This window comes from Erwinia sp. L03-1 (assembly GCF_058686115.1).
This window is the reverse complement of the sequence record NZ_CM178762.1, coordinates 3,100,430-3,215,772: the sequence shown is the minus strand read 5'-3', so window position 1 is coordinate 3,215,772 and position 115,343 is coordinate 3,100,430. Positions and strand designations below refer to the sequence as shown.

Sequence of the window (115,343 nt, the reverse complement as noted above, 5' to 3'; positions counted from 1 at the left end):
CTTAGCGAAATATATGCCGCCAGTCGTGGAAATACGCTCACCACCATGATGACCGTACATGTGCCCGCGGACGAAGGTAAGGCACTGAATGTTTTGATCGCTATTCGCAATGGGGAAATTATCGCCCGTTATGACAAGCTGCATCTTTACGATGCCTTCGCGATGCAGGAGTCGCGCAATGTTTCTGCGGGTCTGACCGTGCCCCCGCTGGTGGACGTGGCCGGAATGAAAGTCGGCCTGATGACCTGTTATGACGTGCGTTTTCCCGAGCTGGCCCGCCGCCTGGTGCTCGATGGAGCCGATGTTCTGGTCTTGCCCGCTGCCTGGGTCAAAGGCCCGCTGAAGGAAATGCACTGGGAGGTGCTGGTAACCGCCCGTGCGCTGGAAAATACCTGCTATCTGGTGGCCGTGGGTGAGTGTGGCCCGCGCAATATTGGTAACAGCCTGGTCGTGGATCCGCTTGGCGTGTCGATAGCGAAAGCCGCAGAAGCGCCGGCGCTGGTTTTTGCCGAGCTGGATCCGGCCCGTATCGCCCACGCGCGCAGCGTTTTGCCGGTACTCGAAAATCGTCGTTTTGATCGTCCTGAACTGATCCAACCCTGAGATAAAGGGCGTGGCAGGCTATCCACCATTAAGACACCGGGGAAACGAACAATGAAAAAGATTGCGCTGGCACTGGCTCTGGGCTTATCCGCTAGCCTGGCACAGGCCGCAGAGGCCATTCCTGTACAAAAGGTCGACCAGGCACTGCATGACCGTCTGCCGCCTGATATCCAAAAGGCGGGCAGGATGATTTCGGTGAATAATGGCTCCTTTCCGCCCTATGAAATTGTAGAAGGGCCCTCTTCGATGAGCGGTGCATCAGCCGACCTCACCGGGGCGCTGGCGCAGCTGCTGGGTATCAAAATCGAGCATGCTACCGTCAGCGGGCTGTCGGGCGTGCTCGCCGGCATCAAATCTGGCCGCTATCAGCTGGCGATTGGCCCCATTGGGGATTACCCGGAGCGCCAGCAGAAAAATGATTTCATCGACTTTGTGCAGGAGTTCGTGGTGTTTGCCGTACAGAAGGGCAATCCGTTGCAGATTAACGATCTGGAGAGTACCTGCGGTAAGCGAATTGCGGTGATGGCGGGAGGGTCGGCGGAACAGGTCATTCGCAGGCAGTCTGAGGTCTGTACCGGGGCGGGTAAACCAGCGGTGGTTATCCAGTCATTCGCCGATCAGCCCTCGTCGATTCTGGCGGTGCGCTCTAAGCGTTCGGATGCCTTTTTCTCGTCGCAGGCACCGCTGGTGTGGTTTGTTGACCAGGCGAACGGACAGCTTGAGCTGACCGGCCAGGGCAAGGAAAATGGCTTCGGCGATATTTTCCAGGGCACCGTGGTGCCGAAAGACGCCGCGCTTGGCAAAGTGGTGCTTGCGGGGTATCAGAAGCTTTTTGCTAACGGCACCTATGCCGCCATTATGAAGAAGTGGAAGCTTGAGGGGAACGCGCTAACTGCCCCGGGGATTAACCTGGCGCAAGGAGCAGCAAAATGACCCCAGGCGGCAGCGATCCGCGCGCTGGGGGCAGTGCGAGCGCTGGCGAATGGGCTGACGTGCAGCTGCGCGATGTGGCCTGTGCACGCAGCGCCCCGCGCTACGGACGGCTGGTCAGCTGGGTCCTGGTACTGGCGATCGCCGCTAACGTCCTGTGGCTGGTGGCTACTAACCCCAATTTTGAATGGGGCGTGGTGGGCAAATGGTTTACCGAAGGCTCGGTGCTCAGGGGCTTGCAGGTCACGCTGGGGCTGACGGTCGTCTCCATGATCCTGGGCACCCTGCTGGGGCTGCTGCTGGCGGTGGCGCGGCTGGCGGATAATCGCCTGCTGAGCGGACTGGCCAGATTGTATATCTGGTTTTTTCGCGGGACGCCGCTGCTGGTACAGCTCATTTTCTGGTACAACATGTCGACGCTCTTCCCGACGGTTACCCTGGGTATTCCCTTTGGTGGGCCAGTACTGGCCAGCTGGAATACCAACTATCTGATCACTCCCCTGACGGCGGCTATTGCAGGCCTGGCGCTGAATGAAGCGGCCTATATGGCAGAAATTATTCGCGCAGGTCTGCAATCAGTCGACAGCGGGCAGGTGGAAACCACCCAGGCTTTTGGCATGAGCCGCGCGCGTGCGCTGCGCCGTATCATTATTCCCCAGGCCATGCGGTCAATTATTCCCCCTACCGGCAATCAGCTGATCGGTATGATCAAGGCGACCTCGCTGGTGAGCGTGATTGCGATGGGCGATCTGCTCTATTCCGTTCAGTCGATCTATAACCGCACCTTTGAAGTTATTCCGATGCTGTTGGTGGCCGTTATCTGGTATCTGCTCATCACCTCTGTACTGAACGTCGGACAGTCGGCGATTGAGCGCTACTTCTCACGCAGCGTCCGACGCACGCTGTCGGCAACCCGTCGGCGATTACCCGCAGCGGACAGCAAAGCCACTCCGATGGTTAACCGTCCTTTTATGCATAAGGAGGATCTGTGAACGAGACTCAGCCGCTGGTGCGGGCGCGAAACGTGCAGAAAAGCTATGGCGATAATGAAGTGCTCAAAGGGGTGGATCTGGATGTTATGTCGGGTGAGGTGGTGGTGATCCTCGGGCCGTCCGGCTCGGGAAAATCGACCTTTCTACGCTGCATTAACCACCTTGAAGAGCTAAATGCGGGTTCGATTATGGTGAGCGGTAGCCAGCCCGGCTATACCCTGAAAAAAGGACGGCTACAGCGCCTGCCGCCGCGTAAAATCGCCCGGCAGCGGCAGAAAATTGGCATGGTGTTTCAGCAGTTCAATCTTTACCCGCATATGACCGTTTTGCAAAATATCATCGAGGCACCGATTGGGGTACACAAGGTGCCGCGTGATGAGGCTACGCGCTATGCCAGAGAGCTGCTGGCCACGGTGGGACTGAGTGACAAGGCGGATGCCTGGCCGGGGAATCTCTCCGGCGGTCAGCAGCAGCGCGTTGCTATTGCCAGAGCGCTGGCGATTCGTCCCGAGCTGATGCTTTTCGATGAGCCTACTTCGGCGCTGGATCCTGAGCTGGTGGGCGAAGTGCTGGCAATCATGCGCAATCTGGCTGACCAGGGACTGACAATGATTGTGGTGACGCATGAGATAGGCTTTGCCCGTGAAGCCGCAGATCGGGTGGTATTTATGGATGGCGGGGTAGTAGTTGAGCAGGGGCCGCCAGAAGACGTTTTGGTTAATCCGCGACATCCCCGTTTCCAGACTTTTCTCAGCCGTTTTATCTGATATCATTTAGCGCTCAATCTGTGCAGATATTACTCTGTTACAGATTGCGGTTGTATTGACCGGCGTTCTGCGCGTTAATACACGTTATCGTTATTGGCCGTAACACGGGTCAGATTAGAAAAGAAGGTGTGTATGGAAGGTATCAGTATTGCGAAGCTGCTGATTATCGGTGCTCTGATCGTATTATTGTTCGGAACCAATAAGTTGCGTTCTCTCGGTGGCGATCTGGGGTCGGCGATCAAAGGCTTCAAAAAAGCCATGAGTGACGACGATTCTTCCGCTAAAAAAGCGCCGGTTGCCGAAGAAAAGCCCGCAGAGCAGGTTATTCACAAAGATTAAACGCCGTTGGGTGAATAAAAAAACGGATGACACAGTCATCCGTTTTTTGTTTGTGTTGCATGTATGTAAATAAATATGACAAATGGGCGGGCTGCCGCACGCCCGTCAACTTATTTCACTTCCAGCCCTTTTGCCTGCATATCCGCATGATACGACGAGCGCACAAAGGGACCGCACGCGGCATGGGTAAAGCCCATTTCCATTGCGGCTTCTTTCATTTCATCAAATTCCGCCGGGCTGACGTAGCGCTGAACCGGCAGATGATGGCGGCTGGGCTGGAGATACTGGCCGAGCGTCAACATGGTCACGCCGTGACGTCGCAGGTCGCGCATCACCTCAATAATTTCTGCATTGGTTTCACCCAGCCCGACCATCAGACCTGATTTGGTCGGCAGTTCGGGGTGGGCCTCTTTAAAACGCTCCAGCAGCTTAAGCGACCAGTCGTAGTTTGCACCGGGGCGAACCTGCCGGTAAACGCGCGGCACGTTTTCCAGATTGTGATTAAAGACGTCCGGCGGCGTGGCGTTGAGGATCTCCAGCGCACGATCCATACGGCCCCTGAAATCAGGCACCAGCGTTTCAATTTTGATGGTCGGGTTTTTAGCGCGGATAGCGCTAATGCAGTCGGCAAAGTGCTGAGCGCCGCCGTCGCGCAGATCGTCGCGGTCTACGGAGGTGATGACCACGTAGCGTAACGCCATATCCGCGATGGTCTGTGCCAGCTTTTCCGGCTCATTCATATCAGGGGCAACGGGACGGCCGTGGGCGACATCACAGAAGGGGCAGCGGCGGGTACAGATGGCGCCGAGGATCATAAAGGTGGCGGTGCCGTGGTTAAAGCATTCTGCCAGGTTAGGGCAGGAAGCCTCTTCGCAGACGGAGTGCAGGCCATTTTTCCGCATGGCCGCTTTGATACCCTGGATGCGGCTGGAATCCGCGGGGAGCTTGATCTTCATCCATTCCGGCTTGCGTAAAATTTCCGTGCGCTCGGTGACGACGGTTTTTACCGGGATCAGCGCCATTTTGTCTGCGTCGCGGTATTTTACGCCGCGTTCCATCTGAATGGGTTTACTCATAATCTAGCAGGTTCCAGGTTGGCATGCGCCGGGTGCGCATAACACTTAATGAGTTGTTTAACCATCATCCTTCAGATAATCAGCGGGGCTGTTTCCTGAAGGCCAGGGGTGAGGCTCAACTTTTTTGATAAAAGCGCGAAAATTATATCATCCCGCCCGCCGCTTTTCAGCCAGGTCGCCGCATTAAATGTGACGGAATTGTAAATTAACTCGCGCTTATACGAGCGGCAGACTGTCGCCTTCCAGCCAGATAATCTCGGAGCAGCCCAGCTGCCGGGCGAAGTTTTCAATCAGCAGCGGGCCAACCTCAGCAGGCTGAACGTCCGGCTTAAGCGCGCTAAGCTGCGTCATTTCCAGACCGGCATAGCCGCAGGGATTGATGCGCAGGAAAGGCGAGAGATCCATCGCGACATTTAGCGCCAGACCGTGGAACGAGCAGCCTTTACGGATGCGCAGTCCCAGCGAGCAGATCTTTTTGTCATCCACGTACACGCCCGGTGCATCGGGTCTTGCACAAGCGGAGAGAGAAAAGCAGGCGAGGGTGTCGATAACCGTTTGCTCAATAGCCGTCACCAGCTGTCGCACGCCGATTTTTCTGCGCTTGAGGTTAACCATTACGTACATCACCTGCTGTCCGGGGCCGTGATAGGTTACCTGACCGCCGCGATCGCTCTGAACGACAGGGATATCCCCGGTCATGAGCAGATGTTCCGCCTTACCCGCCTGTCCCTGAGTGAATACCGGCGGATGCTCAACCAGCCAGATTTCATCGGGCGTCGCGTCGTCGCGTCGATCGGTAAAGGTATGCATGGCCTGTGAAACAGGCTCCCAGGGCTGGAAACCCAGCTGGCGAATAAGCAGCGTATCTGGTGACAAAACGAGTGGTCCGTTCAATATTCGGCAGGGGAGTATAGCGTTTGCGGCGGGCAACAACCAGTTACCCACCGCAGTTTGGCGGGATTACAGCACCATGCGAACAATTTCAATCTGGCCCAGTTCGTCATAAAGCGTTTCTACCTGCTCAATGTGGGTCGCATTAATGGTGATAGAGACGGAGTGGTAATTGCCTTTGCTGCTCGGCTTAACGTCCGGGGAGTAGTCGCCTGGCGCATGACGCTGAACCACTTCCACGACCTGATCAACCAGCTCTGGCTGTGCCAGGCCCATAACTTTATAGGTAAAGGGCGTGGGGAATTCGAGCAGTTCTTTAAGATTGGTTTTCATTGGGGGGCTCCGGTAACGCAAAATCAAAGGTTCCCGCCTGAGCGGGAACCTGAACATCCTTCAAATATGGGGGGCTTTCGGGTCGAAATCAAGGGGCAATATGACACTGTATAAGGCAGGCCGGGGTGGCCTGCCCGGAGCGATTAGCCAAACCAGTGATGGAACATTAGCTTAATATAATCGACGATGCGACCCAGGAAGCCACCTTCCGGCATATCATTCAGCACCACCAGGGGATGCTGCTCAACGGTTTTGCCATCCAGCTGGAAGTTGATCGTGCCAACGACCTGGTTTTTGGTCAGCGGGGCATGTAGCTCAGTGTTGCTAAGCGTGTAGCTCGCCTTAAGATCCTTCATGCGTCCGCGTGGGATGGTCAGATAAACGTCTTTTTCCACGCCCAGCTGGACGCGATCGCTGTTACCAAACCACACCGGCTCAGAAGCAAACTCTTTACCTGCCTTCAGCGGCGCGACGGTTTCAAAGAAACGGAAACCCCAGGTCAGCAGCTTTTTACTTTCGGTTTCACGGCCTTTATAGGTGTGACCGCCCATTACTGCAGAGATCAGACGCATCTGGCCTTCGGTAGCGGAAGCAACCAGATTGTAGCCCGCTGCCTCAGTGTGTCCGGTTTTAATCCCATCGACCTGGAGGCTGGTATCCCACAGCAGACCGTTGCGGTTGGTCTGACGAATATTGTTAAAGGTAAACTCTTTCTCTTTATAAACCGCGTATTCATCCGGGACGTCACGGATCAGCGCCTGGCCGATCAGCGCCATGTCGCGAGCCGAGCTGTATTGTCCCTCAGCGTCCAGGCCGTGTACGGTCTGAAAATGGGTATTTTGCAGACCGATGGCTTTAACATAGTTGTTCATCAGGCCAACAAAGGCGTCCTGGCTGCCGGCAACGTAGTCTGCCATGGCCACACAGGCATCGTTACCTGACTGGAGCACAATACCGCGGGTAAGCTGTGAGACAGGTACGCGGTCACCCGGTTTAAGGAACATCAGGGACGACCCTTTAAATACCGGGTTACCGGTTGCCCAGGCATCTTTACCGACGGTAACGATGTCATCCTGATGGATTTTCCCGGCTTTAACTGCCTGACCAATAACATAGCTGGTCATCATTTTTGTCAGGCTGGCTGGATCGCGACGCGCATCGGCATTTTTTTCTGCCAGTACTTTGCCCGAGTTGTAGTCGATAAGCACATAAGCTTCAGCGTCGATATCGGGTACGCCGGGGATCATGGTCTTAATATTTACGTCGTCTGCGTGAGCAAAGGAGGTCAGGCTGAGTGCAATCAGCGAACCCGCCGTCAGGCGCTTAATCAGGTGGTAGGAGGTAAGATTGTTCATATTAAGGACTACAACATCCATGGGCTAAGTTAGAAAAAGTGACTCACTATAGCAAAATCAGTCCTGCCCGGCATCCGTCTTTACCTGCTGACGGCTAACGGATTTAATCGGTCCGCTAGCCGTCATACGCCTGCCAAACAGCTTCAGGTTTCGTTAGTGGGCGACGGTTATAAATGATTGCTGCTGCGCTTCGCTTAACAACCTGCGTTGCAGTTCGCTGGCCTGCTGGCGTGAATTGAAATGCCCCAGCTGAACCCGGTAAACCTTGCCCTGGTTACTGACGGTACCGGGAACGCCGAACTTCCTGCTCAGGGCGTTTTTCAACTGTTGAGCCCGCGCGCTGTCGCTCAGTGCACCGACCTGAACAGCCCAGCTGCCACCGCTTGCAGCGGCGGGTGCAGAAGCGGCGGCGGCTGGTGAAGTGACCGGTGCAGCGGCGGCCTGCGAGGTGACCGGAGAAGGTGCCGTTGAAACTGTGGCGGAGGAGGCGCCGGAGGAAGCGGTCGATCCCGCAACCGCGGCCGCTTCACTGCCTTCCAGTACGCCGTTGCGCAGTGGCTGCGGCGCACCCAGGAAGCCGTTGCTGCGCACCGGCGCACCCAGGTTATCATCACTATTCAGACTGCTGTTATCTACCGGGTGGGATTCAGTCTGCTGTGCGGCGGGCTGCTGATAACCCGACTGCTGGGTATCCTGCTGCTGCGTTGCGGGCTGCTGATAACCCGACTGCTGGGTATCCTGCTGCTGCGTTGCGGTCTGCTGATAACCCGCCTGTTGGGTATCCTGCTGTTGAGTTGCAGACTGCGGTGACGCCGCGCTGGCCGCTGCGCCTGCGCCCATTACCGTCATGCCGCCGGCAATATCCGGACGCGGTGGCAGCGCGTAACTCTGTTTCGCCACGGTGGTCCCGATGGTGCCAGGGCCGGAAAGCGAGCCGTCCGGAGCCACGGCAATGTAGTCCACCTTGACGCGGGTATTGTTGGAAATATTCAGACGATCGCCCGCCGCCTGCGACAGGTCAATAATGCGGCCAGGTATATAGGGACCACGATCGTTAACGCGCACCACAATCATCCGGCCATTCGCCAGGTTAGTGACGCGAACATAGCTGGGGAGCGGCAGAGTAGGGTGGGCGGCGGTCAGGGCGTTAGCATCAAACTCCTCACCCGTTGCGGTACGGTTACCGCTGGCCTCACTGCCATAGGCGCTGGCAAGCCCGGTTTCACTGAAATTCGACGGGTCCTTAATAATGTGCCAGGTTTTTCCGTTGACCGTGTAATCCTGACTGGTTGCAGGATTGATCGGTTCGTAATGCGGATCTGCGCCGCTAATTTCGACTACCGGGCCGTTGTAGGCTGGCGCGTGTTGCTGCACCGGTGCCTGCTGGTCGGTGGTGGTACAGGCTGCCAGCAGAGCCGACGCCAGGCCAATCCAAAGCCAATCCTTACGCATTTTCCAAGCCTCTTTAAACGCTTTTCGACAACAGTTTTCGATGAGTGTGGATTGACATAATAATCCCAAACCCGGCCATCAGGACGATCAGTGCCGAGCCGCCGTAGCTCACCAGCGGAAGCGGAACGCCCACCACCGGCAAAATGCCACTTACCATGCCAATATTAACAAAAACATAGACAAAGAAGATTAGCATCAGTCCGCCCGCCATCACCCGTCCAAAGGTCGTTTGTGCGCGGGCGGCCATCACCAGGCCGCGCATAATCAGCAGCACGTAGAGTACCAGCAATACCAGCACGCCGACTAATCCTAACTCTTCAGCCAGCACGGCAAAAATAAAGTCGGTATGCCGTTCGGGTAGAAACTCCAGCTGCGACTGGGTGCCGTGCAGCCAGCCTTTGCCGCGCAGGCCGCCGGAGCCGATGGCAATCTTGGACTGAATAATATGATAGCCCGCGCCCAGCGGATCGCTTTCCGGATCCAGCAGCATCATTACCCGGTCCCGCTGATAGTCATGCATCAGAAAGAACCACAGGATAGGCACAAAGGCTGCCACTAACAGGAGCGCCACGAGGATCAGCTTCCAGCTCATGCCAGACAGAAACAGGACAAACAGGCCGGAGGCGGCGATCAGAATCGCGGTTCCCAGGTCCGGCTGTGCGGCCACCAGCAGCGTGGGCATAAAGATCAGCACCAGCGCGATGGCGGTGTTTTTAAGCGTGGGGGGGCAAACATCGCGATTAATAAAGCGGGCCACCATCAGCGGCACGGCAATTTTTGCTATCTCCGAGGGTTGGAAACGCACGATCCCCAGGTCAAGCCAGCGCTGGGCACCTTTACTGATATGACCAAAAGCGTCAACGGCAATCAGCAGCACCACGCAGAGAATATAGAGATAGGGTGCCCACCCCTCGTACACCCGGGGCGGGATTTGCGCCATAACCATCATCATGACAAAGCCCATGGCGATTTGGCCAATTTTTCGCTCCATCATGCCGGGATCCTGGCCGCTGGCGCTCCAGATAACCAGAGCGCTGTAAACCAGCAGGGCCGAAATCAGAATAAAGAATGTCGGATCGACGTGTATTCTGGTCCAGAAAGTACGCTTCTGATGACGATCGTTCATGTCACTCACCTTCATAGCCCGACGGGACGGGTGCCGCATCGGGCAGATTGGTATTGTTGTCGCCAAGCATGATGTGGTCCAGAATCTGTCGCATGATGGTACCAACCGCAGGGCCAGCACCGCCGTTTTCCAGAATCATCGTCACCGCCACGCGAGGATTATCATAAGGGGCAAAGGCGGTCATCAGCTTATGATCGCGCAGATGCTCGGCGATCCGGTGCGCATTATAGGTTTCATTCGCCTTCAGGCCATAGACCTGGGCGGTACCTGACTTCGCGGCGATTTTATAAGGCGCATCCTGAAAGCTTTTACGCGCGGTGCCGTTAGGACGGTTAGCCACGCCGTACATCCCGTCTTTCGCAATCTCCCAGTAACCGGAATGAATATCCGCAATGGGAGGCGTCTCGGGCTGACGATAAGGGACTTTGACGTTGTCGACGACGTTCGCCATCATCAGATGAGGCGTTTTTACCACGCCGTCGTTAATCAGCGTCATCATGGCTTTATTCATCTGAACCGGCGTCGCGGTCCAGTAGCCCTGACCAATGCCGACCGGAATGGTATCGCCCTGATACCAGGGTTTTTTAAACCGCTTCATTTTCCATTCGCGGGTAGGCATATTGCCCGGCGTCTCTTCCACCAGGTCAATACCGGTCAGGTGACCGTAGCCAAATTTATTCATCCATTCCGACAGACGATCAATGCCCATATCATAGGCAACCTGATAGAAAAAGGTATCTGCCGATTCCTCGAGAGACTTGGTGACATTCAGACGCCCATGCCCCCAGTGTTTCCAGTCGCGAAAGCGTTTCTCAGAGCCGGGAAGCTGCCACCATCCCGGATCGAACAGGCTGGTATTTCTGTTAATCACCCCGCTGGTCAGTGCGGAAACGGCGATATAGGGTTTTACCGTCGAGGCAGGAGGATAGGCTCCCTGCGTGGTGCGGTTAATCAGTGGACGGTTGGGATCGTTGAGCAGCATGTTGTAATCCTTACTGCTGATGCCATCCACAAACAGATTAGGATCGTAGCTGGGCATGGAGACCAGCGCGAGAATGTCTCCGCTGCGAGGATCGGTGACGACCACCGCCGCGCGACTGCCCGCCAGCAGGGTTTCGATATACTGCTGGAGCTTGAGGTCGATGGTCAGGTAAATGTCCTGTCCCGCCTGCGGTGGCTGCTCATGAAGCTGGCGAATAACCCGGCCGCGGTTGTTAACTTCCACCTCTTCATAACCGGTTTTACCGTGCAGCATCTCTTCGTAAAAGCGCTCAATCCCCAGCTTGCCGATATCGTGGGTGGCCGCATAGTTCGGCCATTTCCCCTCTTTATCCAGCCGGTCAACGTCGCGATCGTTGATTTTGGATACATAGCCCAACACGTGAGTAAGTGCGGAATTATAGGGGTAGTAGCGGCGCTGATAGCCTTTGACTTCCACACCTGGAAAAGCGTACTGATTGACGGCAAACCGGGCAACCTGAACGTCGTTCAGGGCAGTTTTTACCGGAATAGAGGTAAAGCGGCGGGAGCGTTTACGCTCCGCTTGAAAGGCTATCAGATCTTCATCGCTCAGATCGACAATGGGTCGGAGGGCCTGAAGGGTTTTTTCAAGGTCTTCCACCTTTTCCGGCACCAGCTCAATCTGATAAATGGTTCGGTTTAATGCCAGAGGAACGCCGTTGCGATCAAAAATAATCCCGCGGCTGGGGGCGACCGGCACCAGCTTGATGCGGTTATTGTTAGAACGGGTACTGTAGTCACCGTAGCGAATAATTTGCAGGTGATACAGGTTGACCACCAGTACGCCGGAGAGCAGTAAAATGCCTAAAAAAGCGGTCAGCGCCCGGCGGACAAACAGCGTCTGTTCGGCGGTGTAGTCACGAAAAGAGTTGCGTTGTAGTTTCATCCGCTGTTTTAGTGTATCCGGTTGATCCTATCGCCTATTCGCGGTGATAAGGATGATTCGCAGTAATGCTCCATGCACGATACAGGCTCTCAGCCACCAGCACGCGAACCAGCGGATGGGGCAGGGTAAGCGCGGAGAGTGACCAGCTCTGTTCTGCCGCCGCTTTACAGGCGGGAGACAGCCCTTCCGGCCCGCCGATCAACAGGCTGACGTCCCGGCCATCCTGCTTCCAGCGCTCCAGCTGGGTGGCCAGGTGTGGGGTTTCCCACGGCTGACCGGGAATATCCAGCGTAACGATACGATTTCCTTTCCCCATCGCTGCCAGCATCAGCTCACCCTCTTTATCGAGGATGCGCCTGATATCAGCATTTTTGCCGCGCTTGCCTGCCGGAACCTCAACCAGCTCCAGCGGCATATCTTTCGGAAAGCGACGGAGATATTCCATAAATCCGCTTTGCACCCAGTCCGGCATTTTCGTGCCGACGGCGACAAGCTGCAGCTTCACGTCTTAACTCCAGAGCTTTTCAAGTTCGTAGAGGAGGCGGCTCTCTTCCTGCATAACATGTACAATAACGTCACCGAGATCGACCACGACCCAGTCGGCGGTCGCTTTGCCATCGACGCCGAGCGGCTTCAGGCCTGCGGCACGGCTTTCCTGTACCACATGATCGGCAATGGAGGCGACGTGACGCGTTGAGGTGCCGGTGCAGATAATCATGCAGTCGGTGATGCTGGATTTGCCCTGAACGTTAACAGAAACAATATCCTGGCCTTTTAAATCGTCGATCTTATCAATGACGAAGTCTTGGAGTGCTTGACCTTGCAAAAGGTTCCCCCTTGGGTTTTAAGCCTGACAGTGATTTTTTCCGGTGGATCCGGAAAATTTAGCGGCGAAGTATACCATGAGCTTAGGGGTTGCGATATAAACCCGCATCATTGATGAATGCCAGCACGGCGGCGGGAAGAAGCCCGTCGCAGGATTGATTATGATGGCGCCGCTCGCGTATTTCCGTTGCTGAAATTGCCAGCAGCGGGGTGGCGGCCAGATAAATAAGGCCTGCCGGAGATGCATGCAGCTGCCGGGGATCGGTGGTCAGGTGTTTTGAGAGCCACTGTTGCAGCTCAGGCGTTTCCAGCTGGCTATCGTAGCCCGGACGCTTAAGCACCAGCAGATGCGTCAGAGAGAGCAAATCCTGCCAGCGATGCCACTTATGCAGACTCAGCAGTGAATCCTGGCCAATGATAAATGCCAGGGATTGTTGTTCACCGCGCTCCTGGCGCAGCACGGTGAGCGTTTCAAACGTCCAGGAGGGCGTTTCACGCTGCATTTCGCGCAGGTCAACATCAAAAAGCGGATTACCGGCAATCGCCAGCCTGACCATCGCGACCCGCTGGGCCGGTGTAGCTTCAGGCTGAGGGCGGTGCGGCGGTACGTTATTAGGGAGCAGCGTAATTTTACTCAGGCCGGTCAGCGCCGCCAGCGCCTCAACCGGTTTCAAATGGCCGTAATGGATGGGATCGAAGGTCCCGCCAAAAAGAGCATGCAGCCCCGGGTTATCAGACATCGCAAAAATGCTCGGGGAAGGTGCTGCTGCACAGCAGCAGCGACAGCGTTTCCAGATCGGGCCAGATATCCTGACCGTAATCCTGTTTAAGCGTCAGCTCAATACGCGTTAGCAGGCTGAAAGCCTGAGCGAGCTGCCGGGCAGAGAGTCTCTGTAGCGCTTCGCCGTACAGCGCCCGCCGGTTTTGCCAGACGCGATGCTGATCGAATAGCGTACGCAGCGGCGTGCCTGCCATCTGACGCTGCAAATTCAGCAGCATCATCAGCTCCCGCTGGACGGTACGCAGCAGAATAACCGGCTCGCTGTCTTCCGCCTGCATCTGCCTGAGAATGTGCCGGGCGCGCTTGTTCTTGCCCGCCAGTAGCGCATCCACCCAGTGGAAAGGGGTAAAGTGTGCAGAATCATTGACTGCTTCCTCAACCCTGGGCAGCGTTAGCTTGCCGTCCGGCCACAGCAGCGACAGTCGCTCAAGTGCCTGAACCAGCGCCAGCAGATTACCTTCGTAGCAGTAGCAAAGCAGCTGCGTTGCCGCGTCATCCAGCGTTAGCTTAAGACTTTTTGCCCGGGCGGATACCCAGCGGGGGAGCTGCGCCTGCTCTGGGGTCTGGCAGGGCACCACAACGGCATGGGCACTCAGGGCTTTATACCAGGCGCTATTCTCCTGGGCTTTAGTCAGCTTTGTGGCACGCAGGATCAGCAGGATATCGGCATGAAGAAGCGTGGACAGCGTGACCAGCTGCTCGCCGATCGCCGCATTCGGGCCGTTTTCCGGCAGGGTAAGAAGCAGTGTCTGGCGGCTGGCAAACAGACTCAGCGCCTGGCAGGTAGAGAAAATAGTGTCCCATTCGGTATGGGCATCAATGACAACGCTGAAATGTTCGGTGAAATCCTGCTGCTGAGCCGCTGCACGTATGGCGTCCTGAGACTCCTGAAGCAGCAGGGGTTCATTACCGGTAAGGATATAGCAGGCGCGCAGCCCCTCATGGAGCTGCGCGCTGAGCTGTTCAGGATAAATCCTGATCATTTCGCCAGAGAACTGTCAGGCAGGACAGAACGTGGGGACATCTGATCGATCGCGGACGGGGAGGCGTTCAGCGTATCAATCGCGCTGTCGTTTTCCGCCGCATGCACGGTCAACAGCTTACGCACCAGCTGCTGGGCCGCCTGGGTCCGCATTTCGGTGATGATTATGTTCTGCTCTGAGTCTTTTGCCAGGGCCGCCAGCGGGTTATCGAAGAAGGAGCGATAGACCGTTGCGCTGATCGGGTAAATCCCCTTGTTCGGGATCAGCACCTGGGCATTGACCGTCATCATCAGTGAGTACTCGGCGGTTTTACCATCCTGGAAGATCGAGGCGGTATCCCGTCCCTGCGTTTCACCCTGCAGGCGCAGCGACGGAACGTCTTTACGCAGGCCGGGTTTTTCAAGGATGGTTACGTTATTCAGACGGAGCTGTTCGCGCACGGCGCGGGCCAGCGGACCGTAGGGGTCTCCGGTGTCGACGATCATGGTTTTCATCTCCGGTGGGACCGAGGTGGTCCCGCGCAGATGATAGCCGCAGCCCGCGGTGATCAACACCGCCAGGCCAACTAACAATGACATTACTGGATTTCGCACAATTCCTCCTGACATCAACCCACGACCAGGTTAAGCAGCTTGCCCGGTACGTAAATCACTTTACGAATGGAGACGCCATCAAGATATTTGGCGACCAGATGCTCCTGCGCTGCCCGCGCCTGAACCTGTTCCTGTGTGGCATCAGCCGGAACGGTAATTTTGCCACGTACTTTACCATTAACCTGGACGACCACCAGCAGAGAATCTTCGACCATCGCCTCTTCATCCGCCTGCGGCCACGGGGCGTTATCTACCTCGCCAGCACCACCCAGCGCCTGCCACAGCACGAAGCTGGCGTGCGGGGTGAAAGGATAGAGCATGCGCACAACCGCCATCAGCGCTTCCTGCATCAGGGCGCGGTCCTGCTCGCTCTCCTGCGGAGCGCGCAGCAGCTTGTTCATCAGCTCCATCACCGCCGCAATCGCGGTATTGAAGGTCTGACGGCGACCAATATCGTCGGAGACTTTAGCAATGGTCTTATGTAGATCGCGACGCAGCGCTTTCTGCGCATCATTGAGGGTGGCGATATCCAGACTCGCGCATGCGCCTTTTTCCGTATGCTCAAAGACCAGCTTCCACACGCGCTTCATAAAGCGGTTGGCGCCTTCCACGCCGGACTCCTGCCATTCCAGCGTCATGTCGGCCGGAGAAGCAAACATCATAAACAGACGGACGGTATCTGCGCCGTAGCGCTCAACCATCACCTGCGGATCGATACCGTTATTCTTCGACTTGGACATTTTACTCATGCCCGCGTAAGTCAGCTCGCGGCCAGTGCTGTCGGTTGCCTCGGTGATGCGGCCTTTCTCATCGCGCTGGAGGGTGACCTCAACCGGTGAAACCCAGTTGCGTTCACCATTTTCGCCGGTGTAATAGAAGGCATCGGCCAGTACCATACCCTGGCACAGCAGGCGTTTGGCGGGCTCGTCTGACGTGACCAGACCCGCGTCGCGTAGCAGCTTGTGGAAAAAGCGGAAGTAGAGCAGGTGCATAATCGCGTGCTCGATGCCGCCAACGTACTGGTCCACCGGAAGCCAGTAGTTTGCCGCCGCCGGGTCCAGCATGCCTTTATCGTAATCCGGGCAGGTGTAGCGGGCGTAGTACCATGACGACTCCATAAAGGTGTCGAAGGTATCGGTCTCACGCAGCGCGGGCTGACCGTTAACGGTGGTTTTCGCCCACTCCGGGTCGGCTTTAATCGGGCTGGTGATGCCGTCCATCAGGACGTCTTCCGGCAGAATGACCGGCAGCTGATCTTCAGGCGTTGGCATAACGGTGCCGTCTTCCAGCGTCACCATCGGGATTGGCGCACCCCAGTAGCGCTGGCGTGATACACCCCAGTCGCGCAGGCGATAGTTTACCTTGCGCTCGCCAACGCCTTTCGCCACCAGATTGTTGGCAATGGCGTTAAAGCCCTCTTCAGAGGATAACCCATTGAATTCACCAGAATTGAACAGGGTGCCTTTCTCGGTCATGGCCGCAGAACTTACGTCGGGTTCATTGCCGTCGGCGTTCAGGATAACCGGTTTGATCGACAGGGCATATTTGGTAGCAAACTCCCAGTCACGCTGGTCGTGGGCCGGAACGGCCATCACTGCGCCGGTACCGTACTCCATCAGCACGAAGTTTGCCGCCCATACCGGTACTGTTTCACCGGTCAGCGGGTGCTGGGCGTACAGACCGGTCGGCATGCCTTTTTTCTCCATCGTGGCCATTTCAGCCTCGGCAACCTTGGTGTTGCGGCATTCAGCGATGAAGTCTGCCAGGGCAGGGTTAGAGGCAGCCGCCTGGGCCGCCAGCGGGTGACCCGCGGCAACGGCCAGGTAGGTCACACCCATAAAGGTGTCCGGGCGCGTGGTATAAACGCGCAGCGTTTCGCTACTGTTTTCGACCTTAAAAGCGATCTCGACGCCTTCTGAGCGACCAATCCAGTTACGCTGCATGGTTTTGACCTGCTCAGGCCAGCTCTCCAGCGTATCCAGATCGTTCAGCAGCTCATCGGCATAGGCAGTGATTTTCACGAACCACTGCGGGATCTCTTTGCGCTCAACCTTGCTGTCGCAGCGCCAGCAGCAGCCATCAATAACCTGTTCGTTAGCCAGCACGGTCTGGTCGTTCGGACACCAGTTAACCGCCGAGGTTTTTTTATAAACCAGGCCCTTTTCATAGAGTTTGGTAAAGAACCACTGCTCCCAGCGATAGTACTCCGGCTGACAGGTCGCCAGTTCACGATTCCAGTCATAGCCAAAGCCCAGCAGCTTCAGCTGCTTCTTCATATAGTCGATATTTTCGTAGGTCCAGGGGGCGGGAGCCGTCTTGTTTTTGACCGCCGCGCCTTCAGCGGGCAGGCCGAAAGCGTCCCAACCAATAGGCTGTAATACGTTTTTACCCAACATGCGCTGGTAACGCGAGATCACGTCACCGATGGTGTAGTTGCGCACATGGCCCATATGTAGGCGACCAGAAGGATAGGGCAGCATGGAGAGGCAGTAGTACTTCTCTTTACCTGTATCTTCGGTAACGCTGAACGTTTGCTTCTCATCCCAGTGCTGTTGAACATGGGATTCTATCTCTTCCGGGCGGTATTGCTCTTGCATGGCAGCCAGTGGTCCTTTGTAAACTTTATGATTTCGTTTAGATCGGCATAGCATAGCTGATAAGCAACCAGCGCAACAATAGTAACTGGCCGCCCGGGTGGCATTTCTCTGCAAGCTGGAAGACGGCAGGCAAATTTTGCTGTCGGTGGAGGACTTCTACGCGCAATTTCTGGTTTCAGGCTAGACTTTAAAGCGAAACGCTTTGGAACGTTCAGGAGAGAAAATGAACAAGGTTGCTCAGTATTACCATGAACTGGTCGCTTCGCTGACCGAAAGAATTAATCAGGGCGAGCATAATATTGATGCGCTGGTCGAAAGCGGCAGGCAGCGGATGATCAACCGGGGGGAGCTGACTCACGCACAGATTGACGACGTAACCCGGGCAGTTCGCCGCGATTTACAGGAGTTCGCCCGTAGCTATACCGAAAACACGCGCGACAGCAGCGACAGCGTTTTTATGCGGGTAATACGTGAAAGCGTCTGGAAGGAGCTGGCAGACATCACGGATAAAAGCCAGCTCGAGTGGCGCGAGGTCTTTCAGGATCTCAACCATCATGGGGTTTATCAAAGTGGTGAGGTTGTCGGACTGGGAAATCTGGTTTGTGAACAGTGCCACTTTACCCGCGCAATCTATACGCCAGAAGCGCTTACCCGCTGCCCGGAATGCGGCCATGACCGGTTTAATCGCCAACCTTTTGAGCCGTAATTCCTTAAAGGGCGACGCGAGTCGCCTTTTAGGTTTCCACCAGACAGCGAGCTTAGCTTTAGCCAAAGCCACGCAATCTCAGGCTTTAGCCACAGCCATGCAAGCTCAGGCTTTAACCAAAGCCACATTAGTGCAGTATTTTCGCCAGGAAATCTCTGGCGCGATCGGATTGCGGGTTATTGAAGAAATCATCTTTTGGCGAGTCTTCCACGATTTTTCCCTCATCCATAAAGATAACCCGGTTAGCCACCTTACGTGCAAAACCCATTTCGTGCGTGACCACCATCATGGTCATCCCCTCATTAGCCAGCTCCACCATCACGTCCAGCACTTCGTTGATCATCTCGGGGTCCAGCGCCGACGTTGGCTCATCGAATAGCATGGCGATCGGATCCATACAGAGCGCGCGGGCAATGGCTACGCGCTGCTGCTGCCCCCCCGATAGCTGGCCTGGGTGCTTGTTGGCATGAGCTGAAAGGCCAACCCGGGCCAGCAGCTTCAGTCCCTTCTCTCGCGCTTCGTCTTTGTTGCGTTTCAGCACCTTTACCTGCGCAATGGTCAGGTTTTCGACAATCGTCAGATGAGGAAACAGCTCGAAATGCTGGAAGACCATGCCGACATGAGAACGCAGCTGGGCCAGATTGGTACGCTTGTCGTTAACGGCGGTGCCGTTGACTTCAATATTGCCTTTCTGCACCGGCTCCAGCCCGTTGACCGTTTTGATCAGCGTGGACTTACCCGAACCTGACGGGCCGCACACCACCACCACTTCGCCTTTTTTGACTTCGGTAGAGCAGTCGGTCAGCACATGAAAGTGACCGTACCACTTAGAAACGTTTTTCAGGGTAATCATTTAAACTGTCCTTTTTTTCTTTAAGTAGCTGACCAGCAGTGAGGCGCTAAGGCTGATAACGAAATAGACCGCACCGGCAAACAGCACCATTTCAATCTCCGTGCCGTTGTTGATACCGATGGTATCTGCGGTTCTGAAGAAGTCTGCCAGGCTAAGCACGTAGACCAGGGAGGTATCCTGGAACAGCACAATCCCCTGAGTAAGCAGCAGAGGGATCATGGCGCGAAAGGCCTGCGGCAGTATAATTAGTTTCATTGACTGCCACGGCGTCATCCCCAGCGCCAGCGCGGCTTTCCCCTGTCCGCCCGCGATACTGATAATCCCGGCGCGAATAATTTCCGAATAGTAGGCCGCCTCAAACAGCGAGAAGGCCACCATCGCCGAGATCAGACGGATATCGGTCTTTGGCGAGATGCCCAGTACCTGTTGCAGAAAGCTGGGGACTACCAAATAGAACCATAGCAGCACCATAACCAGCGGCACCGAACGGAACAGATTGACATACAGTTTCGCAAACCAGCTGACGGCTTTGATGCTGGACAGACGCATAATCGCCAGCAGCGTCCCCCAGATAATGCCAAAAACAATGGCCGTCACGGTGATTTTCAGCGTGATGACCAGACCTTTCGCCAGATAAGGCAGGTTAGGAACGATGGTGCTCCAGTCAAATTCGTACATTATTTGCCTCCCATGCCGCCGGGGAGCCGCACTTTGCGCTCAACCAGGCTCATCAGCAGCATCACCACCACGTTGATCGCGATATAGGCGACGGTGATAGCGGTAAAAGATTCATAGGCATGTGCGGAGTAATCCAGCAGCTTGCCCGCCTGCGCGGCCATATCGACCAGCCCGATGGTTGAGGCGATAGCGGAGTTCTTGACCAGATTAAGCATTTCTGAGGTCATCGGCGGCACAATAACCCGATAGGCATTAGGCAGCAGAACGTAGCGATAGGTCTGCGGGAGCGTTAGCCCCATCGCCAGCCCGGCATTTTTCTGACCGCTCGGGAGTGACTGGATTGCGGCCCGCACCTGTTCGCAAACGCGGGCGGCGGTAAACAGTCCCAGGCAGATGACCGAGCAGCTAAAAAACTGAATATTGGGATTGAGCTCCGATTTAAACCACATGCCGATACTTTCAGGCAGCAGTTCCGGCACCACCAGATACCAGATGAAGAACTGTACGATCAGCGGAACGTTACGAAACAGCTCGACGTAGCAGGTGCCGAGGGAGGAAAGCAGGCGATTGGGCACGGTTCGCAAAATGCCAAACAGCGAGCCGACCAGGAAAGCAATTATCCATGCACAGATTGAGACGGCAATGGTGACCTGAAAGCCGGACCACAGCCATCCCAGATAGGTGGTATTACCGAATGGGGCCTGTTGCAGAAAAATTCCCCAGTTCCAGTCGATTGACATAAATGGCTCCGTTAAAAAAAGGGTAGCGAGGCTACCCTGAAGATTGATGAGAGGCTCTTTCAGTGCGCCGTGGGGAACGACCACGTTACACTCTTCGCCTGGTACGGCCGTTACGGTCACGACCGGGCAGGCTGTTGTCTGTCCGGGCCTGTTTTCAACAATCAGAGGGCGAAGATGAACGCCCTTATTTTCATTATTAGTTCAGAACTTTGTCGTTTGGCGTTTTGAATGTCGCTTTCATATCATCCGACAGGCTAAAGTTCATATTGAGGTTTTTAGGAGGAATGGGCTGGCTGAACCATTTACCAAACCATTTTTCTGCCTCGCCGGACGTCTGGGCTTTCGCGATGGTGTCATCCATCAGCGTTTTGAAATCGCTATCACCCTTGCGCAGCATGCAGCCATAGGCCTCTTTCGACTGAGGCGTACCCACGATTTCCCAGTTATCCGGTTTTTTCGCCTTGGCTCGCTCACCGGCCAGCAGGGCATCATCCATCATAAAGGCCACCGCACGGCCGCTTTCGAGCGTACGGAAAGAGTCGCCGTGGTCTTTGGCGCTGATGATGCGCATGCCCATTTTTTTGTCATCATTGAGCTTATTCAGCAGAATTTCGGAGGTGGTGCCGGAGGTGACCACCACGGTTTTGCCTTTAAGATCGGGGAAGTCTTTAATCGGGCTGCCTTTTTTCACCAGCAGACGGGTGCCGATAACGAAAATGGTATCGGAGAAAGCGGCCTGCTGTTGGCGTTCTGCGTTGTTGGTGGTTGATCCACACTCAAAATCGTAGGTGCCGTTTTGCAGCAGGGGGATACGGTTTTGTGAGGTGATGGGTAACATTTTCACCTGTAAATCCGGTTTATTCAGTTTGGCTTTGATCGCCGCAACGATGGCGTCCGAGTAGTCCTGTGAATAACCGATAACTTTTTGCTGGTTATCGTAATAAGAGAAAGGAACCGACGATTCGCGGTGGCCGACAACTACCACGCCATTTTTGGCAATTTTGTCCAGGGTGGTGGTTTGAGGTGCATCTGCTGCGTGGGTCATCCCAACTGCAAGGCCAGAAAGTGCAAGGCATAGCCCAAGCTTCCGAAATTTCATCTCCAACTCCTTCATTTAGTGCGCTCAATAAAGCGCGCCGATTATGATGTTATGGTTTTTGACTGCTTGCTGCTTTTCTTTATATCCCAGGGCATAGCCGCACGGTGGACAGCCCTAACATAGCCGAATGTTAACGTAATGAAACAAAAAAGTTTCCTTTTTGCGAACTGTGCCGCACCAAAGAGGGGCATCTTTTTTGCGCTGCGCCGCCGTGGGGCGGGAAATGAACCGTTACAGTGCGGACACTCTGTTTTAAGAGGAATGTTGCAGGCCGGATACAATTTCTGCGTAATATTTTGCAATCATCGTGCCAAAGTGTGTGTGTTGAAACCGTTGTGGACACAGGAGGTTAAGTGGGGCAATTGGGTTGGGGGTTCCAAAAAAAATCAGCGGGGGATGTTGTTCTGTTTTTAGATGGCACGACGTTGGGTGCGATAAGACCGGGAGTGTCGTCTGCGGCTGGTACCTGGTGCTGTAAGGGCTGGGATGTCGCCAATGGGTGGTGCAAAGGCTGGGGTGGTCGCCAACGTGTGGGGCCCGGTGTGACAGAGGCCCTTGTGGTCGCCAGGGGGTAGGGGTGTGGTCGCCAACGGGTGGTGCCCGGTGCCTGGCGGTCCTCACGCCGCGCGTTGCGCGGTGCCTTCGCTCCGCTCGTCGACCTTTCGGACCGGGCATGACGTGACATCCCTGTCCCGACATGCCCTTGTGCCAGCATCCCTGCTGGCCCATCCGGGTCTTCCTCCCTGCGCTCAGCGCTGCGGATTGCCTGTCACCGGGCCCCACCCGCTGGCTCCTTTTGCATTGTGCAGGCTGCGGGGGGTAAATAATCTCTTTAGGCAGGTTTGAAAACTGAAAGAAGTCTGCAAAAAAACAAGAAAACTCCTCTGCTAAAGACTCAGTGCCGTCGCCAGCTGGTCGTATCTGGTATGCGGGAGATCTGGCGAATGTCGCCTGCGTATTGAGCCCATAGCTGTAAGGGCAGGGCCTGGTCGCCTACGGGTGGGGCCCGATGCTGCACAGGCCTGGGGTGTCGCCTACGAGTGGTGCCCGGTGCCAGGCGGTCCTCGCGCCGCGCGTGGCGCGGTGCCTTCGCTCCGCTCGTCGACCTTTCGGACCGGGCATGACGTGACATCCCTGTCCCGACATGCCCTTGTGCCAGCATCCCTGCTGGCCCATCCGGGTCTTCCTTCCTGCGCTCAGCGCTGCGGATTGCCTGTCACCGGGCCCCACCCGTTTGCTTATTGCACTGTGCTGGCTGCGGGTAAGGGCGGTATCGGAGATTCCCGGAAACTCTTCGTCAGATATGAATGCGTACAGGAAATATGCAATGACCAAAATAGTTGGGATATGAAGAAAATCAGAAGACTGAGAGTGCACAGTTTGTTGTGACTGGTTTTTCGTGGTGCAGATAAATGACCTAAATAGCGGCACCAAAAACTAAATCGAAAAGTGAGCCGAATCCTGCGCGAGAGCAAACCTTAACGGGGATAGGCTCGGAAATCTGTGGACAGATAAACGGTTTTACTCAAAGCGGCCCAGAAGCCTGAGAGGTGGATAATCCCTGCGGGTGACGGGCATTCCGCAGCGCTGCGGCGAAGACGGAAGGCCAGGCGAGAGCAGCAGGGATGCTGCACTCAGGGAGCGGCGGGCAGGGATGCCCGCTCGCGACCGTGCCGTCCGGCCCGGAGTCGGAGCCAAAGGCACCAGGCAAAGCCTGTAGCTGCGACGCCCGGCAACCGCAGGGATTATCCACCGACACAGCAAAAATCCCAGCCTGCACAACTCACCGGCAATCGCCGAGATTATCCACCGGCTTCTCAGATATCGCCGCTGTATGAGAGACCCGCACCGCAGCCCCAACAGTCAGTCGAAACCAAAGGGACCAGCAAAGCCTGTAGCTGCGATGGCCAACAAACGCTGGAATTATTAACCGGCCAAACAAATCCCGGCCGGTTAAACCGTTCGACTAATACCGAAATCAGGCGCGATGGCGATTTCTGATACCGAGAACTACGGCGATGAAACCAAACAACAGCGTGATAACCCATACAGATGCGTTACCGAAGCGGGCATAAGGCGTCAGACCCTGAGTGGGTACCACCTGCATCGCCAATACGCGGGCGGTAAACTGTGGGATCATCTCCTCCGCATCGCCATCGGCATTAATCACCGCCGTTACGCCATTATTGGTGTCGCGAAGCAAAGGGCGGCCCAGCTCAAGCGCCCGCATTCTGGCCATCTGGAAATGCTGCCATGGGCCGATTGAGTGGCCAAACCAGGCATCGTTAGAGATGGTCAGCAGGAAATCCGTATCCGGACGGAAATTATCCCGGACCTGCTGCCCCAGCACGATCTCATAACAGATAGCCGCGGTCAGATTCACCCCAGCCACCTTCAGCTGGGGTTGAATATAGTCACCCCGGCTGAAAGAAGACATCGGTAAATCGAAAAAGGGTGCCAGCGGTCGCAGCAAACTCTCCAGCGGGACAAACTCCCCAAAGGGCACCAGATGATTTTTCTGATAGCGGTTCTTACTGCTATAGCTATAGGGCTGCTCACCGCCTAACACGATAATCGAGTTATAGTCATGATAGCGATTATGCTCCAGACGGGAATCAACGATGCCGGTCACCAGGCTACTGCCCTGAGAACGTAACTCCTCATCGACCGACTTCAGGAAAGGCTGCTGATTGCTCTCAAGATCCGGAATGGCCGATTCGGGCCAGATTATCAGCGGTGCTTTGCCCACAAACGGACGGGTGAGCGCAGTATAGGTTTTCAGGGTATTGATCAGCTGGTTAGGATCCCATTTCAGCGACTGAGGAATATTCCCCTGCACCAGCGCGACATTAATGGCGCGCTCTGGCATTGCCTGATACCAGCTAAGCTGACGCAGCGGCCAGGGAAGCAGAAGCAAAGCCAGCGCCACGACGGCGGCTATCCAGTGGCGCTTCACCACGGCGTAAACCGCCAGCCCCGCGACCATCATCAGCACAAAGGTAATGCCTTCAACGCCCAGTAATGGACCCAGTCCTTTGAGCGGACCGTCAATCTGGCTATAGCCGAACTGTAGCCATGGAAAGCCCGTCAGGATCCAGCCACGCAGAAACTCGGTGACCTGCCATAGCGCCGGCGCCGCAATAACCAGGCGAACAAACGTGGTTCGGGGAAACAGGCGGTTAAGCACGGCGGCAAATAGCAGCGTGAACAGCGAAAGCCAGGCGGCCAGCAGGATAACCAGGAAAACGTTGACCGGCCCCGGCATTCCCCCGAAGGTGGCGATACTGACATAGACCCAGTTAATACCACTGCCGAACAGGCCCATCCCCCATACAAAGCCTATCGCCGTGGCCTGACGGACCGATCGATTAAGGGTAAGGGCCAGCAGGCCCACCAGCGACACAATAGCCGCTGGCCAGAAATCATAAGGCGAAAATGAAAGGGTGCCACAGGCACCCGTCAACAGCGCTAAAAGCAGGCGAACCCGCTGGCGCTGATAGAGTGAAGCAATAGCCATTGCGAATTATTCTTCCAAAATCGGTTGCGGCGAATTTTCCGGAATTCTGACGTGAACCTGAATGATACGACGGCTGTCCGCCATGGCGACTTTGAACTGATAGCCGTCAATTTCGATGCTTTCACCGCGCGCAGGCAGGTGACCAAACGCCTGCATCACCAGACCGCCGATGGTATCGACCTCTTCATCGCTGAAGCTGGTGTCGAAAATGTCATTGAAATCTTCAATCGGCGTCAGGGCGCGCAGGGTATAGGTATGGCGACTCAGCTGACGGATATCACGATCTTCTTCATCGTCATATTCATCTTCGATCTCACCCACAATCAGCTCAAGGATGTCCTCGATGGTCACCAGCCCGGAAACGCCGCCAAATTCATCAATGACAATCGCCATATGATAACGCTGTGAGCGGAACTCCTTGAGCATACGGTCAACGCGCTTGCTCTCAGGCACCACCACGGCCGGGCGCAAAACCATCTCCATGCTGAACGGCGCCGATCCGCTGGTCATAAAAGGCAGCAGATCCTTTGCCATCAGGATACCTTCAACGTGATCTTTATCTTCGCTGATGACCGGGAAACGGGAGTGGGCCGACTCTATAATGGTATCCAGACAGGTTTCCAGCGTCTGATTACGCTTCAGAGTGACCATCTGTGAGCGGGGGATCATGATGTCCCGAACGCGCTGCCCGGCAATATCCATCACGCCTTCAAGCATGTCCCGGGTATCGGGATCGATCAGCTCGTTCTGTTCGGAGTCGCGGATAAGCTCTAACAGGTCATCACGGTTTTTAGGCTCACCGTGAAATAGCTGGTTGAGGAGAAGGGTAAAGAATCCCTTTTTACTACTGGGACTGTCATTATTCTGTGAATGGTCATCGCTCATGGCGTTTTTGTTTCTGTCACTCTTGTCGTGAGAAGAAGATATCCCTGCCGCGACAGGCGAGGCAGGGATGGTATCAGGCCAGCTGGCCTGCTTAGGGTAACGCTTTCTCCGAAATGTACGGGTCGTCATAGCCAAGAGCAAGCATTATCTCGGTCTCGATCGACTCCATCTCTTCGGCTTCGTCGTCTTCAATGTGGTCATAACCCAGTAAATGCAGGCTACCGTGAATAACCATGTGCGCCCAGTGGGCCAGCAGCGGTTTTTCCTGCTCAGCCGCTTCCTGCTCCACAACCTGGCGGCAAATGATCAGATCGCCAAGCAGCGGAAGCTCGATACCCGGCGGGGCTTCGAACGGGAAAGAGAGGACGTTAGTCGGCTTATCTTTACTTCTGTAGGTGTGATTCAGCATGCGGCTTTCCGCATCATCAACCACACGAATTGTCACTTCACTCTCTTCCTGGAACTGAGGCAGAACCGCCTCCAGCCAGCCCTGAAAATCAGATTCAGCCGGCAGGCCCTCCACCTTTTCGCAGGCAAGCTGCAAATCAAGAATTACGGTACTCATTTTGGCTCCTGCGCGGCGAGCTGAAGCGCCAGAGCTTCACGCTTGCGCTCTTCGGCCTGTGCGTCACGGCGTTTTTGATCGGCCGCTTCCCAGGCTTCATAAGCGATAACCACGCGGGCAACCACCGGATGGCGTACCACGTCTTCGCTGTGGAAGAAGTTAAAGCTAATGTCGTCCACCTCTGAAAGCACCTCAATGGCGTGGCGCAGGCCGGACTTGAGGTTACGCGGCAGGTCAATCTGCGTCACGTCGCCGGTGATGACCGCTTTAGAGTTAAACCCGATGCGTGTCAGAAACATTTTCATCTGTTCAATGGTGGTGTTCTGGCTTTCATCGAGAATAATAAAGGCGTCGTTGAGCGTACGACCGCGCATATACGCCAGCGGCGCAACTTCAATCACGTTTCGCTCAATCAGCTTTTCCACGCGCTCAAAGCCCAGCATTTCAAACAGCGCGTCATACAGGGGACGCAGGTAGGGGTCTACCTTCTGGCTGAGATCGCCCGGCAGGAAGCCGAGCTTTTCACCGGCCTCGACCGCAGGACGCGTCAGCATGATGCGGCGCACTTCCTGGCGCTCCAGCGCATCAACGGCGGCCGCCACGGCCAGATAGGTTTTACCCGTACCCGCCGGACCGATGCCAAAGGTGATGTCGTGATCGAGCACGTTGGCAACGTACTGCGCCTGGTTGGGCGTACGCGGCTTGATTACGCCGCGTTTGGTCTTAATATTTACCGCCTTGCCAAACTCAGGCACGTGGTCATCAGCCTGCTCCAGCACCCGATTCTCTTTAATCGCCAGATGGATCTGTTCCGGATCGATATCCGGAATATGGCCCCGCACCGGTGCCGTATCCACATACAGATCGCGCAGAATAGTTGCGGCAGCATTGACGCACAGGGCTTTGCCGACCAGCTTGAACGCGTTGTCACGGCGGTTGATTTCAATGCCTAACCGACGCTCAAGCTGCTTGATATTGTCGTCAAACGGGCCACAAAGGCTCAGCAGACGGTGGTTATCAGCGGGATCTAAGGTAATTTCGCGTGTTTCGATATTCAAACTAATCCTTTGGGTCGCTCAGGGCCAGTTGAGGACGGTGTATTATGGCAGCGCCGCACTGTTTAGCGGCAATAGCATAAGAGAATTATTTATGGCTGCACATGAATGTGCAAGCGTATAAAAAGATATTTGGGCGACGGTTCCGGAAACCAAGGGCGCTGCGCGGGAATTCATGCGGCAAACCCGGAGGCCTGCCGCAAAAGGGTAGGATCAGGGCTGGAAGGAGCCTACGCCCAGCTCGTTCTCTTTACGCGTACGCGCAATGACGGAAGCCGGGGATTCAATGCTGCGCAGGTCCATTTGATCTTCCGTCCGCACCACCACGCCGCGCAGGGAGTTGGTATAAACGTCAACAATCTCGACATCGACAAATTTGCCAATCATCGCTGGCGTTCCTTCGAAATTCACCACGCGGTTATTTTCCGTACGGCCGGACATCTCCATCACGTTTTTACGTGAGGTGCCCTCCACCAAAATACGCTGTACGGTGCCCATCATCCGGCGGCTCCATACCATTGCCTGCTGGGTAATACGCTCCTGAAGACGCCACAGGCGCTGCTTTTTCTCCTCTTCCGGTACGTCGTCCGGCAGATCGGCTGCCGGGGTGCCGGGGCGGGCGGAGTAGATAAAGCTAAAGCTCATATCGAAATTCACATCGGCAATCAGCTTCATTGTCTGCTCAAAATCCTGTTCGGTTTCGCCAGGGAAGCCGATAATGAAATCGGAGCTAATCTGAATGGTGGGGCGCGCCGCAATCAGCTTGCGAATAATCGCCTTGTATTCCAGCGCGGTATGAGCACGCTTCATCAGGGTCAGAATACGATCCGCACCGCTCTGCACCGGCAGGTGCAGGAAGCTCACCAGCTCAGGTGTGTCGCGGTAGACATCAATAATGTCGTCGGTGAACTCAATAGGGTGGCTGGTGGTAAAGCGAATGCGGTCGATGCCGTCAATGGCGGCCACCAGACGCAGCAGATCGGCGAAGCTACAGATTTCACCATCAAAGCTCTCACCCCGGTAAGCGTTCACGTTCTGACCGAGCAGGTTAACTTCACGCACGCCCTGGGCAGCAAGCTGGGCTATCTCGAACAGAATATCATCGCAGGGGCGGCTGACTTCTTCACCACGGGTGTAGGGCACCACGCAGAAGGTACAGTATTTGTTGCAGCCTTCCATAATGGAGACGAAAGCCGATGGCCCCTCTGCGCGGGGTTCGGGCAGCCGATCGAATTTTTCGATTTCCGGGAAGCTGATATCCACAACCGGGCTTTTCGAACCGCGTACGGTGTTGATCATCTCCGGCAGACGGTGCAGCGTTTGGGGTCCAAAAACGATATCAACATAGCTGGCGCGTTGACGGATGTGCTCGCCTTCCTGCGAGGCCACGCAGCCGCCGACGCCAATAATCAGGTCAGGGTTGCTCTCCTTCAGCGTTCTCCAACGGCCAAGCTGATGGAACACTTTTTCCTGGGCCTTTTCACGAATCGAGCAGGTGTTAAGCAGCAGAATGTCGGCCTCTTCCGCGACGTCGGTCAGCGTGAAGCCATGCGTGCTGTTTAACAGGTCAGCCATCTTGGATGAGTCATACTCATTCATCTGACAGCCCCAGGTTTTGATATGCAGTTTTTGGGTCATCTGGTTGCCATTTATCATGCAGGAAGGAATGCAGGGCGCGTATTGTAATGCTTTGCTGCGGTGGTGACCAGCATACAGGCTTTTACGTTTACGATTTCAACTGGCCCCGCAAAATCCGATACACTAAGGGTAACAAATTGTCCCTTACAGGTGTAGAGGTAAGGGCACCGTAGTCCACCGGTAAAGGATAAAATAATGACAGGACATACGCGGAACGAGGATATCGTCATTGTTGGCGGCGGGATGGTGGGAGCCGCGCTGGCCAGCGGACTGACGACGCAGGGATTTAAGGTGGTGGTGCTTGAACAGCAGGCACCTGCCCAGTTTGATCCACAGAGCAATCCCGACGTCAGGATTTCTGCCATCAGTGCAGCCTCGGTAGACCTGCTTAAGCAGCTTGAGGTCTGGCCTCGGGTGCAGCAGATGCGCGCCACGCCCTACCGCCGGCTGGAAACCTGGGAGTGGCATACCGCACAGGTGGGATTTGACGCGCAGTCGCTGGGGCTGCCGGAATTAGGTTTTATGGTGGAAAATAGCGTACTGCAAAGCGCGCTCTGGCAGCGGCTCACGCAGCAGGATGTGAGTCTGATTGCGCCTGCCCGCCTTCAGGACCTGCAACCCTGCAACGGCGGCTGGCGTCTGCGCCTAGAAAGCGGCGAGGAGATCACCGCCCGGATGGTGGTGGGTGCCGATGGTGCTAACTCTCAGGTGAGGCAGCTGGCAGGAATGGGCATTCACGGCTGGAATTATGCACAGTCCTGCATGCTTATCAGCGTCCGCTGCGATCGGGATGCCGGTGACTGTACCTGGCAGCAATTCACACCGAATGGCCCGCGCGCATTTTTACCGCTGTCCGACGGGTGGGCTTCGCTGGTGTGGTACGACAGCCCGGCACGTATTCGACAGCTCCAGGCCATGAGCATGCAGCAGCTGGAGCTGGAAATTATCAAACATTTTCCGGCAAGGCTGGGGCACGTTAAGCCGGTTACCGCCGGATCCTTTCCTCTGGTGCGCCGCCACGCGATTCGCTATGTGCTACCCGGACTGGCGCTGGTGGGCGATGCCGCACACACCATCAATCCGCTGGCAGGGCAGGGCGTTAACCTGGGCTATCGCGACGTGGACGCGTTGATTAACACGCTAACGGCTGCGCGTGATAAAGCCGAGGACTGGGCATCGGCGGGCGTACTGCGCCGCTATCAGCGTCAGCGGCAAACCGACAATATGCTTATGCAGAGCGGGATGGATCTCTTTTACTTCGCCTTTAGCAACCAGTCTGCGCCGCTGCGCGTTATGCGTAATCTTGGGCTGATGATGGCCGAGCGCTCGGGCGTATTGAAGCGCCAGGCGTTACGCTACGCGCTAGGCCTTTAAATCGCTCTCCCGCTGAATGGCGGTCTCAAATAGTGCTACCGGTGGCGGCAAAGTAACAGGCAGACCACCGGACGCAGGGATGCGCGAGCCGGGGCTCCATAGAGAGATTCTCACCCTACCCGCGTTGTGCATGGCGCAACCTGGTCAGGCAACAGTATGGTGCAGTGTTCTGCTCAGTTATTGGTATGTTGCGGGTAGTCAGGATAAGACTTGCGCGGTATGGCCGTGAGGGGGAGGCCCTGATAAACAGCAGACGTAAAAAAGCCCGCAAAAGCGGGCTTCTTTACTTAATGGCTGGGGTGCAGGGATTCGAACCCCGGAATGCTGGTATCAGAAACCAGTGCCTTACCGCTTGGCGACACCCCAATTTCTTGGGTGCGATTCGCAATGCAAATCGTCTTTTTTATGGCTGGGGTGCAGGGATTCGAACCCCGGAATGCTGGTATCAGAAACCAGTGCCTTACCGCTTGGCGACACCCCAATAAAATTGGTGGCTACTACGGGAATCGAACCTGTGACCCCAGCATTATGAGTGCTGTGCTCTAACCAGCTGAGCTAAGTAGCCTAATTTTACTGCGTTACTACACTAACATATTTCTTAATGGCTGGGATACCTGGATTCGAACCAGGGAATGCCGGTATCAAAAACCGGTGCCTTACCGCTTGGCGATATCCCAATGTCCGTTTCACTCAGTACAGCGACCATCAAGAAAACTGGCTGGGGTACCTGGATTCGAACCAGGGAATGCCGGTATCAAAAACCGGTGCCTTACCGCTTGGCGATACCCCATCCGTGCAAAACCGCGATGATAATGGTGCGGGAGGCGAGACTTGAACTCGCACACCTTGCGGCGCCAGAACCTAAATCTGGTGCGTCTACCAATTTCGCCACTCCCGCAAAAAGATGGTGGCTACGACGGGAATCGAACCTGTGACCCCAGCATTATGAGTGCTGTGCTCTAACCAGCTGAGCTACGTAGCCATCTTTATTTCGCGCTACCTTCATCGGCGTTGCGGGGCGCATTATGCGGAGTTGACCTGAAAGCGTCAACAAGTTTTTTCCCGTTTTTGCCCTGAAATGCTTCGTTTGTCTGGCTTATAACCAGCCTGATGATTAAATCAACAAATTCTGAAGGTAACGTGCGCAAAACAAACGGTAAGGGGCCGGTAAGGCCTCGTTTTCACAGATAAAGTGTTCGCTTATTTATAGGCTGACTGATGCACGCCCACGGCACGACCGGATGGATCGTCCATGGTTTTGAACGCTTCATCCCACTCAATGGCTTTTGCCGATGAACAGGCGACCGAAGGACCGCCGGGAACGCATTCCGCCGCGCTGGGTAAAGGAAACAGCTCTTCAAAGATTTCACGGTACAGGTAGCCCTCTTTAGAGGTCGGCGTATTGTACGGAAAACGGAAGTGCGCCGTTTGCAGCTGCTGATCGGAGATCTGCTGTGCGGCCACCTCCTTCAGGCTGTCGATCCAGCTATAGCCAACGCCGTCAGAAAACTGTTCTTTTTGGCGCCATGCCACGCTTTCCGGCAGGTAAGAGGAGAAACACTCACGCAGGATGTGTTTTTCCATTTTGCCGTTGGCACCGCACATTTTATCTGCCGGATTGATGCGCATCGCCACGTCGAGGAATTTTTTGTCCAGGAAAGGCACGCGTGCCTCGACGCCCCAGGCTGACATCGCTTTGTTGGCACGGGCGCAGTCAAACATATGCAGGGCCAGCAGTTTGCGCACGTTTTCTTCGTGGAACTCTTTGGCATTCGGTGCCTTATGGAAGTAGAGATAGCCGCCAAATACCTCATCGGCCCCTTCGCCCGACAGCACCATTTTAATGCCCATCGCTTTGATTTTGCGTGACATCAGGTACATTGGCGTTGAGGCGCGAATGGTGGTGACGTCATAGGTTTCGATATGGTAAATCACGTCGCGGATGGCATCCAGACCCTCCTGCACGGTGAAATGAATCTCGTGGTGGACGGTACCAAGATGGTCAGCAACGGTTTTGGCGGCTTTCAGATCGGGTGAGCCTTCCAGACCGACGGCGAAGGAGTGCAGCTGTGGCCACCAGGCCTCGCTCTTATCCTGATCCTCAATGCGCTTCGCGGCATACTTTTTGGTCACGGCAGAAATAATCGAGGAGTCCAGCCCACCCGACAGCAAAACACCATAAGGCACATCAGACATCAGGTGGCTTTTCACCGCTTCTTCCAGCGCCTCTTTCAGCGCTGGTGCATCGGTTTTGTTGTGTTCAACAGCCTCATAGCTGAACCAGTCGCGCTGCCAGTAGCGGCGGATCTCACCGTCGGTGCTGGAGAGGTAGCTGCCCGGCGGGAACTCTTTCATGGTGCGGCAAACCGGCACCAGCGCTTTCATTTCCGAGGCAACAAACAGGTTACCATGCTCATCGTTACCCATATAAAGCGGGATAATACCGATATGATCGCGACCAATCAGCCAGGTGTTTTTAACGCTGTCATACAGAATAAAGGCGAACATGCCCTGCAGCTCGTCAAGGAAGTCGACGCCTTTTTCCTGATAGAGCGCGAGGATCACCTCGCAGTCGGATTCAGTCTGAAACTCGTAGCGGTCGCTCAGTTCGGCCCGCAGTGCCTGGTGGTTATAGATTTCACCGTTCACGGCCAGCACATGCGTATGGGCGGCGTTATACAGAGGCTGTGCGCCGTTGTTTACGTCAACAATTGACAGGCGTTCGTGTGAAAGAATCGCGTGCTCGTTGGCATAAACGCCGGACCAGTCCGGGCCACGGTGACGCATCAGACGTGAAAGCTCCAGAGCTTTCTTACGCAGTTCGGCAGAATCAGTTTTCAGATCCAGCACGCCAAAAATTGAACACATAGCTAACTCCCTCTCGACATCCCTGAACGGTGATGATGGTAATGTGAATCGTCAACGGCGACAGTTTTCGCCCTGTGACTATGAAAATGCGCTATCTGGCCCGGATGATGCAAGCGTTTTAGCCATTCTCTGAAAAATAGTCTGTTGCACTGCGGAGAATATTGATGGATCACCAGTAAACTGCGATTAAAATTGCATAATCGTCAATTTACGGGTGATTGTGTTTAAAAGATGAGCGGGGGCGGGAGGATGAGCCCGAATCAGATAATATCGATATCGGCCACTGACGGATAAATCCAGCTGGGACGGAAAGGCATAGCGTCAACATCGCTCATCGTCGAGACGCCTGACAGCACCAAAATTGTCTCCAGCCCGGCCTGGAAACCGGCCAGGATATCGGTACGCAGATTATCACCGACGATAACCGTCTCTTCCGAATGCGCCTGCATTTTATTGAGCGCGGCGCGAATGATCCATGGGCTTGGCTTGCCGACGTAAAAAGGCTTACGCCCGGAAATGACTTCGATCCCAGCGCAGAGGGCCCCGCAGGCTGGCACAAAACCCCTGGCGTGGGTGTCCGGATTGGTGGCAATAAAGCGGGCGCCGTTAGCAACGAACCAGGCCGCTTTATGCATCATGTCCCAATTGTAAGAGCGGGTCTCTCCGACAATGACAAAATCCGGGTTGATATCGGTGATGGTAAAGCCCGCTTTGTACAGTTCGTGGATCAGCGCGCCTTCGCCGACCACATACGCCTTTTTCCCCTCCTGACGCCGCAGAAAATCAGCCGTCGCCATGGCGGAGGTATAAAAGACGCTGTCCGGCAGATCGATTCCTGCCGAGGCAAAACGGTTGGAGAGGTCAAGCGCGGTCTGCGACGGGTAATTCGTCAGCACCACCAGGGGTAATCCCCTGGCTAAAATGCGTTGCAGAAAATCGTTGGCACCCGGCACCGCCGTATTATCGTGCATTAACACGCCATCAATATCGCAGATGACATTTTTAATCGTACTGCTTTCGCTGTTCATCAGGGTTAAAGCGCTCATCAACCTTCCAGTAAGTGTTGTAATAAGATGCCGTTAAGCATGGCACGTTTCGCCAGAGCGAAAGCGCCGATGCCTGAACGATGGTCCAGTTCGGAACGAACGACCGGCAGATTTTTGCGAAAGGCTTTCAGCACCTGCGTATTAATGCAGCCCTCAATGGCCGGCAATAACAACTTTTCCGCCTCAGTAATCTCACCGGCAATCACCACCTTTTGTGGGTTAAAGAGGTTTATTGCAATGGCAACGGCTTTGCCGAGATAGCGGCCAACGTGTTCAATGACTTCGGTCGCCAGCGCATCTCCACGGTTAGCAGCCTGACAGATCTGGTGAATACCACACTCCTCGCGCAGGACGCTGGCATAGCCCTGGGACAACAGGTGACGTACGCGTTTTTCAATCGCGCTATTCGCCGCAATGGTTTCCAGACAGCCGAAATTGCCGCAGTAGCAGCGCTCCCCCAGCGGATCCACCTGAATATGACCCAGCTCGCCAACGTTGCCATTGCTGCCGAGAAAAATATGGCCATTGGCGATAATCCCGGCCCCGGTACCGCGATGCACGCGCACTAAGATGGAGTCAGCGCAGTCGCGGGAGGCACCAAAGTAGTGCTCGGCCAGGGCCAGACTACGAATATCGTGGCCGACAAAGCTGGTGACGTTAAAACGTGCCTGCAGGTTTGCGACCAGCGGCCAGCAGTTGACGTTGATATGTGGCATATAGCGGATAATCCCGTTAACCGGGTCGACCAGCCCGGGTAAAATAACGGCAATGGCAATCAGCTCACGCAGCTTTCGCTCGTACTGTTCCATAAAGCGGGCGATGGCGTTAAACAGGGCGTGTTCCAGGGTCTCCTGGGTGCGTTCTGGCAGGGCATAATCTTCCTGAGCCAGGGATTTTCCACTGAGGTCGAAAAGGGTGAGTGTGGCATCGCTGCGTCCCAGACGGATGCCGATAGTGTTGAATCCCCGCGTTTCGGTAATGATTGAGATGGCGCGGCGGCCTCCGGTAGAGGCCTGCTGATCCACTTCTTTGATCAGCCCGCGTTCAATAAGCTGACGGGTAATTTTGGTGACGCTGGCGGGAGCAAGCTGACTGTGCTCGGCAATCTGAATACGTGAAATCGGTCCTTGCTGATCGATTAGCCGGTATACGGCTGCGCTATTAAGCTGCTTAACTAAATCAACGTTTCCTATCTGAGCCTGTCCGCCGCTGGTCATTCCGTATCTACTCGCTTAAGACCTCGTCACCGTTAACGATAGTCTGGATTATTTTATAATCACGGGTGAAAACGGTCAGGTTCGCCACTTTTCCGGCTTCAACTGAACCTAACGTGTTCTCAATTCCCATTGCCCGGGCCGGATAAAGCGTTGCCATGCGGAGCGTCTCATCGAGAGAAATACCGACATGTTCGACGCAGTTCGCCACCGCTTCGATCATCGTCAGTGCTGAACCACTCAGCGTGCCCTGTTCGTCAACGCACAGCCCATTCCGATAGTATATTGTTTTTCCTGCGAAAATAAATTGGTCAATATTAGCCCCGGCTGGCGCGGTGGCATCCGTCACCAGTATTAGCCTGTCACCCTTGATACGCTTAGCATTGCGAATATTTGCGTAATGCACGTGCAGGCCGTCTGCGATAATCCCGCTGTAGACCTCCGGTGCGTCAAACAGGGCACCGATCAGGCCCGGCTCGCGTCCGGTGAGGGTAGGCATTGCGTTATAAAGATGGGTGGAGAAACTGATCCCGGCGTTAATGCCAGTACGGGCTTCATGATAGGTGGCATGAGAATGACCGCTGGACACCACAATGCCCGTACTGACCAGCTGACGGATAATCTCGGGTTCCACCTCTTCCGGCGCGAGGGTTATCTTACTGATAACATCGGCATTCTCACACAGGAAATCGACCAGCGCCTGAGAAGGGCGACGGATCAGGGCCGGGTTATGGGTGCCGGGTTTGCGTGGGCTGAGCCACGGGCCTTCCAGATGCAGGCCCAGAGCCTGGTGGGTATTTTGCGCCAGATAAGCCCGCATCACCTCGACGGCACGCTTCATCATGTCGTCAGTACTGGTAATAAGAGTTGGCAGAAAACTGGTACAGCCCGCTTTCTCATTGGTTTTCTGCATGGTGTTCAGGGTGTCGACGCTAAGTGCAGCCATATCATCATTAAACTGCACGCCGCCGCAGCCGTTAAGCTGAAGATCGATAAAGCCGGGAGCAATAATCGCGCCGCCCGTATCGCGCCTTTCAATGTCTGCCGGAAGTTCATCGGCGGCGCAAACGCGTTCAATCAGGCCATTTTTGATGACAACTGCATGATTTTCGAGTATCTCATAGCCGGTAAAAACGCGGCCATTGGTTAAAGCGTACATATTTTCTCCCGGCATATCCGGCTTAATGGCTAACGCTTTGCCGGGCTGGGGGCAGTCACCCAGCCCGGCCGTGTACGCTGTGGTACAGGCGAAAGCCACTTTGCCGCTCTGTGTTGAGCTGATGATTTACAGACTTTTCACGCTTTCCGCTTCCATTTCGCGGAAGTATTTAACGGTTTTGACCTTCAGTTCCATTGTTGCGGGTTCATCACAGACCACGATGGAGCGGGCATGAAGCTGGAGACAGCTGATGGTCCACATGTGGTTGACGTTCCCCTCAACGGCAGCCTGCAGCGCCTGGGCCTTAGCGTGACCGATGACCAGAATCATCACTTCCTCCGCGTCAAGCAGAGTGCCCACGCCGACGGTGAGGGCATATTTAGGCACTTTTTCCACATCCCCGCCGAAGAAGCGCGAGTTAGCCACGCGGGTTTCATGCGTCAGGGTTTTGATACGGGTACGTGAAGCCAGGGAAGAGGCCGGTTCGTTAAAAGCGATATGGCCATCGTTGCCTACGCCGCCCATAAACAGATGGATTTTACCGAGCGCACGGATCTTCTCTTCATACTGACGACACTCCAGGTCAATATCTTCTGCATTACCGTTCAGAAGATTAATGTTTTCCGATGGAATATCAACATGGTCGAAGAAGTTGCGGTACATAAAGCTGTGGTAGCTTTCGGGATGTTCCTTTGGCAGGCCGACATACTCATCCATATTGAAGGTGATCACATGCCTGAAGCTGATCTGGCCCGCTTTATGCATATCAATCAGATGGCGATAGGCTTCAAGCGGCGTACCACCGGTGGGCAGGCCAAGCACAAAAGGGCGGTCTGCCGTCGGGTTAAAGGCATTGATGCGATCGACAATATGGCGTGCGGCCCATTTGCCCACCTGCGTGGGGGTTGCGAGAGGAATCAGTCTCATGTATCACCTCATATAAATATTGAAGGGGGTCAGCGGTGTAAGGCGCATAGCAGTAAGCAAGCGTAACGTGTTCCGGGCATCATCCGCGAGGGATAAATCCGTGCTGATATTTCGGATCATAAAATAAGTGGCTACATATGACCAGACTATTGTGAGCTTATCTGCATTTATGGGTGATAAAAGTCACATTACGGCGCTTTTAATTTGCGAAGCGAATTAATTTTTTCTTACACTCCGTCAGGTGATTTTACTATGATGCAAAATCAAACTGGCCGTTATAAAAACGCAAAACGGTAATCGGTGCCTTAACGGGTCTTTAGGGGGAAGGATGAATATTTTAGGATTTTTTCAAAGGCTGGGGCGATCGTTGCAACTGCCCATCGCGGTGCTGCCTGTTGCGGCCCTTATGCTGCGCTTTGGGCAACCCGATTTACTGAATATGCCGTTTATCGCCCAGGGCGGTGGGGCAATTTTTGACAACCTCGCGCTGATTTTTGCTATCGGCGTCGCATCTACCTGGTCAAAAGACAATGCGGGCCCCGCGGCGCTGGCCGGAGCCGTGGGTTATTTCATTATGACCAAGGCCATGGTGACCATAAATCCGGCCATTAATATGGGCGTACTGGCGGGGATCATTACCGGGCTGGTGGCCGGAATGACCTATAACCGCTGGTCGGATATTAAACTGCCGGAGTTCCTGAGCTTCTTTGGTGGCAAACGCTTTGTGCCAATAGCGACCGGGTTCTTCTGTCTGATTCTGGCGGCGGTATTTGGCTATATCTGGCCGCCCGTTCAGGCCGCCATTCAAAGCGGGGGCGAGTGGATTGTCTCTGAGGGCGCGCTGGGTGCGGGCATATTTGGCTTTGTTAACCGCCTGCTGATCCCAACGGGTCTCCATCAGGTGCTGAATACTATTGCCTGGTTCCAGATTGGTGAGTACACCAATGCGGCGGGCGCGGTTTTCCACGGCGACATCAACCGCTTCTATGCCGGTGACGGCACCGCGGGCATGTTTATGTCAGGCTTCTTCCCCATTATGATGTTTGGTCTTCCCGGTGCCGCGCTGGCAATGTACCTGGCTGCACCTAAGGCTCGCCGTCCCCTCGTTGGAGGGATGCTGCTGTCGGTTGCGGTCACTGCATTCCTTACCGGTGTGACCGAGCCGCTGGAATTCCTGTTTATGTTCCTTGCGCCGCTGCTGTATCTGGTCCACGCCATCCTGACCGGCATCAGCCTGTTTGTTGCCACGGCACTGAACATTCACGCGGGCTTCTCCTTCTCGGCGGGGGCAATTGACTATGTGCTGATGTATAAGCTACCCGCCGCCAGCAACAATGTCTGGATGCTGCTGGTGATGGGGGCAATCGCCTTTATCGTTTACTTCGTGCTCTTCACCGCGATTATCAAAATATTCAATCTGAAAACGCCGGGGCGCGATGACGGCACGGATGATCAGTCTGCCGGAGAGAGTGCTAACAGTAATACCGAAGAAGGGATGGAAACGCTTGCCCGTCAGTACATTGGCGCGGTTGGCGGCAGTGATAACCTCAAAATTATTGATGCCTGTATCACCCGTCTGCGCCTGTCGGTGAACGATTCAGCCATGATCAATGATGCAGCCTGTAAGCGTCTCGGCGCGTCTGGCGTCATCAAGCTGAACAAACAAACGGTTCAGGTGATTGTGGGTGCCAAAGCGGAATCTATCGCAGAAGAGATGAAAAAGGTCATCGCTAAAGCGAGCATTGCCCCCCTTGCTTCCCACGATGTAGCTGAAAAGGCCAGTGCTTCTGCGCCGCCGCAGGCGGTGCCGAACGCGGCGAAAGGTATCGTGGCGACGCTGGTGGCCCCGGTTAGCGGTGAGGTGGTTGCGATTGAACAGGTACCGGATGAAGCCTTCGCCAGCAAAGCGGTCGGAGACGGACTGGCTATCAGACCGACCAGCAGCATCGTGGTTTCACCGGCCGCGGGTACGGTGGTTAAAATCTTTAACACTAACCATGCGTTCTGCCTTGAAACGGAGAAGGGCGTCGAAGTGGTGGTGCATATGGGACTGGACACCGTGGCGCTGGCAGGGAAGGGCTTTACCCGGCTGGTTGAAGAGGGCGCGGTCGTCACTGCCGGGCAGCCGGTGCTGGAGATGGATCTGGCCTGGCTGAATGCCAACGCCCGTTCGATGATTAGCCCGGTTGTGGTGAGTAATATTGACGACTACAGCAGCCTGCAACTGGCGGCGGGTGGAACGGTGATTGCAGGTGAGACTCGCCTGTTTGACGTCCACGGCTAGCCTCTGAAGAGATAGCCGATCAGGGCGGGAAGAGATCCCCGCCCTTTTTTTTGCCTCGCCGCTAACAAACGGTTGTTTCCCTTCCCTGCTTTGTGGATCATACTCCGTTATTTCACGTACTAATTTACGCTAAGCATCCCTGAGGACATTGAGATGAGTGAGGCAGAAGCCCGCCCAACTAACTTTATTCGTCAGATTATTGACGAAGACCTGGCGAACGGTAAGCACAATAGTGTTCATACCCGCTTCCCGCCCGAGCCTAACGGCTATCTGCATATTGGTCATGCCAAATCAATCTGCCTGAATTTTGGCATTGCTCAGGACTATCAGGGTCAATGTAACCTGCGCTTTGATGACACTAACCCGGTGAAAGAAGATCTGGAGTTTGTGGAGTCAATTAAGAAAGATGTGCAGTGGCTTGGTTTTGAGTGGAGCGGCGAGGTCCGTTACTCATCTGATTATTTTGATCAGCTGCATCACTACGCCGTTGAACTCATTACTAAAGGCCTGGCCTACGTTGATGAGCTGTCGCCGGAGCAGATCCGCGAATATCGTGGGACGCTAACGTCGCCGGGAAAAAACAGTCCGTATCGCGATCGCAGCGTGAGCGATAACCTCGCGCTGTTTGAAAAAATGCGTAACGGCGGCTTTGCCGAAGGAACCGCCTGTCTGCGCGCCAAAATCGATATGGCCTCCAACTTTATCGTTATGCGCGACCCGGTGCTGTACCGCATTAAATTTGCCGAGCATCACCAGACCGGTAAAAAGTGGTGCATCTATCCGATGTATGACTTCACCCACTGCATTTCCGATGCGCTGGAAGGGATAACCCATTCACTCTGTACGCTGGAATTCCAGGATAACCGTCGCCTCTATGACTGGGTGTTGGATAACATCACCATTCCTGCCCACCCCCGGCAGTACGAATTTTCCCGTCTGAATCTTGAATACGCCATTATGTCCAAGCGTAAACTGACCCAGCTGGTCAGCGAAAAGATTGTTGAAGGGTGGGACGACCCGCGCATGCTGACCGTGTCCGGCCTGCGTCGTCGTGGCTACACTGCAGGCGCTATTCGTGAGTTCTGCCGCCGCATTGGTGTGACCAAACAGGACAACATTGTTGAAATGGCCTCGCTTGAGTCGTGCATCCGTGACGATCTTAATGAAAATGCGCCGCGCGCTATGGCCGTGCTTGATCCGGTGAAGCTGGTGATTGAAAACCTGCCGGCTAATCACGAAGAGATCCTCACCATGCCTAATCATCCGAATAAGCCGGAAATGGGAACGCGTGAGGTGCCGTTCAGCCGCGAAATTTACATTGACCGCGCTGACTTCCGTGAAGAGGCTAACAAGCAGTATAAGCGTCTGGTGCTGGGCAAAGAAGTGCGTCTGCGCAATGCGTACGTTATCCGGGCTGAGCGCGTGGCGAAGGATGAAGCGGGTAACATCACCTGCCTGTTCTGTACCTGCGATACCGATACACTGAGTAAAGATCCCGCTGATGGCCGCAAGGTGAAAGGCGTTATCCACTGGGTGTCGGCTGAGCATGCGCTGCCCGCCGAGTTCCGCCTCTACGATCGTCTTTTCAGCGTGGCCAATCCGGCAGCGGCAGAAGACTTCCTGACCACCATCAATTCTGAGTCGCTGGTTATTCGTTCAGGATTTGTGGAACGCAGCCTGTCGGGTGCACAGGCAGAAAGCCCGTATCAGTTTGAGCGTGAAGGCTACTTCTGTGCCGACCGCACTTCAGGCGTTAACGGGCTGGTGTTTAACCGTACCGTGGGTCTGCGTGACACCTGGGCGAAGGCGGGAGAGTAATCTTTCGCCCTTGCGGGTAAGCGCTGTGCGCTGAAATAACCCTGTGGGTTAAGAATTGGCCGGGGGGAATCCCCTGGCTGATTCTTGCAGCAAAATGGATTACCGCCGGGTTTACATCGTGAGTTGCACTTACCATTACGTTCCACTGCCCATTACGTTCCACTTCACCTGACGTTACCCTTCCATCACATTTCGCCCCTCATCCGTGTAAACCTGTTTTAAGATGTGCTGCGGCTTATCGTCGAGACAGCATACCTCTTATTCGCTACCCCTGTTCCCGCGACTAAAAATAATTGCGGCGTGAATCGCGTATCCGCTCTTGATTAATTGGATAAGCGCGGCACAAAGCATTACAGCCTGCTGTTAATTAATTCCGTAATGACTAAATTCGCCTTTATTATTCCAATAATGGCCAGAGCAGTCGATATTATGTGTCGACGATCATACTTTGGCAGATGCCTTTATTTATATATTGATAATTCGCGTCGCGAAAAATATTATCCATACAGCATCTGAAGGGTGCCTGTCTTTATAAGAAATATTATTTTTACTGTTTCAGGATTGTTAAATTTACAATGAGAGGGATTTCTCAATGCATATCTCTGACCCGGCGCGTCGTGCGCTGACGCTATCCGTTGCCGTTATTTCTACTCTCTCCACGCTGTCAATAAGTCCTCAGGCCAGCGCCACGGGATTTATCGAGGATTCTACCCTGAGTGGTGGAGTTTATTACTGGCAGCGACATCGAGAAAGAAAAGATCTTGACCCCGACAGCGATAAATACGGGAACTATCAGCAAAACCTCCATCACTCGACATTCAACGGCAGCCTGGATTTTTCATCCGGCTATCTGGCTGATTTTATTGGTCTCGATCTGGCCGTCTTTGGCGCGCTGGAGATGTCAGGCAAGGGGCCTGCCGCACCCAACGAAATAGGCTTTAGCGACGCGAAAACGCGCTGGGATGAAAAGTGGGGCGGGGATAAAAACGGCGCGTCAATATATAAAGCGGCGTTAAAGTTTAAGCAGGGTGATTACTGGCTACGTGCTGGCTATTTACAGCCCACCGGTCAGACGCTGATGGCATCGCACTGGAGTTTTTTACCCGGTACTTATCGTGGCGCTGAAGTTGGCTTTGATCGTGATTTCGATGAGGCGGGCGCGTTCTCGATGTCATGGATGTGGAGCGACCGATATAAAGCACCCTGGTATAGAAATACCTATCATTTTCGGCAGGCTGATGGAAAAACGCCCGTGCGCTATCTGCATTCAATCGGCATGAAATATGATTTCAAAAATCAGCTGGTGCTGGAAGCTGCATTCGGGCAGGCCGCGGATTACATGGATCAGTATTTTACTAAAGTCTCTTATGATTTTCCGGTTGCCGGAAATAATCTCAGCACCAGCTGGCAGTTTTATGGCGCAAAAGATAAGGCGCACGGCGGCGTTGCAAACGTTAATGATGTGTATGACGGCCTGGCCTGGCTACAGGCGCTGACGCTGGGCTACACCCTGGGAGCCTTTGATTTCAGACTGGAAGGCACCTGGGTGAAGGCCGAAGGGAATCAGGGGTTTTTCCTGCAACGGATGACGCCAGGCTATGCCACGTCGAACGGGCGGCTGGACGTGTGGTGGGATTCACGCTCTGACTTTAATGCCAACGGTGAAAAAGCCCTGTTTGCCGGGGTGAGCTGGGATTTAACCAACTGGTCGCTCCCCGGATGGAGCCTTGGCACCTCCCGTGCCTGGGGATGGGATGCCAAACCTGCCAGCAACGCGGCCTGGGATCGCCACGCTCGCCTGAAAGAATCAGCCTGGAATCTCGATCTGATGCACACCGTGCAGGCGGGCTGGGCCAAAGGCACGTTGTACAAACTGCACTATACCCGCTACGACAACCACTCCTCGCTGCCCAGCTTTAGTGGGGGATACGGCAATATCTTCCAGGATGAGCAGGACGTGAAATTTATCGTCATCGCACCATTCACTATTTTTTAACCATTCCGCAGGCGGGGCAGAGGCCCCGTCCGAAAACCACGGAGGTGTGAAATGAATAAAATATTACTGCTCATCGCCAGTGTGCTGGCGTTAGTCGCCTGCTCGTCAGGCCCTGCGTCGCGCCCTGAGCGTATACCGGCGCTGGACTATCAGCATTGCCTTGATGCAGAGCAGATGGGCGGCGGCGATGAGGTTCAGGATCGCTGTGGCAGGCTGTCTGAAGAGATTGAACAAAAAAACCAGAAGGAACAGGTGAAATAATGAAAATGTACAAAAGTGCGATTGCGGCGGCGCTGATATCGGCGCTCGGCAGCACGGGTGCGCTGGCGGATCAGCAGCTGGTCGACAGGATCAGTCAGTTTGGCGTTAAGTATAAGGTGACCGATAACCATGCTGCCTGGAATGGCGTGGACTGCGCCGCGCTGGGCGCTGACTGGGCTTCCTGCAACCGGGCCACCCTCACCTTAACCAACCCGGGCGAGGCGCTTAACAGTAAAGACTGGGCCATTTACATGTCCAACGTGCATAAAACGCTTAAGGTCGATAGCGATCAGTTTCGCATGGTGCACGTCGTCGGCGACCTGACCCGGCTTGAGCCGACGGATAAATTCACCGGCTTTGCCGCCGGAGCATCGGTGGATATTCCGATTATCAATGAGTACTGGCAGTTGTTTATCACCGACGTAATGCCACGCTGGTATGTTACCTCCAGCAACGCCAGCCCAAAAATCATCGCCATAACGGATACGGAAGAGCTGTCCCGCTTCGTTGAACCCTTTGGCGATCAATGGCGACGTACGCCGGATGACAAAAACGTGCTGATGAACGCGGCCAGCCGCTTTGCTAAAAACAGCGATGTGGCCACGCTCCCGGCGCAAACTCTGCGTGGGCAGATTGTACCTACGCCGATGAGCGTGGAGATCTACAGTGGGGACGCCGACCTGTCATCAGGCGTAAGGTTCGATTTCACCACGTTATCGGCCGATCAGGCCGATGCTCTGCGTCAGCGTTTCAGTTTACTGGGCGTTCAGGAACGGGCTAACGGCTATACCATCAAGACCCGGATTGCTGCCAGCGCGCTGGGGAAACAGCAGTCCATCCCGGGCGGCTATCAGCTAACCATTGGCGAAACCCAGGCAGAGGTGACCGGCTTCGATCAGCGCGGCGTGATGAATGGCGTACAGTCGATACTTTCACTCATCCCCGCTGACGGCCTCAAAATTGCGACGCTGAAAGCAGCCGATGCACCGCGTTTCCCTTATCGTGGGGTATTCCTCGATGTTGCCCGTAATTTTCATAGCAAAGAGGCAATTTTACGGCTGCTGGATCAGATGGCGGCCTGGAAGCTGAACGTCTTTCACTTCCATCTTTCTGACGATGAAGCCTGGCGCATTGAGATCCCCGGTTTGCCAGAGCTGACCGATGTAGGAAGTAAACGCTGCCACGATCTCACCGAGAAAACCTGCCTGCTGCCACAGCTGGGATCGGGGCCTTTCAGCAATAATAACGGCTCGGGGCATTTCAGCCGCCAGGACTATATTGATATCGTCAAATACGCAGGGGCCCGGGGTATTGAGGTGATCCCGGAAATTGATATGCCTGCGCATGCCCGGGCGGCGGTGGTGTCGATGGAGGCACGCTATGCCCGCCTGATGGCCGGGGGGAAACAGGCCGACGCCGAGGCATACCGGCTGGTGGATCCCACCGACGACTCCAATACCACCTCCGTCCAGCTTTACGATCGTACCAGCTATCTCAATCCCTGCCTGACATCCTCGCTGCGCTTTACCGACAAGGTGATTAGTGAAATCCAGGCGATGCATCTGGCGGCGGGACAGCCAATGAAGGCCTGGCATTTTGGCGGTGATGAAGCGAAAAATATTCGTCTTGGCGCAGGCTATACCGATAAGACGAAGCCCGAAGAAGGTAAAGGCAGGCTGGATATGCGCCAGGAAGATAAACCCTGGGCAAAATCTTCCGTCTGTCAGGCGATGATCAAAGCGGGAAAAATAGCTGACCTTGATCACCTTCCGAGCTATTTTGCGCGGGAAGTTAGCAAGCAGGTCGATGCGCACGGCATCGAGAAAATGCAGGCGTGGCAGGATGGCCTGAAGGATGCTGAAAATGCGGGTGCCTTCGCCACGAAGCGCGTGGCGGTGAATTTCTGGGATACGCTTTACTGGGGAGGGTATGACAGCGCTAACGACTGGGCCAACAAGGGCTACGAGGTGATCGTCTCCAACCCGGACTACGTCTATCTCGATTTCCCCAACGAAGTTAATCCGCTTGAGCGGGGCTACTATTGGGGAACCCGTTTCAGCGACGAGCGCAAAATGTTTAGCTTTGTGCCGGATAACCTGCCGCAGAACGCAGAAATGTCGTTTGATCGCGATGGTAAAACATTTACGGCAAAATCCGACAAGCCCTGGCCTGGCGCCACCGGACTCTCTGCCCAGCTGTGGAGCGAGACGGTACGCACTGACGGACAGATGGAATATATGATGTTTCCGCGTCTGCTGGCCGTGGCCGAGCGAGCATGGCACCGCGCGGGCTGGGAGCAGGATTACCAGCCAGGAAAAGCCTTTACCCGGGGCGAGACGCATTTTGTCGATAGTAAGGCTCAGTTGAAAGAGTGGCAGCGTTTTGCCAACCTGCTGGGTCAACGCGAGCTGTCGAAGCTGGATCGTCGGGGAATTGAGTACCGCATCCCGGTACCGGGCGCGCGTATTATTGGCGGAATGCTGGAGGCGAATATCGCGCTGCCTGGCATCGCCATTGAGTACAGCGTTGATGCAGGCAGAAGCTGGCAGCGCTATGAGGCCACGGCTAAACCGCAAGTTGAGGAGGAGGGTAACGTCCTGGTGCGCGCGGTCAGCGCCGACGGCAAGCGCTACAGCAGGGTGGAGGAAGTCTGAAAAAAGCGTAAAAAAAAGCCGGTGATGATCACCGGTTTTTTATGTTGGGCAACGCGGAAGATTATTTGTCGTGAAGCGTTTCGTCTTCACGGCAGTCACCTGTGGTGCAGTGGCCGTAAAGATAAAGACTGTGGTTGCTGAGTTTAATACCGTGGCGGGTAGCGATATCACGCTGACGTGTCTCGATAGACTCATCGCTGAATTCAATCACTTTTCCGCAGTCCAGACAGATCAGGTGATCGTGATGCTGCTGCTGGGTCAGTTCGAATACGGACTTGCCGCCTTCAAAGTTATGACGCGTTACAATCCCTGCATCATCAAACTGGTTGAGTACGCGGTAGACCGTTGCCAGCCCAATCTCTTCGCCCATATCAATCAGGCGTTTATATAAATCTTCCGCACTGACGTGATGGCTCTCTGGTACCTGAAGCACTTCCAGAATTTTCAGTCGGGGAAGCGTGACTTTCAGGCCGGCCTTCTTTAATGCGGTATTGTTGTCAGTCATGCGGATATTGTCCTGTTACTTTGCTAGTCACTAAGTGGCTGAAAAGCCTTAAACATCGGTCGACGCAGAAAGCTAGGTGCGTCTCATTATAGAACTGATACTTCAAAATGGAAACCACGAGTGGGATGCGCACCGCTGTGGGATGTAAAGTTGAGAACCCGATACGTCCAGGAAAGCAAACGCCCAATAAAAACGGGATTAACATTTTGCTCAGCACTCTTATCGCTCGTTGAGCGAGGAACGCTGAATAAGTGAGGTGACCGATGGCGATATTTTACAGATTTGCAGATGAAAATTACAAAGATGTACCTATTACTTCTACAGGTAAAACCACTGGCCCGATATGAGACATCGCCCACATCAGGCCGCTGCACTCAGGCTTCAAGAATCTCTTTCAGCTGCAGCTCGTCAAAAATCTGTTTAACCCATTGTTCGGTACGTTGCTGGGTCAACTCAGGCTGACGGTCTTCGTCAATGGCCAGACCGAGGAAATGGTTGTCATCCGCCAGCCCTTTGGAGGCCTCGAAATGGTAACCCGCCGTTGGCCAGTGCCCGACAATCACCGCGCCCCTGGGCTCAATGATGTCGCGGATGGTGCCCATGGCATCGCAGAAGTACTCGGCATAGTCTTCCTGATCGCCACAGCCAAACAGCGCCACCAGCTTGCCGTTGAAGTCGATCTCTTCCAGGGTCGGAAAGAAGTCGTCCCAGTCGCACTGCGCTTCGCCGTAGTACCAGGTGGGAATACCCAGCAGCAAAATATCAAAGGCTTCAAGATCTTCTTTGCTGCTTTTAGCGATATCGTGAACGTCAGCAACGTCAGTGCCAAGCTGCTTTTGAATCACTTTTGCAAGATTTTCGGTATTGCCCGTATCGCTGCCAAAGAAAATGCCTACGATTGCCATGAGTTTAATAACCTCTTGAAACTTAATGATATGAGATGGCTAACTTAAAAAAGATAACGGCAATGATAGCAGACAGCCACAGGGGGATAAACGAGTAATCCTCCTGCTTTTGTCGCATTGTGCTGTGCCCTCAGCTGTCCCTGACCGCGAAATAACCACCGCTTCAGGGGTTCTGGCTGGCTAACTGCGCCATCACCATCTCTTCAATCAGCTCGCTGCGGCTCATATTACGCTGGTCAGCAAGGTGATTAAGGGCATCAACCGCATCGCTATTGATTTTCAGCTCGACGCGCTTAAGCCCGCGCACTTTATCACGCTTAAGCTGATTGCGTTTGTTGATGCGCAGCTGCTCATCACGCGTCAGCGGATTAGTTTTAGGTCGTCCCGGACGGCGTTCGTCTGCAAAGAGATCGATCGTGGTGCGGTCCGTGTTTTCTTTTGCCATAGAATCGTGGTACTGAAGGCTGGAGTTCTGATGGATTGAGCCATGTTGCCAAAGGGATTTTCACCCGCGACAAAATTTTAGCGCGCCATCATACCCCAGTGAAAGTCGAGACGACAACGATTTAACAATTTGAGGGAGCATTTGTTTCTAACGCGCATAAAAACGGCTAATTGCGCGCAGAACCGCATCAGGTTTCTCTGCATGTACCCAGTGTCCGGCACCGGCAATCACATGTGCGCGTGCCTGGGGGAACTGCGCCAGCAGGGCGTCACGCCACCTGTCGTCAAGGTAGGATGAGCGTTCGCCGCGGATAAAAAGCGCCGGATGCGGCCAGGCGGGGATCGGCTGCCAGTCGATGATCTCTGGGTACCGGGCCTCCAGCGCCCTGACGTTAAAGCGCCAGCTCCCCTCGTGAAAGGACTTCAGCAGAAACTGAATCACCCCTTCTTCCTCTATTGTCTGGCGCATCAGCGCGGCGGCTTCGCTGCGGGTGGTTATTCCCGCTGCCGTCACGGCGTTCAGTGCGGCAAAAATGGCGTCATGATGGCGTTCAGGGTAAGCGACGGGCGCAATATCAATCACCACCAGCTTGCCTGCCCGCTCCGGCGCAGCCGCCGTCAGTGCCATGGCGATTTTTCCGCCCATCGAATGGCCTGCAAGGTCAAAACGCGCAATCCCCAGCTCATCAAGCGTCTCCAGCACGTCCTGCGCCATCGCCGGATAGCTCATCTCATCCGATCGCGGGGAAAGACCATGATTGCGTACGTCAATCTGGACCACCGGACGCGTCTCCTTCAGCTTTCTGGCCAGTACGCCAAGGTTATCCAGGCTGCCAAACAGGCCGTGGATCAGTACGGTGGGTAGATTCGCGGCAGCGGATTGTTCGGTTTGCAAGCGGACATTCAATTTCATAGCAAAGTTCTTACAGTTGAAACGAGGGGTTAGGGTATCATGGATCCACATTTTTCTGCCGAAACGATAAACGGCTTCCAGGCCACCTTTTTGCGGCATAGTCTGACTTTTGCCTGTATTGGGGTCTGGCGCTACACCCTGGCAGGATTTAACTTTATAATCCACATGTTAGAGCTGGTCTGTGAACCGTGCTGCGTAACCGAACCCTGTAACACGGCACCGGGCGGCTCTTATAAGCAATAATCGTACTGGATCATGATGAAAACTATCGAAGTCGACGAAGAGCTGTACCGTTATATCGCCAGCCACACTCAGCATATTGGTGAAAGTGCCTCTGACATTTTACGGCGTATGCTTAAATTCTCAGCCGGTCAGCCGCTGCCAAAGGGCGCAGCAACGCCGCCAGCGATGGCGAAAAGTGCTGCACCTGCGGAAGTACAACCGCGTCCTCAGGATCGCGTCCGTGCCGTACGTGAGCTGCTGCTGTCCGATGAGTATGCCGATCAGAAAAAAGCGGTAAATCGCTTTATGCTGATTCTTTCGACGCTGTACAGTCTTGATCCCAAAGCATTTGCTACAGGCACCGAGTCACTGCTCGGTCGTACGCGCGTCTACTTTGCGGGTAATCAACAAACCCTGGTACAGAACGGCACCCATACCAAGCCGCAGCATATTCCGGGCACGCCGTATTGGGTGATCACCAACACTAACACAGGTCGTAAACGCAGCATGATTGAACATATCATGCAGTCGATGCAGTTCCCGGCGGAGCTGATCGACAAAGTTTGCGGCACCCTCTAACTGATAACCTGATAATCAGGGAGAAGCGCCCATGGCTAATCACCCCCGTGCCGGGCAGCCGGCCCAGCAGAGCGATTTGATTAACGTTGCACAATTGACTTCACAGTATTATGTCCTGCAACCCAACCCGGGCAATGCGGAACATGCGGTGAAATTTGGTACCTCAGGCCATCGCGGCAGTGCAGGGCGTCAGAGCTTTAACGAAACACATATTCTGGCGATTGCGCAGGCGATTGCTGAAGAGCGTACAAAGAATGGTATCACCGGTCCCTGCTACGTAGGGAAAGATACCCACGCGCTGTCTGAACCCGCCATCATTTCCGTACTGGAAGTGCTGGCGGCTAACGGTGTGGACGTTATCGTGCAGCTGGATAATGGTTATACGCCAACCCCTGCAATCTCTAACGCCATTCTTGAGCACAATAAAGCGGGTGGTGCACAGGCAGACGGTATCGTGATTACGCCGTCACACAACCCGCCGGAAGATGGGGGTATCAAATACAATCCACCGAACGGTGGACCGGCCGATACCAACGTTACCAAAGTCGTTGAGGACCGCGCCAACGCGCTGATTCAGGACGGACTGAAAGGCGTGAAGCGTATCGCACTGGATGAAGCATGGGCCAGTGGGCACCTGCAGGAAAAAGACCTTATTCAGCCCTATATCGAAGGTCTGGCACAGATCATTGATATCCCGGCCATTCAGAAAGCAGGCCTGAAAATTGGTGTCGACCCGCTGGGCGGCTCCGGTATCGCTTACTGGCAGCGTATTGCCGAGTTCTACAAGCTGGATCTGACCATCGTGAATGATTCAGTGGATCAGACCTTCCGCTTTATGCATCTCGATAAAGATGGCGTGATCCGCATGGACTGCTCGTCTGAAAGCGCGATGGCGGGCCTGCTGGCGCTACGTGATAAGTTCGATCTGGCGTTTGCCAACGATCCTGATTATGACCGCCACGGCATTGTTACTCCTGCAGGGCTGATGAATCCGAACCATTATCTGGCCGTCGCGATTAATTACCTGTTTCAGCATCGTCCTCAGTGGGGCAGCGATGTGGCCGTCGGCAAAACGCTGGTCTCCAGCGCGATGATCGACCGCGTGGTCAATGATATTGGCCGCAGGCTGGTGGAAGTGCCGGTCGGCTTCAAATGGTTCGTCGACGGACTGTTTGACGGCAGCTTTGGCTTCGGCGGCGAAGAGAGTGCAGGGGCCTCCTTCCTGCGCTTTGACGGTACGCCGTGGTCAACGGATAAAGATGGCATCATCATGTGCCTGCTGGCGGCAGAAATTACCGCGGTAACCGGTAAAAACCCGCAGCAGCATTACGACGAACTGGCACAGCGGTTTGGCGCACCCAGCTACAATCGCCTGCAGGCATCCGCCACGTCGGCGCAAAAAGCGGCGCTGTCGAAGCTTTCTCCTGAAATGGTCAGTGCCGATACGCTGGCCGGTGACCCGATCACCGCCCGCCTGACGGCAGCGCCGGGCAACGGTGCGTCAATTGGTGGTCTGAAAGTGATGACGGAGAACGGCTGGTTCGCTGCGCGTCCTTCCGGTACGGAAGATGCGTACAAAATCTACTGTGAAAGCTTCCTCGGTGCTGAGCATCGCGAGAAGATTGAAAAAGAAGCGGTTGAGATTGTCAGTGAAGTGCTGAAAAACGCCTGATTATTCAGGGTGGAACCGCAAAAAAGGCGCTATTCGTAGCGCCTTTTTTTCGTTCAGGGCATAAAACGGTAGCCTATGCCGGTTTCGGTGATCAGATAGCGCGGCCTGGCCGGGTCGGCTTCCAGCTTCTGGCGTAAATGCCCCATATAGATGCGCAGATAATGACTGTGCTCCACGGCATTCGGACCCCATACCTGATTCAGCAGCTGACGCTGCGTCATCACTTTACCGGCGTGATTGAGCAGGCTCACCAGCAGGCGAAACTCAATCGGCGTCAGGTGTAAATCCTGCTGGTTCCGCGTAACCCGGCGATCGGCGATATTGACCGTGACATCGCCAAAGCTCACTTCCGGGCTGAGTGCAGACGGACTCGGATCTGCGCGATAGCGCAGTGCGACCCGTACCCTTGCCATCAGCTCGCCCACTCCAAAGGGTTTAGTCAGGAAATCATTAGCACCCGCATCCAGCGCGTCGATTTTGTCCTGTTCATTACTGCGGGCAGAGAGCACCACGATCGGGGAGGCGCTCCACTGGCGAAACTCACGAATAAACTCTCCGCCATCACCGTCAGGTAAACCAAGGTCGAGAATAACCAGGTCGGGTTTGCGGGTGGCCGCTTCAATCAGGCCACGCTGGAGCGTATCGGCATCGTAAACGCGCAGGTCTTCACCCTCCAGCGCGAGGCGTAAGAAGCGGCGGATCTCTTTTTCATCTTCAATAATCAGGATCGTGGTCACGCTGTCTCGCTCAATAAATACATTCGTATGCCAACATTCTGCGGCTTAGCTATAGCTCTCAATCTACCAAATTATTCCCGGCGCTGCACAGATGCCCGTAAAGGCAGACGCGGCACGTCATACTGCCGAAAATAATGGATTATGGTCTTTAAGTTAAATTAAAGTTAATAGGATGTAGCTAATTAACCTTAATGTAACTTTATTACGGTTCAGAGAGGATAAAAGAGAGGATTTATCGCTGAAAGTGGTCAGATGAGATGAAAAATTACACTATAACGCGTATTATTTTCGGCAAATCTTCTCTTATTTTGCTGGCCTGTCGGGAGGGCTTATGCTGCTCTATCACGCTTACTCTTTACATCGAATAATCCTGCGCCGTATCGCGGTGGTTATCATTGGGTTTATCGCACTGCCGGTCATGCTATTTCGTCATGACCGCCCGAGGTTTTACAGCTATCTCCATCGCGTCTGGTCTAAAACCAGCAGCCAGCCGGTCTGGCTGGCGAACTCAGAAGCCGCTGGCTGCGAATTCTATTAATCTCACCCGCTTCGGCGGGTTTTTTTTCCCTTCATTCAGTTTTTCTTAATATTCTCGCCTTTACTGGTACAACTGGGCTACACTTAAACTTCTACAAGAAGTTAGAGGTTGTACAACTATGAGCGAGAAAATTCCTGTTGGCATCAGTGCCTGTCTGCTGGGCGACAAAGTCCGTTTTGACGGCGGACATAAGCGATGCACCTTCGCTACGGATGAACTCGCTCCCTATATTCATTACGAGCCGGCCTGCCCGGAAATGGCCATTGGTCTGCCTGCTCCCCGCCCGGCGCTGCGGCTGATCGATACCGCGGAGAGTAAAACGGAGCTGGCATTCAGTAACGGCCACGGCGAGCCGGTTACCGAAAAAATGCAGCACTATTCCGAACAGCGAGTGGCTAACCTACAGCACTTATGCGGCTACATCGTCTGTGCCAGGTCGCCGACCTGTGGCATGGAACGCGTACGGGTTTACCAGCCGGACAGCAATAATAATCGTAAAGAGGGTGTCGGCGTCTTTACGCGTGAGCTGATGCGCCAAATCCCCTGGCTGCCCGTTGAAGAGGATGGGCGGTTACAGGATGCGCCGCTGCGTGAGAATTTTGTCGAACGCGTATATACCCTCCATGAGTTTAATGCACTGTGGCGGAGTGGGCTGACCCGCGGCAAACTCATCGCTTTTCACAGTCGTTATAAGCTGTCACTGCTGGCACATTCTCAGGCGGAATACCGTGAACTGGGGCGGTTCGTTGCGGCCATTGAAAGCTGGAGTTCACTGGAGGAGTATGCCCTTGAATATCGCCAGCGGCTGATGGATCTGCTGAAACATCCGGCCACGCGGGGCAACCACACTAACGTTCTGATGCATGTTCAGGGCTATTTTCGGCCCCAGCTGAGTTCAAGGCAGCGTCAGGAGCTGGCTTCACTGATTGATCACTACCGACAGGGGCTTCAGCCGCTGCTGGCACCTATCACGCTGTTAAAGCACTACATGTCTGAGTTCCCCGATCCTTATCTCGCGCAGCAGCGCTACTTTGAACCCTATCCGGAAGCGCTTCGACTGCGTTACGGTCACTAAATTTATCAGGGAGATTCATGGTCACCCATCTGGTCTGGATGCGTAACGATCTGCGCATCCACGATAACTACGCCCTAAATGCGGCCTGCCGCGATGCTGATGCCAGGGTTCTGGTGCTGTTTATTGCCACGCCCGTCCAGTGGAAATCACACTCAATGTCCCCCAGACAGGCGGCGTTTATTTTCAGCAGTCTTCAGGACGTGCAACGATCGCTGGCTGAAAAGGGCATACCGCTACACTCTGTCGAGTGCGATGACTTTACCGCCTCGATTGAGGTTCTGAAATCCTTTTGCCAGCAGCATCAGGTCGGACGCATGTTTTACAATTATCAGTACGAGGTTAACGAACGCAACCGCGATGCGGCGGCCGAGCGTGAGCTGTCTGATATTGATGTGGTTTCACAGGGGTTTGATGACAGCCTGCTGCTGCCTCCCGGTAGCGTACTGACCGGCAATCGCGATATGTATAAGGTGTTCACTCCCTTCAGTCGTGCCTTTGTCAAGCGTCTGCATGCTGGCCTGCCGGAGTGCGTTTCCGCACCGGCCGCGCGCGCGGGTGCGCCGCTGCGGGATGTGCCCGCGCTGACGCCCTTTAACTACCCCTTCGAGGAGGTTGATGAAACCCTTTTCCCCAGCGGAGAGGACGCCGCGATTGCGCGCCTGCGCCATTTCTGCCAGCAGACGGTTACCGATTATGCCGATAACCGGGATATTCCGGCGGTGGATGGCACCAGTCGCCTGTCAGTCTATCTGGCCACCGGCGTACTTTCTCCCCGCCAGTGTCTGCACCGCCTGTTGACGGAGCACCCGCAGGCGCTTGACGGCGGCCGGGAATTTGTCTGGCTGAACGAGCTCATTTGGCGTGAGTTTTACCGCCATCTGCTGGTCGCTTACCCTTCACTGTGCCGCTATCAGCCCTTTATTGCCTGGACGCGCGGCGTCAGGTGGCAGAATAATCCCGCGCATTTTGCCGCCTGGCAACAGGGAAAAACCGGTTATCCAATTGTTGACGCTGCCATGTGCCAGCTGAATAAGCTGGGCTGGATGCATAACCGCCTGAGAATGATCGTCGCCAGCTTTTTAATCAAAGATCTGCTGATCGACTGGCGGGAAGGCGAGCGCTACTTTATGTCGCAGCTGGTTGATGGCGATTTGGCCTCGAATAACGGTGGCTGGCAGTGGGCCGCGTCGACGGGGACCGACGCCGCACCCTATTTTCGCATTTTTAATCCCACCACCCAGGGAGAACGCTTTGACCGGCAGGGCGAATTTATCCGTACGTGGCTGCCCGCCCTGAAAGAGGTGCCTGACGAATGGATCCATCAGCCACACAGCTGGGCGGAAAAGAATAATGTCACGCTGGATTATCCGGTCCCGATTGTTGATCATAAAGAGGCGCGCAGGCAGACCCTTGACGCCTATGAGGCCGCGCGAAAATAAGATAATCGGGAATGACTATGCGTAATACAGAGCTTGAACACCTTGTTAATCAGAAACTCAACGCTGCGAGCTTTAGCGACTATGCCCCCAACGGGCTTCAGGTTGAGGGGCGGAAAGCGATCGCTAAAATTATCACCGGCGTGACCGCCTGCCAGGCGCTGCTCGACGAAGCCGTGCGCCTTGGTGCCGACGCGGTTTTGGTACACCACGGTTACTTCTGGAAAAACGAAGCGCCAACCATCAAAGGCATGAAGCGAAACCGCCTGAAAACGCTGCTGGCGAACGATATCAATCTCTATGGCTGGCATCTGCCTTTAGATGCGCATCCCGACCTGGGGAATAATGCACAGCTGGCGAGGCTGCTGGGCATCACCGTCAAAGGCGATGTTCTGCCGCTGGTTCCCTGGGGTGAATTGCAGGATCCATTGACCGGAGAGCAGCTTGCTGCCCGCATCGCTCAGGTGCTTGGCCGTGAGCCACTTCACTGTGGCGATAATGCGCCCGCGCTTATCCGCCGCGTGGCCTGGTGTAGCGGCGGCGGGCAGGGATTTATCGACGATGCCGCCGCCTTTGGCGTGGATGCATTTATTAGTGGGGAAGTGTCGGAACAAACCATCCATAGCGCGCGTGAACAGGGCCTGCACTTCTTTGCTGCGGGGCATCACGCGACGGAACGTGCAGGGATCCGGGCGCTGGGTGAGTGGCTTGCAGAGGCACATGGCCTGGACGTCACCTTTATTGATATTGCTAATCCCGCCTGATAAAACCGGGCGGCGTGCCGTCGCCCGTTATATGCCTCAATGCTCCGCGCAAAACCGCTTATCTCACCCTCATCGCAGTAACGACAGATACACGCCTTGTTGACACCTTAATCACATTTACGCATAACTGTTTGCCTTAATGAGAAAAAAAGCCGCATTGCGGGTCAGGAGGGCGTTTTGCAACAAGCACGTTGTTACCTGTTAGGCGAGCGCGCGGTAGTGCTTGAGCTGGAGCCGCCGGTTTCACTCGGCAGCCAGCAGCGCATTTGGGGGCTGGCGGCAACGCTCAGCGCTCGCCCTGAAGTCACAGAGGTGATACCGGGAATGAACAACATTACGGTACTGCTTAGCGACCCACAGAGCACGGCGCCGGATGCGACTGAATGGATGCAATGCTGGTGGGAGAAGAGCGAGGCGCTGGAGCTGGCAACCCGTCGAATCGAGATCCCGGTGGTCTATGGTGGCCAGGCTGGCCCCGATCTCGAGGTGGTGGCGCGCCACAGCGGCCTTAGCCCGCAGCAGGTGGTGGAGGCGCACGCCGCTGCGGAATATCAGGTCTTCTTTATCGGTTTCCAGCCGGGCTTCCCTTATCTCGCCGGGCTGGATAACCGGTTGCATACGCCGCGTCGCGCCGAGCCGCGCGTGGCGGTTCCGGCCGGTTCGGTGGGTATTGGCGGCAGTCAAACCGGCGTCTATCCTCTGTCCGCGCCGGGCGGATGGCAGCTGATTGGCCATACCTGGGTGGCGCTGTTCGATCCGCAAAACCGCCCGCCGACCTGGCTCAGGCCTGGCGACAGCGTGCGATTTATCCCGCAAAAGGAGGGCATATGCTGAAGATTATTCGCGCCGGAATGAGCACAACGCTACAGGATGCGGGACGGACAGGCTGGCGGGACGCTGGCATCAGCGTCGGAGGCGTATTAGATCATCCAGCAATGGAAACGGCCAATATGCTGGTGGGCAACCCCAGGCAGAGCGCCGTGCTGGAGATAACCCTGGGGCAGTTTTGTGCAGAGTTCGGGCGCGACGGCTGGATGGCGCTTACCGGTGCGGGATGCAGTGCGGATATTGACGGCCAGCCGGTGTGGACCGGCTGGCGTACGGCGGTAAGTAAGGGTCAGCGCCTGACGCTAAAAATGCCGCAGCGCGGTATGCGGAGCTATCTGGCGCTTGACGGCGGCTTTGACATATTGCCGGTACTGGGTTCGTGCAGCACGGATGTTAAAGCGGGCTTTGGCGGCTTCGGGGGGAGAAAACTCGAAGAGGGCGACCTGCTGCCGCAGGCCGTACCGCAGCAGCGCTTTAGCAAGCCTGTTGGCGTTCGTCAGCTGCTGTTTGGCAACCGCATCCGCGCCATGGCTGGCCCTGAATTTCATGAGTTCAGCCCGGAGAGCCGGGCGGCCTTCTGGCGGACCGGCTGGCAGCTTAACCCGCAGAGTAATCGTATGGGCTATCGCCTGCAGGGCAGGGCGCTTAAACGCATCGCCACGCGGGATATGCTGTCGCACGGACTGATGCCCGGCGTCATTCAGGTTCCACCCAACGGTCAGCCCATTGTGCTGATGGCCGACGCGCAGACCACCGGCGGCTATCCCCGTATTGGCTGCGTGATCGAGGCCGATCTTTATCACCTTGCGCAGATCCGGCTGGGTGAACCGATCCACTTTGTTCACTGCACGTTAGAAGAGGCGCTACAGGCAAAACGCGAACGTCAGCGCTCACTCGATCAGATGGCCTGGGGGTTAGCACATGAAGGTTGATTTAAACGCCGATCTCGGCGAAGGGTGCGGCAACGACCACGCCCTGCTACAGCTGGTCTCCTCTGCCAATATTGCCTGCGGTTTTCACGCGGGTGATGCAGAGACCATGCTGCAAAGCGTGCGCTGGGCGCTGGCCAGTGGCGTGGCGATTGGCGCCCACCCCAGCTTCCCCGATCGTGAAAATTTCGGCCGCACGCGTATGACGCTGCCGCCCGGGGTCGTATACGCCCAGGTGGTTTACCAGATTGGCGCACTGAAGGCGATGGCGGAGAGTGAAGGGGGAAGTCTGGCGCACGTTAAGCCGCACGGGATGCTCTATAACCAGTCCGCGCAGGATCCCGCGCTGGCCGACGCCATCGCCCGTGCGGTGAAAGCGGTGGATCCCAGGCTGGTGCTGGTAGGGCTGGCAAACAGCGAATCAATCCGCGTGGCGCAGGCTCTGGGGCTGAGCACCCGGGAAGAGGTGTTTGCCGATCGCGGCTATCAGTCAGATGGTTCACTGGTGCCGCGCGCTCAGCCTGGCGCGCTGGTCGACAGTGACGAACAGGCGATAGCCCAGACGCTGGGCATGGTCGCGCGTGGTGAGGTGCAAAGTCTGAGCGGCGAGTGGGTGCGGGTGCGGGCAGAAACGGTTTGTTTACACGGGGACGGCGCACATGCGCTGGCCTTTGCCCGCCAGCTGCGCAATGCCTTTGCCGAACAGCATATCCTTGTGACCAGCGAACGCTAATTTAAAAAGCGGGCAGGGTGCAATATTTTCAGTTTCCCGGTACGGCGCGGGCGATATTCAGAGAAACCAGGAGAAGAGATGGAAACTGTAGTGAATTTGTGGCCGCTGGCCGGTATCGCAGCGATTATTGTGGGTTTTTTACTGCGCTTTAATCCGGTGGTGGTGGTGCTGATTGCCGGCTGGATCACCGGGCTGGCAGCCCATATGCCGATCGGCGATATCCTGGATAAGATCGGCTCCGGCTTCCTTAATACGCGCAATCTGGCGCTGATCCTGCTGCTGCCGCTGCCGATTATCGGACTGCTTGAGCGGCATGGCTTGAAAGAGCGCGCACAGGCGTGGATAGCCCAAATCAAAACGGCGACGGCGGGGCGTCTGCTGATAGTTTATCTGCTGGTTCGCGAAATCACCGCCGCCATGGGGCTGACCAGCCTGGGCGGGCATCCACAGATGGTGCGCCCGCTGCTGGCCCCAATGGCCGAGGGCGCAACGGAAAACCGCTACGGCGAGCTGCCGCCTGAGGTGCGCTATCGGCTACGCGCGATGGCGGCGGCGACCGATAACGTCGGGCTGTTCTTTGGCGAGGACGTATTCGTTGCCTTTGGGGCCATCATATTTATGCATAATTTTATGCAGGAATCGGCGGGGATCCAGACCGAGCCGCTGCATATTGCCGCATGGGGTTTACCTACGGCACTCTGCGCTTTTCTGATCCATGCGTTCCGCCTGCGGCGTCTGGATAAGTCCCTGGCGGCCGAACTCTCGGCGCTGAACGGCACGGCCCTGAAAGCCAAAGGAGAACGCTAATGTTTCAACAGCACTATCTCTTCTGGCTGGCGGGTATCATTCTGCTGGTGGTCGCGGGCATGTCATGGCGTGATAAGGCTAATCCCCGCCGTCTGACGACCGGACTGTTTTGGGCGCTGTACGGCGCGATCTTTTTTATCGGGGACGGCGCGGAAAACCTGCTGGGGGCGCGTAACCTGCATATCCTCACCGGCGTTCTGGTGGTGATCACCGCGCTTATTGCCGGGCTGGGCGGCGTAAAACTGGGCTCTTATCATCAGCGCAGCCAGCAGCAGCGTGATGAGAGTGCCGCACGGCTGCGTAACCGCCTGTTTCTGCCCGCGCTGGCAATTCCGGTCGTGACCGTAGCAGGGGTAGTGGCGTTTAATAATCTGCCCGGCCTGCAAAACGCCGTATTTGGTGCGGGTAATCATGCCACCCTGGTCACGCTGTTTAGCATGATGGTCGGCTGCCTGACGGGCTGGCTGATTGCGCTAAAAATGACCCGGGATACCCCGGCGCAGTCGGTTCAGGAGGCGCGCCGCCTGCTGGATGCCATCGGCTGGGCCTTTATACTGCCGCAGCTGCTGGCGACGCTGGGGCTGCTGTTTACCAGCGCGGGCGTGGGGACTGCGATTGCGCACCTGACGGAAACCTATCTGGCCGTTAATAACCGCTTTGTCGCCGTCGCCAGCTATGCCATCGGCATGGCGCTGCTGACCATGGTGATGGGCAATGCGTTTGCCGCCTTCCCGATTGTTACCGCCGGTATTGGCATTCCGGTCCTGGTGCTCCAGCACCACGGCAATCCGGCGGTGATGGCGGCAATAGGGATGTTCTCGGGCTACTGCGGCACGCTGATGACGCCGATGGCGGCTAATTTCAATATCGTCCCGGCTGCGCTGCTGGAGCTACCCGATCGCAACGCGGTGATCAAAGCTCAGGTGCCGACCGGCGTGCTATTGTTAATAGTGAATATTTTCCTGCTCTGGTATCTGATGTTTCTGTGAGGCTTAGATGAAAACGGTTCTGATTACTGCCTTCGAACCTTTTGACGGCGAGCGGATGAATCCCTCATGGGAGGCGGTCCGCCACCTGCATGAGCGAATGATTTGTGGGGCGCACGTCGTGGCTAAACAGCTACCCTGCGTATTTGATGAGTCTCTGAGGGTGCTTAATGAGACGCTGGATGCACTCAAACCTGACCTGGTTATTGCCGTCGGCCAGGCGGGAGGACGGACCGATATCAGCGTTGAACGGGTGGCAATCAATATCAATGATGCGCGCATTCCCGATAACGCCGGCAATCAGCCGATTGATGAGGCCATCGTCGATGGCGGTCCGGCAGCCTATTTTTCTACTCTGCCTGTAAAGGCCATAGTGGAAGGGATCCGCGAGGCGGGTATTCCGGCAACGGTGTCGCAGACTGCGGGTACCTATGTCTGCAACCACGTGATGTATGGCCTGCTGCACGCCCTGGCTAAGCAGAAAGACCCGGTGCGCGGCGGCTTTATCCATATTCCCCTGCTGCCTGAGCAGGCGGTTAAGCATCCAGGCCTGGCGAGTATGCCGGTGCAGACGGTAGGCCTGGCGCTGGAAATGGCGATAAGTATTGCCCTGACCGTTGAGGAAGATCGTCGTCTGGAAGGCGGCGCAACGCATTAACCTGTTATCTGGAGGGCATATTTGATGCCAGAAGGACCTGAAATTCGCCGTGCGGCCGACACGCTGGAAAAGGCAATTAAAGGCAAAACGCTGACCGACGTGTGGTTCGCGTTCCCTGAACTGAAAGTGTGGCAGCCGGTGCTGCTTGGTGAACGCATCGAGGCTATTGAGACCCGTGGTAAAGCGATACTCAGCCACTTTTCCAGCGGTCAGACGCTCTACAGCCACAATCAGCTTTACGGCGTCTGGCGCGTGACCGACAGCGGTAAAACGCCTGACTCTAATCGCGTACTGCGCGTCAGGCTGGGGGCGGAGGATAAAACTATTCTGCTCTATAGCGCCTCGGACATTGAGATGCTGGACCGCAATTCGCTGACAATGCATCCTTTCCTGCAGCGCGTGGGGCCAGACGTACTGGATATGTCGCTGACCGTGGCCGAGGTGGCGGGCCGCCTGCTTTCAACGCGTTTTCATCGGCGTCAGTTCAGCGGTCTGCTGCTGGATCAGGCTTTTCTGGCCGGGCTTGGCAATTACCTGCGGGTTGAAATTCTCTGGCAGGCGGGGATTGCCGCACACCATCGCGCTCAGGATTTGTCGCCCGAGGCGCTGCAACGACTGGCGGAGGCGCTGCTGGCGGTGCCGCGCCTTTCGTATCAGACGCGGGGCGTAGTCAGTGAAAAACGGCATCACGGCGCATTATTTCGTTTTAAGGTCTTTCATCGCGAAGGGAAGGCGTGCGAGCGCTGCGGCGGCATCATCGAGCGTACCACGCTTTCATCGCGGCCCTTTTACTGGTGCCCGGGGTGCCAGCATTAAGGGGGGCTGTGCTGAGGGTGAGGCGCAGCCTAAGGAAGTAAGGCCAGCGGCTGGGATCTGTTTCCCCGCCGGGTTCCTCCTTTTTGGCCGCAGACGTTTGCATATATGGGTGGAAAGGTTGTCTGCGCTCCCCGCCTGTCTTAATCTGTTTATACACCCTGGCGGTTATTCAAGACGTCTGTGCAATGGATATTTTTATCAATACCCTAACATAGCGAACTTTCTGCTACGCGCCTTTTTATTAAGGTTTGGTGAATATGAAATAATTGATTTGTATTTTACAACGACTAAAGGGTTGATTGGGCAATTTCAGTTAAGTCACTAAGTCAGTCATATACATTTCATTTTTAGAAGTTTTATAGAGAAAACGTCACTTTAAAACCGAAGACGTCTCGTATTATGACACTGATGAAGTGTAAAAAGCTTTATAGTAATGTTATGTAAAATATTGAGCCATGTTACAGAGTTGCTTTTTTAAATAATTTATTGGCAGCAGCGTACAGGCTGGAAGAACGAGATAATCAAACCTTAGCCAGAAGAGAATAGATCTCCCTCACACTTTATTGCCCTTCCAATTTACTTCATCATTATAAGTAAGTACCCTTTCGCTGCTAAATAACAGGAGTAAATACTGTGCATGGATCGGATTATTTGAGGATGAAGCTACAGAGTGACAGGCAGCTCTCTATCTATACTCAACAGGGATTCAGCTCATTTTCGCAAGCAACCAAAAACGCATTATCCGATATCTCTGCGGGCATAGAAAGGGTTAGCTGGTATTCATCCAGGTTTTAGGTATAGATCATAAGGCAGCTTTAGCTGCCAGAAAATTAAAAATATTTGCACCTCGCTACTTTGCCATCCTGTATACCGCACAACTGGAAATGTTGTATTATTTTATTGAACCTGTGCTGGAAGAAATTATCAACACAGCACAAATGAAAGCCAATCTGGTTCCAGATGAATTGTACAGAGAGGTGAGAAGTAAGTTCAATGTTTAAGAGCCTGATTTCAATTTTTCTTTCTGACCTGATTTTTCCTGTTGTTATCATTGGTAGCTGGTGTATCTGTGTGCTTTATATCCCCTCTTATGGTGTACTGTGCGGATTCATATTCACTATTATATGGATAACTGTGTTTGCAACTTTCACGAAAAAGTTTGATAAATATAAATAGCATAAGGAGTTATCGTGTCCAATCCCGCTTATTTATGGCTAACAGATGAAAATGATTCCCCTGTTACTGGAGGTTCACTTGTTAGTGGTCGAGTCGGTGCTATAGAATTAAAATCTTTCACACACAATGTGAGCATTCCTACTGATAGCCAGACAGGAAGACTGACAGGAACCCGTGTGCACAGTCCTATACTATTCCAAAAGGAATTTGATATAGTTACTCCTCTCTTATATAAAGCCCTTAGTCAGGGGGCTACGCTGAAATCAGCTATCATCAGGATGTATCAAATTCTTGATGCTGGAATAGAGCAAGAGTATTTTAATATCATTTTGAGTAACGTTAAAATTACTTCGATTACGCCAGATCTTTACGCTGGTGCGATGACTGGCACGCATCTTGAATCAATAATGCTACGTTATGAATCCATCTTATGGAAACATGTTGATGGAAATATCCAGTACAAAGATGAGTGGAATCACAGGGCTACTTACTAAGCGTAGGGCGCTAACCGGTCCGACTTTTCCAAATGCGAGAGATTTAAACTGATAAATACAACGATTTTCGGAGATTACCCTAAACGGTGAGCATAGCCCACCGTTAAGCTTAAGCGCGAAGGCTTCAGCCCGCCCGGACGGTTTCCCGCCCGCACGGAAAGTGTTACTCCGCGGTCTCTGATTTAAAATCGCGCTTATCGTAGCCGGTATAGAGCTGACGGGGACGGGCGATTTTAACGCCGTCATCGTGCATCTCTTTCCAGTGCGCGATCCAGCCCACGGTACGCGCCATAGCGAAAATCACCGTAAACATAGAGGACGGAATACCCATCGCCTTCAGGATAATACCGGAGTAGAAGTCGACGTTAGGATAGAGCTTACGCTCGATAAAGTACGGGTCGTTTAGGGCGATATGCTCCAGCTCCATGGCGACTTCCAGCAGGTCATCCTTCATGCCCAGTTCGTTCAGCACTTCATGGCAGGTTTCACGCATCACGGTAGCGCGTGGATCGTAGTTCTTGTATACGCGGTGACCAAAGCCCATCAGGCGGAAAGAATCATTTTTGTCTTTCGCACGCTTCAGGAACTCAGGAATATGCTCGACGTTGCTGATCTCCTCCAGCATCCGCAGGCAGGCTTCGTTTGCCCCGCCGTGTGCAGGTCCCCAAAGAGACGCAATACCGGCAGCGATACAGGCAAACGGATTGGCGCCGGATGAGCCTGCGGTACGGACGGTAGAGGTAGAGGCGTTCTGCTCATGGTCTGCATGCAGAATCAGGATGCGGTCCATGGCGCGTTCAAGGATGGGGTTAACCACATACTCTTCACAGGGCGTCGAGAACATCATGTTCAGGAAGTTACCGGCATAGGAGAGGTCGTTGCGTGGATAAACGAAAGGCTGACCAATCGAATACTTGTAACACATCGCCGCCACGGTAGGCATTTTAGAGAGCAGGCGGAATGCCGCGATTTCACGGTGGCGTTCAATGTTAACGTCCATGGCATCGTGATAGAACGCGGCCAGCGCGCCCGTCACCCCACACATGACCGCCATCGGATGAGAGTCACGACGGAAACCCCGGAACAGGTGATGGATCTGCTCATGAATCATGGTGTGGCGGGTAACGATAGTGCGGAATTCTTCAAACTGGGTTTTGGTCGGCGCTTCGCCGTTCAGCAGGATGTAGCACACTTCCAGATAGTTGGAGTGCAGGGCCAGCTGATCAATAGGGAAACCACGATGCAGCAGAATACCTTCGTCACCATCAATATAGGTGATTTTCGACTCACAGGACGCAGTAGAGGTAAAACCCGGATCGAAGGTGAAGTATCCCTGTGAACCCAGGCTACGGACATCAATTTCTTCCTGGCCTAACGTACCTTTCAGCACATCAAGTTCAATAGGAGCTTCGCCTGGTAGGGTTAGCGTTGCTTTTTTATCAGCCATTTACAGTCTCCTTAGCGCCTTATCGGTGAACCTTTGACAACGGAAATGCCGCTGTATCCGCGGTTGATACTGGTGCGCAGGTAATCGACTCTGTGGCATCTTTTATCGTGCAGGGTACAGAGCGATGGGCGCGTGCAGGTCGGCGGGTACAATCTGTCTGCGTTTCGCGGTTGTTAAAGATCCGTTCTGGTAATAACTTGTCGGTGATTATTATCGGGTTCTTTAAGTATAGTTGAAGCCAATGTTACATAACTTGTTATGAGGGGGAAGTGTATCCCCTTAACTTTTGTGCATCATATAAATTTCGATCGCTAGTTTGTAACAGGAATGTTGAACTTTTGTCAAATCAGATAATTAAATTTGTATAAATTGTGAAAAATGTGATGATGATCACTGTTCCACCTAAATGTGACAAGGATGTATGTAGGGGAATTGTAATGAGTTTGTGAACCCCCTATACTTCGGCCAGGTCTCCGGAAAACCCTGCTGTAGGAGCCACCCAGCGTTTTATACGCGTCGTTTTGACACTGGACGTTGAAGTTCTGGACGTTGAAGTTTTAGTGCCTGGCGCAGTGCTTGATTAAACGCTGTCTGACCCGCCCTCAGGACCGGAGGAAGCAAAATAAGAAAGGCTGTGTGGGCAAAACCGTGAAAAAACAAAGACCTGTCAACTTGGATCTCTCCACGATCCGGTTTCCCGTTACTGCAATAGCGTCTATTCTCCACCGCGTATCTGGCGTCATAACCTTTGTGGCCGTTGGAATTCTGCTTTGGTTACTGGGCCTGTCACTCTCCTCTCCCGAGGGCTTCCTGCAAGCCTCAGCCGTTATGGGCAGCTTTTTCGTCAAATTCATCGTTTGGGGCATTCTGACCGCACTGGCGTATCACATCGCCGGCGGCATTCGCCACATGCTGATGGACTTTGGCTATCTGGCTGAAACAATGGAGACGGGTAAGCGCTCTGCGCACATTACATTTGTTATTACTGTCGTGCTTTCAATTCTGGCTGGAGTCCTCGTATGGTAAGCAACGCTTCTGCACTGGGTCGTAACGGCGTTCATGACTGGCTGCTGCTTCGCGCCGCTGCCATGATTATCACCCTGTATGTTCTGTATGTTCTCGGCTTTATCGTTATGTCTGGCACGCTGACCTATGAGATCTGGCGGGGCTTTTTCGCCTCTCCGTTAACCAAGGTCTTCACCCTTTTAACGCTGTTCTCCATTCTGGTGCATGGCTGGATCGGGATGTGGCAGGTATTAACAGATTACGTCAAGGCCGTGGCTACACGCCTGATACTGCAACTGATTGTGGTCGTTGCGCTGTTAGTGTATGCAATTTATGGAACCGTTGTTGTGTGGGGTGCGTAATGAAGTTGCCAGTAAGAGAATTTGATGCCGTGGTTGTCGGCGCAGGTGGTGCGGGCATGCGTGCGGCGCTACAGATTTCACAATCAGGACAGAGCTGTGCTCTGTTATCCAAAGTTTTCCCTACCCGTTCCCATACCGTCTCTGCGCAGGGTGGCATCACCGTTGCCCTGGGCAATACCCATGAAGATGACTGGGAATGGCATATGTATGACACGGTAAAAGGTTCCGACTATATCGGTGACCAGGACGCCATCGAATACATGTGTAAAACCGGCCCGGAAGCGATTCTGGAGCTTGAGCATATGGGGCTGCCTTTTTCCCGTCTTGATGACGGTCGCATTTATCAGCGCCCCTTCGGTGGACAGTCGAAAAACTTCGGCGGCGAGCAGGCTGCACGTACTGCCGCTGCGGCTGACCGTACCGGTCATGCCCTGCTGCACACGCTTTATCAGCAGAACCTGAAAAACAAAACCACCATCTTCTCCGAATGGTACGCGCTGGATTTGGTGAAAAATGCCGACGGTGCGATTGTCGGCTGTACCGCGCTCAATATTGAAGACGGTGAAGTGGTCTACTTCAAAGCGCGGGCGACGGTGCTGGCTACCGGTGGCGCAGGACGCATCTATCAGTCCACCACCAATGCGCACATCAACACCGGCGACGGCGTGGGTATGGCGCTGCGCGCGGGCGTACCGGTGCAGGATATGGAAATGTGGCAGTTCCACCCGACCGGTATTGCCGGGGCGGGCGTGCTGGTGACCGAAGGGTGCCGCGGCGAAGGCGGTTACCTGCTGAATAAGCACGGCGAACGCTTTATGGAGCGCTACGCCCCTAATGCGAAAGACCTTGCAGGACGCGATGTGGTTGCCCGCTCAATGATGATTGAAATTCGTGAAGGGCGCGGCTGTGAAGGTCCGTGGGGACCGCATATCAAGCTCAAGCTGGACCATCTGGGCAGCGAAGTGCTGGAAGCCCGTCTTCCTGGCATCCTTGAGCTGTCGCGCACCTTCGCACACGTTGATCCGGTAAAAGAGCCGATCCCGGTCATCCCGACCTGTCACTACATGATGGGCGGCATTCCGACCAAAGTGACCGGTCAGGCGATTACGGTTAACGAACAGGGCGAAGACGTGGTGGTGCCGGGGCTGTTTGCCGTGGGTGAAATTGCCTGCGTCTCCGTGCACGGCTCTAACCGCCTCGGCGGTAACTCACTGCTGGACCTGGTGGTATTTGGCCGCGCTGCGGGCCTGCATTTGCAGGAATCCATTCAGGAACAGGGTGAACTGCTGGAAGCGACCGATGAAGAGATCGACGCCTCGCTGGCACGCATGAACCGCTGGAACAACAATACCACCGGGGAAGATCCCGCCGAGCTGCGTAAAGCATTGCAGACCTGTATGCAAAACAACTTCTCCGTTTTCCGCGAAGGCGAGGCGATGGCGAAAGGGCTGGCTGAGCTCAAACTGCTGCGTGAACGCCTGAAAAATGCCCGTCTGGATGACCGTTCCGCCGACTTTAATACCCAGCGTATAGAGTGCCTTGAGCTGGATAACCTGATGGAAACGGCCTACGCCACTGCGGTTGCGGCTAACTTCCGTACCGAAAGCCGGGGCGCACACAGCCGCTTCGATTATCCTGAACGTGACGATGCAAACTGGCTGTGCCACAGCGTGTATCTGCCGCAGAGCGAAAGCATGACTCGCCGTGAGGTGAACATGGCGCCGAAGCTGCGCGCGGCGTTCCCGCCAAAAGCACGTACTTACTAGGTTGCGGAGATAAAACGATGAGACTCGAATTTTCTATTTATCGTTATAACCCGGACGTCGATGACGCGCCGCGTATGCAGGATTACAGCCTGGAATCGGATGAAGGGCGCGACATGATGCTGCTGGATGCGCTGATCCGCCTGAAAGAGAAAGATCCGACGCTGGCGTTTCGTCGCTCCTGCCGCGAAGGGGTATGTGGCTCCGACGGCATCAATATGAACGGTAAAAATGGCCTGGCCTGCATTACACCGGTTTCGGCGCTGGGCGGCGGTAAGAAAAAGATTGTTATTCGCCCGCTGCCGGGGTTACCGGTAATCCGGGATTTGGTGGTGGACATGGGCCAGTTCTATACTCAGTATGAGAAGATCAAGCCTTACCTGTTGAATAACGGGGAGAAACCACCGGCGCGTGAGCATTTGCAGGCACCGGAACAGCGTGAAAAACTGGATGGTCTGTACGAGTGTATTCTCTGCGCCTGCTGTTCCACTTCCTGCCCGTCATTCTGGTGGAATCCGGAGAAATTCATCGGCCCGGCAGGCCTGCTGGCCGCCTACCGTTTCCTGATTGACAGCCGCGATACGGAAACCGATGCGCGTCTGGATAATCTGAATGACGCATTCAGCGTTTTCCGCTGTCACAGCATTATGAACTGTGTGAGCGTGTGTCCGAAAGGGTTGAACCCGACGCGCGCCATCGGCCATATTAAGTCGATGCTGTTGCAGCGCAGTGCCTGATTAGCCGTAAACCGGGGACCGAAAGGTTCCCGGATCGCAGGTATCAGGTGGCCCTGATGAAAGGTTTCGACAACGCGTAACAGAAACTTTTCACCAGGGTTCCCTTACGGGCCCGGGCGCCAGCAGTTGCGCACAGCGCTCGTATCGATGAACTTTCAGGCCGCGTCCCGCAGCACGTTGCGGAACACGACCGAGGGCAAGCCGCCTGTGCGGCGTGGGAACTGTAAAGCTCCCCTTTAAATAAATCACGGCGAAAGAAAGCACAAATGCTTAAGGGATCACAATGCAGAACAGCGCGATGAAACCCTGGCTAGACTCATCCTGGCTGGCCGGCGCGAACCAGACCTACATAGAGCAGCTCTATGAGGACTACCTGACCGATCCTGACTCTGTTGATGTTGCCTGGAAATCGCTGTTTGAACAGCTTCCAGGTCAGGGAGTCAGACCTGAACAATTCCATTCGACCACCCGCGAGTACTTCAAGCGCCTGGCGAAAGATGCCACCCGCTACACCGCTTCCGTTAGCGATCCCGATACCAATGCCAAACAGGTGAAGGTTCTTCAGCTGATAAACGCCTTCCGTTTCCGCGGCCATCAGCTGGCTAACCTCGATCCGTTGGGCCTGTGGCAGCAGGAATCGGTGCCCGATCTCGATCCGGCCTTCCACGATCTGACCGAAGCGGATTTCCAGGAAACCTTCAACGTGGGGTCCTTTGCCTTTGGCAGGGACACGATGAAGCTGGGCGACCTGTTCGCGATGCTGAAGCAGACCTACTGCGGTTCGATTGGTGCGGAATATATGCACATCACCAACACCGAAGAGAAGCGCTGGATCCAGCAGCGTATCGAATCGGTGGCGGGCCAGGCTTCCTTCTCAACCGATGAGAAAAAGGGCTTTCTGAAACAGCTCACCGCTGCGGAAGGTCTGGAACGCTACCTCGGGGCTAAATTCCCCGGCGCGAAGCGCTTCTCGCTGGAAGGGGGCGACGCGCTGGTACCGATGCTGAACGAAATGATCCGTCACGCCGGTAAAAGCGGCACCCGTGAAGTGGTGTTGGGGATGGCTCACCGTGGCCGCCTGAACGTACTGATCAACGTGCTGGGTAAAAAGCCGCAGGATCTCTTCGATGAGTTCTCCGGCAAGCACAAAGAGCATCTCGGCACCGGCGACGTGAAGTACCACATGGGCTTCTCGTCCGATGTTGAAACCGAAGGCGGCATGGTTCATCTGGCGCTGGCGTTCAACCCGTCGCACCTGGAGATTGTCAGCCCGGTAGTAATGGGATCGGTACGCGCGCGTCTGGACAGGCTGGACCAGCCGGGCAGCAATCAGGTATTACCGATTACTATTCACGGCGATGCCGCGGTAACCGGTCAGGGCGTGGTTCAGGAAACGCTGAACATGTCTCAGGCGCGCGGCTACGAGGTGGGCGGCACGGTACGCATCGTGATCAATAACCAGATTGGCTTTACCACCTCCAATCCGAAAGATGCCCGTTCGACGCAGTACTGTACCGATATCGGTAAAATGGTGCTGGCACCGATTTTCCACGTCAACGCTGACGATCCCGAAGCGGTAGCATTTGTTACCCGCCTGGCGCTGGACTTCCGCAACACCTTCAAGCGCGATGTGTTTATCGATCTGGTCTGCTATCGTCGTCACGGCCATAACGAGGCCGACGAGCCAAGCGCCACGCAGCCGGTGATGTATCAGAAGATCAAAAAGCATCCTACGCCGCGTAAGATCTATGCCGACCGCCTGCAGGAAGAGAAGGTTGCCAGCCTGGAAGATGCGACGGAAATGGTAAATCTCTACCGCGATGCGCTGGATGCGGGCGAGTGCGTGGTGCCAGAATGGCGCCCAATGAGTCTGCACTCTTTCACCTGGTCACCGTATCTGAATCATGACTGGGATGAGAGCTACCCGGAAAGCCTGGACTTTCAGCGCCTGCAGGATCTGGCGAAGCGCATCAGCACGGTGCCGGAGTCGATCGAAATGCAGTCGCGCGTGGCGAAGATCTACAACGATCGCGCTGACATGGCAGCCGGTAAGAAGCCGTTTGACTGGGGCGCAGCGGAAAATCTCGCCTATGCCACACTGGTCGATGAGGGCATACCCTGCCGTCTCTCCGGGGAGGATATGGGGCGCGGCACCTTCTTCCATCGTCATGCGGTGATCCACAACCAGGCGAATGGGTCCACCTGGACTCCGCTCCAGCACGTTCATAACGGGCAGGGCACCTTCCGGGTATGGGATTCTGTCCTGTCGGAAGAAGCCGTGCTGGCCTTTGAATATGGCTATGCGACGGCTGAGCCGCGCACCCTGACCATTTGGGAAGCGCAGTTCGGCGACTTCGCCAACGGTGCGCAGGTGGTGATCGATCAGTTTATCAGCTCCGGTGAGCAGAAGTGGGGCCGCATGTGTGGGCTGGTGATGCTGCTGCCGCACGGCTATGAAGGGCAGGGGCCGGAGCACTCCTCCGCCCGCCTGGAACGCTATCTGCAACTCTGCGCCGAGCAGAACATGCAGGTTTGCGTACCCTCCACCCCGGCGCAGGTCTACCACATGCTGCGCCGTCAGGCGCTGCGCGGGATGCGTCGTCCGCTGGTGGTCATGTCGCCGAAATCCCTGCTGCGCCATCCGCTGGCGGTCTCTTCTCTTGAAGAGCTGGCGAACGGCGGCTTCCAGCCTGCGATTGGCGAAGTCGACGACCTCGATCCGCAGGGCGTGAAGCGCGTGGTGCTGTGTGCCGGTAAGGTTTATTACGATCTGCTGGAAAAACGCCGTAAGAACGAGCAGACCGATGTCGCTATCGTGCGTATTGAGCAGCTCTACCCCTTCCCGCACAAAGTGGTACAGGAAGTGCTTAAGCACTATAAGCACGTCACTGATTTTGTCTGGTGTCAGGAAGAGCCGCAGAACCAGGGCGCCTGGTACAGCAGTCAGCATCATTTCCGCGAAGCCGTACCCGCTCAGGCTTCATTACGTTATGCCGGCCGTCCAGCTTCGGCCTCGCCGGCAGTAGGTTATATGTCCGTTCACCAGCAGCAGCAGCAAGATCTGGTTAATGATGCGCTGAACGTTAATTAATTAAAGGAAAAATAATGAGTAGCGTAGATATTGTCGTTCCCGACCTGCCTGAATCCGTTGCCGATGCCACCGTGGCGACCTGGCACAAAAAACCGGGCGATGCCGTGCAGCGCGATGAAGTCCTGGTAGAGATCGAAACCGATAAAGTGGTGCTGGAAGTTCCGGCCTCCGCAGACGGCATACTGGAAGCCATTCTGGAAGATGAGGGCGCAACGGTGACCTCACGCCAGCCTCTGGGCCGTCTGAAAGAGGGTAACAGCGGTGGAAAAGAGAGTTCAGCGAAGTCTGAAGCCGCAGCCTCTACGCCTGCGCAGCGCCAGAGCGCGTCCCTGAGTGACGAGAGCAATGACGCACTCAGCCCGGCCATTCGCCGTCTGATCGCCGAACACGGCCTCGACCCGGCTGCCATCAGCGGCACCGGCGTGGGTGGCAGACTGACGCGTGAAGATGTCGAAAAACATCTGGCGAAAAAACCTGCTGCGGCTCCGTCGGAAGCGAAAGCGCCGGAAGGAGCAGCAGCACCCGCGCTGGCCGGACGCAGTGAAAAGCGTGTGCCAATGACCCGCCTGCGCAAGCGCGTAGCGGAGCGTCTGCTGGAAGCGAAAAACAGCACCGCCATGCTGACCACCTTTAACGAAGTCAACATGCAGCCGATCATGAGCCTGCGCAAGCAGTACGGCGAGTCGTTTGAAAAACGTCACGGCGTACGCCTGGGCTTTATGTCTTTCTACCTGAAAGCGGTAGTGGAGGCGCTGAAGCGCTTCCCGGAAGTGAATGCCTCAATCGACGGCGAAGACGTGGTGTACCACAACTACTTCGACGTCAGCATTGCCGTATCCACCCCGCGCGGGCTGGTGACGCCGGTGCTGAAAGATGTGGATGCGCTGGGTATGGCCGACATTGAGAAGAAAATCAAAGAGCTGGCGATCAAAGGCCGCGACGGCAAGCTGACCGTTGACGAACTGACCGGCGGTAACTTCACCATTACCAACGGCGGCGTCTTTGGTTCCCTGATGTCAACGCCGATCATCAACCCACCGCAGAGCGCCATCCTGGGAATGCATGCCATCAAGGATCGCCCAATGGCGGTCAATGGTCAGGTGGTTATCCAGCCGATGATGTATCTGGCGCTCTCCTACGATCACCGCCTGATCGACGGTAAAGAGTCGGTCAGCTATCTGGTCGCCATTAAAGAGCTGCTGGAAGATCCCACTCGTCTGCTGCTGGACGTCTGAACCCTGTCGGGCGCGGTGAATGCCGCGCCCACCCTATGAGAGCCAATACTCTGGCACGCTGCCGGATGCGGCTGAGTTTATCCCGACTAAATGGATTAACATCATGAACTTACACGAATATCAGGCAAAACAGCTGTTTGCACGGTATGGTTTACCGGCACCCACCGGTTATGCCTGCACCACACCACGTGAAGCAGAAGAAGCCGCCTCCAAGATTGGCGCCGGTCCGTGGGTAGTGAAATGTCAGGTTCATGCCGGAGGCCGCGGTAAAGCGGGCGGTGTGAAAGTGGTGAAAAGCAAAGAAGAGATCCGCGCCTTTGCCGAGCACTGGCTGGGCAAACGCCTGACCACCTATCAGACCGATGCTCAGGGTCAGCCGGTTAACCAGATCCTGGTGGAAGCAGCGACCGATATCGACCAGGAGCTGTATCTGGGCGCGGTCGTGGACCGTGGCACCCGTCGCGTGGTGTTTATGGCCTCTACCGAGGGCGGCGTGGAAATTGAGAAAGTCGCAGAGGAAACCCCGCACCTGATCCACAAAATGGCGCTCGATCCGCTGACCGGTCCGCAGCCGTATCAGGGCCGTGAGCTGGCGTTTAAGCTTGGTCTGACCGGCAAGCAGGTAGGGCAGTTCACCAAAATTTTCATGGGTCTGGCAAATCTGTTCCTGGAGCGCGATCTGGCGCTGGTTGAGATTAACCCGCTGGTTATCACCAAAGAGGGCGATCTGATCTGCCTGGATGGCAAGCTGGGTGCCGACGGCAATGCGCTGTTCCGCCAGCCGGATCTGCGCGAAATGCGCGACCCGAGCCAGGAAGATGCCCGTGAAGCGCAGGCTGCGCAGTGGGAACTTAACTACGTGGCGCTGGAAGGGAATATCGGCTGCATGGTCAACGGTGCCGGTCTGGCGATGGGTACCATGGACATCGTGAAGCTCAGCGGCGGCCAGCCTGCTAACTTCCTCGACGTGGGCGGCGGTGCGACGAAAGAACGCGTTACCGAAGCGTTTAAAATCATCCTCTCCGACGACGCGGTCAAAGCGGTTTTCGTTAATATCTTCGGCGGTATTGTTCGCTGCGATCTGATCGCAGACGGCATTATTGGCGCCGTTGAGGAAGTGGGCGTTAACGTACCGGTCGTGGTGCGTCTGGAAGGAAACAATGCCGAACTGGGTGCCAAAAAACTGGCAGACAGCGGCCTGAATATCATTGCAGCAACCAGCCTGAGCGACGCGGCGCAGCGCGTTGTGGCCGCAGCGGAGGGTAAATAATGTCCATTCTGATCGATAAAAACACCAAAGTAATCTGCCAGGGCTTCACCGGTGGCCAGGGGACGTTCCACTCTGAACAGGCGCTGGCCTATGGTACGCAGCTGGTAGGGGGCGTAACGCCGGGCAAAGGCGGCACTGAACATCTGGGCCTGCCGGTCTTCAATACCGTGCGCGAAGCCGTAGAAGCGACCGGTGCGACCGCATCCGTTATCTATGTTCCGGCTCCTTTCTGTAAAGACGGTATCCTGGAAGCCATAGAAGCGGGGATTAAGCTGATCATCACCATTACCGAAGGTATCCCTACGCTGGATATGCTGACGGTGAAAGTGAAGCTGGACGAAGCGGGCGTGCGCATGATTGGCCCTAACTGTCCGGGCGTTATTACCCCCGGCGAATGCAAAATCGGCATCATGCCGGGCCATATTCATAAGCCAGGACGTATCGGTATCGTTTCCCGCTCGGGTACGCTGACCTATGAAGCCGTTAAGCAGACCACGGATATCGGCTATGGCCAGTCAACCTGCGTCGGTATCGGTGGCGATCCGATCCCCGGCTCTAACTTTATTGATATTCTGACCCTGTTCCAGGACGATCCGCAGACCGAAGCGATTGTGATGATCGGCGAGATCGGCGGCAGCGCTGAAGAAGAGGCAGCCGCCTTTATCAAGGCAAACGTCACCAAGCCGGTGGTGGGGTATATTGCCGGTGTGACCGCGCCAAAAGGCAAACGTATGGGCCATGCGGGCGCGATCATTGCCGGTGGCAAGGGCACTGCGGATGAGAAATTTGCCGCGCTGGAAGCCGCAGGGGTGAAAACCGTGCGCAGCCTGGCCGACATCGGCGAAGCGGTGAAAGCCGTTCTGCCTCGCTAACCCGACGTATTGCATTACTGTGCCGCCGTCCTGAGCTAAGCCAGCGCAGGGGAGGTTAAACGGGCAGCACCCCCGGCCTGAGTTCGCCACATCGGTGGATTCAGGCCTTTTATATGGCGGGCTGGGCCGTATCCTGTTCAGCATAATCCTGGTCCTCCGTGCTTCAGCCTCTATTATTCAGTTACCTCGCTTCCCTCTCGCCTGCCGCTTCGGTTAAATAATCCAGGTGATTATTGTTTTATTATTTCTAGTACCGGCCAGAAAAATACAATAAATTAACAATAAAACCTCGCTAGCATATAAATCAACGTGCACACTTTGATTAATATCAAGAAAGTACAATCTATTTAAATTGTTAGTTCTGGATTAGATGCAGCCTTTTGGATTAAATTGCGTTACATCAAAATGCACCTGTCGGGTGCCTATTTTGAAGAATGATCTTCACGCTGAAATTTATAATTCTTAATAATTAAGTTTTATTTATCATTAAAGGTGGCCGCTTTCACTTTTTGCCACGGATATCCCTTTAAGCGCGGGTATTTCTAATAAAGCGCGCTGAAAAGAGATTAATTATCTTTATTTTACTCACCCGTGGGATCTTTTTTAGTTACTGGCATTGGCCCACCGCCCCGCCTGGCAGGGCGCATCTCAAGGGCCAACACCCTCGAACGAGGAGCAAGGAGTCAAGATGTTTGATATTGTCGAACTGTCGCGCTTACAGTTTGCTCTGACCGCTATGTATCACTTTCTGTTTGTGCCCTTAACGCTGGGAATGGCGTTTTTGCTGGCGATAATGGAAACGGTTTACGTGCTGTCAGGTAAGCAAATCTACAAAGATATGACTAAATTCTGGGGCAAGTTATTTGGTATTAACTTTGCCCTGGGCGTGGCTACCGGACTGACCATGGAGTTTCAGTTCGGGACCAACTGGTCTTATTATTCACACTACGTCGGGGATATATTCGGCGCACCGCTGGCGATTGAAGGTCTGATGGCTTTCTTTCTGGAATCGACCTTTGTCGGGCTGTTTTTCTTCGGCTGGGACCGACTGGGAAAAGTCCAGCATATGGCGGTGACCTGGCTGGTGGCATTAGGCTCAAACCTTTCTGCGCTGTGGATCCTGGTCGCGAATGGCTGGATGCAGAACCCCGTCGCCTCTGACTTCAACTTTGAAACGATGCGCATGGAGATGGTCAGCTTCTCAGAGCTTATCTTCAATCCGGTCGCTCAGGTGAAATTCGTCCATACCGTGGCAGCGGGCTACACCTGCGGCGCGATGTTTATTCTGGGTATCAGCGCCTTTTACCTGCTGCGCGGCCGCGACGTGGCCTTCGCTAAACGCTCCTTTGCGATTGCGGCAAGCTTCGGCATGGCGGCAATACTGTCGGTTATCGTGCTCGGGGACGAGTCAGGTTATGAAATCGGCGACGTGCAGAAGACGAAGCTGGCCGCGATTGAAGCCGAATGGGAAACCCAGCCTGCGCCGGCTCCTTTTACGCTGTTTGGTATACCCGATCAGCAGGCACAGGAAAATAAATACGCTATTCAGATCCCCTGGGCGCTGGGGCTGATTGCTACCCGCTCACTTGATAAGCAGGTGACCGGGCTGAAAGAGCTGATGGGGCAGCATGAGGTGCGCATCCGTAACGGGATGAAAGCTTATCAGCTGCTGGCCGAGCTGCGATCCGGCAACGATGACGCTCAGGTACGCACCGCCTTCAACGCGGTGAAAAAAGATCTGGGCTACGGCCTGCTGCTGAAACGCTATACGCCAAACGTCAGCGATGCCACTGAAGCGCAGATTGCCCAGGCGACCAAAGACTCCATTCCTCAGGTCGCGCCACTTTACTTCTCATTCCGCATCATGGTCGCCAGCGGCATCCTGATGCTACTGATTATCGGCGCTGCGTTCTGGGCGGTAGTCCGTAACCGCATTGGCAAAAGTACCTTCCTGCTTAAGTGCGCGCTTTACGGCATTCCTCTGCCGTGGATCGCCATCGAGTCCGGCTGGTTTGTCGCGGAATATGGCCGTCAGCCCTGGGCCATCGGCGAGGTGCTGCCGACGGCGGTGGCGAACTCCTCACTGACGGTTGGCGATCTGCTGTTCTCGATGATTCTCATCTGCGGGCTTTACACGATGTTCCTGGTGGTTGAAATGTATCTGATGTTCAGGTTTGCCCGACTGGGCCCAGGCAGCCTGAAAACGGGTCGCTATCACTGCGAACAGTCTCCCCTTACCACACCGGCAGCACGCTAAGACAGGAGTCTTCTGATGATCACTTATGAACTGCTGCGATTTGTCTGGTGGGCGCTGATCGGCGTACTGCTGATTGGCTTCGCCGTGGCGGACGGATTTGATATGGGCGTGGGCATGCTCTCACGCATTCTCGGGCGGACTGATACCGATCGACGCATTATGATCAACAGTATCGCCCCGCACTGGGACGGCAATCAGGTGTGGCTGATCACCGCCGGGGGAGCGCTGTTTGCCGCCTGGCCAATGGTCTATGCCGCGGCCTTTTCCGGCTTCTATGTGGCGATGATCCTGGTGCTGGCCTCGCTGTTCTTTCGCCCGGTGGGTTTTGACTACCGTTCGAAGATTGAAGACCCACGCTGGCGTCGTACCTGGGACTGGGGCATTTTTATCGGTAGCTTCGTGCCGCCGCTGGTGATTGGCGTCGCCTTCGGCAACCTGTTGCAGGGCGTGCCTTTTCATACCGATGAATACCTGCGTCTGTTCTATACCGGCAACTTCTTCCAGCTGCTGAATCCGTTTGCGCTGCTGGCGGGTATCGTCAGCGTCAGCATGATCCTGACGCAGGGCGCCACCTATTTACAGATGCGCACCACCGGCGAACTGCACACCCGTGCTCGCGGGGCCGCGCAGATTTCAGCATTGGTGATGATGGTGTGCTTTGTGCTGGCGGGCGTGTGGGTGATGAAGGGCATAGAGGGTTACGTGCTGAGCTCTGTACTGGATCACAATGCGCCATCGAATCCGCTGGCTAAGGTGGTGACGCGTGAAGCGGGTGCCTGGCTGGTGAATTTCAACCATGCCCCAATACTCTGGGCTATCCCGGCGCTGGGCGTGGTACTGCCGCTGCTGACGGTGCTCTGTTCGCGGCTGGAGAAGGGCGCCTGGGCGTTTTTCTTCTCTTCCCTGACGCTGGCCTGCGTGATCCTGACGGCGGGGGTGGCGATGTTCCCGTTCATTATGCCATCCAGCACGGTTCCGAATATCAGCCTGACAATGTGGGACGCGACCTCGAGCCTGCTGACGCTGAAAATTATGACCGTGGCCGCCATTATCTTTGTGCCGATTATTCTGGCGTACACAACCTGGTGTTATTACAAAATGTTCGGTCGCATCACGCGTGAGCAGATTGAAAATAACACCCATTCACTCTACTGATCGAGGAGCTGCACAATGTGGTATTTTGCCTGGATACTTGGCACGCTGCTGGCCTGCGCCTTTGGCATCATTACGGCGCTGGCGATAGAGCATATCGAAGAGAGCGAAGTGAAAAACGAACGCTGATGACAACGGGAATTTTTCGTGCGCTTAAGGTGATGGACAGCAGCCCAATACGGGCGCTGTCCCTGCTGATGGCACTGCTACTGGCGGGCTGTATCTTTTGGGAGCCCGCCCGCTTTGCGGCTAACAGCGGTGAGCTGGCGGTCTGGCAGGGGCTGATATTCTTTTTTAAGTGAGCGTGTCGGGCGGCTTTACGTCGCCCTTATCCCGGCTGCGTCAGGTTAGGTTTACCCCTCTCTATCTGCTTCAGGCACTGTCATGTTCTGTCTGAAAAGTCTGTCAAAAACAATCAAGTTGTTTCCAAACGATAATTATTTTCTCTCCCCTCTGGCAACCCATTCCCAAGGGCATATCTCTTGCGTATAGTACGGCAAGCGTTACGTTAATTTTAAGCCGTTACGCGGGGAGTTATTGCCTCAGCCGTCTCTACGCTAACGCCAGAGATAGCAACAACGCTACGTCCCCTGGGGATGCAGCCTGACTTTTTAAAAGCCATACCGGGATATAGAAGTGAGTACAACGCTGTTTCGATGGCCGGTGCGTGTTTACTACGAAGACACGGACGCCGGTGGTGTGGTTTACCATGCCAGCTATGTCGCTTTTTATGAACGGGCACGAACTGAAATGCTGCGCCAGCGCCATTTCAATCAGCAGACGCTGCTGGAACAGCAGGTTGCGTTTGTCGTGCGTCGCCTGACGGTTGACTATCTTGCCGCTGCGCGCCTTGACGATCTTCTCGAGGTGCAGTCGGAGGTAGTAAGGATGACCAGAACGACGATGACTTTCGCACAACGAATTGTGAATGCAGAGGGGCAGACGCTGAACGAAGCGGAAGTCCTTATCGCCTGTATTAATCCACACCTAATGAAGCCAATTGCGCTTCCCAAGTCTATTGTCGCGGAGTTCAAGCAGTGACTGACATGAACATTCTTGATTTGTTCCTGAAGGCGAGCCTTCTGGTCAAACTTATCATGTTGATTTTGATTGGGTTTTCTATCGCCTCCTGGGCAATCATTATTCAGCGTACCCGCATTCTGAATGCGGCAGGGCGTGATGCGGACGCATTCGAAGATAAATTCTGGTCGGGAATCGAACTCTCGCGCCTTTATCAGGAGAGTCAGGCGCGTCGCGACGAGCTGGGGGGATCTGAACAAATTTTCTATGCGGGCTTCAAAGAGTTTGCCCGCCTGCATCGCGCCAATAACCATGCGCCTGAATCGGTGGTGGAAGGGGCGACGCGCGCCATGCGCATTTCAATGAACCGCGAGCTGGAAGCGCTGGAAAACAATATTCCATTCCTCGGCACCGTGGGGTCGATCAGCCCCTATATCGGGCTGTTTGGTACGGTCTGGGGGATTATGCATGCCTTTATCGCCCTGGGCGCGGTTAAACAGGCCACGCTACAGATGGTGGCACCGGGCATCGCAGAAGCGCTGATTGCCACGGCGATCGGTCTGTTTGCGGCGATCCCGGCGGTCATGGCGTATAACCGCCTGAATCAGCGCGTGAACCGGCTGGAACAGAATTACGATAACTTTATGGAAGAGTTCACGGCCATTCTGCATCGTCAGGCGTTCTCCAGCGACGTCAGCAAGTAACAGCGGAGGCTCTATGGCCAGAAAGCGTGGTCGCAGCGGTCGCCGCGACATGAAGTCCGAAATCAACATCGTGCCTCTACTGGACGTGCTGCTGGTGCTGCTGCTGATCTTTATGGCAACGGCTCCCATCATTACCCAGAGCGTGGAAGTTGACCTGCCGGACGCAACGGATTCAAAAACCGTTTCCAGCGATGATAATCCACCGGTGATCGTGGAAGTGGCGGGAGTAGGGCAGTACAGCCTGGTGGTCGATCACGACCGCATGGAGCAGCTCCCTCCTGAACAGGTCATTGCTGAAGCGCAGCGTCGTATCCAGGCGAATCCGAAGACGGTTTTCCTGATTGGCGGTGCGAAGACCGTGCCCTATGACGAGATCATCAAGGCGCTTAACCTGCTGCATCAGGCAGGCGTTAAGTCTGTTGGCTTGATGACGCAGCCGATTTAATTCATTCGAACCGTTTTTGGGAACCGAGAGTGTCGAAGGCAACCGAGCAAAACGATAAGTTAAAACGAGCGATTATTATTTCAGTTATTCTGCATATCTTTTTGATTGCACTGCTGATCTGGAGCTCTTTTGACGAACATATCGAAGCCAGCGGCGGCGGCGGCGGTAGTGATATTGATGCAGTAATGGTTGATCCTGGCGCGGTGGTTGAACAGTACAATCGTCAGCAGAATCAACAGAGCGACAGCAAGCGTGCCGAGCAGCAGCGTCAGAAGCAGGCAAAACAGCAGGCGGAAGAGCTACAGCAGAAGCAGGCGGCGGAACAGCAGCAGCTAAAGCAGATGGAAAAAGAGCGTTTGCAGGCGCAGCAGGAAGCGAAGCAGCAGGCGGCCGAGCAGGCAGCAGAACAGAAGCAGGCGCAGGAAGCGGCAAAGCAGGCCGGGGAGCAGCAGAAGCAGGCTGAGGCTGCTGCGTCCCAGGCTAAGGCTGACGCAAAGGCGCAGGCGGATGAGCAGGCTAAGGCGGCGGCAGACGCGCAGGTAAAGGCCAAAGCTGACGCGCAGGCTAAAGCTCAGGCTGACGCAAAGGCGAAAGCTGACGCGCAGGCTAAAGCGGCGGCTGATGCGCACAAGAAAGCGGAGGCTGAAGCCAAAAAAGCAGCCACCGAGGCTAAAAAGCAGGCAGAAGCCGAGGCCAAAGAGGCTGCGGCTGAAGCCGCTAAGGTGAAGGCTGCGCAGGAGGCAAAAGCCAAAGCCGCCGCCGATGCGAAAGCGAAGGCCGCCGAAGAGGCCAAAGCGGCGCAGGAAGCCAAACAACAGGCTGCGGAAGAGGCGAAAGCGAAAGCAGAGGCTAAGGCGGAAGCGAAAGCGAAAGCCGAGGCTCAGGCAGAAGCGAAAGCCAAAGCAGAGGCAAAAGCGGAAGCGAAAGCCGCCGCTGCTGCCAAAGCAAAAGCCGCGGCCGATGCGAAGAAAAAAGCAGCAGCTGAAGCCGCGAAAGACAGCAGTGATGTTGACGATCTGCTGGGCGGACTCAGTTCTGGCAAGAATGCGCCAAAGCAGGGTAAATCCGGTGGCGCGGCGGGGCAGGGTAACCAGAAAAAATCCGGCGCTTCCGGCGCGGCCATTGACAGCTATCTTGGCCAGGTGCAGGGCGCAATTCAGAGTAAGTTCTATGATTCAGATACGTTCAAGGGCAGAACCTGCGACGTTCGCATCAAACTTGCACCTGATGGTTTGTTAATTTCGGCCGTGCAGTCGGGGGGCGATCCGGCGCTGTGCCAGGCGGCAATCAATGCAGCCAGAATGGCGCGGATACCGAAGCCGCCAAGCGCGGATGTTTATCAGGCGGTGAAAGACGCAACGCTGATATTCAAGCCATAATAAACCGGTATGTTCCGGCAGGGGGAACCAAAACTCCCGTGCCGGACTCTACATATGCATTCACGGTTCTTTGAAACACTGCTAATTATCGTGGACAACGCGTTCAGGTAAGGGAGAAAAGATGAAGCAGGCATTTCGTGTAGCACTGAGTTTTTTACTGCTGTTTGTCGCGGTCGCGCATGCAGAAGTTCGTATTGAAATCACCCAGGGGGTGAACACCGCGCGTCCAATTGGCGTCGTGCCTTTCAAATGGGACGGTCCGGGTGCCGCACCTGAAGATATCGGCGGCATCGTGGCGGCAGACTTACGCAACAGCGGGAAATTTAATCCGCTGGATCGCGCCCGTCTGCCACAGCAGCCGACGACGGCGGCGGAAGTCCAGCCTGCGGCGTGGACCGCACTGGGCATTGATGCCGTGGTAGTGGGTAAGGTACAGCCGGGAGCTGACGGCAGCTATCTGGTCTCTTATCAGCTGGTGGATACCTCAGGGAATCCCGGTGCTATTCTGGCGCAAAACCAGTATAAGGTCACCAAACAGTGGCTGCGTTACGCCGCGCACACCGCCAGTGACGAATCATTCGAAAAGCTGACCGGCATTAAGGGTGCATTCCGTACGCGTATCGCCTATGTCGTACAGACTAACGGCGGTCAGTTCCCGTACGAACTGCGCGTCTCCGACTATGACGGCTATAACCAGTTTGTCGTTCATCGTTCACCGCAGCCGCTGATGTCTCCGGCCTGGTCAAAAGATGGCAGCAAACTGGCCTATGTGACCTTTGAAAGCGGTAAATCAGCGCTGGTCATTCAGACGCTGGCAAACGGTGCTATCCGTCAGGTGGCCTCATTCCCACGCCATAACGGCGCACCGGCCTTCTCACCGGATGGTACTAAGCTGGCTTTCACCCTGTCGAAGACCGGCAGCATGAACCTGTACGTGATGGATCTGGGTTCCGGTCAGATCCGCCAGATAACGGACGGTCGCTATAACAATACCGAACCTACCTGGTTCCCGGACAGCCAGACGCTGGCCTATACCTCCGATCAGGCAGGTCGTCCACAAATTTATAAAATCAGTGTTAACGGTGGCGCAGCCCAGCGTCTGACCTGGGAAGGTTCTCAGAATCAGAATGCCGACATCAGCACTGACGGTAAATCACTGGTGATGGTTAGCACCAACGGTGGTGCGCAGCACATCGCCAGGCAGGATCTGGAAACGGGAGCCGTGCAACAATTAACGGACACGTTCCTGGATGAAACGCCAAGCCTCTCACCAAACGGCACGATGGTAATCTACAGCTCTACACAGGGTATGGGTTCCGTACTGCAGCTGGTTTCGACTGATGGGCGTTTCAAAGCGCGTCTTCCGGCAACCGATGGACAGGTAAAATCACCTGCCTGGTCGCCGTATCTGTGATGCATGTGTAAATATGTATGGCAAACAATAATAGGATTGTAGAAATGCAACTGAATAAAGTGCTGAAAGGCTTAATGCTGGCACTGCCAGTAATCGCAGTGGCTGCTTGTAGCTCACACAAAAACAACAACAACGACCAGACCAGCGGTATGGGCGATGGTGCAAATAGCGGCATGAACAGCGGCATGAACGGCGGCGGCAACATGTCTTCTGACGAGCAGGCTCGCCTGCAGATGCAGGAACTGCAGAAAAACAACATCGTTTACTTCGGTCTGGACAAGTATGACATCCAGTCTGACTTCGCTCAGATGCTGGACGCGCATGCGACTTTCCTGCGTAACAACCCATCATACAAAGTGACCGTAGAAGGTCATGCGGATGAGCGCGGAACGCCAGAGTACAACATCGCCCTGGGCGAACGTCGTGCGACTGCGGTTAAAATGTACCTGCAGGGCAAAGGCGTTTCTGCCGATCAGATCTCTATCGTCTCCTACGGTAAAGAGAAGCCAGCGGTGCTGGGTCATGACGAAGCGGCTTATGCCAAAAACCGTCGTGCCGTACTGGTCTACTAAGAGAATCACATGATTAGTAACTTCAGACTTCACCTGTTGGGTCTGTCGTTACTGGTTGGCGTAGCGGCTCCCTGGGCCGCTAATGCCCAGGCGTCAATCAGTAACGTTGGCTCAGGCTCGGTCGATGACCGCGTCACTACCCTTGAGCGTATCTCGAATGCTCAGGGACAACTTCTCCAGCAGCTTCAGCAGCAGCTCTCCGATACCCAGCGCGATATCGATTCCCTCCGTGGACAGATTCAGGAAAATCAGTATCAGTTGAATCAGGTCACCGAGCGTCAAAAAAACCTTTATCAGCAGATTGATACGCTAAGCAGCAGCGCTGGCAGCGCTAATGCCTCTGCTGGTGCTAATACAGGTTCTGATGCTCAGGCTCAGCCGACCGTATCGGGTGAGGATGCCGCAGCAGCCTCAGACGGCACGCACGCGAACGGCGGCGCGGCTGCGGCTGGCGTGCAAAGCGGAGATGCCAATACCGATTACAATGCGGCGGTCGCCCTTGTTCTGGAGAAAAAACAGAACGACCAGGCGATTACTGCTTTTCAGGCATTTGTAAAAAAATACCCGGATTCAACCTACCAGCCAAATGCGAACTACTGGCTGGGGCAGTTGAATTACAACAAAGGTAAAAAAGACGACGCGGCCTATTATTTTGCCACCGTGGTCAAGAAATACCCTAAGTCACCGAAAAGTCCTGACGCACTCTACAAGGTTGGCGTGATCATGCAGGAGAAGGGCGACACGGAAAAAGCGAAAGCCGTCTGGCAGCAGGTGGTCAAACTTTATCCGAACAGTGACGCGGCAAAAAATGCGCAAAAACGGGCTGGCGCGCAGTAAGTGTCACGCTTTGACCTGTTATCGCGTGATTTCTGGTCCATACGCGCGAAAGGTAGTCAGTTGAACGGGTTAGTTTAAAATAGTGGTTGCGCTGAATCGGTAAATCAGTAATATATGCCGCCGTTGCCGGGACATATGTTAAAACGTTCTGACAGCACGAAAGTGGGTCGTTAGCTCAGTTGGTAGAGCAGTTGACTTTTAATCAATTGGTCGCAGGTTCGAATCCTGCACGACCCACCACTATCAGATAGTAACAGGCAGTACACCGCTTCAGCGGGTCGTTAGCTCAGTTGGTAGAGCAGTTGACTTTTAATCAATTGGTCGCAGGTTCGAATCCTGCACGACCCACCACTATCAGGTAGTAACAGGCAGTACACCGCTTCAGCGGGTCGTTAGCTCAGTTGGTAGAGCAGTTGACTTTTAATCAATTGGTCGCAGGTTCGAATCCTGCACGACCCACCAATGTCAAAAGGCGCCCTAAAGGCGCCTTTTTGCTTTTCTGCATTCGTGCAGGGTGCGAAGCTACAGCAGGTCGGGTCTGATAACGAAGCGCACGCTCAGGGCGCCAGATTTTTCCAGATATGCATAACGGCATAGCCGCGCCATGGACGCCAGACTTCCGCAAGCGCCTCCGCCTCTCTGGCGGTGACGCCGCCCAGATTCTTCCTCACGACCACATCCTCTTTGACAAAGGCATCCGGCCAGTGCAGCGCGCGCATGGCGATATAGTGTGCGGTCCAGGGGCCAATACCCGGCAGGGCAGTCAGTGCGGCAATAGCCTGCTCCGGATGCGCTATGGCATCAAACGTCAGCGCCCCGCTGTCACAGGCCTGGGCAGCGGCGATAAGCGTCCGTGCGCGTGCGCTGATAATGCCCAGGCGGGCAACCTCATCCAGGCTGGCCTGCGCCACGTCTGCCGCCCGCGGCGTCAAATGCGTAAGCGTCGGCAGCGGGGTGGCGAACGGCTCGCCAAAGGCTGCGGCGAAGCGCCCACCGAGCGTGGTAGCGGCCTTAACCGTAATCTGCTGGCCCAGAATGGCCCTGACCAGCGTTTCAAAACCATCAAACGCGCCGGGAAGCCTGAGCCCCGGGTTTTTTTGCAGGCTTTCCCGCAGCAGCGGGGATTGCTCAAGGTGGGTGGTGATGCGATCGGGATGAGCGTCCAGATCGAATAAATGTCTCAGCCGCCGGAGCAGTACGGGCAGGACCGGTATCAGGGAGTGGGTAAACTCCACGCGCAAACTGTTCTTATGCGGCTGATGTGACAGGCGCACCCAGCCCGTATATTGCCCCAGACGCACCGTACGGGCATAACTCTCGTGATCCACGGTCTCTATGCCTTTTAGGGCGCGAAGGCGCAGGAAGTCAAGCAGGGACGCCCAGTCATAGGGTGGGCGATAGCTCAGCAGCAGCGTTGAGGTTTCCCCCTGGACTGCGGATCCGGTTTCGCGAACGGTTTTACGCAGGCGCCCAGGGGGCATCCGGTACTGCCTGCTGAATACCTCGTTAAACCGCCGCAGGCTGGCGAAGCCGCTGGCATAGGCAATTTCGGTGATCGACAGTGCCGTTTCGGTCAGCAGCTGCTTTGCCAGCAGCAGACGCCGGGTTTGCCGCAGCTCAACGAAAGAGACGCCGAGTTCTTTATGCATGATGCGTCGTAGCTGCCGGGAGCTAAGCGCAAAGCGGGCGGCAATCTGCTCTAATCCTTCTGCCGCATCGATCTGGCCGTCTTCAATACGCTGGATAAGCAGATTAGCAATTCGCTGGCCGTTATCGATCGGCGCATTACCCGGTGCCAGCTCAGGCCGACAGCGCAGGCAGGGGCGAAAGGCGGCTTTTTCTGCAGCTTCGGCGCTGTCAAAAAACAGGCAGTTCTGCTGATGGGGCGGTTTGACCGGGCAGACAGGCCGACAATAAATTCCTGTCGAGGTGACGCCAACATAAAACACGCCGTCAAAGCGGACGTCGCGTGAGGTCAGGGCACGCCAGGCTACGGTACGATCGATCATTCTGCTGCCTTATTGCATCGGGTGGAGGGGAAGAGCATGCAGGTTTTCTGCTGTCCGGTGGGCATCGCCTGACACCGAAGATAGCAATGAATCATTTTCATAACTGGCGGTTTTCGGACGGCTAACCGGTTTATTCCCCTGTCCGAAAACGGCTGGCAGACCCTGCTGGATTAAGCATAATAAGCGTTATTGTTTCTACAAGGCGTGACGCAGGGTGAGTATGATGAATTATTTCTTTAAAAGGATATCTTCGCCGGTGGGCGAGCTGACGGCGATTGCCAGCGACAGAGGACTGGCGGCGGTGCTGTGGGAGAATGAAAACCCTGAGCGTGTCCGTCCGATGTCGCCGCAGGAGGATCCAGCGCATCCGGTGCTGCTGGAGACGGCGCGTCAGCTTAACGCGTATTTTTCCGGCGAGCTTACCCGTTTTAGCCTGCCTCTCGATTTTGTCGGCACCGATTTTCAGAAAAAGGTGTGGCAGGCGCTACTGGAAATCCCCTTTGGTGAAACCCGCAGCTATGCGCAGATTGCCCGCCAAATCGGCCACCCTGCGGCGGTGCGCGCAGTGGGCGCGGCCAATGGAAAAAACCCGATTTCAATCATTGCCGCCTGTCACCGTGTGATCGGTTCCAATGGCAAACTGACGGGTTTTGCTGGCGGGCTTGAGGTCAAGGCGCTGCTGCTACGACTTGAAGCTACCCACTATGGTGATTCAGGCAGCCTGCTGAACCCTGCCCATACCGGCGAATAGCTTATTGCGAGCGGGAAGCAGTCCATCACCGGCGAATAATGCATTGCGAGCCGGAAGCAGCCCACATCGGCAAACAATGCATTGCGAGCGGGAAACTGCCCACAGCCGCGAATATTTCACCGAGAGACGGAGCCGGCCCCTCTCGCCACAGATGAAAAAACCGACGACAGGGAAAAAAAATTCGGCTATCTTGTTTAGCATATCAAACAAAAATCCGAATTTAAGCGTAATGAAGCCTTAATTCTGCTGAATGGGTTAAGTTCCAGAAACGAGAGTCGCGATATGAGCCTGATGTTCAATCCTGAGACGGCCTGGTCTTTACCGGCTAAACCCGCACGACTGACTGCCGGGGAGAAGGCTTTCTGCCGGGAAAAAATCAAAGATTTACTGAAAAAGCGTGATGCGGTGATGGTGGCCCACTATTACACCGACCCTGAAATACAGGCGCTGGCGGAAGAGACCGGCGGCTGCGTAGCCGATTCGCTCGAAATGGCGCGGTTTGGCAGCCAGCATAGCGCCTCAACGCTGCTGGTGGCGGGCGTACGATTTATGGGGGAGACGGCTAAAATCCTCAGCCCGGAGAAAACCGTCCTGATGCCCACCCTTGAAGCGGAGTGTTCCCTCGACCTTGGCTGCCCGGACGAAGCATTTAGCCGGTTCTGCGATAATCATCCCGAACGCACCGTCGTGGTCTATGCCAACACCTCTGCGGCCGTCAAAGCCCGCGCTGACTGGGTGGTGACCTCCAGCATTGCCGTAGAACTGATTGATTATCTGGACGGTCTCGGTGAGAAGATCCTCTGGGCGCCGGATCGTCACCTTGGGCAATATGTCGCCAGGCAAACCGGAGCCGATATCCTTTGCTGGCAGGGAGCCTGTATCGTCCATGATGAGTTTAAAACCCAGGCGTTGCATCGTATGAAGTCGCTCTATCCGGCGGCGGCGGTGCTGGTACACCCTGAATCGCCACAGGCCATTGTTGATCTGGCTGATGCAGTAGGCTCCACCAGCCAGCTTATCCAGGCGGCTAAAACGCTGCCGCACCCGCAGCTTATCGTCGCCACCGATCGGGGCATATTCTACAAAATGCAGCAGGCCTGCCCTGAAAAAGAGCTGCTTGAAGCGCCGACGGCAGGCGAGGGAGCCACCTGCCGCAGCTGCGCGCACTGTCCCTGGATGGCCATGAACGGGCTGAAAGCGATTGCCGACGGGCTGGAACAGGCGGGCGACACGCACGAAATTCAGGTGGCGGCTACACTGCGTGAAGCGGCGTTGATCCCGCTGAATCGTATGTTAACCTTCGCAGCGGGTTTAAAAAAATAAACGGGCCTCCTTACTGCTCAGCAAAAGGTGTCAATATGGATTTTTTCAGCACGCATAATATTCTGGTTCACATTCCCCTCGGCGCAGGCGGTTACGATCTCTCGTGGATTGAAGCCACAGGCACGCTGGCAGGGCTGCTCTGCATCTGGCTTGCCAGCCAGGAAAAAATTATTAACTATGCGTTTGGTCTGGTAAACGTCACCCTTTTCGCGGTGATCTTCTTCCAGATCCAACTCTACGCCAGTCTGTTGCTCCAGCTCTTTTTCCTGGTAGCCAATATTTACGGCTGGTATGCCTGGAGCAGGCAGACGGCGGATCATCAGCAGGCGCTAAAAATCCGCTGGATGGGACTGCCGAAGGCGCTGGCCTGGCTGGTGGTCTGCGTTGTCGCTATCGCGCTGATGACGCGCTATATCAATCCGGTATTTGCCTGGCTGACCGCCATTGCGGTGGAAGGCATGCAGGCGATGGGGCTGGCGGTGACGCAGCCGACGCTGCAGCCGGATGCGTTCCCGTTCTGGGACTCCTGTCTGATGGTGCTATCCATTGTTGCGATGATCTTAATGACGCGGAAATACGTCGAAAACTGGCTGATTTGGGTGGTCATTAACGTGATAAGCGTAATGATTTTTGCCCGGCAGGGCGTCTGGGCGATGGCGGTAGAATATGTCATTCTGACGCTGATTGCGCTCAATGGTAGCTGGCTGTGGATCCGGAGCGCCCGGCAGCAGGGCGAGCGGGCGCTCTCGTTATAACTTAGTGGTGATGGTGCGCGTGTCCGGCTGACTCTGCGCTTAGCGTACAGTCAGCCTCCTCGCAGTGCTGATACTCCATCTGCACCGTGGCATGGGCTATCTGATAGTGTTCGTGCAGATACTCATGAATGCGGTGCAGCAATGCATCGTGGTCGCGTGGCGGAATAACCTGCACATGCAGCGTCATGACCGGTTTTTCACCCACCTGCCACAGGTGGATATGATGCACATTGCGCACTTCCGGGATACCGCGCTTCAGCATCTTCGTGAGCTTTTCCACATCCAGCCGTGAAGGCGCACCTTCCAGCAGTTCATGAAGACTCTCTTTCAGCAGTGCCCAGGCGCTGCGCACCACCAGCAGGGAGACCAGAATGGATAACAGCGGATCGATTGGCGTCCAGCCGGTATACATAATCACCAGCGCGGCCGCGACGGCGCCGACCGAGCCGAGCAGGTCGCCCAGTACGTGCAGCGCAGCCGCCCGTACGTTGAGGTTTTTTTCTTCGCTGCCGTGATGCAGCAGCCAGAAAGAGAACAGGTTGGCAAAGAGCCCGGCCACGCCAATGACCAGCATGACGCCGCCGGCGACAGGCTCCGGATGCATAAAGCGGCGAATCGCTTCCCAGACAATCAGTACGGTGATCACCAACAGGGCGATGGCGTTAACAAAGGCTGCCAGCGTGGTCAGACGCAGCATACCGAACGTGTGACGCGCGCTCGGTTTACGCCGGGCGAAATGCACCGCCAGAAGCGCCATCAGCAGGGCAGCCGTATCGGTCAGCATATGTCCGGCATCGGCCAGCAGCGCCAGTGAGCCTGAAAGCAGGCCACCCGCAATTTCTGCCACCATAAATACCGCAGTGACAATAAACGCCGCCAGCAGGCGGTTTTGGTTGCCCTTATCTTCAGTGTGGGTGTGAGCCATAAATTTCCAGTTCCGTCAGTATACTTCTGCTAATGATATCAATAAATTCAGCGCGGTCATATCCGGCGGTCGGGCTTTTAGCCGTTGTGGTCCGCGAGGGTTGGCTGGGTCAGGTAGAGGTGAAAGCGTCTGCTTACTCCGATGTCGGGTCCGAAGATAAAATCGCTAAAAAAGAAAAACCCCACCTGAGAGTGGGGTTTGTCGGCCAACTAAAGGGAGTATGCAGCGCCCCCTTTTGTCATAAGGACGAATTAATTGGTGGTGCCATCGGTTTTAGTATCCGCGCCTGGACCCACTTTTTTGTTCATGTCCGGGCATTTGCCGTCTTTACACTGGGCGTTTTTATCCATCTGGTCAGCGGTCATTTTTTTATGATGCTTAGCCTTTTTATGATGCTTTTTCACCGGCTGCGTGGTGGTTTCGCTCCCGGTGTTGATTTTGTTGTTATCAACGTTGTTAGGTGCAAGGTTATCTTTTGCGCCACCGGCTACCGCGCCCGCTGCGGCGGCGTTGTTGGAATTACCTTCGCCGCTGCCTGCAGCCATTGCTGCGGTGCTGCCGAAAGTCATTGCGGTTGCCAGAAGTACGATTGCGATCTTATTCATCATTTTGCCCCATTCATTTTGTGTAGTGCCGAAAAGTCGGCATAAAAGCAGTCCAAATAACGCTGAGTATGGTGATAAATACCCAGACGCATAACGTTCGCCCGCCTGAAGCTGGTGATCTTTATGCGTTTTTTTTAGGTGTATGCACAATAAAGTGTAGTTAAGGATGGAAAAACGGCAAATATCCTTATCAGGAATTTCTCTCCGTCGATTTACAGCAACCTGTGCACGCGATAAATTGGGCGGGATGCGCCAGGTGTGCAGTACTGCGACTACGATACTGGAAAGATTATGAACTATCAGAATGATGACTTAAGAATCAAAGAGATAAAGGAACTTTTACCCCCTGTAGCTCTGCTCGAAAAGTTTCCGGCCACGGAGTTGGCGGCACAGACCGTAGCCCGCTCCCGCCAGGCCATTCACGCTATCCTTAAAAAAGAGGACGATCGCCTTTTAGTGGTGATTGGGCCGTGCTCCATCCATGACACGGCGGCGGCAAAAGAGTATGCCGGACGCCTGATCAGCCTGCGCGAGGAGCTGGGTGATGCGCTGGAAGTGGTAATGCGGGTCTATTTTGAAAAGCCGCGTACCACCGTAGGCTGGAAGGGGTTAATCAACGATCCGCATATGGATGGCAGCTTCCAGATCAACGACGGGCTGCGCATAGCCCGTAACCTGCTGGTGGAAATCAACGATTCCGGTTTACCCACCGCCGGTGAGTTTCTGGATATGATCACCCCGCAGTATGTCGCCGACCTGATGAGCTGGGGGGCAATCGGTGCCCGAACCACCGAATCGCAGGTTCATCGCGAACTCTCCTCCGGTCTCTCCTGCCCGGTAGGATTCAAAAACGGTACCGACGGCACCATCAAGGTGGCGATCGATGCCATTAATGCGGCCAGTGCGCCGCACTGCTTCCTGTCGGTGACCAAATATGGCCACTCAGCCATTGTCGAAACCAGCGGAAACGCTGACTGCCATATCATCCTGCGCGGCGGCAAAGAGCCAAACTACAGCGCTGAGCATGTGGATACCGTTAAGCGCGGTCTGGAGCAGGCTGGACTCACCCCGCAGGTGATGATCGACTTTAGCCATGCCAACAGCAGTAAGCAGTATCAGAAGCAGATGGACGTTGCCAGTGACGTTGCTCAGCAGATTGCTGGCGGCGAAGCGGCCATTATGGGCGTGATGATTGAAAGCCATCTGGTTGAAGGCAACCAGAGCCTGGAGAGCGGTGAGCCGCTGGTCTACGGCCAGAGCGTGACCGACGCCTGCATCGGCTGGGACGATACCACTAAGGTGCTTCGCCAGCTGGCCGAGGCCGTCAGAGTCCGTCGCGGCTGATGGCAGAAGGGGGCGCCAGCTGCGGTTGCCCCCGGAACAGGCATAAAAAAATCCGCCCGGGGGCGGATTTTTTGTTCCCAAAAGGGAAGGGGGCAAGCCTACTTCGCTTTACCCTGGTTAGCCACGGCGGCTGCCTTAGCGGCAATCTCGTCGGCATCGCCAAGATAGTAGTGTTTGATCGGCTTGAAGTTTTCGTCAAACTCATACACCAGCGGTACGCCGGTCGGGATGTTCAGCTCGAGGATCTCTTCTTCGCTCATGTTATCCAGGTATTTCACCAGCGCACGCAGTGAGTTACCGTGAGCAGCGATGATCACTTTCTCACCTTTTTTCATGCGCGGCAGAATGGACTCATTCCAGTAGGGCAGCACGCGATCGATGGTCAGCGCCAGGCTTTCCGTGGTCGGCAGCTGCTCAGCGGTCAGGCCCGCGTAGCGTGGATCGTGGCCCGGGAAACGCTCATCGCTGCGATCCAGTTCCGGTGGCGTAACGGCAAAGCCGCGACGCCACTGCTTAACCTGGTCGTCACCGTATTTCTGTGCGGTTTCAGCTTTGTCCAGCCCCTGCAGCGCACCGTAGTGACGCTCGTTTAGACGCCATGATTTTTCAACCGGCAGCCAGACCTGATCAACTTCGTCGAGAATAGCCCACAGGGTATGGATGGCTCGTTTCAGCACGGACGTGTAAGCAAAGTCGAAGGTAAAACCTTCTTTCTTCAGTAACTCACCTGCTGCTTTGGCTTCGGTACGGCCTTTATCGGACAGGTCAACATCGTACCATCCGGTAAAGCGGTTTTCGTTGTTCCACTGGCTTTCGCCGTGACGTACCAGAACCAGCTTAGTTACAGCCATAGCTCAACTCCTTAATCTGACGTTTCTATGATATTGGTAAACTGCAAATTGCCCTGGCAATTTGATTGTGACCTACCATAGCGGAAATCTTCACGGCACGTAAGCCTGAAGCACTCAGGATGCACGTTTTCATGCGCTTAATCAAACCGCCGTCAGCCGGTAGCGGGTGACAGACTGAAACGATTCACCCGGTTTAATCCAGCAGTCCGGCTGCGGCCATTCAGGATGATTCGGCGAATCGGGTAAAAACTCGCTTTCCAGCGCAATACCCTGGTGCGCCGCGTAGACGCCCTGCTCACGCGCGGGCGTGCCTGCCAGATAATTACCGCTATAAACCTGTAGGGCGGGAGCAGAGGTAAATACGCTTAGCATTAGCTGCCCATCGGCCGAGCAGAGCTGCGCGGCAGGAGTGGCCGCGTCGCGCGCGTTCAGCAGGAAGGCGTGATCGTAGCCCTTCACCGCGCGCTGATCATCATCCTGCATAAAGTCCTGCGCCAGCGTTTTTGCCTGGCGGAAATCAAAGCTGGTGTGGGCGACGGGCTTCAGATCGGCAGTGGGGATCCCCTCGCTGCTGACCGGGAGATAACGATCGGCGCTGACCTGGAGCCGGTGCTCACGTGCATCGCCGTGGTAAGCATCAAGATTAAAATAGGCATGGTTGGTCAGATTCACCGGACAGGGCGCATCGACCGTCGCGTGGTAGCTTATCGTCAGCGTATTATCGTCCTCCAGACGGTAGACCAGCGAGGCCAGCAGCCGTCCCGGATAGCCCTGATCGCCCGCTGGCGAGTCCAGGCGATACTCCACTTCCTGCTCAGCCTGACGCACGATTTGCCAGCGACGATTATGAAAGCCATCGGGACCGCCATGCAGCTGGTGGGCGCCCTGATTCGCCACGAGCTGCACCGTCCTGGCGCCTGCGTGAAGCGTCGCATTGGCGATGCGATTGGCATAGCGGCCCACGGTCGCGCCCAGATAGGCCGTCTGGCTGAGGTAGTCTGACGGTGTGGCGCAGCCGAGCAGTGCTTCGCGTACCGAGCCATCTTTCATCGGCACCCGCGCCGACAGCCAGGTCGCACCCCAGTCCATGAAGGTCGTGACCATGCCACCCGCATTACGCAGGTGGGTGATCCGCCACGGCTGGCCGTCAGGAGCATGAGAATGCGGTTCTGTTAGCATTGACCGGCTCCCGCTGAGGCTTTACAGACGTAGAAGGTCTCTTTGATGCCGGATTTCGCCTCGTACTGTTCTGCCACCGCCGCCTGCACGGCATCCACCAGATCCAGTGGCACCAGCGCCACCACGCAGCCGCCGAAACCGCCGCCGGTCATGCGTACGCCACCGCGTTCACCAATGGTCGCTTTGACAATTTCTACCAGCGCATCAATCGGCGGGACGGTAATTTCAAAATCATCGCGCATAGAGGCATGTGACTGTGCCATCAGCTCGCCCATCCGCGCCAGATCGCCCTTCGCCAGCGCGTCTGCGGCTTCCAGCGTACGGGCATTTTCAGTCAGCACGTGACGAACGCGTTTCGCTACCTGCGGGTCCAGCTCATGCTCCACGGCTTTAAACTGGTTAAGGTCGACGTCACGCAGCGACGGCTGGCTGAAAAAGCGTGCGCCGGTTTCGCACTGCTGGCGGCGGGTATTGTACTCACTGCCCACCAGGCTGCGGCGGAAGTTGGAGTTGATAATCACCACCGCCACGTCCGCTGGGACCGGGACCGGGCGCGTTCCCAGGGTGCGGCAGTCCAGCAGCAGCGCATGGTCTTTCTTACCCAGCGCGGAGATAAGCTGATCCATAATGCCGCAGTTACAGCCGACAAACTGATTCTCGGCTTCCTGTCCGTTCACCGCGATCTCGGCGCCGTCGAGCGGCAGATGCCAGAGCTGCTGGAACACCGTGCCAACCGCCACTTCCAGCGATGCCGAGGAGCTCAGACCGGCACCCTGTGGCACATCACCCGTAATCACCATATCCACGCCGCCAAAATCTTTATGGCGCTGCTGAAGGTGTTTCACCACGCCCCGGACGTAGTTTGCCCACATCCAGTCGCTGTGGCTGAGGATCGGCTCATCGAGTGAAAAAGTATCCTGCTGATTTTCGTAATCGGCGGCAATCACCCGCACCTGGCGGTCATCGCGGCGTGCGCAGGCAATCACCGTCTGATAATTGATGGCGCAGGGCAGGACAAAACCGTCGTTATAATCGGTATGTTCACCTATCAGATTGACGCGACCCGGCGCCTGAATGTGATGGTCGGCCGCGTAGCCGAAATTGTCCTGGAAGATCTGTTGGGCAGAGGTCTTTAACGTCATGGTTATGCTCCCGTCTCGCGGAAATGGATATCACTGACGGAACGCAGGCGCTCGGCGGCCTGTTCCGCGGTTAAATCGCGCTGGGTTTCAGCCAGCATCTCGTAGCCGACCATAAATTTACGCACCGTCGCGGAACGCAGCAGCGGGGGATAAAAGTGCGCGTGCAGCTGCCAGTGTTCGTTAGCTTCCCCGTTAAAGGGCGCGCCGTGCCAGCCCATTGAATAAGGGAAAGAGCACTGGAAAAGATTGTCATAGCGGCTGGTCAGTTTTTTCAGCGCCAGCGCCAGATCCTGACGCTGCGCGTCGGTCAAATCCACCAGGCGGCGAACAGGCGTTTTGGGCAGCAGCAGGGTCTCAAACGGCCAGGCGGCCCACCAGGGCACCACGGCCAGCCAGTGCGCCGTTTCCACGACGGTGCGGCTGCCATCTTTCAGTTCGCGGGCGGCGTAATCCACCAGCATGGGCGATCCGTGCTGCTGATACCAGCGGCGCTGGAGATCGTCTTCGCGTTTGGCTTCATTCGGCAGAAAACTGTTGGCCCAGATCTGCCCATGCGGGTGCGGATTGGAGCAGCCCATCGCCGCGCCTTTATTTTCAAACACCTGCACCCAGGGATAGTGCTGACCGAGATCGGCGGTTTGCTCCTGCCAGGTTCTGACTATCTGCTCAAGGGCGGGAAGCGACAGCTCCGGCAGCGTTTTACTGTGATCCGGGGAAAAACAGATCACCCGGCTGGTGCCGCGCGCGCTTTCACAGCGCATCAGCATATCGTCACTTTCCGGCGCGTCCGGGGTGTCGGTCATCAGTGCCGCATAGTCATTGGTGAACACCCAGGTGCTGGTGTAGTCCGGGTTTTTGTCACCCGTTACTCGCGTGTTGCCCGGGCAAAGAAAGCAGTCCGGATCGTGGGACGGGAGCTGCTGCTGAGAAGGCGTCTCCTGCGCGCCCTGCCAGGGGCGTTTAGCGCGGTGAGGAGAAACCAGAATCCACTGGTCAGCCAGCGGGTTATAGCGGCGATGGGGGTGATCGACCGGATTAAATTTTTGCATGTTGCGTCCTGATAACCTTCTCTCTGCGTCGGGAGCCTTAAAGAAAAATAGCACAGTGTGAAAAAACAAAGCGTGATCAAGTCTGGATAAATGGAATCGTTTACACAAGCTGATAATTCCGAACTTTCGGTGGATAGCTCAATATATTTAGCGAGGCGATCGTTAAAAAATGCCAATAAGTGGAAGCGATTACAAAGGTATTTCACCCGCATCCATCGCCCCCATAAGGGAAAGCGTGAGCGTGCCTTTCAACGTCATAAACGCAACCAGGAGGGAGGGCATAAATTTTGAGCGGTCATCTTTTCAATTGATTGCTTAAAAATTGCAGTCTATTCTGCATGCATTCACCGTCACTTCAGCCCCTGCCCGAAACCGAAATGGGCTATTCAGAGTGACAGGACAGGGACATTCAAAAAGATACTGGCAAGGATCGCCATGAACAAAAATCTCTACAGAGTCATTTTCAATAAAGCCCGTGGTATGCTGATGGTGGTGGCCGAGACCGCGACGTCAGCTCGCGGGTCCACCCCATCTTCTCAGGGGCTGAGACCGATACAACGCCGGATGTGCAGACTTTCTGCGCTGCACTTTGCACTGCTGGTCGCGCTGGGATGCGTCAGCCTTGCTTCCGGCGCGGCTGTCGTGGCCGACGGACAGGCGCCAGGTCACCAACAGCCCACCATCATCAATACGGCAAATGGCACGCCCCAGGTCAATATTCAGACCCCGGGTAGCGGCGGCGTATCCCGTAATATCTACAGCCAGTTTGACATTGATAGCAAAGGCGCGGTGCTGAACAACAGCCACGCTAACACGCAGACCCAGCTGGCAGGCATGGTGACCGGCAACGGCATGCTGGCCAGGGGGGAAGCCCGCGTCATTCTCAATGAAGTAAACGCGCGCAACGCCAGCCAGCTGAACGGCATGATTGAAGTTGCTGGTCAAAAAGCCCAGGTCGTCATTGCCAACCCCGCCGGTATTACCTGCAACGGCTGCGGCTTTATCAACGCGCATCGTGCCACCCTGACCACCGGCAGCGTACAGATGAACCAGGGGCTGATCGCGGGTTTTGATGTGAGTAACGGTGAAATCGTGGTTCGGGGCGCAGGTATGGACAGCAGCCGACAGGATAAAACCGACCTGATTGCCCGTGCGGTTAAGATCAATGCCGGGATCTGGGCCAGGGAGCTGAACGTCACTGCCGGTCGTAACCTTGTGGATGCGGATCATCATCGGGTCACGGCCAAAGCTGCTGATGACAGTCTGGCCCCTGCTCTGGCCATTGACGTCGCGGCGCTGGGCGGCATGTATGCCAACAAAATCCGCCTGACGGGCACTGAAAAGGGCGTGGGCGTTCACAATGCCGGTCATATTGGTACTGCCGCCGGTGATGTGGTGATCAATGCCGATGGCAGAATTGGCAACAGCGGCAGCATCAATGCTTCACAAAACCTGCGGCTTACGTCGCAGGGGCAGATGGACAATAGTGGCAGGATTTACGCGGCAGCCAGTACGGATGTCACAGCCAGTGGCACACTGAACAACAGCGGAATTATCGCCGCCAGTAATCACTCCACGCTCAATGCGGCGTCACTGGTCAGTCATGCAGGTGCCGTGCTGGCCGCCGGGATCAACAGCGATGGCAGGCCGGGAACGGCCGGGAATTTAACTCTCAGTAGCCTGGGGGAACTGAGGGTCCACGGGCAGGCTTTTGCAGCAGGCCAGCTTACGGCAACGGGGACCACGCTTGACCTCAGCGGTAGCCTGACAACGGGCCGCAACATTGCGTTGCAGGCCCGCTCGGGCAGCCTCACCACCTCAAATGCCTCCCTGACGGCCTCGCAGCAGATTACCGCCTCAGCCCGGACGGCCATCAACAACCATGGCGGTATCCTCTCGGCGGATGCGTTCAATCTCAGCGCCAGCACCTTCTCAAATCAGCAGGGACGGTTACAGCAGCTCGGAACTGACGATCTGCACCTCTCCTTTACCGGTAGCCTGAACAATTCGGACGGGATTATTGCCAGCAACGGCCTGAACCTGACGTTAAACACCTCCTCATTCAGTAATCAGCAGGGAGCCCTGCAGCACTATGGTACGGGCGATCTGACTATCAGCAGTACCGACGTAAACAGTACCCGGGGCAGGCTAAATACGCAGGGACGTCTGAATCTGAGTGCCAGTCAACTGGTACTGGATGAGGCAAGGGTTGAGGCTGATCAGCTGTCGATAACGGCAGATTCGCTTTCCCATCGTGGCGGTAACATGGTGCAGACCGGCCGCGGCGATCTCTCCGTGACGGTTAACGCGCGGCTGGACAATCAGCAGGGCAGCATGGCGACAAACGGTAATCTGCTGCTGAAAGCAGGAAGCCTGAATAACCAGCAGGGGCATCTGATCGCCGCACAGCGTGGCGCGATACGGATTGAGACGCAGTCGTTGCTCGACAACCAGCAGGGTAGCATGGCAGCGGCAGGTAGCCTGTCGCTGCACAGCTCGGGTTTAAATAACGTGGGCGGCCTGCTCCAGTCTGGCGCAGAGATGACGGTAGCGTTAGCGGGCGACCTCATCAACCGCGACAGCGGCAGCAACGGCGGCATTCTCAGTCGCGGCTCCCTGATTGTCAGCAGCGGCAATATTGATAATACCGCCGGGTTTATTGCCGCAGGCGGCGATGCGTCACTGACCGGATGGCGCCTGAGCAACCAGCAGGGTACGCTAACAAGCGACGCGGGTCTGAAACTGGTAACGCACGCCGTGAATAATCATTCTGGTCGCGTGCAGGCGCGCACCCGTCTGGATCTGAACACAGGGGGTAACATACTGACCAATACCCGCGGGGTGTTCAGCGCGGGTGAGACGCTGACGCTGCTGACGGGCGCACTGCTTAACGCATCAGGGCAGTTAATCAGCACGGGTACGCTGAAGCTCAATACCCTGTATAAGCAGCTGGATAACCACGGCGGGACGGTTGCCTCGGCCGGGGATATGCAGCTTGACACCGGGATGCTGTCGAATACTGGCGGGCAGCTGCAGGCAGCGGGTAATGCGCAGATCAACACGGCAGACGCTGGAATAGACAACACGTCAGGGCTGATCCGCAGTGGCAGGAGCCTGTCGCTGACGACGGCGATGCTTTCCAACCGCAATACCCTCAGCGGGGACACCGGCATTGAGGGGCAGAGGGTAACGATTACCAGCGCTTCAACAGACAACCTGGCGGGCGCCATCAGGGCGAACGATCGGCTTGATATTGCCAGCAGCCACGCGCTGAATAACAGCGGCGGCCTGATCTCATCGGCCTCCCGGCTGAACATTGACGGCGGCCAGTCTCTGACCCTGATCAATACCGCAGGCACGCTGACGGGCGGTGGCGTGCTCAGTCTGACCGCGAACGCACTGAGCGGCGATGGTCGGGTAGCATCTCAGGACGGGATGACGCTGGATTTACAGCAGGCCTTTTTCAATCAGGGTGAGCTGATCACCAACGGTGATATGAATTTTACCCTGGGCAGCACGCTGGTGAACCAGTCGCTGATCCGTGCCGGTGGCGTACTGACGCTGCATGCCACAGAACTGGATAATCAGGAGATGGCAGAAATCAGCGCCGGAGAAAATCATCTGCTGATCGCCGGTGCCGTAACGAATCGTGGCCTGCTTGACGGCGGACTGACGCACGTCACCGCCTCCATCCTGAGCAACACCGGCAGCGGGCGCATTTATGGCGATCGTGTTGCGCTGCAAAGCGCTACGCTGAACAACCGGGCTGAAAATGGCCGGGCCGCCACCATTGCTGCCCGCGAGCGGCTGGATATCGGCGCAGGTGAGGTTAACAATGCCGATCATGGACTGATCTACAGCGCAGGGGATATTGCCGTCGGCGGCACGCTGAATGCCAGCTGGCGGGCCAGCGGCAGGGGGGCAGCATTCAACAATCACAGCGCCACGCTGGAAGCTGTTGGGGATATTACGCTCGATATCCGTGAAATTAACAATATCAATGATCACCTGGTCACCGAGGTGGTGGAGGTTGAACACTCCTCACATCATGAGGGCGTCCTGAAAGGATCTATCAACCGGTTTGACTGGGCCGATATCGATCTCAGCTATAAGAATAAATACGGCGTGCGGGACGCCATTATGCCCGACGGTACGCGCGACAATGATTTCTACGAATATCAGTACCAGCGCACCATTACCGAAACCCGGGTGAAGGAGAGCGACCCCGGGCAGCTTATTGCTGGCGGCAATCTGACCCTTAACAGCGACCGGGTGAATAACCACGACAGCCGCATCGTTGCCGGTGGCCTGCTTGGCGGGATCATTGGCGAGTTAAACAACATCGCGACCACAGGCAAACGGGTAATCACCGATATTGGTACGCAGACCCGCTGGTATGCCAAAAAGTCAGGCAGTGGCATGGGGGGAACAACCACGTCGCAGGGCAGGGATCGCAGCAACTACCGTCCTGACGCCATTTTTCAGACCGTCGATCTGCACACTATGGCCTGGCAGGGCAACACCGCCACCGGCCCGGGTAAAAGGCCCGTTGCTGAACGTGACAATTCAGGCAGTGATATCACCATCATCCACGCCGGTGATATCACTGCTGATACGGGCCAGATACCCCTGAATCCCCCCCCGGGGCAGCTGGTTGAAATCGTTCAGCCAGACAGCGACGATACCCTCATCAGAACCATCGTACCCGACCTGACGCTCCCGGATAACAGCCTTTATCAGCAGATCCCCGGTAACGATGTGCCCTTCCTGATCGAAACCGATCCCCGCTTTACCGATAAGAAGCGGTGGCTGGGCAGTGATTATATGCAAACCTGGTTCACTCAGGATCCGAATAATACCCTGAAGCGCCTGGGCGATGGCTTTTACGAGCAGCAGCTGATCCGCCAGCAGGTGGTCGCCCTGACGGGGAGCCGCTACCTGAGCGGTCACAGCAGTGATGAAGCACAGTTCCAGGCGCTGATGGATGCCGGTATTACCTTTGGTAAAGCATTCGGCCTGAAAATCGGCGTGGCACTCACAGCACAGCAGATGGCGCAGCTCACCAGCGACATGGTATGGCTGGTGAAGCAGTCTGTCACTCTGGCAGACGGCAGCACCCAGGAGGTGCTGGTGCCGCAGCTTTACGCCCGGTTAAAATCCGGCGACCTTGACGGCAGTGGTGCGCTGCTGGCCGGAAATAACCTCTCCCTGAACGTCAATAGCGATCTTACCAACAGTGGCCGTCTTTATGGCCGCGAGACCGCGCAGCTGTCGGCTGATAACTTACTGAATAGCGGCTTTATTGGCGGTGATAACGTCGCTTTGCGGGCGCGCACTGATATCGACAATATTGGCGGAACAGTGCGGGCTGGCAGCAGCCTGAGCGCCACAGCAGGCCGCGATATTAACAGCATCAGCACGGCAGCCGGCAGTCCGGGCAACATCACATTTGATCGTCCGGCAGTTATTTACGTGCAGAACGACAGCGGTACACTCAGCCTGCAGGCGATGAATAATATTAACCTGACCGCGACGCACATCAGTAATAGTGGCGAAGGCAGCCTGATGCAGATTGTTGCCGGAAACAATCTCAACCTGACGACCCTGACCACCACCCACAGCGAAAGCGGTAGCTGGGGCAAAGGCAATGACCGCAGCCTGACGCAGAGCACGGAGGTCGGCAGCCAGATTACCGGCAATGGCGATATTATGTTGTCGGCAGGTCATGATTTTAACGCCCGGGCAGCCACGGTTAATGCAAAATCCGGCCTGAGCGTGGTGGCGGGCAATGACATAACGGTCACCAGCGGTAATGCCTCTTACCACCTCACCGAAAACAGCCATCAGACCAGCAGCGGTATGCTGTCGAAAAAATCTGTCACCACCCATGATGAGGTGCAGAGTCAGCGCGCCGTTGGCAGCAGCTTCGGCGGCGACCATGTAACACTGGAGGCGGGACACGACCTGAACCTGAGTGGCAGCAACGTAGTGGCCACTCAGGACGTGTCGCTGGTGGCAGGTCACGATCTGACCCTCACCACGGCTGATGAGACCCGTCGGGAAAATCATCTGCATACAGAGAAGAAAAGCGGCCTGTCGGGCACCGGTGGCATTGGCTTTACGGTCGGCAGCAGCTCACTGAAAATCCGCGACGGGTCAGTGACGGAAAGCAGCCTGGGCAGCACCGTGGGCAGTACGCAGGGCAATGTCAGCCTGACTGCAGGCAACGCCCTGACGGTGAAGGGATCTGACGTGCTGGCAGGGAAAGATCTGAGCCTGACCGGTAAAGAAGTGAATATCCTGGCGGTTGAAAAGCAGAGCAGCCAGACCCGCACGGTGGAACAGAAACAGAGCGGCCTGACGCTGGCGCTCTCCGGCACCGTCGGCAGCGCCATTAATTCGGCGGTGACGACCGCTAACGAAACCAGTAACGAGAGTCACGACAGGCTGGCTGCCCTGAATGGCATAAAAGCCGCGCTGACGGGCGCCCAGGCTTACCAGGGTGCACAGCTGGCCGGTGCGGGCAGTAGCGAAGGCAGCGTCATTGGCGTTAATCTCTCTTATGGCAGTCAGTCATCCAAATCTACCCTCACCGCGACGCAGACCCATAATCAGGGTAGTACGCTGACCGCAGGCAATAATCTGAGCATCAACGCGACCGGGACGGATATCAACGTGCAGGGCAGTCAGCTGCAGGCCGGTAATCATGCCAGCCTGAGCGCCGCGCGGGACGTTAACCTTATCTCAGCTCAGGACAGCCACCGGCTTACGGGGAAAAATGAGAGCAAAGGCGGCTCAGTCGGTGTCGGCATCAATTTCGGTCAGGGCGCGAACGGCCTGTCGCTGAATGCCAGCATTAATAAAGGTAAAGGCAGTGAGACCGGTAACGGCAGCTCGCAGACTGAAACCACCGTGAACGCCGGAAATAACCTGACCCTTAACAGTGGTCGCGACACCACCCTGACCGGTGCGCAGATTGGCGGTGAAAAGGTGATGCTGGAGGTTGGTCGTAACCTGACGCTGACCAGCGAGCAGGACAAAGACGTTTATGACGCGAAGCAGCAGAATGCCAGCGCGGGCGGCAGCGTCAGCATGAATGGCGGCAATGGTTCGGTGAATCTGAGCCAGGATAAGATGCACAGTCGTTTCGAGAGCGTGCAGGAGCAGACGGGCATCTTTGCCGGCAGCGGCGGCTTTACTGTCACCGTGGGCGAGCATACCCAGCTTAACGGTGCGGTTATCGGGTCGACGGCAGCATCAGAGCGGAATAAACTGGACACCGGCACAATCGGCTGGAGCGATATCCACAACAGTGCGGAATATGAAGTTGAGCATCAGAGCGTGGGGGTCAGTACCGGCGGCAGTCCGGGCGGTCAGTTCGCGGGGAATCTGGCCAACGGCCTGCTGACCGGGGTGAACGGCTCGGGCAGCGACAGCTCCACCACGAAGTCTGCTGTGTCAGAAGGCTCAATTATCGTTCGTGACCAGGATAAGCAGCAGCAGAACGTCGATGGGCTGAGCCGTGATGTTGAGCATGCGAACCAGACGCTGTCGCCGATATTTGATAAGGAGAAGGAGCAGCGGCGGTTGCAGGAAGCGCAGCTGATTGGAGAGATTGGGTCACAGGTTGGGGATATTGCAAGAACTCAGGGTCAGATAGAAGCCACAAAAGCCGGTAAGGCAGAGCTGGCGGCGAAAGGCGTTAAAGAACCGGGTGAGAATGCCACGAAGGAAGAACGTGCCGCCTGGAATAAAGCCCTGACGGAAACGGACGGCTATAAAACGGCTCAGCAGAAATGGGGTACCGGCAGCGCCATCCAGCAGGGTATCCAGGCGGCCACCGCTGCGGTACAGGGTCTGGCGGGGGGTGACCTGAAAGCAGCGATAGCCGGAGCCTCAGCGCCCTATATCGCAGAGGTTATTAAGCAGTACGCACCGGATGAAGCCAGCCGGGTAATGGCCCATGCGGCAGTAGCGGGCGTTATCGCCGCCGCTCAGGGTAACTCTGCGGCAGCTGGCGCGGCGGGCGCAGCCACCACGGCGATAATGGGTGAAGCCATCAAAAATGCGCTGTACGGTGACGTACCGGTCAGCCAGCTGAGCGAGGAGCAGAAACAGACGCTGGTTGCGCTGGGAAGCCTGGCAGCAGGTCTTGCGGGTGGTCTTGTCGGAGACAGCACGGCGGACGCCGTAGCCGGTGCGCAGGCAGGTCAGAATGAAATCAGCAATAATATGGTCAGTATGGGCATGCTCCAGATGATGCAGGCCAAATCGTTGCTGGATGCGGCAGCGATGGCCGAAGCGGGCCAGGGCGGAGCCAATGAACAGGCAGCGCTGGCACTGACCAAAGCGGTTAAGCAGGGTCTTGATGCGGCCTGTCTGGCAAACACCAGTTGTGTCATGATGGCGATAGCACAGAGTCAGCAACACACAGACGGTGCAGGAAGCAAAACAGAAACCGTGCCGGTGAATGACGATCTGACCGGAGGAAAACTGGTTAACCCGGCTCAGGATGAAAGTAAAGGGATATCGTTGATCACGCCGGATCAGTCTGGCAGTAACAGTTCCATTATTACTATATCTCCTGAAACCCAGCCGGGAAAAAATGACGGAATATTTATCAATCCGAAACCAGTTGAAAATACTGGCACTGGTTATATCTCTGAGTCATCTGACAAAAATAGCTCTATTAGTGCAGGTGACTTCTTTAAAGGGACGACTTATACAGATAAAGTCAAACAGCAAGCGTCCTCGGGCGATTTCCACTCGTTCCCAGAATCTGTAGATGGTCATTCGGATCAGGGCACAATATCAGTGATTACAGGTGGCGATGGTGTGGAACGTCTTAAGTTAGAAATATCTGGTAGTTATCGCGGTAAAGAAGGTGTGTTTGAATTTATCCGGGAGCCAGATGGCACTATAAATCACCGCCTTTTTGTTCCTAACCGATAAGCTGGAGTAATTAGAAAAATGATCAATAAAATATTAGAATTATATGCGCGGTTTGGAAAAAGCCTGTTAGATAATGGGATTAATGATGCAGTGCTACCAATATCCGTAGCTGATGAAGCCTTAGCCCTATTCGCAGAAGCTAAATGGATAGTGCTTGGAGGTGATGTTTACCAATATGAAAATAATGTAATGAAGAATTTCTACGCAGACTGGTACTGTAATCTTATCGTTCCCTCCGAAAGCTGCGATTACGCCAAAGAACATTTACAAAAGTTAAGAGGCGATAATATTTATATCTCCTTTACAATAAGAAACTAAAAGATATCCCGGCCCAATCGAGCCGGGATCTTCTCACCCGCCTATCACTCCTCAGCCAGCCGGATGATCAACTCGCCCTGCTCACACAGCACCTCAACCTTCTTCCCCGTCTCAAACCCCATCTCCTTCAGCCAGTGGCCCTTCAGGGTGACGGCGGGCATGGGCTGGTACTTCGCGTCACTGACATAACCCACGGTATAACAACGGGTTGTGGGCATGCCTGTCTCTGGCTTATGATGTGTCTCAGCCATAATTAACTCCCTAACAGTTAGTTGTGGTCAGCGGGTTGTCGGTGTTAGCGCACCTTCAGCCCGCACTTGTATTAACTCTCTTCTTTAGCTGCTCCCTGAGCCACGCGGGCCATCGCTCCTGCGACCTGGTTCTTGATAATCATCGCGTCCAGCAGTTCCCGGATCACGTCCTGTTCATACTGAGGCATACGTGAAATGGTCTCGAACTGGTAGCGAAGCTGCTCATCAGGGCCGCGCTCCTGCTCATCAAATACCAGCATATCGGCGCTGACAGCGAGCGCAATTGCCAGTCTGCGTATCACATCTAAGGTAGGTTGTGAGTTGCCACCTTCATAGCGCCGTATCTGTAAAACTGCCACACCGGCCATATCGGCCAGCGTCTGCTGGGTGAGTCCGCGCGCCTTGCGCAGAGTGGTAAGCCGCTCAGGGAACTGCATGTTAAGAAACCAGGTTGTTGAACTTGCTGTCACTATACGTCCCCCATCTTAAATGCTTGCTTTAAGATATCGTATCAGATATTTTATAAATATCAATATAGCATCTTGACAGGTTTTTGCAGGAGGCAGAAATGGGCAACGGACGAATAACCCCGGAAGAACTGGAGCAGCTGAAGCGTAACGTGTCGCTGCTGAAGGTGGCGCAGGATCAGAACCGCAAACTGACGAAGCAGGGAAAGGACTTCGTGACCCTCTGCCCGTTCCACCATGAGAAAACCCCGTCCTGCGTGATCAGCCCGGCCAAAAACCTGTATCACTGCTTCGGCTGTGACGCGGGCGGTTCGGTGCTGGACTGGCTGCTCCGCACTGAAAACCTGGGCTTCCCGCAGGCTGTGCTGCGGCTGCGGGCACTGGCCGGCACCACGTATGTACGGCCTGCGTCACCTTCTTCTTCAGCCGCCGCCGTTCCCGCCCCTTCTTCACCGCCTGCCCGTCAGACCCTGACCGATCTGGATGATGACGGCCAGGCGCTGTTACGTCAGGTCACGGACTTTTATCACCAGAACCTGCTGAGCAACCCGGATGCACTGGCCTGGCTGGAGAAACGTGGGCTTAATCATCCTGAACTGGTCAGCCACTTCCGCTTAGGCTTCGCCGGGGCGCACGGCGTGGCGGGGGCGCTGCCGTCGCCCTGTTGCAAGGAGGGCAAGGCGTTACGCACACGCTTAAAACAGCTCGGCGTGATCCGTGAATCCAACCGCCAGGATCACTTCCGGGGCTGCCTGGTGGTGCCGGTGACGGGCTGGTCTGAAAGCTACGATCCGGCAAGCCGTGGCCGCGTGTTGCAGCTCTACGGGCGGCGCACGATGGCCGATCACCTGATCATCAAGGGATCGGCAAAACACCTCTATCTGCCCTCGCCGCTGGCCGGGATCTGGAATGAGCAGGCGCTGGCCACCGCAACGGAAGCGATCCTGTGTGAAGCACTGATCGACGCGATGACCTTCTGGTGTGCCGGTTACCGCAACGTGCTCGCCGCTTACGGTGTGAACGGCTTCACCGCATCCCATCTGGCGGCGTTGCAGTATCACGGCGTGAAGCGGGTGATGATCGCCTTCGATCGCGACGAGGCCGGGGATCGGGGTGCTGATGCGGTGGCGGCTGAACTGGCCGGTGCCGGGATCGAGACGTGGCGGGTGCGTTTCCCTGCCGGACTGGATGCCAATGCGTATGCGGTGAAAAGCGGCAATCCTGAATCTGCCTTCGCGCTGGCGCTGGAGCAGGCTGTGCGGATGCAAAGCGGCTCTGCTGTTACATCCAAAACCGTGACGGCCAGCGGTGAAATAACGTCCTCTTTAGCCGCCCAACCAGGCGTTCAGACGGCAACCGTTGCTGCTGCAACCGCCGCCATCGCCTGCGAAATCACGCCAGCCGGTGAACTGCTGCTTAAGTCCGGCCCGCGCGTGTGGCGGGTGCGCGGCTGGCAGAAAAACAGCCTGGCGGAGGTGATGAAGGTCAACGTGCAGGTGCTGGATGAATCGACCGGCGCGTTCCACGTGGACCAGCTGGACATGTACCACGCGAAACAGCGTCAGGGGTATGTGAGCACGGCGGCAAACGAGCTGGCCTGTGAACTGGCGTTGATAAAGCGGGAATGCGGGCGGGTGCTGCTGGCACTCGAAGCCCGCCAGGACGAACGGCTTAAAGCAGCGAAGACTGAGCAGGCTTCCGGGGCGGTGACGGTATCGGGTGAGGATGAAGCCGCAGCCCTTGCGCTGCTGAAATCCCCTGACCTGGCAGAGCGCATCGTCAGTGACCTGGCATCCTGTGGCGTGGTGGGTGAATCGACCAACCTGCTGACCGGCTATCTGGCGGCGACGTCCCGCAAGCTGGACAGGCCGCTTACGGTGCTTATCCAGTCTTCCTCGGCGGCGGGCAAGTCGTCGCTGATGGACGCCGTGCTCGGCCTGATGCCGGAGGAGGAGCGGGTGCAGTACAGCGCCATGACCGGGCAGAGCCTGTACTACCTGGGTGAAACCTCGCTCCAGCACAAAATCCTGGCGATAGCAGAGGAGGAAGGGGTGCGCCAGGCAGCGTATGCGCTGAAGCTGTTGCAGAGTGACGGGGAGCTGAAGATAGCGTCAACCGGCAAGGATGAGTCCAGCGGCGAGCTGGTGACGCGGGAGTACAGCGTGAAGGGGCCGGTGATGCTGATGCTGACGACCACGGCGTCTGACGTGGACGAAGAGCTGCTGAACCGCTGCCTGGTGCTGACGGTGAACGAGTCCAGGGAGCAGACGCAGGCAATACACGCGCTTCAGCGCAGGGCGCAGACGCTGGCCGGGTTACTGGCGGTGAATGAAAAGCAGTATCTGACCCGGCTGCACCAGAACGCGCAGCGGTTGCTCAGGCCGTTAAAAGTGGTGAATCCTTATGCTGAACAGCTCACCTTCCTCAGTGATAAAACCCGGACGCGGCGCGACCATATGAAATACCTGACGCTGATACAGAGCGTTGCGTTGCTGCACCAGTATCAGCGGGAGGTTAAGCGGGCTGAGCACCGGGGTTCGTTCATTGAATACATCCGGGTACAGCCGTCAGACATCCGGCTTGCCAACCGGCTGTCACATGAAATACTGGGTCGCACACTGGACGAGATGCCGCCACAGACCCGGAAGCTGTTGATACTGTTACGTGAAATGGTGGAGGCGATGGCCAGCGTGCAAAACTGTCCGGCTTCAGAAATACGCTTCACGCGGCGTGATATCCGGGCGTGGACGAACTGGAGCGACAGCCAGCTGAAGAATCACTGCCTGCGCCTGACGGAGATGGAGTATCTGCTGCTGCACGGCGGCTGTCGCGGGCACCTGCTGCGCTATGAGCTGCTGTGGGACGGCGGTAACGGTGAAGAGGCGCACCTGTGCGGGCTGCTGGATGTGGAGAATAACGAAGGCGACGAACGCAAGTCTGGCTCTGATAAAGGCAAGTCTGATAAAGATGAAAGTAAGTCTGCCTTAAGTCCGGGGCAAGTCGGGGCTAAGTCTGACCGGCAAAAAGTGGCCTCAGAGCAGATGACACAGGGGCCGGGCGCTCCGCAAGTCTGCCCTGACGAAAACGCAGTAATCAGGAAGAAAAATAAAATCGTGCTGCCACCTTCGCCCTCGTTACCCGGAACCTCTTCTTAGCCGCCAGCCCTGACACCGGAGCGTCAACATGGCCAACCGCAAACCCACCTCAAACCGCCTTCTCAGCGTTGATGATGTGTACCGCCAGCCGGTTGGCCCGGCAACGCATCCGAAAAGCCTGTACGCGCTGCTGCTGCGGTTCGTGAAGTGGCGCAGGGAGCGCAACTGGTCGGAGACGACGCTGAAGACGCAGACGCATCACAGCTACCGCTTTATCCTGTGGGCCGCCGAGCGTGGTATCCACTACGCGGCAGAGGTGACGCGCCCGGTGCTGGAGCGTTACCAGCGTTACCTGTACGGCTACCGCAAAAGTAACGGCGAACCGCTTACCAGCCGGACGCAGCGCACCACGCTCCAGCCGCTTCAGGTGTGGTTCAGCTGGATGGCGAAACAGGGGCTGATACTGGCGAATCCCGCCGCCGACCTGGAGCTGCCACGACTGGAGAAACGTCTGCCCCGGACGATACTGAGCGTGGAACAGGTGGAAGAGATAGTGAACCTGTGCGACCTGACCACGCTTCAGGGCATCCGTGACCGGGCGCTGCTGGAGCTGCTGTGGTCAACGGGTATCCGGCGCGGTGAGGTCGCGAACCTTGAGATATACAGCGCGGACTTCAGCCGTAAAATACTGACCATCGTGCAGGGAAAAGGACACGAAGACCGCATCGTGCCGGTGGGAGAACGTGCGCTGTGGTGGCTCAACCGCTGGCTGTATCATGTGCGGCCAGAGCTGCTGGCGGTAGCGGACTGTAAGGCGCTGTTCCTGGCCATGGACGGTCTGGCAGGTCTGACGGCCAGCGGCATCACCATGGCCGTGGTGCCTTACTTAAGAGCGGCGGGTATCGACAAAGGGAGCTGCCACCTGTTCCGCCATGCAATGGCGACGCAGATGCTGGAGAACGGCGCGGACCTCAGATGGATACAGGCGATGCTGGGCCACCGGAGCGTTGAATCAACCCAAATCTACACGCAGGTGAGTATCCGGGCGTTGCAGGCGGTGCATGCGCGTACGCATCCTGCGGAGCAGGGGGACAGCGAGAAGCCAGACAATATGGAGTAAAGGTAATGATAAGGTATATACTTGGTCAGTACTTAAGCGGAATGAGAGAAAGAACCATGCCTAAAGAAGCGGTGTTCACGATGAAGCTGGAAAGCTCGCTGCGGGAAGACTTTATCGCCGCAGCGAAAGCCAGTGACAGACCAGCCTCGCAGGTAATACGCGAGCTGATGCGGGACTACATCCGGCGCCAGACCGAGAGCCGGGCTTACGATGCTTACCTGGCGCAGAAAGTGGAGCGAGGGCGCCAGGACATACGGGCAGGTAACGTTGTGGGCAATGAAGAGGTTGAAGCGCAGTTCGCCGCGCGTCGTGCGAAACTGACGGGGAAAGCATGAAGGTGCTCTGGGCGCAGGAAGCGCTCAACAACCGTACAGCAATATGGGATTACCTGGCAGAACGAAATCCGCTGGCTGCGATGGAACTGGATGAACGGTTCAACGAAGCAGCAGCCAGGCTGGCGGAGCATCCGCTGATGGGTGTAGCGGGGAAAATAGCCGGTACGCGAGAGCTGATACCGCATGAGCATTACCGGCTTGTGTACGAGACGGATGAAGAGGCCGGTATCGTCTGGATAGTGACGCTGATCCACACAGCCCGGTGCTGGCCGCCGGTATCGCCGGAAAGCCCGTAAGCCCTCTGTGAGCCGGGTTGTTCCGTGCACGGCAGAGCGCCGCATCCGTGCGGCGATCTGCCTTCATCGCGTCCCGTATGCGCGGGGGTAAACGGCCGCCCGGCCAGCGCTAAGCGGTGACGTTCTCTGCGTTCATGCTGCTGGCCGAACGTCCGTTCAACATAATGTGCAGGTATTATACGCAGTCGTCCCGCAGAGCCCCTCAGCCCGGCCCGCCCTCAACGAGCGGGCCGTCTTCGTATAATACACATTATGTCGTGCGCCCCCGCGTTGTGGGCCGGGGTGGGGCCGCCCTCCCTGGCGGCGTCAGCAGCAGTGCAAACCCTCAGCAAACAGCAATAAGGCAGGCCGGCCCCAGGGCCTCCGCTGAAAGGCTTCATGCCCGCCCGGCTGCGTCTGGCTGCACGGGGTCGCACTGCGCTTCGCTCCGTTGCTCCTTCCCCGTTCGCCCGCTTCCGCTGCCCGCCCCGGTCCGGTGTGGTCATGCAAAACCGTGCGTTCCCTCCAGCGTCGGCGCTTCAGAGCGCTGTCCAGCGCTGCGGGCCTCGCCAGCCCGCGCCCGGCAGACGGTTCCCCGGGCCACAGCGAGCTGTGACCCGGCTCCCGCCGCGATGTAAAAGCGGTAATGACAGACGGTCTGAAGTTGTTAAAATACGCGGGTGCAGGCGTGATGCCACGGCATGGCGGTAGCGTGTCCGGGGGCTGAAAAAGCGCGTCGGGGCAAAAAGTTGGCGTCCCGGAAGTGCGACAGGGAAAACAGCCTCTAACCCACGGAAAGCACAGGGAAAAGTCGGGTTCATCGTCAGGCTGTGCACCGGATAAAGTTGTTGTTGAGAATAACTCGCTGAGTGGTGACCAGGCCCGCGCGACGGTGAAACAGGCCGCTGAATCTCTGAAGGATCAGGTGAGGAATAAGCTGGGTGACGGCACAACCTCTTCCATAGCGAACGCAATTATTAACGGCCTGGCTGATACCGGTGATGCAGCATTGGGTGGAGCGGATTACGCAGCCGATGCTGCTATGGCGCTGGCGGCCTGTGCAGCCGGAGACAGCTACTGTAGTACGGCGTTGAATGATCTGTCCGGTAAGAACCAGGCGGTGGCTGACAGCGTTAAGGCGCTGATGCAGAGTGAAACCTGGTCAGCGGTAGCCGACACCATCAAACAGGCTTCTGAAGGTAATCAGGCAGCGCTGGAAGCCACGGGCGGAATGCTGGCCGGGATTATATTACCGGGTAAGAAAGTTCCGCATGTACCTAATGCCGGAGCCGTAGGGAATATGGGTGAATTCTTTAAAAAGCCTGGTTTTGGAAGTGAAATTAAAGAGATATCTAAAAAAACCAGTAAGCAATATCAGGGGCAAAGCGTTTACCAGGCAAATAAACCTGTAGGTGATTATATTCAGAAAGGTGATCAATTCTATTTAGATGCTAAACATAAAGACCATATCGAAGTTTTTGATAGTACAGGGACAAAGGTAAGGGCGGTTCTTAATCTTGACGGTTCCTTTAATGACGCAAAAACCAAGGCCGCTAAAGCTGAAGGTAGAAGGTTGCTAAAATGATAGATATTAGTATGTTAGATAAATTTAAAGATGCTTACTTGGAGCTGTTAAAGCAGCGGTCGGGTAAAGAGCTTGATATGGATGACCTTTATTTGGAGAAAGATTATTCAATAGTAGATAGCATCCAAGAGAGCATGAGAAATCTTAATTTAACAATCGAGTTGTTTTTTGATGCGCAAGAAAATAACGATGAATTAGCAATGCAAGCAGCCTTGCTACGTATATCAGCTTTTTTATCTGGGATATACGGGGTTTTTTCTCAGACGACCGAGGATATTGACCGTTTTTTCAAGCTTCCTGATGATATATCTTTCCCGGAAGATTATAAAATACCTGAGTATTACAACTATCCTATTAAATAGAACCAATCCCGGCCAATCGAGCCGGGATTTGTTTACCCGCCGCTTACTCCTCAGCCAGCCGGATAATCAGCTCTCCCTGCTCACACAGCACCTCAACCTTCTTCCCCGTCTCAAAACCCAGATCTCCCATCCAGTGGCCCCGCAGCGTGATCGACGGTGACGGCCGGTGCTTAATGTGATCCCGGATATAACCCACGGTATAACGTCTTGATTTAGTTGTGGGTGTGGTGGTGCCTGACTTATGATGTGTCTCAGCCATAATTAACTCCCTAACAGTTAGTTGTGGTCAGCGGGTTGTCGGTGTTAGCGCACCTTCAGCCCGCGCTCGTATTAACTCTCTTCTTTAGCTGCTCCCTGAGCCACGCGGGCCATCGCTCCTGCGACCTGGTTCTTGATAATCATCGCGTCCAGCAGTTCCCGGATCACGTCCTGTTCATACTGAGGCATACGTGAAATGGTCTCGAACTGGTAGCGAAGCTGCTCATCAGGGCCGCGCTCCTGCTCATCAAATACCAGCATATCGGCGCTGACAGCGAGCGCAATTGCCAGTCTGCGTATCACATCTAAGGTAGGTTGTGAGTTGCCACCTTCATAGCGCCGTATCTGTAAAACTGCCACACCGGCCATATCGGCCAGCGTCTGCTGGGTGAGTCCGCGCGCCTTGCGCAGAGTGGTAAGCCGCTCAGGGAACTGCATGTTAAGAAACCAGGTTGTTGAACTTGCTGTCACTATACGTCCCCCATCTGAAATGCTTGCTTTAAGATATCGTATCAGATATTTTATAAATATCAATATAGCATCTTGACAGGTTTTTGCAGGAGGCAGAAATGGGCAACGGACGAATAACCCCGGAAGAACTGGAACAGTTGAAGCGTAACGTGTCGCTGCTGAAGGTGGCAGAATCGCAGGATCGTAAGCTGACGAAGCAGGGTAAAGACGTCGTGACGCTGTGTCCGTTCCACCATGAGAAAACCCCGTCCTGCGT

Annotated in this window: 101 protein-coding genes, 10 tRNA genes and 2 pseudogenes (2 of these 113 running past the window's edge); 61 read left to right on the top strand and 52 right to left on the bottom strand. The window is 55.5% G+C overall.

Annotated elements, in window-relative coordinates; genetic code table 11:
* The 5 genes from AC4PCC_RS14840 to tatE all read left to right on the top strand — a co-directional run.
* A protein-coding gene (locus tag AC4PCC_RS14840; protein ID WP_492125015.1) for a deaminated glutathione amidase crosses the window boundary here: on the top strand, positions 1–603 show its 3' portion. Its footprint begins 192 nt before the window's first position; 603 of the gene's 795 nt are visible here — the last part of the coding sequence; the start codon falls outside the window, past its left edge; the stop codon is at positions 601–603.
* Between the two features lie 51 nt (positions 604–654).
* Complete coding sequence (locus AC4PCC_RS14835; RefSeq protein ID WP_492125014.1) at positions 655–1,536, top strand: ABC transporter substrate-binding protein; 882 nt, start codon at positions 655–657, stop codon at positions 1,534–1,536.
* Positions 1,533–2,525 carry an amino acid ABC transporter permease gene (locus AC4PCC_RS14830; protein ID WP_492125013.1) on the top strand — a complete coding sequence of 331 codons (993 nt, stop codon included), beginning with the start codon at positions 1,533–1,535 and terminating at the stop codon, positions 2,523–2,525. The genes AC4PCC_RS14835 and AC4PCC_RS14830 overlap by 4 nt, the downstream gene beginning before the upstream one ends.
* Positions 2,522–3,292: an amino acid ABC transporter ATP-binding protein gene (locus tag AC4PCC_RS14825; protein WP_492125012.1), complete on the top strand. Its 771-nt coding sequence runs from the start codon at positions 2,522–2,524 to the stop codon at positions 3,290–3,292. The genes AC4PCC_RS14830 and AC4PCC_RS14825 overlap by 4 nt, the downstream gene beginning before the upstream one ends.
* A 132-nt stretch (positions 3,293–3,424) precedes the next feature.
* Positions 3,425–3,631: a twin-arginine translocase subunit TatE gene (gene tatE / locus AC4PCC_RS14820; RefSeq protein WP_067705504.1), complete on the top strand. Its 207-nt coding sequence runs from the start codon at positions 3,425–3,427 to the stop codon at positions 3,629–3,631.
* A gap of 110 nt (positions 3,632–3,741) precedes the next feature.
* Here the strand turns inward: tatE and lipA are convergent, their stop codons facing one another.
* The 13 genes from lipA to leuS form a co-directional block, all read right to left on the bottom strand.
* Entirely contained in the window at positions 3,742–4,707 is a 966-nt protein-coding gene (lipA, locus tag AC4PCC_RS14815) for a lipoyl synthase (RefSeq protein WP_067705506.1), read from the bottom strand.
* A gap of 216 nt (positions 4,708–4,923) precedes the next feature.
* Positions 4,924–5,583, bottom strand: coding sequence for a lipoyl(octanoyl) transferase LipB (gene lipB, locus AC4PCC_RS14810; RefSeq protein ID WP_492125011.1), 660 nt, complete (start codon positions 5,581–5,583; stop codon positions 4,924–4,926).
* A gap of 84 nt (positions 5,584–5,667) precedes the next feature.
* Positions 5,668–5,931, bottom strand: coding sequence for a DUF493 family protein YbeD (gene ybeD, locus AC4PCC_RS14805; RefSeq protein ID WP_067705510.1), 264 nt, complete (start codon positions 5,929–5,931; stop codon positions 5,668–5,670).
* A gap of 143 nt (positions 5,932–6,074) precedes the next feature.
* Positions 6,075–7,286 carry a D-alanyl-D-alanine carboxypeptidase DacA gene (dacA, locus tag AC4PCC_RS14800; RefSeq protein ID WP_492125010.1) on the bottom strand — a complete coding sequence of 404 codons (1,212 nt, stop codon included), beginning with the start codon at positions 7,284–7,286 and terminating at the stop codon, positions 6,075–6,077.
* Positions 7,287–7,439: 153 nt separating this feature from the next.
* Positions 7,440–8,738 (bottom strand): endolytic peptidoglycan transglycosylase RlpA, encoded by a 1,299-nt coding sequence (gene rlpA, locus AC4PCC_RS14795; RefSeq protein WP_492125009.1) that lies wholly within the window; start codon positions 8,736–8,738, stop codon positions 7,440–7,442.
* A gap of 13 nt (positions 8,739–8,751) precedes the next feature.
* The gene (gene mrdB, locus AC4PCC_RS14790; protein WP_067705516.1) at positions 8,752–9,864 is read right to left on the bottom strand and encodes a peptidoglycan glycosyltransferase MrdB; all 1,113 of its coding nucleotides are present in this window, start codon (positions 9,862–9,864) and stop codon (positions 8,752–8,754) included.
* 1 nt (position 9,865) lies between these two features.
* A complete protein-coding gene (gene mrdA / locus AC4PCC_RS14785) occupies positions 9,866–11,770 on the bottom strand; it encodes a peptidoglycan DD-transpeptidase MrdA (RefSeq protein ID WP_067705518.1) in 1,905 nt (634 codons plus the stop codon).
* A 34-nt stretch (positions 11,771–11,804) separates the two neighbouring features.
* Positions 11,805–12,275, bottom strand: a complete 471-nt coding sequence (gene rlmH, locus AC4PCC_RS14780; protein ID WP_067705520.1) for a 23S rRNA (pseudouridine(1915)-N(3))-methyltransferase RlmH — start codon at positions 12,273–12,275, stop codon at positions 11,805–11,807.
* A 3-nt stretch (positions 12,276–12,278) separates the two neighbouring features.
* Positions 12,279–12,596 carry a ribosome silencing factor gene (gene rsfS / locus AC4PCC_RS14775; RefSeq protein WP_067705523.1) on the bottom strand — a complete coding sequence of 106 codons (318 nt, stop codon included), beginning with the start codon at positions 12,594–12,596 and terminating at the stop codon, positions 12,279–12,281.
* An 82-nt stretch (positions 12,597–12,678) separates the two neighbouring features.
* Positions 12,679–13,335: a nicotinate-nucleotide adenylyltransferase gene (gene nadD / locus AC4PCC_RS14770; protein WP_492125008.1), complete on the bottom strand. Its 657-nt coding sequence runs from the start codon at positions 13,333–13,335 to the stop codon at positions 12,679–12,681.
* Positions 13,328–14,359, bottom strand: coding sequence for a DNA polymerase III subunit delta (gene holA / locus AC4PCC_RS14765; protein WP_067705527.1), 1,032 nt, complete (start codon positions 14,357–14,359; stop codon positions 13,328–13,330). Before holA ends, nadD begins: the two co-directional genes overlap by 8 nt.
* The gene (gene lptE, locus AC4PCC_RS14760; RefSeq protein WP_345831144.1) at positions 14,356–14,952 is read right to left on the bottom strand and encodes an LPS assembly lipoprotein LptE; all 597 of its coding nucleotides are present in this window, start codon (positions 14,950–14,952) and stop codon (positions 14,356–14,358) included. Before lptE ends, holA begins: the two co-directional genes overlap by 4 nt.
* A gap of 14 nt (positions 14,953–14,966) precedes the next feature.
* Complete coding sequence (leuS, locus tag AC4PCC_RS14755; RefSeq protein WP_492125007.1) at positions 14,967–17,549, bottom strand: leucine--tRNA ligase; 2,583 nt, start codon at positions 17,547–17,549, stop codon at positions 14,967–14,969.
* A 223-nt stretch (positions 17,550–17,772) separates the two neighbouring features.
* On the opposite strand from leuS, the gene AC4PCC_RS14750 reads away from it, so the two are divergent.
* Positions 17,773–18,255, top strand: coding sequence for a zinc ribbon-containing protein (locus AC4PCC_RS14750; RefSeq protein WP_067705531.1), 483 nt, complete (start codon positions 17,773–17,775; stop codon positions 18,253–18,255).
* A 127-nt stretch (positions 18,256–18,382) separates the two neighbouring features.
* Here the strand turns inward: AC4PCC_RS14750 and AC4PCC_RS14745 are convergent, their stop codons facing one another.
* From AC4PCC_RS14745 to miaB, 10 genes are all read right to left on the bottom strand, one after another.
* A complete protein-coding gene (locus tag AC4PCC_RS14745) occupies positions 18,383–19,108 on the bottom strand; it encodes an amino acid ABC transporter ATP-binding protein (RefSeq protein ID WP_492125006.1) in 726 nt (241 codons plus the stop codon).
* A complete protein-coding gene (gltK, locus tag AC4PCC_RS14740) occupies positions 19,109–19,786 on the bottom strand; it encodes a glutamate/aspartate ABC transporter permease GltK (RefSeq protein ID WP_067705535.1) in 678 nt (225 codons plus the stop codon).
* Entirely contained in the window at positions 19,786–20,526 is a 741-nt protein-coding gene (locus AC4PCC_RS14735; protein WP_067705536.1) for an amino acid ABC transporter permease, read from the bottom strand. Before AC4PCC_RS14735 ends, gltK begins: the two co-directional genes overlap by 1 nt.
* Positions 20,527–20,722: 196 nt before the next feature.
* On the bottom strand, positions 20,723–21,571 hold the full coding sequence (locus tag AC4PCC_RS14730) for a glutamate/aspartate ABC transporter substrate-binding protein (RefSeq protein WP_492127533.1): 849 nt from the start codon (positions 21,569–21,571) through the stop codon (positions 20,723–20,725).
* 1,579 nt (positions 21,572–23,150) lie between these two features.
* Positions 23,151–23,384 (bottom strand): hypothetical protein, encoded by a 234-nt coding sequence (locus tag AC4PCC_RS14725; RefSeq protein ID WP_492125005.1) that lies wholly within the window; start codon positions 23,382–23,384, stop codon positions 23,151–23,153.
* 219 nt (positions 23,385–23,603) lie between these two features.
* Positions 23,604–25,142, bottom strand: a complete 1,539-nt coding sequence (lnt, locus tag AC4PCC_RS14720; RefSeq protein WP_345831148.1) for an apolipoprotein N-acyltransferase — start codon at positions 25,140–25,142, stop codon at positions 23,604–23,606.
* Between the two features lie 6 nt (positions 25,143–25,148).
* Positions 25,149–26,027: a CNNM family magnesium/cobalt transport protein CorC gene (gene corC, locus AC4PCC_RS14715; protein WP_345831149.1), complete on the bottom strand. Its 879-nt coding sequence runs from the start codon at positions 26,025–26,027 to the stop codon at positions 25,149–25,151.
* 91 nt (positions 26,028–26,118) lie between these two features.
* Entirely contained in the window at positions 26,119–26,592 is a 474-nt protein-coding gene (gene ybeY, locus AC4PCC_RS14710) for an rRNA maturation RNase YbeY (protein ID WP_492125004.1), read from the bottom strand.
* The gene (locus AC4PCC_RS14705; protein ID WP_492125003.1) at positions 26,589–27,650 is read right to left on the bottom strand and encodes a PhoH family protein; all 1,062 of its coding nucleotides are present in this window, start codon (positions 27,648–27,650) and stop codon (positions 26,589–26,591) included. Before AC4PCC_RS14705 ends, ybeY begins: the two co-directional genes overlap by 4 nt.
* Positions 27,651–27,860: 210 nt before the next feature.
* Positions 27,861–29,285: a tRNA (N6-isopentenyl adenosine(37)-C2)-methylthiotransferase MiaB gene (gene miaB, locus AC4PCC_RS14700; RefSeq protein ID WP_067703645.1), complete on the bottom strand. Its 1,425-nt coding sequence runs from the start codon at positions 29,283–29,285 to the stop codon at positions 27,861–27,863.
* A gap of 195 nt (positions 29,286–29,480) precedes the next feature.
* Between miaB and ubiF the strand changes: the two genes are divergently transcribed.
* Positions 29,481–30,659: a 3-demethoxyubiquinol 3-hydroxylase gene (gene ubiF / locus AC4PCC_RS14695; protein WP_492125002.1), complete on the top strand. Its 1,179-nt coding sequence runs from the start codon at positions 29,481–29,483 to the stop codon at positions 30,657–30,659.
* Between the two features lie 291 nt (positions 30,660–30,950).
* Here the strand turns inward: ubiF and AC4PCC_RS14690 are convergent.
* The 12 genes from AC4PCC_RS14690 to nagB all read right to left on the bottom strand — a co-directional run bounded on the left by AC4PCC_RS14690 (position 30,951) and on the right by nagB (position 37,873).
* Positions 30,951–31,025, bottom strand: a tRNA-Gln gene (locus tag AC4PCC_RS14690).
* 40 nt (positions 31,026–31,065) lie between these two features.
* A tRNA-Gln gene (locus AC4PCC_RS14685) sits at positions 31,066–31,140 on the bottom strand.
* Between the two features lie 7 nt (positions 31,141–31,147).
* Positions 31,148–31,224, bottom strand: a tRNA-Met gene (locus AC4PCC_RS14680).
* Positions 31,225–31,261: 37 nt separating this feature from the next.
* Positions 31,262–31,336 (bottom strand) — tRNA-Gln (locus tag AC4PCC_RS14675).
* Between the two features lie 38 nt (positions 31,337–31,374).
* Positions 31,375–31,449 (bottom strand) — tRNA-Gln (locus AC4PCC_RS14670).
* Positions 31,450–31,472: 23 nt separating this feature from the next.
* A tRNA-Leu gene (locus AC4PCC_RS14665) sits at positions 31,473–31,557 on the bottom strand.
* Positions 31,558–31,564: 7 nt separating this feature from the next.
* Positions 31,565–31,641 (bottom strand) — tRNA-Met (locus AC4PCC_RS14660).
* Between the two features lie 218 nt (positions 31,642–31,859).
* The gene (gene asnB / locus AC4PCC_RS14655) at positions 31,860–33,527 is read right to left on the bottom strand and encodes an asparagine synthase B (RefSeq protein ID WP_492125001.1); all 1,668 of its coding nucleotides are present in this window, start codon (positions 33,525–33,527) and stop codon (positions 31,860–31,862) included.
* Positions 33,528–33,787: 260 nt separating this feature from the next.
* Complete coding sequence (locus AC4PCC_RS14650) at positions 33,788–34,555, bottom strand: HAD-IIA family hydrolase (protein ID WP_067703648.1); 768 nt, start codon at positions 34,553–34,555, stop codon at positions 33,788–33,790.
* Between the two features lie 17 nt (positions 34,556–34,572).
* Positions 34,573–35,790, bottom strand: a complete 1,218-nt coding sequence (nagC, locus tag AC4PCC_RS14645; RefSeq protein WP_492125000.1) for a DNA-binding transcriptional regulator NagC — start codon at positions 35,788–35,790, stop codon at positions 34,573–34,575.
* Between the two features lie 7 nt (positions 35,791–35,797).
* Positions 35,798–36,946: an N-acetylglucosamine-6-phosphate deacetylase gene (nagA, locus tag AC4PCC_RS14640; RefSeq protein ID WP_492124999.1), complete on the bottom strand. Its 1,149-nt coding sequence runs from the start codon at positions 36,944–36,946 to the stop codon at positions 35,798–35,800.
* Positions 36,947–37,072: 126 nt separating this feature from the next.
* Positions 37,073–37,873: a glucosamine-6-phosphate deaminase gene (gene nagB, locus AC4PCC_RS14635; RefSeq protein WP_492124998.1), complete on the bottom strand. Its 801-nt coding sequence runs from the start codon at positions 37,871–37,873 to the stop codon at positions 37,073–37,075.
* A gap of 328 nt (positions 37,874–38,201) precedes the next feature.
* Between nagB and nagE the strand changes: the two genes are divergently transcribed.
* From nagE to AC4PCC_RS14610, 5 genes are all read left to right on the top strand, one after another.
* Positions 38,202–40,157, top strand: a complete 1,956-nt coding sequence (nagE, locus tag AC4PCC_RS14630) for a PTS N-acetyl glucosamine transporter subunit IIABC (protein WP_492124997.1) — start codon at positions 38,202–38,204, stop codon at positions 40,155–40,157.
* Between the two features lie 153 nt (positions 40,158–40,310).
* Positions 40,311–41,975 carry a glutamine--tRNA ligase gene (glnS, locus tag AC4PCC_RS14625; RefSeq protein ID WP_492124996.1) on the top strand — a complete coding sequence of 555 codons (1,665 nt, stop codon included), beginning with the start codon at positions 40,311–40,313 and terminating at the stop codon, positions 41,973–41,975.
* A gap of 592 nt (positions 41,976–42,567) precedes the next feature.
* The gene (gene chiP / locus AC4PCC_RS14620) at positions 42,568–43,971 is read left to right on the top strand and encodes a chitoporin ChiP (protein ID WP_492124995.1); all 1,404 of its coding nucleotides are present in this window, start codon (positions 42,568–42,570) and stop codon (positions 43,969–43,971) included.
* Between the two features lie 51 nt (positions 43,972–44,022).
* Positions 44,023–44,232: a ChiQ/YbfN family lipoprotein gene (chiQ, locus tag AC4PCC_RS14615; RefSeq protein WP_492124994.1), complete on the top strand. Its 210-nt coding sequence runs from the start codon at positions 44,023–44,025 to the stop codon at positions 44,230–44,232.
* Positions 44,232–46,886: a beta-N-acetylhexosaminidase gene (locus tag AC4PCC_RS14610; RefSeq protein WP_492124993.1), complete on the top strand. Its 2,655-nt coding sequence runs from the start codon at positions 44,232–44,234 to the stop codon at positions 46,884–46,886. The genes chiQ and AC4PCC_RS14610 overlap by 1 nt, the downstream gene beginning before the upstream one ends.
* Before the next feature lie 61 nt (positions 46,887–46,947).
* Here AC4PCC_RS14610 and fur read toward each other — a convergent pair whose 3' ends face one another.
* From fur to ybfF, 4 genes are all read right to left on the bottom strand, one after another.
* Entirely contained in the window at positions 46,948–47,391 is a 444-nt protein-coding gene (fur, locus tag AC4PCC_RS14605; protein WP_067702332.1) for a ferric iron uptake transcriptional regulator, read from the bottom strand.
* Between the two features lie 374 nt (positions 47,392–47,765).
* A complete protein-coding gene (gene fldA, locus AC4PCC_RS14600; RefSeq protein ID WP_067702335.1) occupies positions 47,766–48,296 on the bottom strand; it encodes a flavodoxin FldA in 531 nt (176 codons plus the stop codon).
* Between the two features lie 163 nt (positions 48,297–48,459).
* Positions 48,460–48,741, bottom strand: coding sequence for a LexA regulated protein (gene ybfE, locus AC4PCC_RS14595; RefSeq protein WP_067702338.1), 282 nt, complete (start codon positions 48,739–48,741; stop codon positions 48,460–48,462).
* Between the two features lie 147 nt (positions 48,742–48,888).
* Positions 48,889–49,653 carry an esterase gene (ybfF, locus tag AC4PCC_RS14590; protein ID WP_492124992.1) on the bottom strand — a complete coding sequence of 255 codons (765 nt, stop codon included), beginning with the start codon at positions 49,651–49,653 and terminating at the stop codon, positions 48,889–48,891.
* Positions 49,654–49,911: 258 nt separating this feature from the next.
* On the opposite strand from ybfF, the gene seqA reads away from it, so the two are divergent.
* Both seqA and pgm read left to right on the top strand, forming a co-directional pair.
* Positions 49,912–50,454 (top strand): replication initiation negative regulator SeqA, encoded by a 543-nt coding sequence (gene seqA / locus AC4PCC_RS14585; RefSeq protein ID WP_492127532.1) that lies wholly within the window; start codon positions 49,912–49,914, stop codon positions 50,452–50,454.
* 31 nt (positions 50,455–50,485) lie between these two features.
* A complete protein-coding gene (gene pgm, locus AC4PCC_RS14580) occupies positions 50,486–52,126 on the top strand; it encodes a phosphoglucomutase (alpha-D-glucose-1,6-bisphosphate-dependent) (protein ID WP_067702344.1) in 1,641 nt (546 codons plus the stop codon).
* A 53-nt stretch (positions 52,127–52,179) separates the two neighbouring features.
* On the opposite strand, the gene kdpE is transcribed toward pgm, so the two are convergent.
* Positions 52,180–52,863 (bottom strand): two-component system response regulator KdpE, encoded by a 684-nt coding sequence (gene kdpE / locus AC4PCC_RS14575; RefSeq protein WP_492124991.1) that lies wholly within the window; start codon positions 52,861–52,863, stop codon positions 52,180–52,182.
* A gap of 331 nt (positions 52,864–53,194) precedes the next feature.
* Here kdpE and AC4PCC_RS14570 point away from each other — a divergent pair, with 331 nt between their 5' ends.
* From AC4PCC_RS14570 to AC4PCC_RS14515, 12 genes are all read left to right on the top strand, one after another.
* Entirely contained in the window at positions 53,195–53,401 is a 207-nt protein-coding gene (locus tag AC4PCC_RS14570; RefSeq protein ID WP_492124990.1) for a YbfA family protein, read from the top strand.
* Positions 53,402–53,519: 118 nt separating this feature from the next.
* Positions 53,520–54,476, top strand: a complete 957-nt coding sequence (locus tag AC4PCC_RS14565; RefSeq protein WP_492124989.1) for a YbgA family protein — start codon at positions 53,520–53,522, stop codon at positions 54,474–54,476.
* Between the two features lie 17 nt (positions 54,477–54,493).
* The gene (gene phrB / locus AC4PCC_RS14560; RefSeq protein WP_492124988.1) at positions 54,494–55,915 is read left to right on the top strand and encodes a deoxyribodipyrimidine photo-lyase; all 1,422 of its coding nucleotides are present in this window, start codon (positions 54,494–54,496) and stop codon (positions 55,913–55,915) included.
* A gap of 17 nt (positions 55,916–55,932) precedes the next feature.
* Complete coding sequence (locus tag AC4PCC_RS14555) at positions 55,933–56,676, top strand: type 2 GTP cyclohydrolase I (RefSeq protein WP_492124987.1); 744 nt, start codon at positions 55,933–55,935, stop codon at positions 56,674–56,676.
* Between the two features lie 177 nt (positions 56,677–56,853).
* Positions 56,854–57,510, top strand: a complete 657-nt coding sequence (gene pxpB, locus AC4PCC_RS14550) for a 5-oxoprolinase subunit PxpB (RefSeq protein WP_492124986.1) — start codon at positions 56,854–56,856, stop codon at positions 57,508–57,510.
* On the top strand, positions 57,504–58,436 hold the full coding sequence (gene pxpC / locus AC4PCC_RS14545) for a 5-oxoprolinase subunit PxpC (protein ID WP_492124985.1): 933 nt from the start codon (positions 57,504–57,506) through the stop codon (positions 58,434–58,436). Before pxpB ends, pxpC begins: the two co-directional genes overlap by 7 nt.
* Positions 58,426–59,166 (top strand): 5-oxoprolinase subunit PxpA, encoded by a 741-nt coding sequence (gene pxpA / locus AC4PCC_RS14540; RefSeq protein WP_492124984.1) that lies wholly within the window; start codon positions 58,426–58,428, stop codon positions 59,164–59,166. Before pxpC ends, pxpA begins: the two co-directional genes overlap by 11 nt.
* A gap of 78 nt (positions 59,167–59,244) precedes the next feature.
* Positions 59,245–59,973, top strand: coding sequence for a DUF969 domain-containing protein (locus tag AC4PCC_RS14535; protein ID WP_492124983.1), 729 nt, complete (start codon positions 59,245–59,247; stop codon positions 59,971–59,973).
* On the top strand, positions 59,973–60,962 hold the full coding sequence (locus AC4PCC_RS14530; protein ID WP_492124982.1) for a DUF979 domain-containing protein: 990 nt from the start codon (positions 59,973–59,975) through the stop codon (positions 60,960–60,962). The genes AC4PCC_RS14535 and AC4PCC_RS14530 overlap by 1 nt, the downstream gene beginning before the upstream one ends.
* Before the next feature lie 7 nt (positions 60,963–60,969).
* Positions 60,970–61,617 carry a pyroglutamyl-peptidase I gene (gene pcp / locus AC4PCC_RS14525; RefSeq protein WP_492124981.1) on the top strand — a complete coding sequence of 216 codons (648 nt, stop codon included), beginning with the start codon at positions 60,970–60,972 and terminating at the stop codon, positions 61,615–61,617.
* Between the two features lie 24 nt (positions 61,618–61,641).
* Positions 61,642–62,433, top strand: coding sequence for an endonuclease VIII (gene nei, locus AC4PCC_RS14520; RefSeq protein WP_492124980.1), 792 nt, complete (start codon positions 61,642–61,644; stop codon positions 62,431–62,433).
* Positions 62,434–63,623: 1,190 nt separating this feature from the next.
* On the top strand, positions 63,624–64,103 hold the full coding sequence (locus tag AC4PCC_RS14515) for an Hcp family type VI secretion system effector (protein ID WP_492124979.1): 480 nt from the start codon (positions 63,624–63,626) through the stop codon (positions 64,101–64,103).
* Between the two features lie 163 nt (positions 64,104–64,266).
* On the opposite strand, the gene AC4PCC_RS14510 is transcribed toward AC4PCC_RS14515, so the two are convergent.
* Entirely contained in the window at positions 64,267–65,550 is a 1,284-nt protein-coding gene (locus AC4PCC_RS14510) for a citrate synthase (protein WP_067702383.1), read from the bottom strand.
* A gap of 636 nt (positions 65,551–66,186) precedes the next feature.
* Between AC4PCC_RS14510 and sdhC the strand changes: the two genes are divergently transcribed.
* From sdhC to AC4PCC_RS14400, 22 genes and pseudogenes are all read left to right on the top strand, one after another.
* Positions 66,187–66,576, top strand: a complete 390-nt coding sequence (sdhC, locus tag AC4PCC_RS14505) for a succinate dehydrogenase cytochrome b556 subunit (protein ID WP_492124978.1) — start codon at positions 66,187–66,189, stop codon at positions 66,574–66,576.
* Positions 66,570–66,917 carry a succinate dehydrogenase membrane anchor subunit gene (sdhD, locus tag AC4PCC_RS14500; protein WP_067702389.1) on the top strand — a complete coding sequence of 116 codons (348 nt, stop codon included), beginning with the start codon at positions 66,570–66,572 and terminating at the stop codon, positions 66,915–66,917. Before sdhC ends, sdhD begins: the two co-directional genes overlap by 7 nt.
* Complete coding sequence (gene sdhA, locus AC4PCC_RS14495; RefSeq protein WP_067702392.1) at positions 66,917–68,683, top strand: succinate dehydrogenase flavoprotein subunit; 1,767 nt, start codon at positions 66,917–66,919, stop codon at positions 68,681–68,683. Before sdhD ends, sdhA begins: the two co-directional genes overlap by 1 nt.
* Before the next feature lie 17 nt (positions 68,684–68,700).
* Positions 68,701–69,417, top strand: a complete 717-nt coding sequence (locus AC4PCC_RS14490) for a succinate dehydrogenase iron-sulfur subunit (RefSeq protein WP_067702395.1) — start codon at positions 68,701–68,703, stop codon at positions 69,415–69,417.
* 283 nt (positions 69,418–69,700) lie between these two features.
* The gene (gene sucA, locus AC4PCC_RS14485) at positions 69,701–72,508 is read left to right on the top strand and encodes a 2-oxoglutarate dehydrogenase E1 component (RefSeq protein ID WP_492124977.1); all 2,808 of its coding nucleotides are present in this window, start codon (positions 69,701–69,703) and stop codon (positions 72,506–72,508) included.
* A 14-nt stretch (positions 72,509–72,522) separates the two neighbouring features.
* Positions 72,523–73,743 carry a 2-oxoglutarate dehydrogenase complex dihydrolipoyllysine-residue succinyltransferase gene (gene odhB, locus AC4PCC_RS14480; protein WP_067702401.1) on the top strand — a complete coding sequence of 407 codons (1,221 nt, stop codon included), beginning with the start codon at positions 72,523–72,525 and terminating at the stop codon, positions 73,741–73,743.
* Between the two features lie 103 nt (positions 73,744–73,846).
* Positions 73,847–75,013 (top strand): ADP-forming succinate--CoA ligase subunit beta, encoded by a 1,167-nt coding sequence (sucC, locus tag AC4PCC_RS14475; protein ID WP_067703655.1) that lies wholly within the window; start codon positions 73,847–73,849, stop codon positions 75,011–75,013.
* The gene (gene sucD, locus AC4PCC_RS14470) at positions 75,013–75,885 is read left to right on the top strand and encodes a succinate--CoA ligase subunit alpha (protein ID WP_067702404.1); all 873 of its coding nucleotides are present in this window, start codon (positions 75,013–75,015) and stop codon (positions 75,883–75,885) included. The genes sucC and sucD overlap by 1 nt, the downstream gene beginning before the upstream one ends.
* Before the next feature lie 688 nt (positions 75,886–76,573).
* Positions 76,574–78,142 (top strand): cytochrome ubiquinol oxidase subunit I, encoded by a 1,569-nt coding sequence (cydA, locus tag AC4PCC_RS14465; RefSeq protein WP_492124976.1) that lies wholly within the window; start codon positions 76,574–76,576, stop codon positions 78,140–78,142.
* Between the two features lie 15 nt (positions 78,143–78,157).
* A complete protein-coding gene (gene cydB / locus AC4PCC_RS14460) occupies positions 78,158–79,297 on the top strand; it encodes a cytochrome d ubiquinol oxidase subunit II (RefSeq protein ID WP_492124975.1) in 1,140 nt (379 codons plus the stop codon).
* Positions 79,298–79,312: 15 nt separating this feature from the next.
* A complete protein-coding gene (cydX, locus tag AC4PCC_RS14455) occupies positions 79,313–79,423 on the top strand; it encodes a cytochrome bd-I oxidase subunit CydX (protein ID WP_067702413.1) in 111 nt (36 codons plus the stop codon).
* Positions 79,423–79,590, top strand: a pseudogene (locus AC4PCC_RS14450) (cyd operon YbgE family protein); the annotation flags it as partial. The gene cydX and the pseudogene AC4PCC_RS14450, both read left to right, overlap by 1 nt.
* A gap of 340 nt (positions 79,591–79,930) precedes the next feature.
* Positions 79,931–80,335, top strand: a complete 405-nt coding sequence (ybgC, locus tag AC4PCC_RS14445; protein ID WP_492124974.1) for a tol-pal system-associated acyl-CoA thioesterase — start codon at positions 79,931–79,933, stop codon at positions 80,333–80,335.
* A gap of 5 nt (positions 80,336–80,340) precedes the next feature.
* Complete coding sequence (tolQ, locus tag AC4PCC_RS14440; protein WP_197473287.1) at positions 80,341–81,018, top strand: Tol-Pal system protein TolQ; 678 nt, start codon at positions 80,341–80,343, stop codon at positions 81,016–81,018.
* Positions 81,019–81,031: 13 nt separating this feature from the next.
* A complete protein-coding gene (gene tolR / locus AC4PCC_RS14435) occupies positions 81,032–81,463 on the top strand; it encodes a colicin uptake protein TolR (RefSeq protein WP_067702418.1) in 432 nt (143 codons plus the stop codon).
* Positions 81,464–81,492: 29 nt separating this feature from the next.
* On the top strand, positions 81,493–82,842 hold the full coding sequence (gene tolA / locus AC4PCC_RS14430) for a cell envelope integrity protein TolA (RefSeq protein WP_492124973.1): 1,350 nt from the start codon (positions 81,493–81,495) through the stop codon (positions 82,840–82,842).
* A 121-nt stretch (positions 82,843–82,963) separates the two neighbouring features.
* Positions 82,964–84,256: a Tol-Pal system beta propeller repeat protein TolB gene (tolB, locus tag AC4PCC_RS14425; protein ID WP_492124972.1), complete on the top strand. Its 1,293-nt coding sequence runs from the start codon at positions 82,964–82,966 to the stop codon at positions 84,254–84,256.
* A gap of 44 nt (positions 84,257–84,300) precedes the next feature.
* Positions 84,301–84,828 carry a peptidoglycan-associated lipoprotein Pal gene (pal, locus tag AC4PCC_RS14420; protein WP_067702424.1) on the top strand — a complete coding sequence of 176 codons (528 nt, stop codon included), beginning with the start codon at positions 84,301–84,303 and terminating at the stop codon, positions 84,826–84,828.
* Positions 84,829–84,837: 9 nt separating this feature from the next.
* Complete coding sequence (cpoB, locus tag AC4PCC_RS14415) at positions 84,838–85,665, top strand: cell division protein CpoB (RefSeq protein WP_492124971.1); 828 nt, start codon at positions 84,838–84,840, stop codon at positions 85,663–85,665.
* Positions 85,666–85,829: 164 nt separating this feature from the next.
* Positions 85,830–85,905 (top strand) — tRNA-Lys (locus AC4PCC_RS14410).
* Positions 85,906–85,940: 35 nt separating this feature from the next.
* Positions 85,941–86,016: transfer RNA gene (locus tag AC4PCC_RS14405), tRNA-Lys, on the top strand.
* 35 nt (positions 86,017–86,051) lie between these two features.
* A tRNA-Lys gene (locus tag AC4PCC_RS14400) sits at positions 86,052–86,127 on the top strand.
* Between the two features lie 95 nt (positions 86,128–86,222).
* Here the strand turns inward: AC4PCC_RS14400 and AC4PCC_RS14395 are convergent.
* Positions 86,223–87,674, bottom strand: a complete 1,452-nt coding sequence (locus tag AC4PCC_RS14395; protein WP_492124970.1) for an AlkA N-terminal domain-containing protein — start codon at positions 87,672–87,674, stop codon at positions 86,223–86,225.
* 223 nt (positions 87,675–87,897) lie between these two features.
* On the opposite strand from AC4PCC_RS14395, the gene AC4PCC_RS14390 reads away from it, so the two are divergent.
* The 3 genes from AC4PCC_RS14390 to pnuC all read left to right on the top strand — a co-directional run bounded on the left by AC4PCC_RS14390 (position 87,898) and on the right by pnuC (position 90,503).
* Positions 87,898–88,425 (top strand): methylated-DNA--[protein]-cysteine S-methyltransferase, encoded by a 528-nt coding sequence (locus tag AC4PCC_RS14390; protein ID WP_492127531.1) that lies wholly within the window; start codon positions 87,898–87,900, stop codon positions 88,423–88,425.
* A 282-nt stretch (positions 88,426–88,707) separates the two neighbouring features.
* The gene (gene nadA / locus AC4PCC_RS14385; RefSeq protein WP_492124969.1) at positions 88,708–89,748 is read left to right on the top strand and encodes a quinolinate synthase NadA; all 1,041 of its coding nucleotides are present in this window, start codon (positions 88,708–88,710) and stop codon (positions 89,746–89,748) included.
* A gap of 35 nt (positions 89,749–89,783) precedes the next feature.
* Positions 89,784–90,503 (top strand): nicotinamide riboside transporter PnuC, encoded by a 720-nt coding sequence (gene pnuC / locus AC4PCC_RS14380; RefSeq protein ID WP_492124968.1) that lies wholly within the window; start codon positions 89,784–89,786, stop codon positions 90,501–90,503.
* A gap of 1 nt (position 90,504) precedes the next feature.
* On the opposite strand, the gene zitB is transcribed toward pnuC, so the two are convergent.
* A complete protein-coding gene (gene zitB, locus AC4PCC_RS14375; protein WP_492124967.1) occupies positions 90,505–91,428 on the bottom strand; it encodes a CDF family zinc transporter ZitB in 924 nt (307 codons plus the stop codon).
* A 251-nt stretch (positions 91,429–91,679) separates the two neighbouring features.
* Complete coding sequence (locus AC4PCC_RS14370) at positions 91,680–92,036, bottom strand: protein YbgS (protein ID WP_492124966.1); 357 nt, start codon at positions 92,034–92,036, stop codon at positions 91,680–91,682.
* A 288-nt stretch (positions 92,037–92,324) separates the two neighbouring features.
* On the opposite strand from AC4PCC_RS14370, the gene aroG reads away from it, so the two are divergent.
* A complete protein-coding gene (gene aroG, locus AC4PCC_RS14365; protein ID WP_492124965.1) occupies positions 92,325–93,377 on the top strand; it encodes a 3-deoxy-7-phosphoheptulonate synthase AroG in 1,053 nt (350 codons plus the stop codon).
* A 98-nt stretch (positions 93,378–93,475) separates the two neighbouring features.
* Here the strand turns inward: aroG and gpmA are convergent, their stop codons facing one another.
* From gpmA to galT, 4 genes are all read right to left on the bottom strand, one after another.
* Complete coding sequence (gpmA, locus tag AC4PCC_RS14360) at positions 93,476–94,228, bottom strand: 2,3-diphosphoglycerate-dependent phosphoglycerate mutase (protein WP_067702447.1); 753 nt, start codon at positions 94,226–94,228, stop codon at positions 93,476–93,478.
* Positions 94,229–94,369: 141 nt separating this feature from the next.
* The gene (gene galM / locus AC4PCC_RS14355; protein ID WP_492124964.1) at positions 94,370–95,407 is read right to left on the bottom strand and encodes a galactose-1-epimerase; all 1,038 of its coding nucleotides are present in this window, start codon (positions 95,405–95,407) and stop codon (positions 94,370–94,372) included.
* On the bottom strand, positions 95,401–96,549 hold the full coding sequence (gene galK, locus AC4PCC_RS14350) for a galactokinase (protein ID WP_492124963.1): 1,149 nt from the start codon (positions 96,547–96,549) through the stop codon (positions 95,401–95,403). Before galK ends, galM begins: the two co-directional genes overlap by 7 nt.
* A gap of 2 nt (positions 96,550–96,551) precedes the next feature.
* Positions 96,552–97,598, bottom strand: coding sequence for a galactose-1-phosphate uridylyltransferase (gene galT / locus AC4PCC_RS14345; protein WP_067702456.1), 1,047 nt, complete (start codon positions 97,596–97,598; stop codon positions 96,552–96,554).
* Between the two features lie 435 nt (positions 97,599–98,033).
* On the opposite strand from galT, the gene AC4PCC_RS14340 reads away from it, so the two are divergent.
* The gene (locus tag AC4PCC_RS14340) at positions 98,034–106,550 is read left to right on the top strand and encodes a hemagglutinin repeat-containing protein (protein ID WP_492124962.1); all 8,517 of its coding nucleotides are present in this window, start codon (positions 98,034–98,036) and stop codon (positions 106,548–106,550) included.
* A gap of 18 nt (positions 106,551–106,568) precedes the next feature.
* Entirely contained in the window at positions 106,569–106,868 is a 300-nt protein-coding gene (gene imm40, locus AC4PCC_RS14335; protein ID WP_492124961.1) for an Imm40 family immunity protein, read from the top strand.
* Between the two features lie 44 nt (positions 106,869–106,912).
* On the opposite strand, the gene AC4PCC_RS14330 is transcribed toward imm40, so the two are convergent.
* Together AC4PCC_RS14330 and AC4PCC_RS14325 are read right to left on the bottom strand one after the other, a co-directional pair.
* Positions 106,913–107,119, bottom strand: a complete 207-nt coding sequence (locus tag AC4PCC_RS14330) for a SymE family type I addiction module toxin (RefSeq protein WP_492124960.1) — start codon at positions 107,117–107,119, stop codon at positions 106,913–106,915.
* Positions 107,120–107,190: 71 nt separating this feature from the next.
* On the bottom strand, positions 107,191–107,589 hold the full coding sequence (locus tag AC4PCC_RS14325) for a helix-turn-helix domain-containing protein (RefSeq protein WP_492124956.1): 399 nt from the start codon (positions 107,587–107,589) through the stop codon (positions 107,191–107,193).
* A gap of 98 nt (positions 107,590–107,687) precedes the next feature.
* Here AC4PCC_RS14325 and AC4PCC_RS14320 point away from each other — a divergent pair, with 98 nt between their 5' ends.
* From AC4PCC_RS14320 to AC4PCC_RS14295, 6 genes and pseudogenes are all read left to right on the top strand, one after another.
* Complete coding sequence (locus AC4PCC_RS14320) at positions 107,688–110,741, top strand: CHC2 zinc finger domain-containing protein (RefSeq protein WP_492124959.1); 3,054 nt, start codon at positions 107,688–107,690, stop codon at positions 110,739–110,741.
* Positions 110,742–110,769: 28 nt separating this feature from the next.
* Positions 110,770–111,801 (top strand): site-specific tyrosine recombinase XerC, encoded by a 1,032-nt coding sequence (gene xerC, locus AC4PCC_RS14315; RefSeq protein WP_492124958.1) that lies wholly within the window; start codon positions 110,770–110,772, stop codon positions 111,799–111,801.
* A gap of 56 nt (positions 111,802–111,857) precedes the next feature.
* Positions 111,858–112,136, top strand: a complete 279-nt coding sequence (locus tag AC4PCC_RS14310) for an antitoxin of toxin-antitoxin stability system (protein ID WP_492124953.1) — start codon at positions 111,858–111,860, stop codon at positions 112,134–112,136.
* Complete coding sequence (locus AC4PCC_RS14305; RefSeq protein WP_492124952.1) at positions 112,133–112,432, top strand: type II toxin-antitoxin system RelE/ParE family toxin; 300 nt, start codon at positions 112,133–112,135, stop codon at positions 112,430–112,432. Before AC4PCC_RS14310 ends, AC4PCC_RS14305 begins: the two co-directional genes overlap by 4 nt.
* 820 nt (positions 112,433–113,252) lie before the next feature.
* A pseudogene (locus tag AC4PCC_RS14300) lies at positions 113,253–113,681 on the top strand (hypothetical protein); the annotation flags it as partial.
* Positions 113,682–113,992: 311 nt separating this feature from the next.
* On the top strand, positions 113,993–114,358 hold the full coding sequence (locus tag AC4PCC_RS14295) for a hypothetical protein (protein ID WP_345828011.1): 366 nt from the start codon (positions 113,993–113,995) through the stop codon (positions 114,356–114,358).
* 43 nt (positions 114,359–114,401) lie between these two features.
* On the opposite strand, the gene AC4PCC_RS14290 is transcribed toward AC4PCC_RS14295, so the two are convergent.
* Both AC4PCC_RS14290 and AC4PCC_RS14285 read right to left on the bottom strand, forming a co-directional pair.
* Positions 114,402–114,617: a SymE family type I addiction module toxin gene (locus AC4PCC_RS14290; protein ID WP_492124957.1), complete on the bottom strand. Its 216-nt coding sequence runs from the start codon at positions 114,615–114,617 to the stop codon at positions 114,402–114,404.
* Between the two features lie 71 nt (positions 114,618–114,688).
* Positions 114,689–115,087 carry a helix-turn-helix domain-containing protein gene (locus tag AC4PCC_RS14285; protein ID WP_492124956.1) on the bottom strand — a complete coding sequence of 133 codons (399 nt, stop codon included), beginning with the start codon at positions 115,085–115,087 and terminating at the stop codon, positions 114,689–114,691.
* A gap of 98 nt (positions 115,088–115,185) precedes the next feature.
* On the opposite strand from AC4PCC_RS14285, the gene AC4PCC_RS14280 reads away from it, so the two are divergent.
* A protein-coding gene (locus AC4PCC_RS14280; RefSeq protein WP_492124955.1) for a CHC2 zinc finger domain-containing protein crosses the window boundary here: on the top strand, positions 115,186–115,343 show its 5' portion. The gene runs 2,926 nt beyond the window's last position; 158 of the gene's 3,084 nt are visible here — the first part of the coding sequence; the start codon lies at positions 115,186–115,188; its stop codon lies off the right edge, out of view.

Excerpts from the sequence above, each read along its gene's own strand:
- AC4PCC_RS14745 (WP_492125006.1), bottom strand. The coding sequence starts at position 19,108 with ATGATTACCCTGAAAAACGTTTCTAAGTGGTACGGTCACTTTCATGTG.
- gpmA (WP_067702447.1), bottom strand. The coding sequence starts at position 94,228 with ATGGCTGTAACTAAGCTGGTTCTGGTACGTCACGGCGAAAGCCAGTGG.
- AC4PCC_RS14610 (WP_492124993.1), top strand. The coding sequence starts at position 44,232 with ATGAAAATGTACAAAAGTGCGATTGCGGCGGCGCTGATATCGGCGCTC.
- nagE (WP_492124997.1), top strand. The coding sequence starts at position 38,202 with ATGAATATTTTAGGATTTTTTCAAAGGCTGGGGCGATCGTTGCAACTG.
- pal (WP_067702424.1), top strand. The coding sequence starts at position 84,301 with ATGCAACTGAATAAAGTGCTGAAAGGCTTAATGCTGGCACTGCCAGTA.
- AC4PCC_RS14535 (WP_492124983.1), top strand. The coding sequence starts at position 59,245 with ATGGAAACTGTAGTGAATTTGTGGCCGCTGGCCGGTATCGCAGCGATT.
- chiQ (WP_492124994.1), top strand. The coding sequence starts at position 44,023 with ATGAATAAAATATTACTGCTCATCGCCAGTGTGCTGGCGTTAGTCGCC.
- tatE (WP_067705504.1), top strand. The coding sequence starts at position 3,425 with ATGGAAGGTATCAGTATTGCGAAGCTGCTGATTATCGGTGCTCTGATC.
- miaB (WP_067703645.1), bottom strand. The coding sequence starts at position 29,285 with ATGACCCAAAAACTGCATATCAAAACCTGGGGCTGTCAGATGAATGAG.
- pcp (WP_492124981.1), top strand. The coding sequence starts at position 60,970 with ATGAAAACGGTTCTGATTACTGCCTTCGAACCTTTTGACGGCGAGCGG.
- pxpA (WP_492124984.1), top strand. The coding sequence starts at position 58,426 with ATGAAGGTTGATTTAAACGCCGATCTCGGCGAAGGGTGCGGCAACGAC.
- AC4PCC_RS14390 (WP_492127531.1), top strand. The coding sequence starts at position 87,898 with ATGAATTATTTCTTTAAAAGGATATCTTCGCCGGTGGGCGAGCTGACG.
- tolQ (WP_197473287.1), top strand. The coding sequence starts at position 80,341 with ATGAACATTCTTGATTTGTTCCTGAAGGCGAGCCTTCTGGTCAAACTT.
- odhB (WP_067702401.1), top strand. The coding sequence starts at position 72,523 with ATGAGTAGCGTAGATATTGTCGTTCCCGACCTGCCTGAATCCGTTGCC.
- dacA (WP_492125010.1), bottom strand. The coding sequence starts at position 7,286 with ATGAACAATCTTACCTCCTACCACCTGATTAAGCGCCTGACGGCGGGT.
- AC4PCC_RS14295 (WP_345828011.1), top strand. The coding sequence starts at position 113,993 with ATGATAGATATTAGTATGTTAGATAAATTTAAAGATGCTTACTTGGAG.
- aroG (WP_492124965.1), top strand. The coding sequence starts at position 92,325 with ATGAACTATCAGAATGATGACTTAAGAATCAAAGAGATAAAGGAACTT.
- rlpA (WP_492125009.1), bottom strand. The coding sequence starts at position 8,738 with ATGCGTAAGGATTGGCTTTGGATTGGCCTGGCGTCGGCTCTGCTGGCA.
- nadA (WP_492124969.1), top strand. The coding sequence starts at position 88,708 with ATGAGCCTGATGTTCAATCCTGAGACGGCCTGGTCTTTACCGGCTAAA.
- gltK (WP_067705535.1), bottom strand. The coding sequence starts at position 19,786 with ATGTACGAATTTGACTGGAGCACCATCGTTCCTAACCTGCCTTATCTG.
- mrdB (WP_067705516.1), bottom strand. The coding sequence starts at position 9,864 with ATGAACGATCGTCATCAGAAGCGTACTTTCTGGACCAGAATACACGTC.
- nagB (WP_492124998.1), bottom strand. The coding sequence starts at position 37,873 with ATGAGACTGATTCCTCTCGCAACCCCCACGCAGGTGGGCAAATGGGCC.
- cydX (WP_067702413.1), top strand. The coding sequence starts at position 79,313 with ATGTGGTATTTTGCCTGGATACTTGGCACGCTGCTGGCCTGCGCCTTT.
- AC4PCC_RS14530 (WP_492124982.1), top strand. The coding sequence starts at position 59,973 with ATGTTTCAACAGCACTATCTCTTCTGGCTGGCGGGTATCATTCTGCTG.
- fur (WP_067702332.1), bottom strand. The coding sequence starts at position 47,391 with ATGACTGACAACAATACCGCATTAAAGAAGGCCGGCCTGAAAGTCACG.
- AC4PCC_RS14730 (WP_492127533.1), bottom strand. The coding sequence starts at position 21,571 with ATGACCCACGCAGCAGATGCACCTCAAACCACCACCCTGGACAAAATT.
- AC4PCC_RS14490 (WP_067702395.1), top strand. The coding sequence starts at position 68,701 with ATGAGACTCGAATTTTCTATTTATCGTTATAACCCGGACGTCGATGAC.
- lipA (WP_067705506.1), bottom strand. The coding sequence starts at position 4,707 with ATGAGTAAACCCATTCAGATGGAACGCGGCGTAAAATACCGCGACGCA.
- imm40 (WP_492124961.1), top strand. The coding sequence starts at position 106,569 with ATGATCAATAAAATATTAGAATTATATGCGCGGTTTGGAAAAAGCCTG.
- galM (WP_492124964.1), bottom strand. The coding sequence starts at position 95,407 with ATGCTAACAGAACCGCATTCTCATGCTCCTGACGGCCAGCCGTGGCGG.
- nagC (WP_492125000.1), bottom strand. The coding sequence starts at position 35,790 with ATGACCAGCGGCGGACAGGCTCAGATAGGAAACGTTGATTTAGTTAAG.
- cydA (WP_492124976.1), top strand. The coding sequence starts at position 76,574 with ATGTTTGATATTGTCGAACTGTCGCGCTTACAGTTTGCTCTGACCGCT.
- AC4PCC_RS14830 (WP_492125013.1), top strand. The coding sequence starts at position 1,533 with ATGACCCCAGGCGGCAGCGATCCGCGCGCTGGGGGCAGTGCGAGCGCT.
- ybfF (WP_492124992.1), bottom strand. The coding sequence starts at position 49,653 with ATGAAATTGAATGTCCGCTTGCAAACCGAACAATCCGCTGCCGCGAAT.
- galT (WP_067702456.1), bottom strand. The coding sequence starts at position 97,598 with ATGCAAAAATTTAATCCGGTCGATCACCCCCATCGCCGCTATAACCCG.
- sdhA (WP_067702392.1), top strand. The coding sequence starts at position 66,917 with ATGAAGTTGCCAGTAAGAGAATTTGATGCCGTGGTTGTCGGCGCAGGT.
- AC4PCC_RS14395 (WP_492124970.1), bottom strand. The coding sequence starts at position 87,674 with ATGATCGATCGTACCGTAGCCTGGCGTGCCCTGACCTCACGCGACGTC.
- ybfE (WP_067702338.1), bottom strand. The coding sequence starts at position 48,741 with ATGGCAAAAGAAAACACGGACCGCACCACGATCGATCTCTTTGCAGAC.
- glnS (WP_492124996.1), top strand. The coding sequence starts at position 40,311 with ATGAGTGAGGCAGAAGCCCGCCCAACTAACTTTATTCGTCAGATTATT.
- sucA (WP_492124977.1), top strand. The coding sequence starts at position 69,701 with ATGCAGAACAGCGCGATGAAACCCTGGCTAGACTCATCCTGGCTGGCC.
- pgm (WP_067702344.1), top strand. The coding sequence starts at position 50,486 with ATGGCTAATCACCCCCGTGCCGGGCAGCCGGCCCAGCAGAGCGATTTG.
- AC4PCC_RS14835 (WP_492125014.1), top strand. The coding sequence starts at position 655 with ATGAAAAAGATTGCGCTGGCACTGGCTCTGGGCTTATCCGCTAGCCTG.
- AC4PCC_RS14310 (WP_492124953.1), top strand. The coding sequence starts at position 111,858 with ATGCCTAAAGAAGCGGTGTTCACGATGAAGCTGGAAAGCTCGCTGCGG.
- AC4PCC_RS14370 (WP_492124966.1), bottom strand. The coding sequence starts at position 92,036 with ATGATGAATAAGATCGCAATCGTACTTCTGGCAACCGCAATGACTTTC.
- AC4PCC_RS14750 (WP_067705531.1), top strand. The coding sequence starts at position 17,773 with ATGAACAAGGTTGCTCAGTATTACCATGAACTGGTCGCTTCGCTGACC.
- galK (WP_492124963.1), bottom strand. The coding sequence starts at position 96,549 with ATGACGTTAAAGACCTCTGCCCAACAGATCTTCCAGGACAATTTCGGC.
- lnt (WP_345831148.1), bottom strand. The coding sequence starts at position 25,142 with ATGGCTATTGCTTCACTCTATCAGCGCCAGCGGGTTCGCCTGCTTTTA.
- leuS (WP_492125007.1), bottom strand. The coding sequence starts at position 17,549 with ATGCAAGAGCAATACCGCCCGGAAGAGATAGAATCCCATGTTCAACAG.
- ybeY (WP_492125004.1), bottom strand. The coding sequence starts at position 26,592 with ATGAGTACCGTAATTCTTGATTTGCAGCTTGCCTGCGAAAAGGTGGAG.
- AC4PCC_RS14570 (WP_492124990.1), top strand. The coding sequence starts at position 53,195 with ATGCTGCTCTATCACGCTTACTCTTTACATCGAATAATCCTGCGCCGT.
- sucC (WP_067703655.1), top strand. The coding sequence starts at position 73,847 with ATGAACTTACACGAATATCAGGCAAAACAGCTGTTTGCACGGTATGGT.
- mrdA (WP_067705518.1), bottom strand. The coding sequence starts at position 11,770 with ATGAAACTACAACGCAACTCTTTTCGTGACTACACCGCCGAACAGACG.
- tolB (WP_492124972.1), top strand. The coding sequence starts at position 82,964 with ATGAAGCAGGCATTTCGTGTAGCACTGAGTTTTTTACTGCTGTTTGTC.
- nei (WP_492124980.1), top strand. The coding sequence starts at position 61,642 with ATGCCAGAAGGACCTGAAATTCGCCGTGCGGCCGACACGCTGGAAAAG.
- cydB (WP_492124975.1), top strand. The coding sequence starts at position 78,158 with ATGATCACTTATGAACTGCTGCGATTTGTCTGGTGGGCGCTGATCGGC.
- phrB (WP_492124988.1), top strand. The coding sequence starts at position 54,494 with ATGGTCACCCATCTGGTCTGGATGCGTAACGATCTGCGCATCCACGAT.
- cpoB (WP_492124971.1), top strand. The coding sequence starts at position 84,838 with ATGATTAGTAACTTCAGACTTCACCTGTTGGGTCTGTCGTTACTGGTT.
- AC4PCC_RS14555 (WP_492124987.1), top strand. The coding sequence starts at position 55,933 with ATGCGTAATACAGAGCTTGAACACCTTGTTAATCAGAAACTCAACGCT.
- pnuC (WP_492124968.1), top strand. The coding sequence starts at position 89,784 with ATGGATTTTTTCAGCACGCATAATATTCTGGTTCACATTCCCCTCGGC.
- zitB (WP_492124967.1), bottom strand. The coding sequence starts at position 91,428 with ATGGCTCACACCCACACTGAAGATAAGGGCAACCAAAACCGCCTGCTG.
- holA (WP_067705527.1), bottom strand. The coding sequence starts at position 14,359 with ATGATCAGGATTTATCCTGAACAGCTCAGCGCGCAGCTCCATGAGGGG.
- AC4PCC_RS14305 (WP_492124952.1), top strand. The coding sequence starts at position 112,133 with ATGAAGGTGCTCTGGGCGCAGGAAGCGCTCAACAACCGTACAGCAATA.
- xerC (WP_492124958.1), top strand. The coding sequence starts at position 110,770 with ATGGCCAACCGCAAACCCACCTCAAACCGCCTTCTCAGCGTTGATGAT.
- sucD (WP_067702404.1), top strand. The coding sequence starts at position 75,013 with ATGTCCATTCTGATCGATAAAAACACCAAAGTAATCTGCCAGGGCTTC.
- AC4PCC_RS14650 (WP_067703648.1), bottom strand. The coding sequence starts at position 34,555 with ATGAACAGCGAAAGCAGTACGATTAAAAATGTCATCTGCGATATTGAT.
- asnB (WP_492125001.1), bottom strand. The coding sequence starts at position 33,527 with ATGTGTTCAATTTTTGGCGTGCTGGATCTGAAAACTGATTCTGCCGAA.
- pxpC (WP_492124985.1), top strand. The coding sequence starts at position 57,504 with ATGCTGAAGATTATTCGCGCCGGAATGAGCACAACGCTACAGGATGCG.
- ubiF (WP_492125002.1), top strand. The coding sequence starts at position 29,481 with ATGACAGGACATACGCGGAACGAGGATATCGTCATTGTTGGCGGCGGG.
- sdhD (WP_067702389.1), top strand. The coding sequence starts at position 66,570 with ATGGTAAGCAACGCTTCTGCACTGGGTCGTAACGGCGTTCATGACTGG.
- nadD (WP_492125008.1), bottom strand. The coding sequence starts at position 13,335 with ATGTCTGATAACCCGGGGCTGCATGCTCTTTTTGGCGGGACCTTCGAT.
- AC4PCC_RS14290 (WP_492124957.1), bottom strand. The coding sequence starts at position 114,617 with ATGGCTGAGACACATCATAAGTCAGGCACCACCACACCCACAACTAAA.
- seqA (WP_492127532.1), top strand. The coding sequence starts at position 49,912 with ATGAAAACTATCGAAGTCGACGAAGAGCTGTACCGTTATATCGCCAGC.
- AC4PCC_RS14510 (WP_067702383.1), bottom strand. The coding sequence starts at position 65,550 with ATGGCTGATAAAAAAGCAACGCTAACCCTACCAGGCGAAGCTCCTATT.
- fldA (WP_067702335.1), bottom strand. The coding sequence starts at position 48,296 with ATGGCAATCGTAGGCATTTTCTTTGGCAGCGATACGGGCAATACCGAA.
- AC4PCC_RS14330 (WP_492124960.1), bottom strand. The coding sequence starts at position 107,119 with ATGGCTGAGACACATCATAAGCCAGAGACAGGCATGCCCACAACCCGT.
- tolR (WP_067702418.1), top strand. The coding sequence starts at position 81,032 with ATGGCCAGAAAGCGTGGTCGCAGCGGTCGCCGCGACATGAAGTCCGAA.
- ybeD (WP_067705510.1), bottom strand. The coding sequence starts at position 5,931 with ATGAAAACCAATCTTAAAGAACTGCTCGAATTCCCCACGCCCTTTACC.
- AC4PCC_RS14320 (WP_492124959.1), top strand. The coding sequence starts at position 107,688 with ATGGGCAACGGACGAATAACCCCGGAAGAACTGGAGCAGCTGAAGCGT.
- AC4PCC_RS14735 (WP_067705536.1), bottom strand. The coding sequence starts at position 20,526 with ATGTCAATCGACTGGAACTGGGGAATTTTTCTGCAACAGGCCCCATTC.
- AC4PCC_RS14340 (WP_492124962.1), top strand. The coding sequence starts at position 98,034 with ATGAACAAAAATCTCTACAGAGTCATTTTCAATAAAGCCCGTGGTATG.
- corC (WP_345831149.1), bottom strand. The coding sequence starts at position 26,027 with ATGAGCGATGACCATTCACAGAATAATGACAGTCCCAGTAGTAAAAAG.
- chiP (WP_492124995.1), top strand. The coding sequence starts at position 42,568 with ATGCATATCTCTGACCCGGCGCGTCGTGCGCTGACGCTATCCGTTGCC.
- nagA (WP_492124999.1), bottom strand. The coding sequence starts at position 36,946 with ATGTACGCTTTAACCAATGGCCGCGTTTTTACCGGCTATGAGATACTC.
- AC4PCC_RS14565 (WP_492124989.1), top strand. The coding sequence starts at position 53,520 with ATGAGCGAGAAAATTCCTGTTGGCATCAGTGCCTGTCTGCTGGGCGAC.